Raw genomic sequence first — 112520 nt, forward strand, 5'->3', positions numbered from 1 at the left:
GCACCCGCCCTGGCCCCGACTCGTTCCACTCCGTGTCGTTCTCTCCGGGATCCACGCCCTTCCACCCTGCGGCGACCGCCCCGTCCTTGACCGCCTTCACCAGCGGCGTCAGCGCGTCTCCCTCCAGGACCGTGGAGGTCTCCATCAGCACGTGCACGTCCGCGGTGTCCAGCTGCATCAGCTTGGTACGGGCCGCGCCCCAGCCCGCCGTACCTCCCTGCCAGTGCGGCTGCTCGGCCACGTGCCACGCGGTGATCCGCTCGGGGTGACGCTCGGCCAGCTCGTGCAGGGCCTCCCCCGCGCCGTGCACGTTCCCGAGGTCGAGGGCGAGGATCGGGGCGCTGGTGTGCTCGAGGACCGACTCCAGGCACCTGCGCATGTCGTCGGCCCATCCGTCGACGATGACCCCCACGCTGGCGGTCACGCCGGAGATCTCGACCCGCTGCCGCTCCAGGTCGACACCCGCGATGTCGAGCCTGTTCGTCGCGAGGCCGGCGTCCCAGGTCCGCTGCGCGTGCAGCATGTCGTCACCGGGGTCGCCCTTCTGGCCGGGGTCGCCCGAGAAGCCGAGCTCGGCGGCGGGGTTGATCTTGTCGAGGCCGCCGCCCTTCTTCCCCTCGGGCTCCGTCATGGCCGAGACCGGAATGGAGCGCACCGACGGCCACTGGTCGAAGGGGGGTTTCACGGTCAGTTCGTAACCGTCGGCCGAGTCGCGGACCTGCCAGCCCGCCTGCTCGATCTCCTGACGGAGTGCGTCGGCGGCGGCGTAGTCGCGCACCGCCCTGGCCTTGACTCGCCGCTCGGCGAGCTCGGTGACGTGTCTCGGGGCTTCACTCATATCCCACGACTACCCACTCCCCCTGACGAAAGTCAGCGATCACCCGAGCTGGTTTCCGTACGCGGGGCGGCCACCGTACCCACGGGGGGGATGGACGACGCCGGCCCCGCCGCCGGAGGTGGACACCGGCGGCTTCGTCACCGTGGACGACTGAACCACCGGGGCAACCGGGGCGGCCGGTGCAGGCTCGAAGCGATTCACCCCACTCGGTAGGCGCGGATGATCGTCTGTTCGACGGTGTTGCCGGAGACGTCGGTGGCTTTGGCTCGCAAGGACACGTGCCCCGTGGCCGGGTTGCGCAGGAACACCACTCCGCCCGCCGGCGTCCTGACCAGCTTGGGGATGCTCCAGGTCGCCCCGTCGTCGGTGGACACCTCCACGTTCAGGGCCTTCAGCCTCCCGCCCGCGCCGGGTGTCTGCCACACGGTGACAGGCACCGTGAACGGCACGCCACCACGGGCGACGTTCCGGTTGTCCAGAGCGGGCGTGAAGCTGATCGTCGCCGACGGGAGCTGCACGGTGCCGGGAGCATGCTCGGACCTGAAGGTCCATGCGGAGAAGATCCGGGTGGAGGTGAAGGGCTCGTCCCGTTCTGCCTCCGTCTCCACCCGGTATGTCGCCGCCTCAGGCGGGACGAAGAAGGGCTGGGAGTGGACCGCTTCGCCCTCCGCCACGAGCCGTCCGTCGCGATAGAGCGCCGAGCGCTGCCGCGGCGCCTGTGAGTAACCCGGCTGACCCCGCCCGTCACCGTGGTAGAAGGTGAAGTTCACCGAGATCAGGTCGCCCGTCCTGGTGATCGCGTCGGGCGTCGCCTCCGCGCCGCCTGTGGGGGCGAACACGCCGCGGTTCCAGTGTTCTGCATGAGTGCGGCCGCGCTGGTAGATGACGGCTCGGCCGAAGATGGCCTGGACCTCGTCCTCGCCCTGGGCGTCCGTCTCGTGGAACCAGCGCTGCCACCGGATCCCGTCGTCCGTGTTGACGTACTCGGTCTGGACGGAGGGCAGCGGGATCCCATGGCCGGCGTAATAGTGCGGGAAGAGGAAGTCCCGGGGTTGCGGACCGGCGGCCGTGCTGCCCGCCGTACCCGCGAGCTGCTGGGCGTAGTCCACCTTGACCGTCGCCAGCTCCTGCTGGGTCACCGTCCGTTGGAAGCCGGTGACCATCTGGCCGGCGGTGAAGTAGCCGAGGTGGTAGAGGTAGGGGCTGTTGTCCGTGCCACCCTCGGGCGAAGGAAGGGCCCAGGTGCCGGACACCTTGCTCATCGCATGCGGATAGGTCTGGTCGCCGCCGAGTTGCGCGCCGTAGAGCGTTTCGAACGAGGGCCTGGATATCACACTCGAGAAGGACGATCCGTCGGCCAGCTGTCCACGGTAGCCGAGCTGGGCGTCGACCTGCTTGACCCTCGGATCCGGCGGGGTGACGGACAGGGGCCGACCGAGCCTGGCGTCCAGGTCGAGCGTCCGCGGCCCGGTCAGCGCCAGCCCGGGATGCACGAGGAGGGTTCTAGCTGCGCCCAGGAACGTCGTGCCGACGGCCCAGGTGCCCTTGGGCAGGCGTAGCGTGGTGCTGGCCCGCTGGCCCCTCAACGCGACCATGTCGTCGTAGGCGCCTTCCAGCGGTCGCAGCACCGTCGTGACGCTTGTCGCGGGCCGACCGTCGCGGTCGTTCTGGTTGAGTGTGAGGTCGTAGCTCTCCACCTCTCTGTCGACGCCGAGCGGCGTGCTGACCGTGATGCCGCCGCCGGTGGCCGTGAGGTACCCGCCGAGCGGAGTGTCCGGAAGGTCGCCGCGCGTGTCGGCGGTCACCGACACCTCGGCGCTGCCGCCGGCGGCAACGGTGACCGAGCGGGGACTCACGCTGAAGAGCGCCGCGTCGAGGGGCCGTCCCGCAGCGTCGAGGGCCCGTACGGCGAGGTCGAGGGTGACAGGCGCCGGCCCCGCGTTGGTGTAGGTCAGCGTCCTGGTGATCGGCTCGTCGTCGGTGTGCGGCCAGCGCTGCTGCCCGAACCCCAGGCCAGGAGGGTTCGCCGTGATGAACTGGGTGGTCGCCTGCGCGACGTCCACACGGCCGGCGCCCTGGCCGAACACGCCGATCGTCCCTGGCCGGGCCGAGGCCATCAGCACGGCCTTGAGTTGGGCCGGACTCCAGTCGGGGTGCTGGGCGGCCACGATCGCCGCCGCTCCCGCGACGTGCGGCGCGGCCATCGACGTGCCGGACATGGCGTGGTACGAGCCTTGGCCCTCCTGCGTGTGCCTGCTTCGCGCGGCCACGATGCCGACGCCCGGAGCGGTGATGTCGGGCTTGAGCGCGTGATCTCCGACGCGTGGCCCCTGGCTGGAGAACGCGGCGCGCTGTTCGTTCCTGTCCACCGCGCCGACGGTCAGCGCGGAGTCCGCGCTTCCCGGACTGCCGACCGAACGCTCCGTGCCGTTGTTGCCCGCCGACACCACGAACAGGGTTCCGTGCCTGGCGGTCAGGTCCTCCAGCGCCTGCTCCACCGGGTCGACGCCGGGGTCGTCCGGTCCGCCCACGCTGAGGTTCACCACCTTCGCGCCCTGCTCGGCGACCCACTGCATGCCTGCGATCATGGCGGACTCCTCGCAGGACCACGCCATGCACACCTTCGCGCTGAGCACCGTCGCGCCGTGCGCGACACCGCGGTTCCGCCCGCCGGACGCCTCTCCGCCGCCGACGATGGTGGAGGCCACGTGCGTGCCGTGGCCGACGACGTCATCCTCGTCGGGGTCGGAGGTGAAGTTGCGCTGTCCCGCGATCCGTCCGGCGAGGTCGGGGTGGGTGGCGTCCACGCCGGTGTCCACCACGCCGACCTTCACTCCGGCACCGGTGAGCCCGCGCTCCCACGCGGCCGGTGCGCCGATCTGCGGCACGCTCGTTTCGAGCGTGGGCCTCATCCGGCCGTCCAGCCACACCTTCTTCACGCCCGCGGCCTTGAGGCCGCGGGCGGTCAGCTCTGCCCAGAGCTTGGTGCGGTCCTTCCCTTCCGCGTGTACGGCGAGGGCGTCGATAGTGGGCAGCTCACGCACGACGCGTGCGCCTGCGGCGGCCGCCCGGTCGTGTACGCGGCTCTTGGCCGTGGAGCCGTCGTAGGAAATGATCAAGGGGAGATGCTGGTGACGGTCGTAGTCGAAGTCCAGGAGGTTCGACACGTCGAACAGGCGGCTGTCGAGCAGGCCGGATGCGAGGAGCGGCGCCGCGTCGCTGGGCACCACCTGCAGTCGGTCGCCGACCTGGTCGATGGCGAAGGTGATGTTCTCACGGCCCGGGCCTCGTTCGATCGCGTGGCCGCCGCCCTGACCCAGGCGGACCGTGTCCCCGGTGATCAGCGTGATGGCACGCGCCCGGCCCTTGGCCGCTGTCACGGCGTGCGCGGGTCCCTCGGCCGGTCCTCTGGCGAACGCCGCACCATTGGTGCTGTTGGTAGCCCCTGCCAGGGACGGGATGCCGTCGGCCGCTGTAAGGGCCGGTGCTGGGAGTGCCAGCAGGAGTAAGGCGCTGATGGCGAGTTTCAAGGGCAGGCCTCTCGGTGATGGGCTGGATTCAGCGTGTCCGACCTTGATCACGCATGAGTGCGGCGAAAGGTTGCTTGACGGCGATCCAGCGATTGGATCAGGCGGGACAGATCACCGCCGACCAAGGGGCAATGCAGCCTGGTTGTGTTCTGGGGGAGGCGGCCCCAGCCACCAGGCCGAGTCCATGGCCTGCTGTCGTCCAGGTTGTTGAGAGCGTTCAGCACACGGGCATGAGCCAAGGAATCTGGTGCACCATTGACCGCTGCTGCAACCCGTCGCATATCTGGCCACCGGCGGCCCGCACGGCGGGCATCCCGCCGCGTATCGGCCTGCACTGCCTGCGGCGCTACTTCGCCACGCTGCTGATCCACAAGGGCGCCTCGGTGAAGACCGTTCAGCTCGCCCTCGTCACTCCTCCCCGATGGTCACGCTCAACACGTACGTCGGGGAGTGGCCCGAGGCACACGAGAAGACGCGTGCCCTCGTGGACAGCGCGCTCGGCCGTGTGCCCCGGATGTGCCCTCCAGGCTCCTCCCGGCGATACCGGCGAGGTCAGGGCGTGGGTCAGCGGTAGTTCGTGAACTGCAAGGCGATGTCCAGGTCCTTGCCCTTGAGCAGGGTGATGACGTCCTGCAGTTCGTCCTTCTTCTTGGAGCTGACCCTGAGCTCCTCGCCCTGGATCTGCGCCTTGACCCCCTTGGGGCCCTCATCCCGGATGATCTTGGAGATCTTCTTCGCGTGCTCCTGGTCGATGCCCTCCTTGAGGGCGACCAGCATGCGGTACTCCTTGCCGGACAGCCTCGGCTCGTCGGCGTCAAGGATCTTCAACGAGAGGCCGCGCTTGACCACCTTCTCCTTGAAGACGTCGAGGGCGGCGTTGGCGCGCTCCTCGCTGTTGGCCTTGATCTCGATGTTGTTCTGCCCGGACCAGCTGATCGCTGCCCCAGTGCCCTTGAAGTCGAAGCGGTGTCCGATCTCCTTGACCGTCTGGTTCAGCGCGTTGTCGACCTCCTGGCGGTCGATCTTGCTGACGATGTCAAAGCTGCTGTCGGCCATCGGTGTGAGTGTCCTCTCTTCGTCCCCTCCGACCTTAGCGACCAAGGGGGTCCGAGGTGGGGATCGGGCATGGGACAAACCGATGTCACGTGCGGCTCGAAAGTCCGCTATTCTTCTGTCTGTCGCCGCGAGCGGATGACACGGCAGGTTGCCCGAGTGGCCAATGGGAGCGGACTGTAAATCCGTCGGCTTAGCCTACCCAGGTTCGAACCCTGGACCTGCCACAGGGATTTTTCCCAGCTAAGAGCCCCTTCGGGGGCTCTTTTGCTTTTCCAGGCCATGCAGCCTCATGTCAGTGGTCGCGGGATAAATGCGGGCTGATTTCGGGCGTGTTTCCCCTGCGCTCAAAGGGCCCTGCGGGACACGTGCGGGATGGAACGCCGAAGGGCCCCGGAGGCTCTCCAGGGCCCTTGGTAGCCGATGCTCGATCATGCGGCTGGAGCCTGTCTCAAAGTCGATCAACGGGGTGTCGAAGCCGGGTAAGCATCCTCGCCCCTCGTGCCTACGATCCTGGTGTCCAGTGGGGAGAGGGGACGTGCAGGTAGCGAGCGGCATACGTCCGGCATCACAGCTTCACGGGCACGGCGAAGCGCCTCGTCATGGCCCTCCAGTGGCGGATGGGATCGCGGTGTGGTCCTCATCCTGGAGGCCCTCAGAAGTAGGATGTCCAGCCGGAGCTGATGGCGGTGGCCGGGCCGAACTTGTTGCCCCCTTGCCGTTCCAGAGATACAGCATCCCGGTCTCGGCGTGCACGGCGCCGATGTCGGTGTGACCGTCCTCGTTGACGTCTCCCAGCGACATCAAGGTGCTCGCGTACGGCTCCCAGCCGGGCCCAAGCTTGATCGCGGGCGTGAAGTTGTTCGAGCCCCGGCCGTTCCAGACGTGCAGCTCGTTGCCGGCCTTGTTGACCGCCGCCAGGTCACCGATCCCGTCGCCGTTGAAGTCGCCGGCGATCGGACGGCTGAAGACCGCCCAGCGACCGCCGATCGTAGTGGCGGGGCCGAACCTGTTACCGCCTTCGCCGTTCCAGACGTCTACGAACTTGGCCTGCCCGTGCCAGTAGTCGATGATGGCGGCGCTGAAGGACGCCGCAGCCGCCGCGAACCTGTCCACCCTGGCTGACCTGGGCTTTCCGAGCCTCCCCCGGCCATCCGCAGCCGATGCACGTAGTGAGACGCGCCATGCTGGCCGTGACCGAGCGCTCTAAGATCAGTGCCGCAGAACCGAACAGCCCTGTACGTGACAGACGGAGGGGGTGCGCTCATGGGACTGGACATCAGGGTCTTGGGCCCGTGGGAGGTCTCCGCGGACGGTACACCGCTGCCGTTGGCCGGCAGTCGGCGGATCAGCCTGCTGGCCCGGCTGTCGCTGAGCGTCGGCCAGCCGGTCACGGCCGAGCAGCTGCTGGCCGATGTGTGGGGCGACAGCCACGTGGCGACGGCGGCCAAGCAACTGCACATCGTGGTGTCGAAGCTCCGCGCGACCGTCGCGGCGTACCTGGCCGCCGAGGTCATCGTGACCGTGCCCGGCGGCTACCGCCTGGACCTGCCGACTGAGCACGTCGACGCGCACCGGTTCGCCCGGCTGGTCCGCGACGCCCGCGCGGCACGGGCACGTGGCGAGACCGCCGCTGCGCACGCGCTGTTCCGCCACTCCCTGGGCCTGTGGCGGGGCGACGCCCTGGCCGGGATGCAGGGAGAGTGGGCGCGAATCGAGGCCGCGCGCCTGGAGGAGGAGCGGCTGTCCGCCTTCGAGGACTACGCCGACCTGCGGCTGGCCCTGGGCGACCACCACGCTGTGGTTCCCGAGCTGGCCGCGCACATCGAGGCGCACCCGCTGCGGGAGCGCCCGAGGGCGCAGCTGATGCTCGCGCTGTATCGGGCTTCGCGGTCGTCCGACGCCCTGGCGGTCTACCGGGACACCCGCCGCGTCATGGTCGAGGAGCTCGGCATCGAGCCGGGCGCCACGCTGCGGCGCCTGCAGCAGGCGGTGCTGGCCGGAGACCCGGTCCTCGACCTCTCCACGCCTCCCCAGCAGGCTGCGCCGGTCGTGGCTCCCGCTCCGGCCGAGCTGCCCGCCGCCGCAGGGGCCTTCACCGCACGTGACCTCGAGTTGACCTGGCTCGGCAAGACGCTGACGGAGATCTCGCCGGGTGCGCCGGCCATCGCGGCGATCGATGGGCCGGGCGGGATCGGCAAATCGGCGCTGGCCGTGCACGCCGCGCACGCCTTGGCCGGCCGCTTCACCGACGGGGTCCTCCACGTCGACATGCGCGGCGCCACCGCCGGGATGGAGCCGCTGTCGCCGCTGGACGCGCTGGGCCGACTGCTGCGCTCACTGGGACTGGACAGCTCCGCCGTACCCGCCGCGATGGAAGAGGCGGCGGCGCGCTACCGCTCGCTCACCGCCACGCGCAGCCTGCTGATCATCCTCGACAACGCCCGGGATGCTTCCCAGGTCCGCCCACTTCTGCCCGCCGGGGCGGGATGCGCGGTGATCATCACCAGCCGGCAGGCGCTGACCTCGCTCGACGGCGTGAACCACCTAAGCCTGGCCGAGCTCGATCCGGCCGATTCCACCACGCTGCTGGCTCGGATCGCCGGTCCCGCCCGGGTGTGCGCCGAACCGGAGGCGGCTGCGCGGATCGTCCGGCTGTGCGGCGGCCTGCCCCTGGCCCTGCGCATCGCCGCGGCGCGCCTGGCCGCCCGCCCGGACTGGACGCCGTCCTACCTCGCCGACCGGCTCGCCGACGCCACGCGCCGCCTCGACACGCTCGAACATGCCGACCTGGCCGTGCGAGTCAGCATGAACGTCAGCCTGCACCACCTGCGCGAGGAGCCGGCGGGCCAGAACGCGGCCTGGATGTTCGCCGTCCTCGGCCTGCTGGACACACCCACGCATACCCCGGAGGCGGCCGCGGCCCTCACTGGCCGGCCCGCGCACGCCGTGGAGGCGGCGCTCGACCACCTGATGGAGGCCCGTCTGCTGGAGCCGGCCGGTCCCGGCCGCTACCGTATGCACGACCTGGTCCGGCTGTACGCACGAGAGCAGGCTGCCCGAGACATTCCCGAAGGCGAGCGCCGCGCCGCCACGCACCGGGCGCTGCATCACTATCTCGCCACCGCCAGAACGGCCGGTCTCCTGCTCAATCCCTCCTTGGTCAACGTGGCCGGCCTCCGAGCCGACCAGCCTGGGCTGCACCTGAACACCGCTCAGGAAGCCATCGCCTGGATCGACACCGAACGCGACAACCTCATCGCCGCGGTCCGGCAGGCCGACGATCTCGAAACCGCCACCGGCCTGGCCGCCTGCGTCAACGGGCCGTTCAGCCATCGAGGCTGGCTCGACGATCTGGTCGAGATCCAGCTTCACGCGCTGGAAATCGCTGCCCGTGCGGGCGACTGGGCGGGCCAGGCTCGCGGGCACAACTACCTGGGCTGCATCCACAAGAATCAGGGCCGCTTCGAGCCTGCGGTCACCCACCTCGAACAGGCCGTCCTCTGCTGGGAACGGGCGGGTCTGCCCTCCCGAGCCGCGGGCCCGCTGCACAACCTCGGCACGACGTACGGCAGGCTGGGGCGCTTCGACGAAGCACTGGCCACCCAGAACAGGGCGATAGCGGCAGTCCGGGAGAGCGGCCTGCGCGATTACGAGGCGACCGTGCTCAACGGCCGTGCGTCGGTGCTGATCAAGATGGGCCGCCTGGACGACGCGATCGACGCCGGCCGGAAGAGCCTGGAGATCTGGTCGGACTTCGACAATCCCCATCACGAGGGCGCGACGTGCGACACGCTGGCCGACGCCTACCGGCGCGCGGGCCGGCTCGCGGAAGCCGAGTCCCTCTATCGGAGGGCCGCGGAGCTCCAGCGCAGAGCCGGCCACCGGGCACTGGAGGCCGTTTCCCTGTGGGGGCTCGGCGACACCCTGAACGACCTGGGACGGCACGCCGAAGCCCGCGAGTGCTGGCACGGGTCGGCACGGACCCTGCGCGACGTCCACCTTCTCACCGAGGAGGAGCTGGACCTGATCCTGGCTCAGGATGTCCCCTCGCCCCCAGACCCGATCAAGCACTTCTGAGCGGGCGGTTCGCGAGCTGACGTCTGACACCCCCTGCCCGAGCTCACTATCGAGCCGTCGTGCTCCTGAGGTGGCGGAGGGGTGCGGCCGCTGCGCTGAGCAAGGTCAACAGCAGGACGAGCGCCATGAAGACCTGCCCGTGCATGCCGAGCACGAAGACGGTCTTCTCCGAGAACTCCGGGTCGTAGGTGGCGGTGCCGGGGAACAGGAGCGCTCCGAGCATGCCGAGCCATGGGGTGGCGAGGATCGCGGCGGCGCAGAGCAGCCGCGAGTGGACGTTGCCGTCCCGTCTTGTGACGAGCACGAGGCCGATGAGGCCGAGCAGCACTGTCATCACCATGTACTGGGCGTCGTGGAACTTCGCGTGTGGTGGCCAGGCCTGGTTGAAGGCGTGCTGTGCCGCCAGATCGGGGATCACCAGGTCCGCGAGCACGGCGCCGGCCATCGTGATCAGCCCGACGGCGGCGATGAGGATGCGCGGGAGAAGCACGGTGAAGCGACCTTTCCGTCATAAGAGCAAAAGGGTCGGAGTGAGCCCGCTGTACTAGGGCGTCCAGTCGTACGAGGGAGCCAGCGACCGCTCGAAGACCGATCTGGGCAGGAGGGGGAGGGCGGCGTCCCGTACGGCGGTCAGCGCGGAGGAGGTCCAATGCGCGGCGGAGCCGACCTGGCGGGAAAGGCGGACGATCATCTGCGTCCGTGGCCTGCGGGCGCGGTCGTAGGCCTCCAGCCCGGCGCGCACATCCCCGCCGTCCACCGCGGCGGCCAGCGTGACCGCGTCTTCGATCGCCTGGCAAGCCCCTTGCCCCAGATTGGGGGTCATGGCATGGGCGGCGTCACCGAGGAGCGCGACCTTGCCCGCGACGTAGGTGCTCAGGTCAGGCATCTCGTAGGTGTCGCGCTGGATCACGTGGTCCTCGCGGGCGGCGTGCAGCAGGGCGGGTATCGGATCGTGCCAGCGGGCGAAGCGTTCGCGCAGGTCGTCCAGGCCGCCTTGGGAGCCTTGTGGGGCGTTGGCCATGATGTAGCAGTAGACGCGGCCGTCGGGCATGGGCATGTGTCCGAACCGTTCTCCTGCGCCCCAGGTTTCGGTGCTTGCCTCGACGGGCTGTGGCGGGGTGAGGAGTCGCCAGGTGGTGTAGCCGACGTAGCGGGGTCCGCGTGCGTGCGGCCACAGTGATCGCCGGGTGATGCTGTGCACGCCGTCGGCGCCGACCACGAGATCCGCGGTGGAGGCACCGCCGCTGTGGATGACCGTGCCGTCGGGCCGTACCTGATGCACCTCGGTGCCCGGCCGCAGCGCCGCTGAGGGCACCGCGGTACGCAGCAGGTCGATCAGGTCGGCCCGGTGCACGGTCGCCCACTGGCCGAAGCGGCGTTTCAGGTAGTCGAGGTCGTTGCGGATCAGCCAGTGCCCGTTCCTGCGCCGGATCCCGGCAGGCGGGTCGGCCGGCCCCTTCGAGCGCAGGAGGTCGCCCAGGCCGAGCGTGTCCAGTGCGCGGAGCCCGTTGGGTTGCACCGCCAGCCCGGCGCCGACCTCGGTGAACTCGGGGGCGCGTTCGAGGACCTCGATCTCCCAGCCGCGCTGGTGCAGAGCGGCGGCCGCGGTCAGCCCGCCGATCCCGCCACCGACAATGATCGCTTTCACTGTTCGGTCTCCATCTGTGGTCATCGTGGATGCCTGTCTCAGTGCAGGCCCCGTTTGTCCGGCGTCCAGAACGGCTTGACCTTGACCGAGGTCCGCGGCCAGTTGCGCTCCCTGACCAGGAAGTCCCGCACCATCTGACAGGTCCTGGCTTCTCCGGCCACATAGGCGGCCCCTGTGTTCCCCGGCAGGTCGAGTTCGGCCACCGCGGCGAGCAGCAGCGGGGAGGCGGCGGCCGAGGCGCCGTGGCGGTGCACCCGGCGCAGCCGGTGGGGCCCTGGCATGGGCAGGTCGCGCTCGGGGGTGTCGCTCTCCAGGACACCGTGGACGCTCGCCGCCTCTCCCAGCGCCCGGATCATGGGGCCGAAGGCGGCGCTGGCGCTCTCCTCGCCGATGAACACGTGGAAGGCCGCCTCGCGGGTGAAGAAGTCGCCTTCGGGCCACCAGAAGGTCACCGCGTCGCCCGGCCTGGCCTGGCGCGTCCATCTCAGCCCGATGCCGTCGCCCTCGTAGAGGTGCACCCGCAGTTCGAGTGCCTGCTCGCGGGGGTCGAAGTCCCAGATCGTGTAGGTGCGCAGTGTCTCGGCCGGCCGCAGGATCCCCGAGACCGACAGCGGATCCTTGAGCTGGATCCTGATGTGCTGGCCGGGCGTGTAGGCGAAGGTGATGGGCCGGTCGGTCTGGAGCCGGATCCGCTGCATCGCAGGTGTGACCGGCTCGACGTGCGTGATGGTCGCGTTCATCGCGTACTTGCCGAAGACGGCGATCAGCGGGTTGCGCGTGCGCGGCATGTCAGGACTTCTCTCGCGTGCCGTACGGCTCGCGCAGGCCCCGCCGTACGTGCGCGGACCTGGACAGCCGCCACCACACGGCCGTCGCGAGCGTGAGTGACGCGAGGAGGATCCACCTTCGAGGTTCCACAGCGGCTCCTAATGGCTCTAAATCTGCTTAGAGTCATTAAGGAAACATAGATGCCCTAGGATGTCAACGGCGTCACAGCGAGCGAAGGGGAGCCATGTCAGCGCACACCACGAGCCGGCGGGACAGGCTGCGGCAGGCCACCGTGGAGGAGATCCATGTGACCGTGCGCAGGCTGCTGGTCGCGCAGGGGTCCGCCGCGGTGACGATCAACGCGGTGGCCCGGGAGATGGGCATGAGCGGTCCGGCCCTGTACCACTACTACGCCAGCCACGACGAGCTGGTCGGCGCGGTGACCGCGGGCTTCTTTCGCGAGCTGGCCGAGAAGATGGAGCAGGCGCGCGACGCTCACGCCGACGCGCCGATCGGCGACCGGCTCCTGTCCGTCTGCCGCGCCATGCGCGCCTGGGCTATCGCCCACCCGGCCGAGTTCGGCTGGATCTTCGCCAGCCCGATAGCCCCGCCCAACAGGCGGCAGGACTCGGTCCGCCACCAGGCCGCGCTGCGATTCGAGCAGGTCCTGCTGGACCTGACCGTCGAGCTGTGGCAGGCGCAGCCGTTCCCGGTGCCCGACCTGGCCGGGCTGCCCGCGTCGTTGCGCGAACAACTGACCGCCTACTCGGCCACCATCGAAGGACGGCTGCCGCCCGAGGCTGCCCACGTCTTCCTGACCTGCTGGATCAGGCTGTACGGCCTGCTGTGCATGGAGGTTCTGCACCAGCTCGACTTCGCCTACACCGACCTGGAGCCGGTCTTCGAAGAATGCCTACGCGACCTGAGCACCAAACTCTCGCTGGACTACTCCGAACCACCACTCACGGAGGGTCGGCGTCCTTCGTAGGCAATTCGGTGTGCCGCCTGCAGGCGGAACGGGGTGGTGGCTGGTACGGCTCGCGAATGACGATCAGCCCGCGGGGTCGGGTCGGACCAGGACGCTGTCGCCGAGGTCGTAGCGCAGGATCGGCTGGACCCGGTTGGCGAGCGGTGGTGATCCGCTCCCTGAGCTCCGGGGTCAACGTCTCACCTCCGGGGATGACGACCGCCGGGCGGACGGAAGCGGCGTAGGCACGACGCTGATGGGCACCACAGCCAAGACGAGAACCCCCGAACTGGATGACTCATGTCCGAGGCGCTCCCCCGCCCCGCCACGCTCACCGATCTCTTCGTCGACGACCCGATGGCCGCGCCGCTGACCTACCCCGGCCGTCTCCCCCGCACTTCGGGCCTCCTCCAGGACGACAGCTTCGTCCCGGTGGCGGACGTCGCGGGCGCGCCCGTCGAGGAATGGCAGGCCCACGTCGGAGGCCAGGCCGTACGGCTCGGCGACCATCTCGAGGCGCTCGGCGCGGCGCCCATGTCGGCGCGTCACGCCGTCCTGGCGGTCGGCTCCAACGCGGCCCCGAGCCAGCTCTACCGCAAGTTCTTCGAGAGCGCCCTGCGGCCGGTCGTCCCCCTGACGCAGGCGACGGTGCAGGGCATCGCGGCCGGGGTGTCCGCCCACATCAACCGCCATGGCTACGTGCCCGCCGCGCCCATCGCCGTTCCCGGTCCGTCGCGGTTGTTCGTGCTGTGGGTGGACCAGGCCCAGCTGGTGGCGCTGGACGTGACGGAGCCCAACTACTACCGGCGCCTCCTGCCCACCGAGCGGCACCCGGTCACGCCGGCGTCCGGTGTGGCACTTCCCACCTGCTGGGTGTACGTGGGCAGGCACGGGTGCCTCACAGACAGGACGGGCGAGGCCATGCGGCTCGAAGCCCAACCGCGGCTGATCGCCCGCCTGCTCTCCCGCTCGGCGGAGCTGCGCAAGCTGTGCGGGCCCACCCCCGAGACCTTCGTGGCGCGGGTCAGGGAGCCTCTGGTGCGCGAGGCCGCCTGTCACCTGTTCCGGAGCCTGGGCCTGGCCCGCGAGCAACCTGAACTGCTGGGCCTGCCCACCCGCACCGCCTGCTGAGCGGCTCCCTCAGCCGCACTGCGCGGCCAGGAGGCGTTCGAGGCTGTCGAGGATGAGGTCGAGGCCGAACGTGAAGGCGTGCACGCCGTCGTAGTGACCCTCCATGACGTACAGGGCCATCTCGGTGAGGTACGGGTACCGGCCGGGGGGCAGTTGCGGCAGGTAGGTGCCCGCCTTCTCGGGATACTGCTGCGGCTCGAAAGGGAAGGTCAGCTTCTGCAGCGTGAACCCGTAGACGTGGCTGTCCATGGCGTTCCACGCGTGGTCGGCCAGTTCGATCGAGAAGCCCGCCTGTCGCAGGGTGCCGACGGTGGAGTCGACGTAGCGCAGCATCGCCGGCCCGACGTTCGGACGCGACATGAGCAGCCGGCACGCCCAGGGGTGCCGTAGCAGCACCTCGTGCGCCGAGATCCCCCGCCGGCGCATGGCCTGCTTCCAGTCGTCCCCAGGGGACGGCAGGGCGATCTCGCCGACGACGAGGTCGACGATCCCGTCCAGGATCGCGTCCTTGTTCGCCACATGTTTGTACAGCGACATCGCCTCGACGCCGAGCTCCTGGCCGAGCCCACGCATGGTCAGCGCGTCGGTGCCGCCGGAGTCGGCGAGTTCGAGGGCTGCGCGCAGTACCCGCTCGGTGCTCAGCGGTTCACGTGCGGCCATCCGGTCACCTCGGCGTGTTGACATGTCGGCCATGGCTGTCTAGCTTACGTGGTAAGCCCGGCTTACACCGTAAGCCTACGAGGAAAGCGGCCCGGCATGCCTGTTACTGCCACAACCACACGCGAGCCGATGAAGGCCGTCGTCCATCACGCGTACGGCTCACCCGACGCGCTCGACCTCCGGGAGATCGACAAGCCGGTCCCCGCCGCCGACGAGGTGCTCATCAAGGTGCACGCGGCGGGGCTGAACGCCGCCGACGGCTTCCTGCTGCGCGGCGAGCCGTACGCCATCCGCCCCATGGCGGGCGGCCTGCGCCGGCCCAGGACGAACCACGTCCTCGGCAGGGCCGTGGCCGGGCTGGTCGAGGCGGTCGGCGAGAAGGTGACAGGCGTGCGGGTGGGCGACGCGGTGTACGCCGAGTGCCCCGGCGCGCTCGCCGCCTACGTCCGGGCCGCCGAGCGGCTCGTCGCCCCGATGCCCGCCACCCTGACGTTCGAGCAGGCCGCCGCGATCCCGGTGGCCGCGACCGCCGCCCTGCAGGGCCTTCGCGATCGGGGACAGGTCCGGCCGGGGCAGCGCGTGCTGATCAACGGCGCCTCGAGCGGCGTCGGCACCTTCGCCGTCCAGATCGCCGCGTCACTGGGCGCCCACGTCACCGCGGTCTGCGGCGGGAGAAACGCCGACCTGGTCGGCTCGATCGGCGCCGACCACGTCATCGACTACACCAAGGAGGACTTCACCAGGGCGGGCCTGCGGTACGACGTCATCTTCGACCTCATCGGCAACCACCCCGTCTCGGCGCTGCGCCGGACGCTGAGCCCCACGGGAACCCTGGTGCTGTCCTCGGGAGGCGGCGGCCGGTGGCTGGGGCCGGCCAGGCGCATCGCCGTCTCGCTCCTGATCAGCCCGTTCGTGCGGCAGCGGCTGCGCCCGTTCGCCGCGAAGGAGGACAGGGCCGACCTGCTCGCCCTGAACGACCTCGTCGAATCGGGAGCCGTCACGCCGGTCATCCAGCACGTCTACCCGTTCGACGAGGCGCTCGAAGCCATCCGCCAGATCGACGGCGGCCACACCGCCGGCAAGATCGTCGTCAGCCTCCTACCGACACCCTGAACTGGTGCGGCAGGGTTTCAGGCGAGTCGGGAGTAGACGTACATGTCGCGTCGTTCACCACCCACCTCCTGCCAGCTCCGCAGCAGGCCTTCCAGCGTGAAGCCGGCGCGCTCCGCCGTCCGTGACGAGGCGGTGTTCCACGGCTCGACGTGCAGTTCCACGCGCGGGATCCGCAACTCTGTCAGCCCCCACGACGACAACGCCAGCAGCGCGGCCGCCGCGGCGCCCTGCCCGCGGCCCGACGGCGCCACCCAGTACCCCACCGAGGCCCGCCCGTGGACGCCCGGCCACAGGCCGATCTGCCCGACCGCGCGTCCGGCGGCGAGATCCTCGATCGCGAAGGAGTAGCCGATCCCCTCCGCCGCCCTCTCCCACTGCCGGCGGACGAACGCGGCGCCCTCGGCCTCGGTGTAGTCCGACGGCACGCTGGTGATCAGCGGGATGTACGCGTCCGTCGACGCCTCCCTCACCGCGTCGAGGTCGTCCAGCGTCCAGGGGCGGAGCCGGTGTTTCGGGCCTGCCTGGAGCTCGGGAACGACGAGCGGTGCGTCCATGCGATCATCCTGCCAGGTCCTGGCCTGCTGTTCCGATCAAGGCACTTGCGGGCTTCTGCCGTACTCCGGGAGGATCATCCCCACTTGTCACCCCCCGGAAGGACACCCGTGAGACGCCTGTCCCTGGTGGCCATGATCGCTGTGGCCGGTCTGATGATTCCCGCGAGCGCCCAGGCGGCGGACGGCGTGGCAGGGGTGGACGTGAGCAACTGGACGGGCGACATCGACTGGGCCAAGGTCCGCGACGCCGGAGGCAGGTTCGCCTTCGTGCAGGCCACCGAGGGCGTCGACTACCGCAACGCGCGTTTTGACGCCCAGTACGGCGGAGCCGCCGCCGCGGGTCTCATCAGGAGTGCCTACCACTTCGCCCAGCCGCACGAGACGGACGGCGCCGCCCAGGCCGACTACTTCGTCGACAACGGCGGCGCGTGGATCTCCGACGGCCAGACGCTGCCCGGCGTGCTGGACGTCGAGGACAACCCGTACAAGGACAAGAACGGCAAGAACACCTGCTACGACCTGTCCCCCGAGGACATGGTCACCTGGATCCGCGACTTCACCACCCGTTACCACCAGCGCACCAAGCGTCGCGCGATCATCTACACCACGACGAGTTGGTGGAAGACGTGCACGGGCGATTCGACCAAGTTCGGGAAGAATCCGCTCTGGCTTGCCCGCTGGGGCGCCGAACCGGGCGAACTGCCTTCAGGATGGAAGAAGCACACGTTCTGGCAGTCGGCTGACAAGGGCCCCATCGTCGGCGGCCAGGACTCCTTCAACGGAACCGAGTCCCAGCTCAAGAGCCTGGCCAATCCCCCTGCGGAAGTGACGGTCTTGGGCGCGGCCAAGAGCAGGAAGCTCTACACGATCACGCTGAAGAACACCGGCCCTCACGCGGTCACCGACGTCAGGCTCGCCGGACGCACGTTCGGCGGCCAGAAGGTGGTCAAGGCGGGTCCCGGCTGCTCGTTCAGCGGTACGGCGGTGCGATGCGTCATTCCCAAGGTCAACCCCGGACACTCGATCAGAGTCACGATCGCGACCAAGCCCTCGAAGGCGAGGGGCACGGTCGGGATCAACGTCACGGTCGGCTCCGTCAAGGTCTCGCTCAAGGCGCGCTGACCCTCTTAGTCCTGCTGCTGGCGGTGCCATCGTCGATGCCGCTCCGCCAGCTCACCATGCCCAGGATCGTGGTCCTGGCCTACGAGTACCAGGGCATCCCCTACTCGTGGGGCGGCGGGCACAAGGAGCGTCCTGGGCCGTCGACTGGAACGTGCCAGGGGTACACGGGCAAGATCAAACCGTGCCCTGCCAGGCGGACGCGCGGCCTCGACTGCTCGGGGCTGACCCGGCTGGTCTACGCGCGCGCCCACGGCTACGACGTGCTCGGCCCCGGCAACACCGACGACCACCTGCGCAGGATGCGCAAGGTCACCGACCCCCGCCCCGGCGACCTGGTCTTCTTCGGCAAGCGCAGAACCCACCACGTCGGCATCTACCTCGGCGACGGCAAGATGATGAACGCCCCCGAGACGGGCGCGGTCGTCCGCGTGGACGACATCGCGGGGCGCAAGCACCTCAGGGGTTACTACCGCCTGTGAGGACGGCGGAGCAGCAGCGTGTCGTCCGGCCTGCGGGGCGGAGGCCCGCTACGTTGGCTTTGCCTCGGCGTGAAACCCAGTTGGTATGGCTGTAACGCGTGTCAACCAACGGAAAATGAGAGACCTGAGGTCTACTCTGTGCCGCTATGGACAGGCGGTGGGTTGGGCCGGAGGGTCTCGAGATCGTCCCGGCGGTGCGCGCGGGGCAGCAGGTCCTTCGCATTCGCAGGCACGGATGGATCGTGGCCGACTGCTTCTCGGTGGAGGCGGTGGCGATGCACGTCGATCTCGCGGAGCTGTGCGAGGTGGTCGACTTCATGGCTCGGACGAGTTCGCATCATCGCTGAGTGCCGTGTATGGTTACACCTGTCCGCAGCGCAGACGCGAAGCGGACAGGCCCCTATAGCTCAGTCGGCAGAGCGTCTCCATGGTAAGGAGAAGGTCAACGGTTCGATTCCGTTTGGGGGCTCCACAGCCAACGCCCGCTCCGGTCTCGGGGTCGGGCGTTTCTTGTATGGATTTCAGGTCAGGATGGTTCCTGAGGCATACTGGGGGGCACCTCACTCGATCGGGCGAAGTTCTGGCGTGTTCGTGACTAGTCCGCGGGTCGGGTATCCTTCATTGGCCGGGAGTTTCGACCGGCATAAGGCGGAGTAGCTCAGTCAGGCAGAGCAAACGGCTCATAATCGTTGTGTCGCCGGTTCAAGTCCGGCCTCCGCTACTACCCAAACCCGAGTCATCGCTCGGGTACGGGTGTGTCCCAGTCCCAAACGTAGAAAGGCACTCCCACGTGGCTGCCACCGACGTTAGGCCGAAGATCACGCTGGCCTGCCAGGAGTGCAAGCACCGCAACTACATCACGCGGAAGAACCGGCGCAACGACCCGGATCGGCTTGAGCTGAAGAAGTACTGCCCCAACTGCCGCACCCACCAGGCGCACCGCGAGACCCGCTAAGGTCCGCGCTGCGGCGGCTGAGGTGGTCCCGGGTAGCCTAGCCCGGCACTCCTGACGCATAACCGAACAAACGGCGTCCTCACTCGAGGGCGCCGTTTGTCGTCTCCAGGCCGCGACAGCCCGAATGTTGTTCTGTTACCGTCGGCTCAACAGCCCCAGAACGCAGCTAAGGAGCAGGGCACTGATGGCCTTGAACCGTGATTTCGTGGGACGGACCTACAAGTCCACCACCTCGTACGAGGTCAGCCGGGTGAAGATCAAGGAGTTCGCCGCGGCTATCGGTGACAACAACCCGATCTACCGCGACAGGCAGGCCGCACAGGCCGCCGGGCATCCCGACGTGGTCGCCCCGCCGACCTTCCCCATCGTGTTCAGCCTGCAGAGCGGCGGCGAGGCGCTGGCCGACCCCGAGCTCGGCCTGAACTACGCCATGGTGGTCCACGGCGAGCAGCGGTTCGAGTACGTCCGCCCCATCTACCCTGGCGACGAGCTGGTCACCTCCTCCACCATCACCGAGATCCGCAGCGCCGGCCGTAACGAGCTCATGACGATCAGGAGCGACGTCACGACCGTGGCGGGCGAGCCGGTGTGCACCACCTACAACACGATCGTCGAGCGCGGAGGGGCGGGCTGAGCATGGCTGCCACGGTGAAGTACGACGAGGTCGAGGTCGGCCAGGAACTGCCCGCCACCGACTACCAGGTGCGCCGGCTGAACCTGGTGATGTACGCGGGCGCGTCAGGCGACTTCAACCAGATCCACTGGAACGAGCGGTTCGCCAAGACCGTCGGGCTGCCCGACGTGATCGCGCACGGCATGTTCACCATGGCCCAGGGCGGCAGGTTCGTCACCGACTGGGTCGGCGATCCCGCGGCGGTCATCGACTACGGCGTGCGGTTCTCCTCGATGGTGATCGTCCCCGACGACGACCAGGGGGCGACCATCACGGTGAGCGGGGTCATCGAGGAGAAGCTCGAGGACAAGAAGGTGGTCGTCGGGCTGACCGCGAAGTCGGGTGACGCCCGCGTGCTGTCCAAGGCGCGGGCGGTTGTGCAACTCTCCTGATCGTGACAGAGATCCCCCTTCGCCGGTTCACGGCCCGCGTTCTGCCCGTCGACGCCCGTGGCCGGGTCCTGCTGCTGTACGGCTTCGACCCGGCCCATCCCGACTCGCCCTACTGGTTCACGATCGGGGGCGCAGCGGAGAAGGAGGAGAGCCTCGAGCAGGCCGCCGCGCGCGAACTGTTCGAGGAGGTCGGCATCACGGCGGCGCCGGAGAGGTTCGGCCGTCCGCTGGAGACCCACACGGTCGAGTTCTCCTTCGCCGATCGCGCCTACGTGCAGGACCAGACGTACTTCCCCGTCCGGGTCGACGCGGCCGAGGTGCGCTTCGACCACATGGAGGAGATCGAGCTGGCCACCACGCTCGGCCACCGCTGGTGGGGCGCGGACGAGCTGGAGGCCAGCGGCGAGGTCTACCACCCGCCGATCCTGCCCGCCCTGATCAGGAGGGCCGCAGCACCCTCGTAGCGCCCGCGATCAGCGCCGTGGCCAGGATCCAGCCCGCGATGATCAGCCCGTAGGCCAGACCCTGCGTCCACCCCGCCGGGTCGAACAGGTCGCGCTGGCCGAAGGCGGGAAAGGGCAGGAGCAGGTCGAAGGTGTAGGCGAAGGGGTCGAAGCCCGGGCTCTCGTCCGGCTTGATCGCTCTGGGCGGCACGAGTCCGAACGTGACGGTCCCCACAGCCAGCAGCAGCGCGAACCACACCCCCGCCAGCCACGGCCGGTAACCGTATCCGACGGTCACATCGAGCAGGCGGCCCCACAGCCGTCCCAGGGGGTTGAAGGTACGGCGGCGGGCGCGCTGCTTGGCGAGCAGGGTACGGCGGGCGAGCAGGTCGTTGCCGTCGCGCAGGTACCAGGCGGCCAGCTGCTCGTACGGCTGGGGCAGGAAGCCGTAGGGATCGCGCGCCACCCACCCGATCCTGCGCTCGATGGAGCCGCCGCGCAGCGTCTCGTAGATGAGCCCGTTGAGCCTCAGCTGCTCGGGCCAGCTCTCCGGGTCGTCACGCATGGTGCCGATGCGCGAATGGGCCAGCGTGACGACGCCCTCGACCGGTTCGGTGTACTTCAGATAGACCTCGCGCGCCTCCATGTGGCTCGCGTGCAGCGCGTAGGGGGTGTCGGGGCTGCGCAGGGCCCCGGTGATCGACAAGCTGGTGAGGCGGGCCCCGCGCAGGCGCACGCAGCCCAGCGCGGTGAAGCCCTTGCCGCATTTCATGACGTCCTCGACGACCATGCTGTCGCCGGTGAACGCGTCGCCACCCGGATTGCGCAGCGTGGCGCCGTCCATGAAGAGCCCGCCGGTCAGCCGCGCGCCAACCAGCCTGAGCCCGGAGGAGATCTCCGCGTTCTCCAGGTAGAAGCCCGCGTCGACGGTGAGGGCGCCGGTGTGGACCCCTCCGTCGATCTTGGTGCCGCCCATCCACAGGCCGCTCTCGAAGGAGGCGCGCGGCAGCCGTACCGTGCCGGTGACGTGCGCCCCCGACAGGCTGAGGTGGCCGGAGACCCGCATGCCGCCGCCGTTGAAGCCCGGCAGCCGGCAGTCGGTGAAGCGCATGGTCCGCGTCACGCTTCCGCTGAAGTCGGGCGCCTCGTCGAGGTAGCAGCCGCTCAGCGCCAGCTCGTAGTCCACGGTGCCGCCGCGCAGCTCGAGGCGTCCGGTGATCCTGGCCCCGCGCAGCCGTACCGCGGGGACCGCGCCCACGCCAGGCTCGCGCGCGCCCAGCAGGAGCGCCACGATCACCTGCGCCCTGACGGTGCGCTCGGGCCCCCACGTGGCGCCGTCGGCGGGCGCGTTCTGCCCTGGCGTACGGCCGACGCCGATCGGATTGTCCCCGAGCTGGACCAGCGTGCCCGAGTGGAAGGCCCGCCACAGGCGGCGCTCGGCCTGGGTCAGGCGCAGGCGTAATCCGTTCTGAACGACCATGGCCTGATTGTTCCGCACCCTTGCGGGCGCGAGACGCGTCTCCCCGTCACGTCCGATCGCAGTTATCGTGACTCATGGGGAAAATCTACGAAAAGCTCACAGGCCGGCTGCGCGAGTTCATTTCCGCGCAACCGGTCTATTTCGTGGCCACCGCTCCCGAATCCGGCGGGCATGTGAACGTCTCACCCAAGGGCTACGCCGACACCTTCGCCATCCTCGACGACCACACCGTCGCCTACCTCGACCTCGACGGCAGCGGTGTCGAGACCATCGCCCACCTGCGGGAGAACGGCCGCATCACGGTGATGTTCTGCGCGTTCCACGGCCCTCCCACCATCGTCCGCCTGTACGGCACCGGCCGCGTCGTCACCCAGAACGACCCCGACTTCGCCGAACTGCTCACGCGCTTCGGCCCGCATCCCGGCGTGCGGTCGATCATCGTGGTCGACTGCGACCGCATCTCCGACTCGTGCGGCTATGCCGTACCTTTCATGGCTTTCGAGGAGGACAGAGGGCTGCTCGACCAGTGGGCTGAGCGCAAGGACGTGCGGCAGAAGCGCGCCTACCGCGCCAAGAACAACAGGGAGAGCATCGACGGGCTGCCGGGACTGAGCGCGTCGGAGACCGACCCCGTGACGACCCACTCCTGACCGCCCCGCTCGAGCTCGGCAGCTCGGCACCCCCTGCGACCTGATCGCGCGACTTCGGCAGGGAAGTAGGCCACGTTTCCAACCCCGGAGCCCTGAGCGGAGTTGTTAGAGGGCATGGACCGCTACGAAGGGTTCCGGGAGTTCGTCGATGCGCGGCAGCAGTCGCTGATGCGCACCGCCTATCTGCTCACCGGGGACTCCCATCTCGCCGAGGACCTTGTGCAGACGGTCCTGACCAGGGTCGCCTCCCACTGGAGCAGGCTCGCGGGGACCGGCAACCCCGAGGCCTACACCCGCAAGGCGCTGGTGAACCAGCACCTGTCGTGGCGGCGGCGGCGCTCGTTCTCCGAGATCGCGGGGCTCGAGGTGCCCGATCGGGGCGAGGCGCACGACGACGCCACGCTGCGCCGTCTGGCCCTCCGGCAGTCGCTCGCGAAGCTGTCCCCCAAACAGCGCGCCGTGATCGTCCTGCGATTCTACGAAGACCGCTCGGAGCAGGAGACCGCGCAGCTCATGGGGTGCTCGGTCGGCACGGTGAAGAGCCAGACGCACTACGCGCTGTCCAAGCTGCGCGCGCTCGCCCCCCAGGAGGCGTACCGATGAACGCTCTACGTGACGACCTGCACGAACTGGCGCTCGAAGCGCCTTCGGTGGATCTGGCCTCACGGGCACTGGCAGGTGCGCGGCGACGGCGTGCCGTACGGCTCACCGTCAGCATGGCCGCCGCGGTGGCCGTCGTGACTGGAGGCGTCGCCGTCGCGGTGGGGGCGCCGGAGCGGGCCACGGTGGTCACCCCGCAGGTGAGCCCGCTGCCGTCCGACGTGATCACCCAGGAGGCGCGCCCGCTGCCGCGCAACGGGGTGGGCGCGCTCCTGGAGGCCTACCAGCAGCAGGGGCGCTGGCATCTGCGCACGCGTGAAGGACAGTCCTACGACGCGGGCGAGGTCATCCAGGGCGACGGCCCGCTGAGCATCACCGCCGACGGGCGGCGGATCGCCTACTTCGACAGGAAACTGCGCACCATCGTGGTGCGCGACCTGGCCAGCGGGCAGATCTGGGGAGCGCCCCTGCAGCTTCCCACCAGGACGTTCGACGCGGAGTACGCGCTCCGGCTGTCGCCCAGCGGGATGCGCATGATCGTCGCGGGCTGGGGAGCGGGCCGAGGACGCAACGTGCTCGTCGATCTCGTCAGGGGGTCGGTGAAGGAGCTCGACAGGGCCTGGTTCCCCGTCAGCGTCAGCGACACGGGCGCGACCGTGCTGATCAGGCCCTTCGACGACCATACGAGCCTGCGGGTCCTCGGCCACGACCAGATCACCCTGCCCGACTTCACCTACGACTTCAGCCCGCTCGCCCCCGACGGCAAGACGATCGCCAGGCTGGGGCAGACCCACGACCCCGGCAGACGACCCCAGATACAGCAGGACAGGACGATCATCCTCACGGACGCGCTCGCGGGAGGCGACCGGCCCAGGGTCAAGCTGTCCGGTGTGCCCTCCGGGCTGAACCCCGCCAGGCTGGGCGCCTGGCTGAGCGCCGACGAGGTCACGCTGCTCGCGGTCCCCACATCAGCACGCGACGGCAACGCCGCCACGGTCTACGCGGTCAACGTGCGGACCGGACAGGCCAGGAAGCTGTTCGTCACGCAGGACGCGCCGAGAACCACCGTCCCCGGCCTGGTCTCCTAGCTAAGGTGACAGCCATGCTCGCCCCCCTGCTGGCCGCCGGCTCTCTCCTGCTCGGCGCCGCCCTGCCCGGCGGCGCCCCGTCCCCCGCGCCTGTCCGCTACGCGGGGCTGACCTCATGCCCCGGCGCGAACGGCAAGCGGCACATCTGCGGGCCGTGGCGGCTGTGGCTGCGCGGCGGCGGGACCGTGCAGCTGAAGGACGCCCAGATCCGCTCGCTCGACGCCAGGGGCCGTGAAGAGGTCCAGCGCGCCCCCGTCGCCGTCGACCCCTACGGCCGGCACGTCGCCTACTTCGCGGCCGCCGACCGCCGCCTGGTGGTGCGGAACGTCGGCTCGGGCGGGCTCACCCGCGTCCCCGGTACGGCAGGCCGCCTGCCGTCCGGGCTGCGCATGTCGGACGTGGAGCTGCGCGTCGGCCCCGAGGGCCGCTATCTCGTGCTCGACCCCACGCGCAGCTCGACGCGGGGCGTCCTGGTGATCGAGGTGGCGACGGGGAAGGCGTGGACGCTTCCGGCGTATGCGAGCGTCCAGGGGTTCAGCCCCGACGGACGGCTGCTGCGGGTGGTCCTCGACCAGGAGGAGAGCGCCGTCTACCGTCCCGGGGGCGCGGTGCCGTCCGGAGGCGTCACGGTCGTGGGATGGGGGGCGCTGACCTCGGACGGCGCCACCGTGGCGGGGGCGGCTCGTGAGGGGTCGCGGGTGCTGGTGCGGTTCTACGCCACGTCCAACGCGATGGAGTCGCGGCCGCCCGTCCGGGTGAAGGTCCCTCCGGCGGAGGAGCCTCGCATGCTGCGCTGGGACTCCGGGTCCCGGATGACGCTGCTGACGTTCGACGAGCCGCGGAGGTTCGTGGCGAGGTCGGTGGAGGTCAGAGGTGGAGGCGCGAGGGTGGTGGACAGCTTCACTGTCAGCAGGCACACCTGGGACGTCCACCTGGCAGGCGACTGACACGACGGTCCAGCCTGGTCGTGGCCTGGGGGTACGGCCGACTCCACCCGGTTCCCCTGGCTCAGCGGCGGTAGCCCGCCATGCGCTCCAACCGGGCCACGCGCTCGGCCGTGGGCGGGTGGGTGGAGAACATCCGGCCCAGCCCGCTCCCGCTGAACGGGTTGGCGATCATCATGTGGGAAGCCGACGTCAACCGGCTGTTCTCCGGCAGCGGCAACCGCCGGACGCCCATCTCGATCTTCCGCAACGCCGACGCCAGCGCGAGCGGATCACCCGTCAGCCTGGCGGCCGCCTCGTCAGCCTGGAACTCCCTCGACCGCGAGATCGCCATCTGCACCATGCCCGCCGCGACAGGACCGAGCACCATCATGAGCAGAGCCCCGAGGAAGCCCGGCCCCTCGTCGTCGTCAGAGCCCCCGAAGAACACCGCCACATAGCTCAGCCAGGTGATCATCGTCGCCAGCGCTCCCGCGATCGACGAGATCAGGATGTCCCTGTTGTACACGTGCGACAGCTCGTGCCCGACCACGCCGCGCAGCTCCCGCTCGTCGAGCAGCTGGGTCAGCCCGTAGGTCACGCACACCACCGCTCGGCGGGGGTTGCGTCCGGTGGCGAAGGCGTTGGGCTGGATCGTCGGCGAGATGTAGAGGCGCGGCATCGGCTGCCTGGCCTCGGTGGAGAGCTCACGCACGATCCGGTAGAGGGTCGGCTGCTCGACCTCGCTCACGGGGCGGGCCCGCATGGCCGACAGGGCGATGCGATCGGAGAAGAAGTAGGCGACGCCGTTGCCGGCGAGAGCGAGCAGGAGCGCGATCTGAACGCCGGTGCCGCCTCCCAGCCACGCACCCAGGGTGATGATCAGCGCGGAGAGCAACCCCAGGAGGAGAGCGGTGCGCATGCCGTTGTGGCGCAAGGGGTCTCTCCTTCCGTGGCGTGGGCTCACCTGTACCAACGTCCATCCCCCGGCTACGCGTTCCCACATACACTGCCGCCCCGATCCCTCCTGCTCGGATTCGGGAACGGAGGCCGAGAAGGACGACCCGCCGACCTCGAACGAAACCCGCCCAACCCCAAGCCGGAACCCTGAGCAGGTGTCGGGTCTGGGCAGAGCTCTGGTTACAAGGTGGTCATGCCGAGGACGAGTTGGGGGGCCGCCGAGAACAGGATGGCGACCACCAGGGTGACCCCCACCGCCATCCACCCGGCCGTCGCCGGTCTCCTGACCACCCCCGGCGCTCGGGGAGCCTCAGATGGCACCGGCGCGAACAGGCGGGCCGTCCACACGACGTAGTAGTAGAGCCCGATCACCGTGTTCACGGCCATGACGATGGCGAGCCATCCCAGCCCGCCGTTGACGATCTCGCGGAAGACCACCACCTTCGCGAACAGCCCCGCGAGCCCTGGCGGCAGCCCCGCCAAGCAGATCAGGCTGAAGGCCAGCGCCAGCGCCGCCACCGGGCTGCGGAAGGCCATCCCCCTGTAGTCGTCCAGTTCGTTGCGCGTGCCGCTCCTGGACACGAGCATGACCACCGCGAACGCCCCCAGGTTCATCGCCGCGTAGAACACCAGGTACGCCACGGACGCGCTCACGGCCAGACCGCGCTGGCCCGCCTCGCTGATCACCGCGAGTGGCGCGAGGATGTAGCCGGACTGCGCGACCGAGGACCAGGCCAACAGCCGTACGGCGGAGCGTTGCCGCATGGCCAGCAGGTTGCCCACCGTCATGGTGAGCGCCGAGATGATCGCGATGATGGGCGACCAGGTCGGGGCCTGGCTCGGCAGCGCGCTCATGAGCACCAGGATGAGCCCGGCGAAACCCGCCGCCTTGGAGATGACGGACAGCAGGGCGGCCACGGGGATAGGCGCGCCCTGGTAGACGTCGGCCGCCCAGGCGTGGAACGGGACAGCGGCGATCTTGAAGGCGAATCCGGCCACCACGAGCACCACGCCGACGGTCACCACGGCGGGCAACTCGTTCAGAGGCACGCCCGAAGGAGCGGGCGAGAGCCCGCCGAGGATCTGCCCGAGCCTGGTGAGATGCACGGCGCCCGTCATGCCGTACAGCAGGGACACCCCGAACAGCATGATCGCTGTGGAGACGACCGAGACGAGGAAGAGCTTGACGGCCGCCTCGGAGGCCCTGCCGTCGTAGCGTTTGAGCGCCGTCAGCGCGAACACCGGCAGGGAGACCAGCTCGAGGGCGACCACGAGCATGATGAGGTCGCGCGAGGCAGGCAGGGTGGTCGCGCCGACGAGGGTGCAGAGCAGGAGGAAGTACCACTCGCCGACGGGGATGCCGCCCTCTGCGAGCTGCGTCATCGACAGCAGCACGACCACCACGCCCGCGACCAGCGCCAGACCTGAGAAGACGAGCGTGAAGTGGTCGACCACGAACGAGCAGGGGGCCGCGCCGCCCGAGCTGACGAGATCGGCCGGCACGCAGAACGTCTGCAGCGTGGTGCCTGCCGCGGCCTGGGCGACGACGAACGCGAGGGCCGCCAGCAGTCCCGCGAGCGACACCAGGCCGAGGGCCGTCCTGACCTTGGCGGTGTGCGGAAGGAAGGCGTCGAGCAGCAGGACCAGACCCGCCAGCAGGGCGACGATCAGCGGGGGCGCGATGGCGAAGTAGTCGATCGTCTGGATCACGACGCGCCTCCCAGCAGGATCTGTACGGCAGGCGTGGTGAGGGACAGCAGCGCCTTGGGCCACAGTCCGAACACCAGCGTCAGCACGACCAGCGGCACCCAGGCCACCAGCTCGTACCGGCGGACGTCGGCCGCCGTCGGCACCGCCTGTCCACCCTCGCGGACGGCGGTGACCCCTGTCCCCTCGGACGTCGCCCGTCCACCTTCATCGAGGGCGACAGCGGGACTCGCCTGCCCACCCTCGTCGAGGACGGGGACACCGGCGCTCGGTCGCAGCGCCGTCCTTCGGCCGTGGGTGACGCGGGAGAGCATCGTGAGGAAGTACGCCGCCGTCAGGACCGCTCCCAGACCACCGATCACCATGAAGGCCAGGAACAGCGGGCGGGACAGCCCGGGGGCCGGCTGGAAGGCGCCGAGCAGGGCCAGCATCTCGCCCCAGAACCCCGCGAGCCCCGGCAGGCCGAGAGAGGCGATGCAGGCGAAGGTGAGCAGCGAGCCCAGATGGGGATAGCGGGTGAGCATGCCGCCGCCGATCGTCGGCATGTCCGCCGTGCCGTACCGCTCCTTGACGCCTCCCGCCAGGAAGAACAGCAGGCCGGTGATGAGGCCGTGGGCGACGTTGGCGAACAGGGCGCCGTTGACGCCGACGGGGGTCAGCGTGGCGAAGCCGAGCAGGACGAAGCCCATGTGGCCGATCGACGAGTAGGCGATCATGCGTTTGAGGTCGGTCTGGGCGAGGCAGGCCAGCGAGCCGTACACGATGCCGACCACGGCGAAGGCGCCCAGCCACGGGGCCACGGCGGCCGCGCCCTCGGGCAGGACGGGGATGGCGATCCTGGCGAAGCCGTACGTGCCCATCTTGAGCAGGACGCCCGCGAGCAGCACCGAGCCCACGGTGGGCGCCTCGGTGTGCGCGTCGGGCAGCCACGTGTGCAGCGGCCACATCGGCGTCTTGACCGCCAGCCCGAGGCCGACCGCGACGAAGGCGACGATCTGCACCGAGCGGGACAGCCCCGAGCCGTGTGCCCGTGTCAGGGCGACGATGTCGAGCGTGCCGGTCTGTGCCCAGATGAGCAGCAGTCCGAGCAGCAGCACGACCGAGCCGAGCAGCGTGTAGAGGATGAACTTGAGGGCCGCGGCCCGCCGTCCCTGCCCGCCCCAGATGGCGATCACGAAATACATGGGGATGAGCACGACCTCGAAGAACACGAAGAACAGCAGCAGGTCGAGCGCGAGGAACGTGCCGAGCATGCCGACTTCGAGGACGAGCAGCGTGAACACCAGAGCCCGTGCGCGGTCCGGCAGATGGCCGGGGCTCCAGCAGAGGTAGACGAAGCAGAGGAAGGTCAGCAGCGCGGTCAGCACGACCAGAGGGAGGGAGATGCCGTCGACCCCGAGGTGGAAGCGCAGGCCGAGCGAGGGGATCCACGGCACGTCGACGGCGAACTGGAGGCGCGCGGCCTGGCCGTACTCGAAGAACACCGCGAGCAGCACCGCCAGCGCCAGGGTGAGCCCCGACACCAGCAGGCCGATGAACCTGAGGCGGCCCGCGGTGGCGGGCACGAGCAGCAGCGCGGCGCCGAGCAGCGGCACCGCCAGCAGCGCGACCGGCAACCAGGTCATCCGAACACCACCGCCCCAACCGCGATCAGCAGCACTCCTGCCAGCAGGCCGCTGACGTAGAGCTGCACGTTGCCGTTCTGCGCGAGGCGCAGCAGCCCCGAGGCTCCCTGGGCGGTACGGCCCGAGCCGCGCACCGCGCCGTCGACGACCGTGTCGTCGGTGCGCACCACGACTCTGGCCAGCGCCAGCACGGGACGGACGAACAAGGCGCCGTAGATGGTGTCGACATAGAAGGCCCGCTCGCACGGGACCCTGAGCGGCCCTAGCAGCCTGGCCGGATCGGCGAGCGGATCGCCTCGCCACACCGCGTAGACGATGCCGGCGCCGAGCAGCGCGAGCGCCACACTGATCGCCGCCGTGCCCCAGCTGACGTGGTCGAGCCCAAGGACGCCGAGCCCCAGAGCGGGTACGGCGAGCAGGACGACGGGCCCCAGCATCGAGGCGGGCGCCTCCCTGGTGTCGACGATGTGAGCGGTTCCTGGCTCGGGCTCAGGAAGCGCCACGACCCGCACCTGCCCGAAGAAGGTGCGCAGCCAGGCCCGTGCAGCGTAGGCGCCGGTCACGGCGACCGTCGCGAGCGCGCAGGCGTACAGCAGCAGAGCCGCGGCGTCGGTCAGGCGGCCCGCGCCCAGCGCGTGCTCGGTGGCGAGCAGGACGCCGTCCTTGCTGAAGAAGCCGCTGGCGGGCGGCAGGCCCATGAGCGCCGCGAAGCCGATCGTCATGGTCACGAACGTGACGGGAAGTTCCCTCCTCAAGCCGCCCATCTGGTTCATGAGGTTGGAGCCGACGTGGTGGATGACCACGCCCGCGCACAGGAACAGCAGCGCCTTGAACGCGCCGTGCGTGAGGAGATGGAAGATCGCGGCGGTGTCGGACCCCGCGGCGAGCGCTGCGGCCATGTACGCGAGCTGGCTGACGGTGGAGTAGGCGAGCACCCGTTTCAGGTCGTCCTGGGCGAGCGCGGCCAGCGCGGCGCCCAGCATGCCCAGGGCCGCGAGCACGGCCAGCACGTCGAGGGTCGGCGGGGCGGCGAGGAAGACGGGGAAAAGCCTGGCGACCAGGAAGATGCCAGCCGCGACCATCGTGGCGGCGTGGATCAGCGCGCTGATCGGGGTCGGACCCGCCATCGCGTCGGGCAGCCAGGTGTGCAGCGGCACCTGGGCGCTCTTGCCCGCGACCCCCGCGAGCAGCAGCATCGTGGCGGCGACCACGGTGGCGGTGGGCAGCTCCGGGACCTTGGCGATCACGTCGTCGATGCGGAAGCTGCCGGCGGACAGGCCGAGCACGAAGATGCCGAACAGGAAGCCGACATCACCCAGGCGCGTGACGAGGAAGGCCTTGACCGCGGCCCTGGAGTTGGCTCTGTCCTCCCACCAGTGGCCGATCAGGAGGTAGGAGCACAGCCCCATGATCTCCCAGCCGACGTAGAGGACCAGGAGGTCTCCCGCGTAGACGACGAGCAGCATGGCGCTGGTGAACAGGCTGATGAAGGCGCTGTAGGAGGGGTAGCGCGGGTCGTCCTTCAGGTAGCCGATCGAGTAGATCTGCACGGCCAGCGCGACGAGCGTGACCAGGATGGCCAGGATCGAGGAGAGCTCGTCGGCCTGGAGGGTGAGGGAGATCGGGACCCCGCCCGTCTCGATCACACCGTAGGTGCTCCCCGCCCTGGCGGTGGCCGACGCGGCGGGACCCTCCGCCGAGTAGGGCGAGAGCCGCTGGAAGAACGCGAAGCCCTGGCTCGCCGCCAGCCAGCACGCCAGGACGGCGGAGACGGCGGCGGGAAGCACCGCGAACCAGGCGGCCCTGCGGTTGGCTCGCGCGTCGGCTCCCCGTGGCGCGGCCGTGCCGTCGGCCCCTTCCGCGACGGTGTCGCCGGTGGCTGGACCGGCTGTGTCGGAGGAGGGCCGGAGGTGGCGCGGCCAGCGCGACAACAGCAGACCGGCGAAGGCGGCGAGGAACGGGAGCAGGATGACGAGCAGGGGAAAGGCGTCGACGAACGTGCGGCTCACTGGACGCCTCCTCGGCTCGCACGCTTCTCCTGCCGGCCGGCCGCCGCCCCGTTGCCCGACGTCGCGGGGTCGTCCACAGGCCGCTCCCCTCCTGAGCCGCCGCCCGGCTGGTCGGCACCCGCCTGCGGGGGCGGGAGCGTACGGCCGGCGGGCATGGGCTGGTCCTCCGACAGCTCGCGCAGCTGGTCGAGATCGACGGTCCTGCGGTTGCGATACAGGGCCAGGACGATGGCCAGCCCCACCCCGAGCTCGGCCGCGGCGATCACGATGACGAACAGCGTGAGCACCTGCCCGCCGTGCAGCCGATCGCGCAGCCAGACGTCGAAGGCGACCAGGTTGAGGTTGACCGCGTTGAGCATCAGCTCGACCGACATGAGCACCAGGATGGTGTTGCGCCTGGCGAGCACGCCGTACACGCCGATGGAGAACAGCAACGCGGCGACGACCGCCGGATAGACGATGTGCACTACTCCCCCCTGCTCTCAGGGGCCGGGGGTTCGTCGCCTGACTTGATATCGGTGCGGGACAGCACGATGGCTCCGATCAACGCGGCCAGCAGCAGGACCGATAGCGCCTCGAAGGGCAACACCCATGTGCGGAAGACGCTCGCGCCCAGCTCCTTGGCCGCGCCGCCGCCGGGTTCGAGCGGGGTGTAGGCGGTGCGGAAGGCGTCGATGACGACCGCCACGAGGACGCCGGCCGTCGCGAGCGCGACCACGGCGGCGACCAGCCTGTTGCCGCTGTCGAGGTCGGCCGATCTGCCGATGGGCGCGCGGGTGAGCATGATGCCGAAGAGCAGGAGCACCACGACGGCGCCCACGTAGATGAGCACCTGGACCCAGGCCACGAACTCGGCCGTCAGCACGACGTAGCAGCCTGCGAGCGCGCCGAAGGAGACCACGAGCCAGAGAGCGGCGTGGACGAGCTGTCTGGTGGTCACGACGAGCAGTGCCGAGCCGACCGCCACCGCGCCCAGGAGCAGGAAGACGATCTCTTGCCCTGTGGGGGACAGATAGGAAGGCACCGCGGTCACTAGTCCTCCTCGGGCTCCGCCGGTTCGTCGCGCTTCAGCCCGCCTGGAGGACGGATGGAACGGGGATCTGCCATCCTCCGCCTGCGCGGCTCGGTTGCAGAAGTCTGCTCCTCCGGCGGAGGCTGCGGCGACGACGCGCCCGAACCTGTGGACAACTCTTCACCCGAGGGCGCGCCTGTGGATGAAGCGCCGGGCGATGGGCTCGAGGACTCAGGAGGAAGGGCGCCTGGCGGCCTGATGCCGCGTACGTCGCCCATCCTGGTGCGGCGCTGGGGCCGTCCCCTGTCACCTTCCGACGTGCCTGGAACGTCAGGCGTACGCTCGCCCGCCTGGTCGCGGGCTTCGGCCCTGCCTGCCCTGCCCGGCGCGTCGGTCGCTCGCGGCTCACCAGCTGCTTCAGGAGCGACTTCGGTTCCGGAAGCTTCCTGCGTTCCAGGAGCGGCGGGCATACCGGCGGTTGCAGGAGAAGTCGTGCCGGGGGTCGCCGGACCGCCGGTGGCCCCTCCCGTGGGGTGCGCCTCCGCTGCGGGCGGGGTCGGTTCGGTCGCGGCGGGGGTTTCGGCCCCGGCCCCGCGTGCCGTCCGCGCGCCAGGAGCGGTCCTCTCCGCCGCGCCCGTCTCCTCCCGGGCGGTACGGCCCGCAGCACGTGGCGGCCGGGCGCCGGCGGCGAGCTCCTTGGGCGGCTCGGCCCCCACCTCGTGCGCGGGAGGGGGCGGGACCGTCTCCACCCAGGTGGCGAGCCTGTCCTTCTCATGCAGCAGGTTACGGATGTCCCCTTCGGCGTACTCGAACTCCGGCGACCAGAACAGCGCGTCGAACGGGCACACCTCGATGCAGATGCCGCAGTACATGCACAGCGCGAAGTCGATCGCGAACCTGTCGAGGACGTTGCGCTGCCTCGCCCTTCCGCCCTCAGGGGCGGGGAGGGTCTCCTTGTGGGAGTCGATGTAGATGCACCAGTCGGGGCATTCGCGGGCGCACAGCATGCAGGAGGTGCAGTTCTCCTCGACCAGGGCGATGACGCCGCGGCTGCGCGAGGGAAGGTCAGGGTGGACCTCGGGGTACTGCTGGGTCACGGATCGGCGCAGCATGTGGCGAAGGGTGACGGAAAGCCCCTTTACCAGTCCTACTCCCGGTATCCGCGCCATGATTCACATCATGGCGCACTATGCGTCGCAGGTGAATGCACTCAGCCCGTTGTCCCCAGGTTTTCCACAGTCATCCACAGGAACCACGGACGTTATCCACAGGTGTCGTCCACAATCCCGATCCGTCTCCCCGACCGGATACTCTCTCGCCCATGTCGCACAGCCATCCCCACCGCCCCGGCGCGGGGGCCTGGACTGCCGCCGTCGCCTGGGCCGTGGTCCCGCTGCTGACGTGTGGCATGGCGACGCCCTTCACCATCGGGTTCGCCGCCTACTGGCTGCAGAGCAGGGCCCTGATCGTCGCCGCCGCGCTCTACGGCGCGTGCGCCAGCGCGTTCGTCATCGTCGCGCTCAGCTACGACGACGTCGAGAAGGCGCCCGACTGGCTGTTCGCCCTGGTCGGCATCGGCCTGCTGGTGGCCTGGGCAGGGGGCGTCATCCACAGCGGCATCCTGGTTCCCCTGATGGTCAGGCGCGGCAGGCCCGCTCACCCCTACGCGGGCTCTGTCCACAGGCAGGCCGTCCACAACCGTCACCCCGGGCAGGCAGGCCCCGCGCACGGCGGCGCGAGCTCCCGCCCCACCGTGGGCCGCGACCCTGTCCACAGCAGGTCCACCATGCCCTCAGGCGCCGCGCGCCGTCCGGGCGAGCCCGCGTGGATCGGCCACTACCGGGTGCTGCGCTCCCTGGGCCGCGGCGGCCAGGGCGCGGTCTACCTCGCCGCCGCTCCCAACGGCACGCAGGTGGCCGTCAAGGTGCTCCACGACCTCGGCGACGAGTTCGCCCGCACCCGCTTCGCCCGCGAGGTCGACGCCGCGCGCAGGGTCGCCACGTTTTCCACAGCCAGGCTGCTCGATGTCAACATCAGCCAGGACCAGGCCTACATCGTGAGCGAGTACGTCGCGGGCCCCTCCCTCGAGCAGCTCGTCCGCGCCCATGGGCCGCGCGACGAGGACAGCCTCACCAGGCTCGCGCTGTCCACAGTCGGCGCGCTCGCCGCCATCCACAGGGCGGGCGTCGTCCACCGCGACTTCAAGCCCAGCAACGTCCTGATCGGCTCCGACGGCCCCCGAGTGATCGACTTCGGCATCGCGCGCTCGCTCGACAGCTCGACGATGACGGGCAAGGTCGCGGGCACGCCGCCCTACATGTCGCCCGAGCAGCTGTCGGGATCACCCGTCGGCCCGCCGTCCGACGTCTTCAGCTGGGCGGTGACGATGACCTTCGCGGCGACCGGCAGGCCCGCGTTCGGCGAGGACACGGTGCCCGCCGTCTTCAACCGGGTGCTCAACCTGCACCCCGACCTGTCGCCGCTGCCGCCCTCGTTACGCGGGATCGTGGGCGCCGCGCTGGCCAAGAACCCCTCCGACCGCCCCACCGCGTCCGAGATCATGCTCGCCATCGTCGACTGATCACCATGTACGGCAAGCCCACCCCAGCCCACCGTGGTCAGCGCCCCCGCCCGTCTTCCACGCTCCTCCAGCCGACTTCGGCTGACCGCCGTCACATCGCCCCTGAACGACGAAGCGCCCGCCGTACTCCAGGAGCCTCAGCCGACGAGGACCTTCACCACACCGGTGAGCGCGAGCTGCACCAGGGCCAGGGGAACCAGGCCGACCCACGCGAGCCGCTGCAACTGGTCCTCGCGCAGCCGGGGAAAGCTGACCCGGAACCAGATGATCACGAAGGCCAGCGCGAAGACCTTGAGGAAGGTCCAGACGACACCGGGCAGCAGCGGGCCGTGCCAGCCCCCGAGGAACAGGACGGTGGTGAGGAACGACAGCACCACGATGCCGACATACTCCGCCAGCATGAACAGGGCGAACCGCATGCCGGTGTACTCGGTCATCGGGCCCATGATGATCTCGGACTCGGCGATGGGCATGTCGAACGGCGGCCGCCGCAGCTCGGCGAGGCCCGCGAGGAAGAACACGACCGCGCCGATCGCCTGCCAGGGCAGCCACCACCACTGCCAGGCCTCGACGATGCCGGGCAGGGAGAGGGTGCCCGCCGCCATGGCCACCGAGGAGGCGGCCAGGACCAGCGGGAGCTCGTAGGACATGAGCTGCGCGGCCGAGCGCATCCCGCCCAGCACCGAGTACTTGTTGGCCGAGGCCCACCCGGCCATGATCGAGCCGAGCACGCCGATGCCCATGACCGCGAGCACGTAGAACAGCCCGAGATCGAGATCCACCCCGACGAGGCCGGGGCCGATGGGGATGACGATCAGTACCAGGAGGTACGGGACGAGGGCGACGCCCGGCGCGAGCTGGAAGACCCTGCGGTCGGCGGCGGCCGGGATGACGTCCTCTTTCTGGGCGAACTTCACGCCGTCCGCGATGAGCTGCGCCCAGCCGTGGAAGCCTCCGGCGTACATCGGGCCGAGGCGTGACTGCATGTGCGCCATGACCTTGTGCTCGGCCTGGCCCACGACGAGAGGGAGGAGCAGGAACACGAGAAGGATGACGACGAACCTCAGAACGATGTCGAGGACTTCACCCATCGGGCTCCTCCAGGGGCGCACGCGATTCCGAAGACTGCGATGACGATTCCCCCGACGAAGCCGCCTCCCCCGCCCCCGAGGGAGTCGAAGGCGACGCCGCGGGAGTCGAAGGCGAGCCCGGTGCATCGAGACGCTCGGGCGATGTGGAGCCCGGCGATGCGGATTCTCCGGAATTTGCGCTGGGTGCGGGACGCTCCGCCGCAGAGGTGGAGCGTGACGGTGCGGACTCCCCGGAACTCGCGGCGGGTGCGGAGCGCTCGGCCGCAGAAGCGGCGCCTGGCGGAGCGGGCTCGCCTGGACCTGCGGCGGGTGCGGGACGCTCCGCCGTAGAAGCGGGGGCGGTCGGCTCCCCGGGGATCGGGGGCGCGGCGGGTCCGGTGGAGGTGGACGGGGAGGGCCAGTCGGCGGGAACTCCGGGCGGGAGGGTCTTGCGGCGGCTGGGGGCGCCGTGACCCGACTCACCAGGCTCCTTGGCGCCGGGCCACGCCTTCGCCACCCGGGCCGCCAGCACGAAGTCCTTGCGCAGCGGATGCCCCTCGAACCCGTCAGGGAGCAGCAGCGGCACCAGATACGGGTGATCGTCGAAGATCACGCCGAACATCTCGAACGTCTCCCGCTCGTGCCAGTTCGCCCCCCGATACACCCCAACAGCGGACGGCAGGCGCGGGTCGGCGCGCGGCACCCGCGTTCGCAGCAGCAGTCGCTCGTGCGTCGAGGGGTTGTAGACGTGAGCGACGACCCCGAACGCGTCGGGCGGCTCGTCGACCCCGCTGAGCCAGTCGAAGAACTCGTACCCCGTGTCCCTGCAGAACGTCAGCAGCTCGATCCAGTCGCTCGCGGCGACGTCGACCGTCCGCTCACCCCATGACTCCGAGACCTGGACCCTGTCCCCGAACCGCTCGGCGAGGGTCACGCGTCCTCCCCGTGGGCGCGGGACCACACGTAACGGTCGCTGAGCTTCTCCTGGGCGATCTTCTCCTGCAGCTTCATGATGCCGTGCAGCAGCGCCTCGGGCCTCGGCGGGCAGCCGGGGACGTAGATGTCGACAGGGATGATCTGGTCGACGCCCTTGGTCACGCAGTAGGAGTCCCAGTACGGGCCGCCGGTGTTGGAGCAGGCGCCGAAGGAGATGACGTACTTCGGGTCGGGCATCTGCTCGTAGAGCCGCTTGACGGCGGGGGCCATCTTGTCGGTGACGGTGCCCGAGACGATCATCAGATCCGCCTGGCGGGGGCCGTTGGCGAAGGGGATCACCCCGAAGCGGATGAAGTCGTGCCTGCTCATCGAGGTGGCGATGAACTCGATCGCGCAGCAGGCGAGACCGAAGTTGAACACCCAGAGGGAGTAGCGCCGTCCCCAGTTCAGCACGAAGCGCATCGGCTTGGGCGCCAGCCGGGAGACCGGCCCCACAGTCGGCATCGGAAGATCGGCCATACCTCCATTCTCCAACGCCCACCGCTCCAGGAGTAGAGGGGCACTCCGACATCCCACATCCCGCCTCGACAAATCCACCCCTGTGATGTGACTCCAGCCCTGGAGAGGGCGTTTCGGGAGATCGCCAGGGCCGATCCAGGCGAAGGGCCGACCAAGGCGAAGGGTTGGGGTGGTGCGGAGGGTGTAGGGGTCAGGTCCAGGTGAGGACGCGTTTCTTCCAGGCGTACAGGATGCCCAGCGCGATGAACCCCAGGAACACGAACATCTCGACCAGCGTCGTCATCCCGTACCCGGGTGCCGCGAACACCGTCGCCCAGGGGAACAGGAACACCGCGTCGACCGCGAACACCACATACAGGTACGTGAACACGTAGTACCTGATCTGCGACTGCGCCCACCCCTCGCCCACAGGGTCGACGCCGCACTCGTACGTGGTCAGTTTCTCCACCGTGGGCCGGGAAGGGCGGAGCAGGCGGTTGGCCGTCAGGGCTCCCGCGACGATGCCCACCCCGATGACGAGCAGCACGAAAACCAGCGCGTAGGAGCCGAAGTAGCCACCCATGTGCTGATCGTAACCCCAACCAAAGCCTCTGTCCTCATAACCCCAAACCATGGCAAAGCGGGTTTGAACGGCCATAACCTGACCTCCATGCACAAACGGCGATTCTTCGGAGGAATCGCGCTTGTCGCCGCTGTCTCCACCGGCTGCGGCATGGCCACCGCCTCCCCCGAGCGGGGACTCACCATCCCCGCCGAGCCCACAATGATCAGCTTTGTCGACCCCTCGCTCGTCGAAGAGCTGACCACCAGGACACTCACCGCAGGTGACGCCGGCGACAGGGATGTGCACATCGTCTACCCCCAGCTGAAAGACGCCCCCGACCTCAACCGCAAGCTCGGCGCTCTCGCGCAGACCCAGCTCCGCCGCTTCATCGGATCCACCGTCTCCGAGGGTTCCCACCCTCGCCCCGAGCTCAACGTGGACTGGCAGCTGACCGCCGCCGACGACGACATCGTGGGCGTACGGCTGCGCACCGGCGAGTTCGCGGGCGCCGCCTGGGCCAACTCTCTCCGCACCGTCTGGTACGACCGCTCCTCCCAGCAGGTCGTCGACTCCCCCGGCCTGGTCACGAGCCTGTACCCGCTGACCACGATCGTCCGCGAGGAGCTGAGGAAGCGCGGCTCCGAGGTCAGCTACGACGCCGTGCGGCCCAACCCCGAGCTGTTCGACTCCATGGCCTTCAACCCCGCGGGCGATCTCGTGGTGGAGTTCGACGACTACCAGGTGGGTCCTGGCGCGCTGGGCAGGGTGGCGGTCGCCGTACCGGAAGAGCAGGCGGAGCCGCTGCTGACGGAGACGGGACGGCGGGCGCGCGAGGCGGCGAAGGAGGCGACTCCTTCGCCGGCCGTCAGCGGGACCCCGGTCACCAGCCCACCGGCCACGAGCAGCAGGGCGGGAGGCGTGGACTGCGAGAAGGACAAGTGCGTGGCGCTGACCTTCGACGATGGCCCTGGGCCCTTCACGGGCGAGCTGCTGGAGCAGCTGAAGAGGGCGGGCGCGCGGGCGACGTTCTTCACCGTGGGCACGAACGTGGCGGCCAATCCCGAGCTGGTGACCGACATGCGGGAGCAGGGCCACCTGGTCGCCAACCACACCTGGTCGCATCGGGACCTGACGAAGCTGTCGAGCAGCAAGATCACTGACGCCGTCGCCAGGGCGCAGAGCGTGATCAGCGCCGAGCTCGGACAGGCGCCCACGCTGCTCCGCCCGCCGTACGGGGCGGCGAACAAGCAGGTGGCCACGATCGCCCGCAGGCTCGGGCTCTCCCTGGTGAACTGGGACGTCGACACCAGGGACGGGCACGAAAGGAACCCGGCGGCGGTGGTGCGGAGGGCGGTCGCGGGCGCGCATCCTGGGGCGATCATCCTGATGCACGACGTGCACCGCACCACGGTCCAGGCGCTGCCCGCGATCCTGCGGCAGCTGGCCGAGAAGGGCTACACGTTCGTGACGGTCCCCGAGCTGTACGGCTCGGCGGGGATGCAGGCAGGACACACGTACACGTCGGGTAAGCGGCCCCTGACGTAGGTAAGCCTTGCCGGGGACATATAGTTAGGCACCGTGACCCGAACCGTCCTCTTCGCCCGCCTGCACGTTGACCTGTGCCGGCTCGCGGCAGGGCTGTGTCGCCCCTCCCGTTCTCTCGCGTCGGCCTGACTTTCACCGCGTTTACCCGTGACGGGTGTCACGGAAACGTGTGACCCCCGAGGACTTAGCATGGAATACGAGAACGTGCCACGAGCGCAGTCGAGGAGGACTTCGCTGTGACTAAGCAGGTTCAGCAACTCGACCGAGTGGTCATCCGGTTCGCCGGCGACTCCGGTGACGGCATGCAGCTCACCGGCGACCGCTTCACGGCAGGGACGGCGGAGTTCGGCAACGACCTGTCCACGCTCCCCAACTTCCCCGCCGAGATTCGCGCGCCCGCAGGAACCCTGCCCGGCGTCTCGAGTTTCCAGCTGCACTTCGCCGACCACGACATCCTGACGCCAGGCGACGCGCCGGACGTCCTGGTCGCGATGAACCCGGCGGCGCTGAAGGCCAACCTGGGCGACCTGCCCAAGGGCGCCGACATCATCGCCAACACCGACGAGTTCACCAAGCGCAACCTCCAGAAGGTCGGCTACGACGCCAACCCGCTCGAGGACGACTCGCTGCGCGAGTGGCGCCTCCACGCGGTGCCGCTGACCTCGCTGACGGTGACGGCCCTCGAGGGCTTCGACCTGTCGAAGAAGGACGCCGAGCGCTCCAAGAACATGTTCGCCCTCGGGCTGCTGAGCTGGCTCTACCACCGGCCGACCGAGCACACGATCAGCTTCCTCGAGCAGAAGTTCGCCAAGAAGCCCGAGATCGCCAAGGCCAACATCGCGGCCTTCCAGGCGGGCTGGAACTACGGCGAGACGACCGAGTCCTTCTCGGTGTCCTACGAGGTCAAACCGGCCCAGCTGGCCCCTGGCGTCTACCGCAACATCTCGGGCAACCAGGCGCTGGCCTACGGCCTGATCGCGGCGAGCGTCCAGTCGAAGCTGCCGCTCTTCCTCGGGTCGTACCCCATCACGCCGGCCTCCGACATCCTGCACGAGCTGTCCAGGCACAAGCGGTTCGGCATCCGCACCTTCCAGGCGGAGGACGAGATCGCGGGCGTCGGCGCGGCTCTCGGCGCGGCGTTCGGCGGCGCGCTGGGCGTGACCACGACCAGCGGCCCCGGTGTGGCGCTGAAGGCCGAGACGATCGGCCTCGCCGTCATGACCGAGCTGCCGCTGATCCTGGTGGACGTGCAGCGGGCAGGCCCTTCGACCGGCATGCCGACCAAGACCGAGCAGACCGACCTGCTGATGGCGATGTTCGGCCGCAACGGCGAGTCGCCGGTGCCGATCGTGGCGCCGAGCACGCCGAGCGACTGCTTCGACGCGGCGATCGAGGCCGCGCGCATCGCGGTGAAGTACCGCACGCCGGTCTACCTGCTGTCCGACGGCTACCTCGCCAACGGCTCCGAGCCGTGGCGCCTGCCGGAGGTCTCCGACCTTCCCGACATCTCCACCGAGTTCGCGGTCAAGACCGACGAGGAGTTCCACCCCTACGTCCGTGACCCCGAGACGCTGTCGCGGCCGTGGGCCATCCCCGGTACGGCGGGCCTCGAGCACCGCATCGGCGGCATCGAGAAGGCCAACGGCTCGGGCAACATCTCCTACGACCCGAACAACCACGACCTCATGGTCAGGCTCCGCCAGTCCAAGATCGACGGCATCGACGTGCCCGACCTCGAGGTCGACGACCCCGAGGGCGACGCCAGGGTGCTGGTCCTGGGCTGGGGCTCGACCTACGGTCCCATCGCGGCAGCCGTACGAAGGATCAGGAAGTCGGGCGGCAAGGTCGCCCAGGCCCACCTGCGCCACCTGAACCCCCTGCCGGCCAACACCGGCGAGGTGCTCAAGAGCTACGACAAGGTGCTCCTGCCCGAGATCAACCTCGGCCAGCTGGCGCTGCTGCTGCGCGCGAAGTTCCTGGTCGACATCATCAGCTACAACCGCGTGCGCGGGCTCCCGTTCAAGGCCGAGGAGCTGGCCGGAGTCATCCAGGACGTGATCGACAGTGAGTGAGACCCTGAACGGCAAGGGCCTGGCCCTCGTCCCGAAGACCGATGCCAAGCAGACCCTCAAGGACTTCAAGTCCGACCAGGAGGTCCGCTGGTGCCCCGGCTGCGGCGACTACGCCATCCTGGCCGCGGTGCAGAGCTTCCTGCCCGAGCTGGGCCTGCGTCGCGAGAACATCGTGTTCGTCTCGGGCATCGGCTGCTCCAGCCGGTTCCCTTACTACCTCGACACCTACGGCTTCCACTCCATCCACGGTCGCGCCCCCGCGATCGCGACGGGGCTGGCCTCCTCCAGGCCCGACCTGAGCGTGTGGGTGATCACGGGTGACGGCGACGCGCTGTCGATCGGCGGCAACCACCTGATCCACGCGCTGCGCCGCAACGTCAACCTCAACATCCTGCTGTTCAACAACAGGATCTACGGTCTGACCAAGGGCCAGTACTCCCCCACCTCCGAGATCGGCAAGATCACCAAGTCGACCCCGATGGGCTCGCTGGACAAGCCGTTCAACCCGATCTCGCTGGCGCTGGGTGCCGAGGCGTCCTTCGTGGCCCGCACGATCGACTCCGACCGCAAGCACCTGCAGTCGGTGCTGCGCGAGGCCACGGCGCACAGGGGCACGTCACTGGTGGAGATCTACCAGAACTGCAACATCTTCAACGACAACGCCTTCGAGCAGCTGAAGGACCCGGAGATCCGCGACGACATCACGTTGCGCCTCGAGCACGGCCAGCCGATCGCGAGCGCGTCCAAGGCCGTGGTCAGGGCGGCGAACGGCGGGCTCGACGTGGTGCCGCTGGCTGAGGCGGGCGACCGCGTCCTGGTCCACGACGCGCACAACCCCGACCCCTCGGTGGCGTTCGCGCTGTCGCGCCTGGACGAGCCCGCCTTCGAGCACGTGCCGATCGGGATCTTCCGGCAGGTCGAGCGGCCCGCCTACGACACGCTGATGGCCGAGCAGCTCGAGGAGGCCGTGGCGCAGAAGGGCCCTGGCGACCTGAGCGACCTGCTGATGGGCGGCGACACCTGGCGCATCGGCTAGAGCACGGACCTTCGGCCCGCAGAGGATCACCCTCTGCGGGCCGATGTCATGCGGAGCCGAGCTTGGCGTAGTAGGCCATGCAGTCGTCATACGAAGGGAGCAGACCCTGCTCGGCGGCCTGGGCCAGCGAGGGCGCGGCGGCGTCCTTCGGTGAGAGCAGGGGCTCGACCCCGTCGGGCCACGCGATGCCGAGGTCGGGGTCGAGGGGGTGGATCCCGTGCTCCCGGCCGGGCGCATACGGCTCGGAGCAGAGATACACGACGGTGGCCCGCTCGCTCAGCGCCATGAAGGCGTGCCCGAGCCCCTCGGCGAGGTAGAGCGACCGCCGGGAGCGCTCGTCGAGAGCGACCGCCTCCCAGCGGCCGAAGGTCGGCGAGCCGACCCGAACGTCCACCACCACGTCGAGCACCTCCCCCGCCACGCACGTGACGTACTTCGCCTGCCCGGGGGGCACCGCCGCGAAGTGGATGCCCCTGAGCACCCCCGCGCGGGACACCGAGCAGTTGGCCTGCGCGAGGCGCAGGTGATGACCGGCCGCGCCGCTCAGGTTGTCCCCCCTGAACCACTCCAGGAAGACGCCTCTGTCGTCCTCGTGGACGGTCGGGGAGTGAACGTGGGCTCCCTCGATCGTGAGTTGTTCCGTGTGCAAGGACCCCTCCGGTCGCTGGGGTGCGTACGGCTCGCGACTCCGCGGGGGAGCCGCGAGCCGTACGCGTCGGATCAGATGATCAGGGAACGGTCACCGTCTGTGTGGAGACGCTGGTGCGGTCGTCCGTTCCTGTCACCGTGAGGGTGATGCGGTAGGTGCCCGCCTGGGCGTAGGTGTGCTGGGCGGTGACCCCGCTGCCGGCCTGGCCGTCGGCGAAGCTCCAGGTGTAGGAGTCGATGGGCGCGGAGCCGGGGGTCGAGGCCGTGGCGTCGACCGAGCACGCCAGGGCGGTGCACGCGGCCGTGAAGGCGGCCGTGGGTCCCGATGCCGTGCTCGTGGCGGAGAAGTCGTCCACGGTCAGCAGGACCGGCGGGTTGGTGGCCGTGCCCGAGAGGTACGAGGCCAGGCCCACCCCTCCAGGCGCCTGCATGCCTGCCGTGGCGTCCGTCACCGTGGCCTGCCACCCCGCAGGCTCGGCCGCCGCCTGGTTCCAGACCTTCGCCGAGATCGTCGTGGGCGAGGTGCCGGTGACCTGCAGCCGGATCCTGAGCACATCCCCCGCCGCGTAGGACAGGCCGGGGATCAGCTGCTCGGTGGTCAGCAGGTTGTCGGTGTTCGGCGCGGTGATCCTGGTGAGCGCCAGCGCCACCCCTGTGGGCAGCAGCCGCACTCTGGCGCGGTACTCGCCCTGGCCGCTCACCCGCCTGCCGACGGCCCAGATGTAGGTGCCGTTGCCGGTTCCCGTCTTGTCCGCCGACACCTTGAACGTGAGGTCGGTGTCCGTGCTCGACACCGAGTCGAGGAAGGCGCGGGGGCCCGCGGTGGTCGCCGGAAGGTTGATCTTGGCCGCGTTGCCGTTCACGGAGAAGTTCGCGCTGCCTCCGAGGAGGCTCCAGGCTCCGCCCGTGTCGGCGTTGCCGAGCGAGCCGCTGACCGTACGGGAGAAGGCGTCCGCGGCGAGGACGGACGGCGGGTTGTCCGGCGGGCGGGGCACCGCCACCTGACCGCTCTGGCCCGTGGCGCTGTCGTCGTCGGTGACGGTCAGCGTGACCGTGTAGTCACCTGCGGCCTGGTAGGTGTGCGTCGCGTTGGCCCCTGTGCCGCTCTGCCCGTCGCCAAAGTTCCACGCGTAGCCCTCCACGGTGCCGTCGGGGTCGTCGGAGGCGGTGCCGTCGAACGCGCACTCCAGGTCTTCGCACGACACGGTGAAGGAGGCCGTGGGCGGCTGGTTGGCAGGACCCGAGCCCGAGCCCTTCTGCCAATGTTCGGACACCTGGGCGGCGCTCAGCGTGGCGGAGTAGATCGCCACCTCGTCGAGCGTGCCCGCGAAGTCGTCGCTGGACGGCCTGGCGGGCCAGGCGTTGAGGTTGTCGCCGCCGACTCGCCAGTAACCCGTGTAGCCTTCGGCGCTGGTCTGCGGGTGGGTGCCGACAGCGGCGCCGTCGACGTACAGCGTCATGCCGCCCGAGCCCTGCGTGGCGACCACGTGGTGCCACTGGCCGTCGTTGTAGGCGGTCGGCGTGGTGATCAGGTTGAACGCGCCGGTGTAGGTGCCGAAGGTGAGCTTGCCGTCGTTGCCCATGTAGACGTGGCGGTCGTAGTTCCCGCTGGTGCCGCTGGCGGCGTTGCCGAAGCCGACGAGCTTGCCGCCGCTCGTGGTGGTGGTCTTGAACCACAGCTCGGCGGAGTAGGTGGTCGGGTTGGAGACGGGCGCGGTCGAGATCACCCTGCCGCCGTTGACCGCGATCGCGGGGTTGCCGGTTCCGGTGATCGCGCCGGGCTGCCCGTAGGTGACGCCGGTGGCGGTGTAGGTCCCGGGCGTGCCGGTCTGGCTGGAGTCGGCGGCCACCGTTCCGCTCGCCTCGCCGAGACGCCAGTACAGGCTCGGCTCGTCGTCGTAGACCGATCTGCCGTAGTCGTCGGTGGGCCTCGGCGGAAGGGTGCTCGTCCTGCCGCTGGCGACGAAGTGCTCGTTGACCTTGGTCAGGGACAGGGCGGACGGGTAGATCGCCACCTCGTCGATGTCACCGGCCAGGTAGCGGCTGGTGGGCTGGGCCGGCCAGCCGTTCAGGTTGTCGCCGCCGACGCGCCAGTATCCGCCGTACGGCTGGGCGCCCGTCGTGCCGGCGTCCTGCGCCACCCTGCGCCCGTCGACGTACAGCGCGATGCCGCCCGAGCCCTGCGTGGCGACGATGTGGTGCCACTGCCCGTCGTTGTAGGCCGCGGAGCTGTTGACCGTGCGGACACCGCCCGGATACACGCCGAACCACACGCGTCCCGCGTTGTCCATGTAGACGTGGCGGTCGTAGTTGGAGCTGTCGCCGGTCGCCGCGTTGCCGTAGCCGACGATCTTGCCGCCGCTGGTGGAACCGGTCCTGATCCACGCTTCGATGCTGAAGCTGGTCGTCGCGTTCTCCATGGACAGGGTCCTGGTGAATCCCGTGCCCGTGCCGTTGAAGGCCGAGGAGGCGTCGGTGTCACCGTTGATCGCGCCGGGAGAGCCGTGGCCCACCCCTGCCTCGCGGGTCGAGTCGAGGAAGCCCGCGTAGTCGTAGGCGAGCGCGCCGCTGCTCTCGCCGAGGCGCCAGTAGTGGGCGGCGCCGTCGCCGACGACCTTCTGCGCGTAGGCGCTCATGGAGCCGGACGACGAGATCGTCACCGGCGCCGACGTCCCGCTGCCTACCGTGTTGCCCGACGGGTCGACGGCACGGATGCGGTAGGTGTGGGTCGATCCAGGGGCCAGACCGGTGTCGATGAAGCCGAGCGAGGGCAGCGTCCAGAAGTTCGACTTGTACTCCACCTCGCCGACCGGCGTGGAGCCGCCGTCGCGCAGGATCTGGTACTTCAGCTTCTCCTGGTCGCGGTCCCAGGTGGCCTGCCAGCTCACTCTGGCGGTGCCCGCGTTGAGCGAGACGGCGCTCGGCGTCAACGTGGGCAGGGCGAGGGGGCCTGAGTCCTTGGGCGCGCCGGCCTTGACGGCGAAGCGGGTCAGTCCCTGCTGCGGCGCGCCGTTGACCGTGGTGAACTCGCCGCCCATGACGAGGTACTGCGAGTTGCCCGTCAGCGCCCAGCCGCCCTGGTTCATGCCCGTGTAGCTGCCGGCGTTCACCGTGGGGTACCAGTGCAGGAGCGTCGGCACGGGCTGGCCGCTGTACTGGCTGTTGTTGGAGGGCGGCGCGGGGTCGTTGCCGGTGGGGTAGATCGTCGTGGCGAGCGCCCGCTGCCAGCGCGTCGGGGAGACCTCGGGGAAGCCGCCGATCGAGACGCAGTCGTGTGCGTGGCCCACGCTGTAGAGGGCCTGTCCGATGGGGAAGACCCCGTAGGAGGCTCCGTAGCAGTTGTCGAGCCAGAGCAGGTCGCCCGTGTTCGGTTCGACCGCGAAGCGGCCGTCGAACCAGTGCCACCCCTCGCCGTCGGCGGCCGCGTAGACGTTGGTCCCGTCGGTCACCAGGTCGTAGGTCATCGAGTAGTTGGTCCCCTGGCGGGCGGGGATCGGGTTGCTGCTCCACGGCAGCGAGGCGGCGGTGACGGGATCGAGCGCGCCGATGCCGACCCTGGTGACGCCGTTGAGCGACTGGAACTTGCCGCCCACGATGACCCTGCTGGAGTCGGGGGACATCAGGAGGGCGAACACCTCGTCGTCAGTGGTCGGCGCCCACGCTTGGAGCGTGCCATTCGACCGCGCGACGGCAGCGAGGCGTGACCTCGTCGAGCCGTTGACGTTGAAGAAGGCTCCGCCGATGTACACCGTGGTGTTGCTGACGGCCAGAGCTCGGACGACGTTCCCTACCGAGGGGGCGAAGGCGGCGTCCAGCGTTCCCGTGGCCACGTCGAAGGCGGCCACCCGGTTGCGGGCCTGGCCGTTCACCGTGGTGAAGTCTCCGCCGACGTAGATCTTGGACTTGTCGGGGGCGACCGCGACGGTCCGCGCCTGGCCGTTGAGGGCGGGGCTGAACGGCAGCAGGTTGCCCGTGGTGATGTCGAAGGCCAGGATGTTCGACCTGTTCACCTCCTGGGCCGATCCCGGGTTCGTGCCGGGAGGGCGGGCCTTGGAGAAGCTGCCGACGGCGTAGACGGTGGTGCCGACGGTCGCCATCTTCCAGACGACTCCGTTGATCTGCCAGTTGGGCAGGGCGTCGGCGCTGACGGTCTCCGGGGTCCCCTGTTCGGGATCGATATCCGCTTGGGCCGCTGGTATGACCAGTGTCACCGCGAGAAGCGCGATGAGCGCCATCGCGGTCCTGGATAAAAGCGCTTTGATCACGATTTTTCCTACATCTCAGGGAATAACGCGCCCCCCACGGGTCACGCTGGATGCGAATCGTAATATGGCGCTACAAAGACGAGGAGACCCTATTTAGTAGAATTTTGTAACAATCCGGCGCGTTTTTCCACGTAGATGGCACCGGAGGGCAGCGTGCCGTACCGCCCGGATCGGCGATCCAACCCGGGCGGAAATGGGCCGTCTGTCAGGTCACTGTGACGTCGGGAGAGCTCGGGCTGGAAATGCGGTTATTGTGCGGGTCTATCGCGCGAACGCGATACTTGTAAACCGATCCTGGAACCCTGCCCAGGTCCGCGCATGACAGGTTCGGCAGAGTCCAGAAGACGCTGTTGGCTTCCGCGGTGCAGGCCACCTGCCCGTCGCTGCGCACCACCTCGTAGCGGACCTTGCGGTTGTCCAGATCCCAGGTCGCGCCCCAGGTGATGGTCACCTTGCCGCCACCGTTGGCCACCGCCGTGGGCGCCTGGAAGTTGGTCTGCACGGGACCGGTGACGTCGGGGCTGACGTCGTGGGTGGTGAACCTGGTCAGGCCTTCCTGGGGAACGTCGTTGACCTGGGTGAAGTCACCGCCCGCCCACAGGTGGGTGCCGTCGTTGGCCATGGTCCACGGCCCCTGGACGAACGGGTAGGTCGTCCCCGGCTGGGCGTTGGGGAACCAGTGGAGGATCCTCTGCTTCACCCCCTGGGCCGTGTCCGCGGGTTCGGCGAGGAAGCGCCTGTGCGGGCGGGTCTCGGGGAAGCCGTTGCCCTCGTAGTAGGTCTGCATGTCGCAGCGGTGGGCGTGCGAGCCGCTGTAGAGCACGCCGTCCATCACCGAGATCGACTGTGTCGCGCCGAGACAGTTGTTGATCCAGATGCGCGCGCCGGTCTCCGGGTTCACCGCGAGCCGGCCGTCGAACGTGCCGACGCCGTCGGCGCTGGCGAACACCCTGGTGCCGTCGGTGACCAGGTCGGTGACCCAGGAGCGGCTGTTGGAGTTGTTGTAGGGGATGTCGTTGCTGAGGAAGCTCGCCTTGGTGCCGTTGCTGACGTTCACGGCCGACAGCCCGTGCTGCCAGATGTTGTTGATCCTGTTGAAGTCGCCGCCCACGATGAGCCTGGTCCCGCTCGGAGACAGCACCATGGCCATGACCCGCTTGTCCGCGGTCGGCGCCCAGGGCAGCAGCGCCCCGTCCGCCCGGTTGAAGGCGGCCAGCCTGGTCCTGGTGACGTCGTTGACGACGGTGAAATGACCCCCGGCGAAGACGGTCGTGTCCGAGACGGCCAGCGCCCTGACCCGGCTGTTGGGCGAGGGCGCGAAGTCCGGGTCCAGCGCTCCCGTCGCGGTGTCGAAGGCCGCTATGCGGTACCGCCGCTCGGTGCCGATCTTGCCGAAGTCGCCCGCCACGTAGAGCCGTGAACCGTCAGGTGAGGCCTTGATCTCCCAGACGGTGTCGCAGCGGTACTGGTTGCTGCCGAGGTTGTCGCACTCGGTCTGCACGACGTCGTCGGTGAAGATCGGGCCGGTGGCGACGGGCGCCCAGGGCAGCAGGGCTCCCGTCGCGGCGTCGAAGGCCGCGAGACCGGTGCGCGCCACCTCTCCCGCGCCGCCTCGGGGCACGCCCGGCGGCCTGACGTGGTCGAAGTTGCCGCCCACGTAGGCGACGCCGTTGACGATCTCCATCGCCAGCACGACGCCGTCGGTCTGCCAGGTCGGCAGCGCGTCGGCGGTGACCGTGGCGGGCTCGCCTGGAGCGGGCGTGGTGTCGGCGCCTGCCGACATCGGTGGAACGAGCAGCATGGAGAGGCCTAAGCAGGCCATCCCCGCCGCCATGAGTCGTTTACGCATGTACCCCCCTCAGGGCTGGACCGCACGCCTTGGTCGCAGCGCGGCCATGCGGTCCTTCTATGGCGGCTGCGAGATCTAGCCCCTCGCGATCACTTGAGTCCGATCGTCACCATGACGCTTCTCCAGCCCCACTGGTTTACCGGCGATCACACAAGTCCACGCGATGATCAGGAACAGCCAGATGGAGGCCACGTTGGCGCTCGCCGCCATCATCTCGGCGGTCAGCGCGTCCACGAGCAGGAAGGCCATGAGCCCGAGCAGCAGCGCCGCCTCCGCGCGCACTTCCTTGACCCGGGTCAGCGACAGCTGGACGACCATGACGGCGAAGCACAGCCCCGCGAACGCCACCACACCCACGATCCCGCCCTCGACCAGGATGTTGACGAACGCGTTGTGCCCGCCGCCGAGCCCGATCTCTTCGAGGAAGAGGCCACGGGCCGAGGAGATCCCGTTGCCGAAGAGCGGCTGCTTCATGGCGGCGTCCAGCGCCAGTGTCCACAGGTCGGTACGGGAGTTCAGCGACTCCAGCTGCTCGGCGGACTCCCCTCTCGTGGCGAACGCGATGATCTCGTCGGGAAAGGCGAGCACGGCCAGCGCGCCGACGGGAATCGCGAACAGCAGCATCTCCGCCCTGCCCCGCGGGCCTCGGGAGCACAGCAGCAGCACGGCCAGGCCCACCACGCACCCCGCCGCCGCGCCACGAGTGCCTGTCGCGATCAGCGCCGCCCCTGTCACACCCACAGCGATCAGGTAGAAGCCCTTGCGCCAGCGCCGAGGAGGCCCTCCTGGCAGCAGGAAGGCGACGGCCAGCAGCAGCGCGATCCCGAGGAAGATCCCGGCCGTCACGGGATGGACGTACAGCCAGTTGAAGCGGTCCTGGGTGTTCGGCGTCCGCTGCAGAGGCATCGCCACGCCGATCCCCACCGAGACCACGACCAGGCCGATGAAGGCGTGGGCGAGCCTGTGCAGGTCCTCCCTGGTCGCCCTGGTGGCGACGACCTGGCAGACACTGGCTGTCACCAGGAGTTGAGCCGCGCGGACGACCGCGAACTGCGGATAGGGCGTCCACATCACGGACATGGCCACGTAGAGCGCGAAGATCCACGCCAGCACGAGGGCGATCGAAGCCGTGCGACGCGGCGACCTGATGCCGAACCTGCGGTAGAGATAGACCGCGACGAGGCCGTAGACGCCGATCTCGACGAGGATCTGGGTGTCCACCCCACCGCTGATCGCCTCGCCGATCCCCCTGGACCTGAGCTTGTACTCGCTCGCCAGGATGAGCGCCATCGGCGCGAGCGTCGGCCACCAGGCCGGACGCGATCGACGGTGACGCGCTGTCTCCACCTGGCACCCCGTTTTGGACCGTTCGATCGCGCTGCGTGTGTCAGCATACGACGGTAACGCCGGCGGCGAAATGTAGGGAGAGGGCCTGTTTTATGGGGATGCGAGATCTGCTGCCCGAACCGTTAATCGAGGCGGGACGCGCCGGGTTCCGCCTGTACGGCATGGCCACCGCCGGCCTCCGGCCAGACCCCGACTTCCTGCTGATCGGGGCGAAACGCGGCGGTTCGACTTCTTTCTACTATGCGCTGCTCGAACATCCTCGCGTCGTTCCGCTCTTTCCCGCGGCAGGTCTGATTCCCAAGTCGAATCACACCAAGGGCGTGCATTTCTTCGACTCGAATTACGGTCGCGGGTTGCGGTGGTACCGCTCGCACCTGCCCAGCCGACTCACCCGCGCGAGGGCCGCCCGCAAATCAGGCGGGCCCGTCGTCACAGGTGAGGGCTCGCCCTACTACCTTCACCACCCGCTGGCCGCCGAGCGGGCGGCGAAGGATCTGCCTGACGCGCGCATCCTCCTCATCCTGCGTGATCCCGTCGAGCGGACCTTCTCCCACTACCGGGAGCGGGTCCGCAGCGCGACCGAGCCGCTCGACTTCGAGGCGGCGCTCGAGGCCGAGAAGCAGAGGACCGAGGGCGAGGAGGAGCGTCTCGTCACGGACCCCGCCTACTCCAGCTACGCGCACGAGCACCAGTCCTACGTCGCGCAGAGCGAGTACGCCCGCTGCCTGCGCCGCTGGTTCGAGCGGTTCCCCCTCTCCCGGTTCCACATCCTGACCAGCGAGGAGTTCTACCAGGACCCGCAGAAGGCCTGCGACGGCGCCGCGGCCTTCCTCGGCCTGCCCTCCGCCCCTCTCCCCTCGGCTGGACGGGTGTGGAACCCCGCCCCCAAGTCGGACATGCCAGATCAGGTGCGGGCCAGGCTGGCCGAGCACTTCGCTCCGCACAACGCCGAACTGGAACGGATGCTGGGCAGGACGTTCCCCGACTGGACCGCTCCCTGAGACCTCCGCCGCGCGAGCGGGCGCGGGCGGGCGAGGCCGGGCGCGGGCGCGCTAGCCGCCGAGCCTGTCGAGCGCCGTCAGCAGGCGGTCGGTGAGCCCTCTGTCGTCGGCCTGGCGGGCGATCACCACGGCCCGCCAGTAGTCGGCGGCCTCCAGGTGATCCGTCGGTGTGACCGCTCCGCCGAAGACCGCGGCCCTGGTGGCCAGGTAGTAGACCTCGTCGGCACCGGGCGGACCATGGCCCGCGTCCTCCCAGTCGATCAGCCACGGCACCGGGCCCCTGGTCATCCGCAGGTTCCACGGGGTCAGGTCGCCGTGCATCGGCTCCCAGTGGGCGGCGACCCCCTCGGGACGCGGCAGCCCGGCCAGCAGGCTGGTGATCTGGGCCGCCACCTCGGCCGCGGGAACGTTCCTCGCGGGCCTGCAGGGGATCGGTTCCATCGGCGACATGACCAGCCAGGCCATGCCGTCCGCCGAGCCCGTGCCCATGAGCTCCGGCACGCGGAACCCCGGCCTTCGGCCTCCCGCCAGCATCTGGAGGACCTCGGCCTCGCGCTCGACCTCACGTGCCCGCGCGCGTGCCTTGAGGAAGCCCACCGGCCGACCCGACCTGAGCAGCAGGAGCGCCGCGCCCTCGCGGGAGGCCTGGGGCCGGTGGTAGACCGCGTAGCCGTCGAAGGGGCCGATCGCCTCCTCCGCGCTCTTGAGCACCGGCAGCCATGGCTCGGCGTCCCACCGCTCGCGGCGGCCGGGAAGGATCCACGGTCCCGCCAGGCGGGCGCCGGCGTGCAGGATCCGCTGCGCGGTCAGCGGCATCGGTCTGGAGAAGGTCAGCAGTGACAGGCCGGCGGCGCAGGACCGCGCGTCGTCCACCGGGATCCAGACGTTGCCGCGGCCTGGTGGATAGCGGACGAACCTTCCGCTCACGCGCCCGCCTCGAGGTCATGGCAGAGCCGCTCGTAGCGCGCCGCGACGTCGTCCCATGTGTAGTGCGTCCTGGCACGTTCCCTTCCGCTGTCGCCCCGCTCGCGAGCGTGGGACGGCGACGCCTCGGCCTCCTCCACCGCCGCCGCCAGGTCGTCGGGGCCGGCGAAGAAGACGCCGCTGTCACCGAGGACCTCATGGTTGAAGACCACGTCGAACGCCACGACGGGGGCGCCCGCGCCCATGGCGCGCAGGAGCGAAGGGTTGGTGCCGCCGACCGAGTGCCCGTGCAGATAGCTGGCGCATCCGGCGTACAGGGCGTCGAGCAGGTCCTGGTCCCAGACCCCGCCGACCAGCCTGACCCGCTCGTCCTTCTCGGCGAGCGCCGAGATGCGCCTGCTGTACTCCTCGGCGTAGGGCGCCGATCCCACGACCACCAGGGGCAGCTTGGCCGAACTCCTTGTGTAGCCTTCGACGATCAGATCGACGTGGTTCTCTGGCTCGAACCTCGCCACCACCAGGTGGAAGCCGCCGACCTGGTATCCCTCGCGGGCTAACAGCCCGGCGTCGCAGTCGTCCTGGATGGGCGCGCCGTACGGGATCATGACGCTCGGCGCGCCGTAGCGGTCCCTGTAGTAGTGCTGGATGGCCACCGCGTCGGCGATGATCTGGCGCGACCAGCGCACGGCCAGCCGCTCGGCCGCGAGGTAGTAGCGCCTGCCTGTACCGTTCCATTTCGCACGCTTCCACTCCAGGCCGTCCACATGTGTGGCGACCGGGATGCGCGCCAGCTTGATGAGAGGGAGCAGGGGCGCGTTCGCCGCGTTGAAGACCAGCGCCACGTCGGTCCGCCTGAACAGCAGGTGCGCGACGGACAGGGTGGTGTGGCTGAGGGTCTCCAGCGCCTTGTGCCGTACGGCGGGCAGATGGACCAGCCGCATGCCCTTGTACTCACCCTGCGGGCTCTCCGCCCCCCGGCAGTACACCCGCACCTCATGACCTGCGGCGACCAGACGTGAGCCGATCTCCTCGATCGCGGTCTCGAACCCGCCGTACCGCGCGGGCACACCTCGGGTGCCAATCATGGCAATACGCATTGTTCCCCTTCATAAGCCATCGAGGATGACAAAATAGGCGTGCCAGCCTAAACACTAATCAAAGGCCGGGGACATCAAGAGTATGAAACGCGTGGTGCTGGCTCATCCGTCGCCGGATCTGTACGGCTCGGACCGCATGCTGCTGGAATCCGTCCGGGCGCTCACAGGGCACGCGGAGGTCGTCGTCACGGTGCCCGCCGAGGGCCCGCTGTGCGACCGGCTCCGCGACGCGGGGGCCGAGGTGGTCGTGCTCGACGTTCCGGTCCTGCGCAAGGCCTATCTGTCCCCGGCAGGGCTGATCAGGCTGGCGGCGCTCCTGGCCACGAGGATGCCCGCGATGGTCACCTTCCTGCGAAGGAGAAGGCCCGACGTCCTGTACGTCAACACCCTCACCCTTCCCTGGTGGGCAGCGGCGGGCAGGCTCGCGGGGCTGGCCCGCGTCGTCTGCCACGTCCATGAGGCGGAGGACCAGCTGCCGTCCCCCATGAGGCGGGCGCTGAGCCTGCCCACGCGGCTGGCCCACGTCACCATCGCCAACAGCGCGAGCTGCCACGCGCGGATCGTGGCCGACGGAGCGCCGCGTGCCCGCACGGTCACCGTTCACAACGCCGTCGCCCCGCCCGTGCCCACCCCGCTCGCCAGGGCACCGCGCGGCGCGCTGGTCATGGTCGGCAGGCTGTCACCGCGCAAGGGCAGCGACGTCGCCGTGCGCGCCGCGGCTCTCCTGGCCCGGCGCGGTCGTGAGGTGTCGCTCGTGGTCGTGGGGGACGTCTTTCCCGGCTACGAATGGTTCGAGCGCGAACTGCGCGCGCAGGCGGGTCCGAACGTCACCTTCGCCGGGTTCAGCGACTGCGTCGACCAGCACCTCGCCGAGGCCGACATCGTGCTCGTGCCCTCGCACGGCGAGTCCTTCGGCCTGGTGGCGGTCGAGGGCATGATGGCGGGCCGCCCGGTGGTGGCCTGCGACGTCCAGGGACTCAACGAGATCATCACGCACGGGGAGACAGGGCTGCTCGTGCCGCCGAAGGACGAGGCCGCCCTGGCGGACGCGATCGAAACCCTGCTGAATGACTGGGCGCTGGCTCAGACAATAGCGACGAAAGGCCAGTCTGAGGCATTATCCCGGTACAGCCTCGCTCGATATCAGGAGGAGGTCAGAACGGCCATTTTCGGTAACTTGCCTCGTGGTTAGAATCGCCCCTAGGCCGCTTCATTACGTGAAGATGGACGAGGGCGGGGAGAGCGGGCTTCGTGGTGACAGAGAGAAGCAACGAGGACCGCGAGGTCGGGCTCCTCGAAGCCTTATGGCGGTACAAGTGGTCTTCGCTCCTGCTCATCGTGCTGGCGGGGTTGGCCGGGGGGCTGGCCACCGTCTACGTCTTCACCAGCGTCGAGGCGACCGCGAAGTTCGCCGTGACCGACCCTCGCAGCACCACCTTCCTCCGCCAGGGCGTCTCCTCCGACAGCAGTTACATCGCCTACACCAGCCAGCGCGCCGCCTTCACCGAATCAGCCGGTGTCCTCGACAAGGCCAGGCAGCTGCTCGCGGCCGAGCAGGCCATGCAGATCGGGCTGGAGGACCTCAGGAAGGCCGTGGAGGCCAAGCCCGGCACCAACGGTGGCATCGTCGAGGTCACCGTCACCGCGAAGACCGACCGGTCCGCCGCCCAGATCGCCAACGCCGTGGTGGCCGCCTACCAGATGCTCACCGAGGCCGACGCCCAGCGCGAGCAGCAGAAGCTGCTCAAGAGCGTCCGCAGCACCCGCGCCAGGATCGAGGCCGAGCTCAAGCGCGCCCCCGCCAGGAGCACGACCGCCGTCACCCTGGGCGAGGCTCTCGTCCAGCTCCAGCTCAAGGAGGGCGACGCGGCCATCGACCTGGCGCAGTACGGCTCCGGAGTGCGCTTCGTCGACCAGGCCAACCCGCTCAGGGTCACGCCCAGCCAGGCGCCGAAGAACGCCGGCATCGGGCTCGCGGTGGGCCTGCTTCTCGCCATCGTGATCGCCTTCCTGCGGGCCACCAATCCGATCGCGACCGCGCAGCGGGTGACCACGGGGACCGGCCAGCGCCAGCGCACCTCGAAGACACCCCCCACCGCCACTCCGCCCCCTGCCCCCACCCCCTCCTCGGACGAAGAGCAGGAGGACGACGTCACCGCGGTCTACGACAGGGACAAGCTGCTCGGCTACGTCGCCAGGAACAAACCGGGCGAGAACGGCGTGTCCGTCGACGCGGGGACCGGCTCCTCCAGCAGTCAGCACTGACCGTGGCGTCCCCGCGCGCGGCGATGGCCCGCGTTCGCAGACTCGCCGCCTCCGCGGGTGGCTCGGTGGCCTCCCAGGCCGTGACCGCGCTCGGCAGCCTCGTCCTGCAACTGGTCGCGGTCCGTTTCATCGGGCCCGTCGCCCTCGGCGCCTTCGCGCTGCTGTCGGCGATCCTGGTGACCGCGACGACCGTCTACACCTCGTGGGTGGGCGACTCGCTCAACGTCCTGGACCGTTTCGATCCGGCGCTTCGCTCCTCCCTCGTCGCCTCCGCGCTGTTCTTCGCGACGGCCGGCTCGGCCGCCGGGGTGGCGCTCGCCCTCGTCCTGCGGCTCACGGGCCCCGCGGGCGTGGCGCTCTTCGCCGTGCTCATCACGCTGTGGCTGGCCCAGGAGACCTTCAGACGCGTGCTGCACGCCAGGCTCGAGTTCGGCGCGCTGCTGGCCAACGACCTGACGTACGTGATCACCACGCTGGTCTTCCTCGGCGGCCTTCGCCTGGTCACGGGCGGGTTCGACCTGGACGGCATTCTCCTGGCCATGTGCGTGGGGTGCCTGGCCGCGCTCACCGTCACCCTCCGTCGGCTTCCGCGACAGGAGTACGCGCTCGTGCGTCCCCGCCTGGCCGGCATGCGGGAGCTCAGCGCGTTCGCCGCCTGGCGCTCGGCCCAGTCGAGCCTGCGCCCCCTGGCCCTGCTGGTGACCCGCGTCGCCATCGACACCTTCGCCTCCAGGACGGTTCTCGCGGTCGTCGAGGCGGCCAGGCTGCTGATGACTCCCGCGCTCACTCTGATCTCCGGAGCGGGCGGTTACCTGCTTCCCACGTTCGTCAGGCAACGCGACGCCGGGATCCCGATGCGCCCCCGTAACGCGCTCGTGGGCTCGCTCGTCCTGGCGGGGGTCTCCTGCGCGTGCGGAGTGGCGGCGATCGCCACGCTCGGCTTCTTCGGTCCGCTGATCACCGGTGGCGCGTTCGCCCTCGACGCCGTCAGCGTGGGGGGCTGGGCCGTCTACGCCGTGAGCTTCTCCGCCACCCTCCCGTTGGCCTCGATGGCGACCGCGTACAAGCAGTCACGGCTGGTGTTCCTGGTGCGTGGGGCCGAAACGGCGGTCGGCCTCGCGGCGGTCCTCATCCTGCTCGTCCTGCGCCCAGATCTGGCGGTGTTTGCCCCGTATTGCATTGGTCTCGGAGGTATGGTCTCGGGCTTGCTTCTATGGTGGCGACTGCGCATCATCCGCGACAGGGTGCGCGCACGTCACACCGATCCCGAAAGAGGGACCCATGCGATCTAGCCTGCCTGCGAGGTCGGCGTTAGCGGCAGTCGTCGTGGCGGCACTCACCTCCGCCCCCGCGGCCGCCGAGAGCCGCCTCGACCCTTCGCCCACCGCCACCGCCGCGCCGTGGACCAAGGAGTTCGCCTACGCCGACGACCGCATCACCGAATCGAGTGGCCTGTACGCCAGCCGCCTTCACGACGGCGTCGTCTGGACCCACAACGACGGCGCGGGGCCGCCCACGCTGTACGCGGTAGGGCGCGACGGCAGGACCAGGGCGGCGATCTCCATCAAGGGAGCCGAGGCGGTCGACACCGAGGCCATGGGCGGCGCGGTGGACGTCCGCGGCAACTCCATGCTGTACCTGGCCGACATCGGCGACAACGAGGGGAGCAGGAGCGGCGGCGTCACCGTGCTCGCCGTCCCCGAGCCGACGGTCCTCGCCGACGGCGAGGTGAGCGCCCAGCGCTACCAGCTGGTCTATCCCGATGGCGCGCACGACGCGGAGAGCATCCTGGTCCACCCGCAGACCGGGAACCTCTACCTCATCACCAAGGGCCCCTCGGGCGGTGCGATCTACGGCGCGCCGTCCGCGCTGGTGCCCGATGTGAACAACCGGCTGGAACACCTCGGCCCCCTCCCGCACGTGGTCTCCGACGGGGCGCTCAACGCCGACGGCCTGATGTTCATCCGCGGCTACAACAAGATCCGGGTGTTCGCCGACATCACCGGCAAGCTGCTCGAGACGATTCCCGCCCCGCAGCAGCCGCAGGGCGAGTCTCTGGCGATCAGCGCGGACGGCAGGTCCCTGCTCGCCGGCAGCGAGGGCAAGGGCAGCTCCGTCTTCTCCCTGCCCCTGCCGGAGAGCCTGGTCGCGACGCCCGCCAACACCCCGGGGCCCATGACGAGCGCCCCCGCGGCTCAGGAGAGCGAGCCCGGCGGGTCCGACCTGCCCCTCGCGTGGCTCGCCGGCGCGGGAGCGCTCCTGCTCCTGCTGGTCGGCGCGGGGGCGGCGAGCAGCGCGGTCCGCAGGCGACGGGAGCGGCATTCACCCTCCGCCGACGTCATTGCGCTTCCATCACAACGGGACAGATGAATAGCTGGCCACCGCTTTCCTCGCATAATTAACGGCAACATGCCGCGTGGGGGAATCATGCACATCCGAACATTCCTCGGGGCTCTCTTACTCGCCGCACCTGTCGTTCTGGTTTCGGCCTCGCCCGCCCGCGCGGCGGATTACTCCACCCAGCCGAAGAACAACTGGCTGCCCAACGCGAGAGTGTCCGCCATCGCGCACACCGGGGACCGGGTCGTGATCGCCGGCGATTTCACCAGCCTGCGCAACCCCGTGACCGGCGAATCCGTCGCCCGCGGCCGCATCGCGATGCTCGACGCGGCCACCGGCGACCTCGTCAGGTCGTGGGCTCCCGCGGCGAACGGATCGGTCAGGGCGCTGGCGGTGGGCGGCGGCAGGGTCTTCGCGGGCGGCGACTTCACGACGGTGGCGGGCCAGAGCCGCGCCCGCCTCGTGGCGCTCGACCAGGCCTCGGGCGCGGTGATCGGGGGCTGGAACCCCGCCGCCAACGGCTCGGTGCGCGCGCTGGCCGTCATCGGCTCCACGCTCTACGCGGGCGGGCAGTTCACCTCCGTCGCCGGTCAGGCCCGCACCCGCCTGGCCGCCATCGACACAACCGGCGGCGCTCTGCGCGCAGGCTGGGTCTCGGCGGCCAATGCCACCGTCTACACGCTCGCCGCCCGTCCTGACGGCGGGGCGCTCCTGGTGGGCGGGTTGTTCACCACTCTCGGCGGCACCACGCGCAACTACCTGGGCAGCCTCGACGCCGCGTCAGGGGCCGTGACCGGCTGGCAGCCGCCGCCGGGTTGCATGGTCCCGAGCAACCAGTGCATCGTCACCGACCTGGCTGTCGAGGGCGACAGCGCCTACGCCTCCATCGCAGGCCCAGGGGGCAGGCTCGCCGCCTACCACCTCGGCACAGGCGCCCGCCGCTGGGAGCGGCTCGCCGACGGGGACGTGGAGTCCGTGGCCGTCCGTGACGGCCGGGTCTACGCGGGGGGCCACTTCTGCCCTGACTTCTCCGGCTTCACGCGATGCGACTTCGCGGCCGTGGACGCCGCCACCGGCGCCGTCGATCCCGACTTCGCGCCCACGGCCAACGGGCAGATATTCGCCCTGGACGCGGGCCCTGACGCGCTGCGCGCGGGCGGCGCGTACTCCCAGCTCAACGGCCAGTCGAGGCCCTACTACACCGAGTTCCCCCTGCGCCCGCCCAGCCCGGACATCCCGCTGATCGCCCAGGGGTCGACGTGGCGCTACGACGACAGCGGCGCCGACCTGGGCACCGCCTGGTCGCAGCCGGCGCACGACGACTCGGCGTGGCCGTCGGGCCCGGCCCAACTGGGCTTCGGCGACGGCGACGAGCGCCGCGTCCTGACCGCGGGACGGACCACCTACTACTTCCGTCACACCTTCACGGTGCCCGACCCCGGCGCGCTGCAGGCGGTCACGCTGAGCGTCCTGCGCGACGACGGGGCGGTCGTCCACCTCAACGGACGGGAGGTGATGAGAAGCAACATGCCTGCCGGGACCATCACCTCCGCCACCCTGGCGCCCAGCACCGTCTCGGGCGACGCGGAGAACGTCTGGCAGACCTTGTCGATCGCGCCGGCGCTGCTGTCGGCGGGTCAGAACACGCTGGCCGTGGAGGTGCACCAGGCCCAGGTCGCCTCCAGCGACGTGAGCTTCGATCTGAGGCTCACCGCACGCTGAAAATGTCCACTTCTGGACATTTGACAATGCATTTCGTGGTGTATCGTTTTATCGTTATTCGCGCCGAGCCGAGAGAAGTCATGCCCTCATCGCTCCCCCTTTCCCTGCGCATCCGCGTCAGGGCCCGAATAGCCCTGTCGCGATCCCTGCGCATAATTCCGGGAAGCGCCACACTCCGTGCCAGAAACGCCTTCGCACGGTCACACGGAACCAGCAGAGCGGTGCTCGGGCAGGTCGTCAGAGTTCTTCGCCACCGGCCGCTCGACTTTCTCACCGACTTCTCGCTGCCGGACAATCCAGAGATCCGGCTGGTCTCCGTCGAGTCGCGGCTGGTCCGCCTGCTCTTCTGGTACGGCGAGCGCGGCTACGAGGGCATGGAGACCGAGTGCTGGCGGCGGTTGTGCGGCGGCGCGAGCAGCGTCCTCGAACTCGGCGCCAACATCGGCTACTACACCGTGCAGGGCGCGAGTGCGGCGCGTCCGGCCGCCTACGTGGCCGTCGAGGCCAACCCGGAGTCGGCCGCGATCGTCGAGCGCAACGTGGCGGCCAACTCCCTCGACAACGTCAAGGTCGTGCAGGCCGCCGTGGTCGACGACGACGCCCCTGACTCGCTCGAACTGGCCCTCCCCGACCAGGAGCAGTACGTGGCGCCCACCGGGGCCTACCTGGCACAGGGCGGCGAGGGGATCACCGACAGGCCCGCCTCCCGCACGATCAGCGTGCCCACGGTCAGGATCACCGACCTGATCGGCGGCGTCGACCTGCTCAAGCTCGACATCGAGGGCTACGAGGCGAAGGTCCTGAGGGCCGCGTGGCCGCAGATCCTCGCAGGGCGCCCCACGATCGTGCTCGAGGTGCTCAGGAACGTTCCCGACCTGCGCTGGCTGCTCGTCGAGCTGCGCGCCCACGACTGGGAGGTGTGGGCGATCGGGGAGGACGCCCTGCACCCCGTCACCGACGAGCAACTCGCCGCCGAGGCGCCCCTTCCCCGGTACGGCTCACGCGACGTCGTGCTGATCCCCGCCGAGCGCGCCGCCGAACTCGTGGGCCGCCTCAGCTCCTGAGGCCGGCCACGCCACCTGCGCCGCCTCAACCCTTGAGGTCCGGCCACGCCGCGTGCGCCGCCTCAGCTCTGGAGGGCCGGCCACGCCGCGCGCAGGGCCGTCCGCCAGTCCCGTGGCGCGGGCAGCCCGGCCGCCGCCCACCGGGCGTGGCCCAGGACCCCGTAGGCGGGTCTGGGCGCGGGGCGGGGAAAGGCCGAGGTGGCCACGGGGATCACCCGGTCGGGGTCGGCGCCCAGCAGGGTGAAGACCTCGCGGGCGAGTCCGTGCCAGGTGGCCTGTCCCGCGTTCGTCCCGTGGTAGATGCCGGGGGGCGCCTGCGACCGGGCGAGCAGGAGGAGGTGCCGGGCGAGGTCGGCCGCCGAGGTCGGCTGCCCGTGCTGATCGTCGACCACCTGCACGGTCTCGCGTTCGGCGGCCAGACGCGCCATGGTCTTGACGAAGTTGGCGCCGGACCTGCCGTACAGCCAGGCCGTCCTGACGATGTAGCCGCTGTCGGGCAGCAGGTCGAGCACCGCGCGTTCGCCTGAGAGCTTGGTGCGTCCGTAGGCGTTGAGCGGCGCGGTGGGCGCGTCCTCGGGGTAGGGCGTCGTCGCCGTCCCCGAGAAGACGTAGTCGGTGGACAGGTGGATGAGGCGGGCGCCCGCCTCGCGGCACGCGAGGGCGAGGGCACGCGGGCCCGCCGCGTTGACCTGGTGGGCGCGTTCCTCCTGCGCTTCGGCGTCGTCCACCGCCGTCCACGCCGCGCAGTTGACCACAACGGACGGCTTCACCCTGGCCACCAGGTCGCGCACCGAGCCCTCGTCGGACAGGTCGAGGACGCGCCGCCCAGGGGGGACGACCCGCTCTCCCTCGGCTTCCAGCAGCGCCACGAGTTCGGCGCCCAGCTGGCCCGTGGAGCCTGTCACCATCCAGGTGCTCATCCGCCCGCCCTGAGCGGCTTCCACCAGGAGGGGTTGTCGGCGTACCAGCGGACCGTCTCGGCGATGCCCTCGTCGAAGCCGACGGCGGGCCGGTAGCCCATGGCGCGCAGTTTGCCGTCGTCGAGCGAGTAGCGGCGGTCGTGGCCCTTGCGGTCCTCGACGTGCTCCACCCGCTCCCAGTCCGCTCCACAGGCGCGCAGCAGGCGATCGGTGAGCTCCCTGTTGGTCAGCTCGGCCGTGCCCGCGATGTGGTAGGTCTCGCCGGCCTCGCCCCGCTCGGCGACGAGCTGGATCCCCGCGCAGTGGTCGGCGACGTGGACCCAGTCGCGCACGTTCTCGCCGTCACCGTAGAGGGGGACGTTCCGCCCCTCCAGCAGATTCGTCGTGAAGAGCGGGATGATCTTCTCCGGGTACTGGTAGGGGCCGTAGTTGTTGCCGCACCTGGTGACGCAGACCGGCAGGCCGTGCGTGATGGCGTAGGCGCGGGCGATCAGGTCGCCGCCCGCCTTCGAGGCGGCGTACGGCGAGCGGGGCCGTACGGGCGCCTCCTCCGTCCAGGAACCCGTCTCGATCGAGCCGTAGACCTCGTCGGTCGAGACCTGCACGAACTTCGCTGTTCCGGCGTCGAGACAGGCCTGCAGCAGGGTCTGCGTGCCCAGCACGTTCGTGCGCACGAACTCCGCCGCCCCCTCGATCGACCGGTCCACGTGGGACTCGGCGGCGAAGTTGATCACCAGGTCGTGCCCTGGAACGGTCCGCCCGAGCAGCTCCGCGTCGCAGATGTCGCCGTGGACGAAGCGGAAGCGGCCGGCCACCGCCTCCAGGTTGGCCAGGTTGCCCGCGTACGTGAGCCGGTCGAGAACGGTCACGTCGGCGCCCGCGAACGCGGGATAGCCGCCGGACGCCAGCGTGCGGACGTAGTGCGACCCGATGAAGCCGGCGCCGCCGGTGACGAGAATCCTCATGAACTGATCTGCACCTTGCTGTGATCGCCGAGCACGAGCCGGTGTGCTCGGGGGGTGTGAGGGGCGGGGGTGACCTCGACGTCGTGCCCGATGAGTGAGGCCTCGATCCGCCGGACCCCCGAGATCGACGCGCGAGGCAGCACGATCGAGTACTCGATCTCGCTGTCGATGATCCTGCAGTCCTTCGCGATCGAGGTGAAGGGGCCTATGTAGGAGGCGCTCACCTCGGTGCCCGCGCCGATGATGGCGGGGCCCACGATGCGTGACCCGCGCACCACCGCCCCCTTCTCGACCACCACCCGCCCGATCAGCTGGCTGGCCCCGTCGACGCTTCCCGACACCTCCGGCTCGAGCGACTCCAGGACCAGGCGGTTGACTTCGAGCATGTCGGTGACGTTACCCGTGTCCTTCCAGTATCCGGAGATGACCGTGGACTCGATCCGGTACTCCTCGTCGATCAGCCACTGGATGGCGTCGGTGATCTCCAGCTCCCCGCGCCACGACGGCTTCAGCTCGGTCACCGCTGTGTGGATCGCCGGGGTGAACAGGTAGACCCCGACCAGCGCCAGATCGCTCTTCGGCCTGGAGGGCTTCTCCTCCAGAGCGACGACCCGCCCGCCGTCGTCGAGTTCGGCCACCCCGAACTCCTGCGGGTTGGCCACCTGGGTGAGAAGGATCTGCGCAGCGGGACGCTCGGCCCTGAACGTGGACACCAGGTCGTTGATGCCGCCGACGATGAAGTTGTCGCCGAGGTACATGACGAAGTCGTCGTCCCCGAGGTAGTCCCGTGCGATGAGCACCGCGTGCGCGAGGCCGAGCGGCGCGGCCTGACGGAGATAGGTCACCGACAGGTGGAATCGGGTGCCGTCGCCGACCGCCGCCTCGATCTCGGCCTGCGTGTCGCCCACCACGATCCCGACCTCGGTGATGCCGGCGTCGGCGATCGCCTCCAGCGCGTAGTGGAGCACCGGCTTGTTGGCCACGGGGACCAGCTGCTTGGCGGACGTGTGCGTGATCGGGCGTAACCGGGTGCCCGATCCTCCTGCGAGGACGAGAGCCTTCATCAGTACGCCCCCTCACCGCGGGTGACGGCGGGCCAGGTCTTCCACAGGATCTGGAGATCCAGGATCAGCGACCAGTTCTCGACGTAGCGCAGATCGAGCCTGACCGACTCCTCCCAGCTGAGGTCGGATCGCCCGTTCACCTGCCACAGACCGGTGATGCCGGGCTTGACGAGCAGCCTGCGGCGCACGTCGTCGCCGTACTTGGCCACCTCCTCGGGTAAGGGAGGACGCGGCCCCACCAGGGACATGTCGCCGCGCATGACGTTGAACAGCTGAGGGAGCTCGTCGACGGAGCGACGCCGCAGCCAGGCCCCCACGGAGGTGATTCTTGGATCGTTCCTAATCTTGAAGAGCACGCCGTCACTCTCGTTGAGCTCACGCAGGTCGGTCTTGATCTGTTCGGCGTCGCTCACCATCGTCCTGAACTTGTAGACGGTGAACTCCTTACCGTCCTTGCCGACCCTGGTCTGGCGGAACAGCGCGGGCCCGGAGCTGTTCACCCTGATCACGGAGGCGACCAGCACGAAGACCGGCAGCAGGAGGAGAAGGGCCGAGGCGGCGAGCACCTTGTCGAAGACGCTCTTGACGATCTGCCGGCCGCCTTTGAGGTAGGGGTGGTCGACGTGCAGCAACGGCAGGCCGGCGACAGGGCGGATGTTGATGCGCGGCCCTGCCACCTCCATGAGGGCCGAGGCCACGTAGAGGTCGGTGTCACGTTCCTCCAGCCGCCATGCCAGCTGGCGCAGGGCGATGCCGTCGAACTCCGGGCAGGAGAGCACCGCGACCGTGTCCGCGCCCACCTCGGTCACCACGTCGGCGACGCGGGAGAAGTCACCCAGCACGGGAAAGCCGTCGAACTGGTGCGGCACCTCGGGGTCGAGCGGGGAAGGCACGCAGGCGCCCACGATCCGCATGCCGTGGTAGCGCTCCCTGCTCAGCTGGCGGTGGAGCTCGATGACGGCCGTCCAGTGACCGACGACCAGGACGCTGCGCATGCACTCGCCCTCGTAACGGCGCTGGTGCAGCCGCTTGCGCAGCCGGTAGCGGAAGAACAGGTCGGCCAGGGCGGCCAGGGGGAGGCCCGCCATGACGTAGCCCCTGGCGATCGGGGTCTGCGTGCCGTACGCGATGATCGCCACGAGTGAGGCGAGAGCGGCGGCGGCCTGGAAGACCCTTCGGTACTCGTCGGGCGCGTCACCCAGGTAGCGCTCGTCGTACCCGCCTGCCGCCGCGATCACCACCGGCCAGCTCGCCACGAGTACTCCGGCCAGGCCTATCTCGATGGGTGTGAGCTGGCCCGTGAAGCTTCTGATCACCACCACCGTCGTCAGGCCGGCGAAGACGCAGGCGAGGTCGCCCGCGATCGCGGTGCGGACGTAGCGCCTGAACCATAACCGCCCCTCCTTCTGATCGGTCGATAACGCTGCTCTCTGTACGGCTGTATCCATTGCCCCTCGCTGCACTAACCGCGCCCCATGCACAACAGACGTGCCACTAGCCCCACTGGTTGACAGCCAAAGCCCCCAAATCGGGATCATCCATAGAATCCAAGACGCCTGCCGTTCATCGGAAGTCAACTTGGATGTCCAGATCCGGCCACGCGGATTGATAGGAGTCGGTCTTGACAGGTCGCCGCCTCAGATGCCACGACCATGGCCGGCAATTCGACGGCGCATCACCAGCACCATGGGTGATCACCGGTATCGGCATACGGGACTAAATTGCCGATCAACGCCTATGGCAAAGATCGCCCTTGACAGAAGACCCGCGATCCAGATCAGCCGAGACGCGTCAGTCGTACTCCAGATCCTGCAGCGCGGCGGGGGGTTCGGGGCTCCGCCACACCACGACGATCCGGTCAGCGATCGCCTCCGAGGCGGCACGCAGCCGCTCGAGGTCGAAGTCGGGCAGGTAGCGCAGTCGCGCCAGGAAGGTGGCGTCCGTGGCGGACCGCGGCACGACGCAGCCTTCCCCATCGCGGTCGAGGAGAATGTAGAGAAGCTCGGATTCCGACTCGGTGACGACCCGCACCTCGACGACGTCTTCCCACGCCATCGCCTCGACGCTCCCGTCGGAGTAGTGGCGGGTCACGCCCTCTTCGGTGACGTACACGTAGGAGTCCGGCACTGCGTTGCCGTGCATGGGCGCGATTCTTGCGAGTTCAGGGTGTTTCCCGCAAGGGACCTACACCGCAGAATGGCGGAAAGTACGGTGACATGCCCAGCGTCGCCCGGGATCCAGAACGGTTGAGCACTTTCATAGGCAGCAAACCACCTATATCGGTATGAAGGTGACATGAAGCTTCGCTTTAGCAGCGTGGCCTTGAGCTTGCTCGTCATATTGACGCCGTCGGGATTCTCCGGCACGTCAGCGGCGACGCTCTCTCCTGGGATTCAGCTCTTCGTGTCCGCTGCGGACGGAGACGACGGGAACGCGGGAACGGCCGAGAGCCCCCTGCGCACCGCGGCCGCCGCGGTCGGCCGTGCCAAGGCCGACGCGATGACGACGATCGTGCTCCGCGGAGGCGACTACCGCGAATCGCTCGGCGGCATCGCCAAGCCGGTGACGATCGAGGCGTACCCCGGTGAGGAGGTGTGGTTCAAGGGCAGCACGCTGGTCGAGCCCGGCACGTTCGTGGCCGACGGCTCCGCCTGGCGGCTGGACGGCTGGAACCCTGACATCTGCAGGCCCGGCGCGGACGGCAGGGCCTGCGTCTTCCCGCCCGACATCGTCCAGGGCAACGAGCTGGCGGGCGACCCCGCGATGGTCTTCTACAACGGCGCGCCGCTTCGCCAGGTGGCGGCCCACGACCGGCTCGGCAAGGACACCTTCTACTGGGACAGCGCTCGCGGCAGGCTGTACGTCGGCAACGACCCCGCCGGGCAGGTGGTCGAGGTCTCGAGCAGGCGCTACGCGCTGCAGTTCCTGGCCGGAGCCGAGAACTCCGTCGTACGCGGGATCGGCTTCGCGCAGTACGCCACGAGCCAGGACTACCGCAAGCACCCGGCTGTGGTCATCAGCCAGGCGGACGGCGTGGTTCTCGAGGAGAACACCATCACGCTGAACGCCGCCGCCGGAGTGGTGGCCAACGCCTCGAACATGCGGATCACCGGTAACGAGATCTCCTTCAACGGCTCCAACGGCGTGCTCTCCTACAGGGCGGTGGGCCTGCGCTTCGAGAGCAACAAGATCGTGGGCAACAACCAGGAGCGAACGGGGCTGGAGTCGTCACGCAGCCTGGCGGGCGCCGGGATGAAGGCCACCTACCTGCGCAAGGCGATCATCAAAGACAACGTCTTCGAGGGCAACGTCGGCACGGGTTTCTGGTGCGACCTGTCCTGCGAGGACGTCACGATCGTCGGCAACCTCGCCAAGGGCAACGCCAAACACGGCCTGTACTACGAGGTCTCCGCCCGCGGGCTCATCGCCTCCAACCTCATGACGGGCAACGGCCAGTCCGGGCTCAAGATCAGCGGCTCCAACCACGTGCGCGTGTACAACAACACCCTCGCCGACAACGCGCAGACGCTCCTCGTCGCCGAGGATCCCAGGCCGAACACCGATCGCTGCGACGCCGACAACTGCCCCAGCGAGGAGGCCCTGGCCCGGGGCGTGACCTGGGACACCTCGGACGTGACGCTGATGAACAACGTCTTCGCCGCCAGGGCGCAGGGCGCCGGCGTCATCGAGACCGTCGACGCCAACGGGCAGGCGTCGGGCAGGCGGGTGGGCGCGAAGGGCATGATTCCCGGCACCCAGATGGACCACAACGCCTACCACAGGGCCGGGCCCTCCAGCCCTCCTCACCTGGTCACGTGGGCGCAGCCGAGCGGCGGCGAGGTCGGCTACCCCACTCTCACGGCCTTCAAGGCGACGGGGCACGAGAGGCACGGCCGCTATCTGGAGGGCGCCCAGCCGCTCTTCGCCGGCGCCGACGACTACCGCGTCCTCCAGGACAGCCAGGCGGCGGAGAAGGGAGCCCCCCTGCCCGCCGACATCGCGGCCGCGCTCGAGGTGGAAGAGGGCACCCGGCCCCCGCTCGGCGCGCTCCGCTGGCCCGACTCGGACTCCGGCGGCTCCGAACCCCCGGCCACCGCCTCTCCCTCACCCTCCCCCACGCCTACGGACAGGCAGGGGGTGCTCCGCAGGCCGGTCCACTTTCTGGTGCATGCGGCGACCGGTCACGTCCTGATGACACTGGACAGGCGAGAGGCCGAGCGGGCCGCGTCCCGTGGCTACGACAGCCGAGGGGTGGGCTTCCTCGCCTCCTCGGGCCGGGCGCGGGCGCTGGCTCCCGTCCACCGTCTCCTCCACCCCGCGACGGGCGACAGGCTCCTGCTCACGAGCGCGGCCGAGCGGGACACCGCGGTGACGCGATGGGGTTACACCGTCGAGGGCGTGGCCTTCTACGCCTCCGTGTCACCGACGGCGGGCCTCGTGGACATCCATCGCCTGCAGAAGGGCGCCTACCACCGGTACGTGATCGGCCCGGCCGCCAGGGACGCGGCGATCGCCGAGGGCTGGCGCTACGAGCACGTCGCCTTCTACGCCAGGCCGCCCGCCTAGTCGCCGGCCGTCGAGCCCCAGGAATGTCCGAGATGTTCGTGGACGGCGGCCTGGGCGTCTCCCGCGGCTATCGCGTCGAGCAGGGCGCGGTGCTCGGCGACCAGTTGGTCGCGGTCCTCGTAGACCCTGCGCAGACGTACCAGGCCGAGTCTCGTCTCGGCCGCCAGCGCCCCGTACAGCCGCAGCAGCCTGGGGCTTCCCACCGCCTCCACCAGCGCCTGGTGCAGCGCCATGTGCTCGGCCACCACGTCCGACCAGGGGGCGTCGTCGGGCAGCGCGGCCATCCGCTCCAGCGCCGCGTCGGCCTCCCGCACCCGCCGTCCGGCCAGCGACCTGGCCATCAACTGCTCCAGCGGCCTGCGGACGAACATGAGGTCGTCGAGGTCCGCCGTCGTCACCTCGGGGACGTACGCGCTGCGGTTGCGCTCGCGCCTGAGGAGACCCTCGTGCACGAGGACGGCCAGCGCCTCCCTGACCGTCGGCCGCGCGACGCCGTAGGCGGCGGCGATCTCCTGCTCGGGAAGCGACGTGCCCGGATCTATCTCACCCGACAGCACCCGCTGCCGCAGCGCGTCAGCGAGCGCGCTGACCGTCGACACCGGCCTCAACACTGATCTTCTTCCTCTCCGGTACGGCCACCGCCACGAGGCTGGCCCCGAGCAGCACCAGCCCGCCGAACGACACAGGGGTCAGCGTCTCACGCAGGACGAGGAGTCCGAGCAGCGCGGCGACCGCGGGTTCGGCCAGGGCGAGGGTGGCGGCGGTGGCGACGGGGGTGGTGCGCAGGCCCCTGCCGTACAGGAAGTAGGCCAGGGCGGTGGTGCCGACGCCCAGGTAGAGGGCGGCGAGCAGACCGCGCGGCTCGGCCAGCCAGCCGGGGCCTGTGAGGATCAGGACGGGGAGCATGATGACCGCGGCGCCGCCGAACATGATGCCCATGACGGCGTCGGAGGGGGCTCCGCCGTTGATCGCCTTCGCCGCGGTGACGGCGTAGAAGGCGTAGATGAGCCCGCCGAGCAGCGCCAGCAGCACGCCCACCAGCACCTCGTCACCCGCCTGCGCCTCGCCGCCGACGATCAGCGCGGCGCATCCCGCGATGGCCGCGGCCGTGGCGGCGGCCCATCTGGCGGAGAACTGCCTGGAGAGCAGTCCGGTGAAGATCGGGCCGCTGCCGATCGCCACCACCGTGCCGATGGCCACCCCCGTACGGCTGACCGCGGCGAAGAAGCAGAGCTGGTAGGCGGCGACGGCGACCGCGCCGAGCAGCAGGGCGGGCGTGACGCGGGCGCCCCTGGCCAGCAGAGCCAGCAGGAGGCCGCCGATGACCAGGCGGGCGGCGGCCACGGAGACCGGATCGGCGGTGATCAGCAGGCCGGCCGTGCCCGCCGTTCCCCAGAGGACGGCGGCGGCGAGGACGTTCTTCATTCGGACATTGTCTGACAACTAGACAAGGTTCGTCCAGTGAAATGTCCGGGTAAACCGAATGAGGTGAATTTCAGGGGCATCGCAGCGGTCCTGTTGGTACTCGTCACGTTCATCGGGGGTTGCGGAGCCGCCGTCGTCCCGACGGCCATGCCCGTCAAGGCGCTCTCCTCGCTCCCGCCCGAAGCGGCCAGGACCTGGAAGCTCATCCAGAACGACGGCCCCTTCCCCTACAGGAGGGACGGCGTGGTGTTCCAGAACCGGGAGCGGCTGCTGCCGCAGCAGAAGCGCGGCTACTACCACGAGTACACGGTGCCGACCCCTGGCTCGCGCGACAGGGGCGCGCGGCGCCTGGTCACGGGGGCCCAGGCGAACGAGCTCTACTACACCGCCGACCACTACCGCTCCTTCGTCTCCGTGGACGTGAAGCGATGAGGTTCGAGCACGAGATCGGCGGCGACACGCTCGACACCTCCGACGCGGTGATGGCGGCGATCGCCTCCGCGCTGGAGTTCCCCTCCTACTTCGGGCACAACCTCGACGCACTCTACGACTGCCTCACGGACCTGTCCTGGCTGCCCGCGGGCGAGCACGTGCTGATCTGGTCGAACCCCGCGCCGCTGCGCGCGGCCGATGCCACGGCCTACGACGCGATCGCGGCCGTGCTGACCGAGGCGGTCGCCGACGGCGCCGGCGGCGACGCCTACCTGTCGGTTCTCCTGCAGGCCGACTGAACCAGCAGCCTGCGCCTTGCCAGTGTGGTGGCCACGCAGTGCGCGCAGAACACGCCCCTGCGGCCCTCACCGCAGGTGCAGAACCACGCCAGTGAGCCGTCGACCACACGGAGTTCCACGTGCGCCGCGCCGCCCGCCACCTCGGCGGTCACGACCGTCGGCGCGTAGCGCACGACCTGCACCGATTCCTCGAGTTCTTCCCCTCGCTCGACCACCTGTGGGGCGGCGAGCCACACCTGTGTCTCGGCAAGCTCCCCGATGAGCATTCGCACTCCCTTCTCGACGTAGGGAGTGCCCGCAGATACTGTCACCGACGGGTCAGAGGTTGCTACTGTTGGCCGCTTCCCGGAGGCGACGAGATGAGTGAAGACTGGTTAGTCCGGCCGTACATGATGACGCGCGGCCGTACTCGCCCGACGGGCGAGGATTTCGACCTGATCGCCATCGTGGCGGCGACCGGGGTGCCCTCACCCAGCGCCGGTCTCACCCCTGAGTACCTCAGGGTGCTCGCCGCCTGCCGCAATCCCATATCCGTCGCCGAGGTCGCCTCCGCCACGGGGCTGTCGCTCGGCGTGGTCCGCGTGCTGCTCGGCGACCTGCGCGAAAGGCAGCTGGTCACCGTACGGCACGCGGCCGAGGACGTGGGCGTGCTGCGCGAGGTGCTGCACGGCCTCAGATCTCTGTGATCTCCTCGAGCAGCTGGTCGAGCAGCCGGCGGGCGGGCGAGACGACCTCGCCGACGTGCCCTTCGAGCAGCGCCAGCGCCTCGTGGATGCTGCCCGTGCTCTTCGTCGGTAACTCCACCAGCGCCCGTTCCTCGACCAGCGCCTCGCCGCTGACGTGGAAGAACGCCTCGGAGTGGGCGAAGGACACCGAGAAGCGCACCGTCCGCCCGTCGGGCAGCGTGAACAGCACGCCCGTCGTCCACCCCGCGGGCTGGAAGTAGGTCAGCTGCTCGCGCCTGACGAACGGATGGCGCAGCTCGTCGAACATGGCCGCCGCCCTGCTCATGGCCGCCAGCAGCCCGGCCGCCGCGCGGCTCTCGCTGTCCACAGCCCGAGAGTAAAGGAGCGTGTCAGTCGGTGGCCAGCCGCGCGTGCCGTTCGACGTCGTAGCGGACGCCGTCGTAGACGAGCTTTCCCCTCTCGATCCCCTCAGCCACGAACCCCGCTCTGACCGCGACCTTGCAGGAGGCGGGGTTGTTGGTGCGGTGGCCGAGCTCCAGCCGGAAGAGCCCCCGCTCGGCGAAGGCCCACTCGGCCAGCAGGCCCGCGGCCCGCGCCGCCACCCCCCTGCCGCGCGCCTGCGCGGTGGTCCAGTAGGAGACCCAGCCGTTGCCGTGCCTGTCGATGCCTGTGACCGCGACGTTGCCCACGACGAGCCCGTCGAGCTCGACCGCGAAGGCGTGCCCTCTGTCCTGCCAGCCCTCGATCCAGCGCACGGCGTCGTCGAGCGTGCGGATCGGCTCGCCGCTCTGCGCGCGCATGTCCTCGGACCTGAAGGCCTCGAGCACCCTGTCCGCGTCGCCGGCCGTCCACTCGCGCAGCCTCACAGCGCGTACCTCCCGAGATCGAGGGCGAGCAGGTCGGTGAGGAAGCGCGCGTGCCTGTCGAGGTGCCACTCGCCGTTGATCACCGTCCAGACGCCCCATTCCAGCATCATGTACAGCAGGGCCGTCGGCCACAGCTCCCGCTCCTTCTCGGTGAGCTCGACGTGCCGCAGGTAGCCGTCGCGGAAGCTCGCCCATTCGGCGGCGGTGAACACCCGCGCGGGCTCGCCGTCCAGGTCGTTGTGGAACAGCAGCGCCGCCAGCGCGAGGTCGAGCAGGCGGGGCGCGCGCTCGCCGTTGTCCGGATCGACCAGCACGGGCCCTTCGCCCGTGTAGACGAGGTTGACCGCCTTGAAGTCCATGCTGACCTCGGCCACCGGCAGCCCGGCGTCGCGGATCGCGGGCAGCGTCGTGGTCATGAACGCCCGCAGCGGCTCCTCGAACCTGCTCGTGTACGGCGCGAGCCCGTCGACGTCCTCCTGCACGGAGGCCTCGTCGTGGTCGGGCCACCCGAAGTCCTCGAGCCCCTCCTTGGTGCCCGCCGCGTGCAGGCGGCCGAGCAGCTCGCCCGCTGCGGCGACGTCCCGCTCCGACCCGTCGTAGGCGCGGCCCTCCACCCAGGGGTAGGCCACCCAGTGATCGTCGCCGATCTCGTACGGCCCCGCCAGCGGCGTGACCACGGGCAGCCCTAGCTCCTTCAGCCTGCGCACCCACCGGCCCATCGCCTCGGCGTCACGGGTCCGTTTCACCGCCACGCGCACGCCGTCGATCAACCCGGTGAAGACCGGCGCGTACGGGTAGATCGACTCCTGCGAGGGGATGCCGAACCGCTCGAACACCTCGGCGTGGTCAGCTGTCACGCCGCCCGACCCTAGCGGCCCGTTGTGTCCTTGAGCATCCGCTTTTTGCCCGCGCCCGCACCCGGCAGGCCGGCTCACGAAGTGAGGCGGTCCCTCACGCCCTCCAGGCCGGAGGCGACGGTCGAGGGGTCGTCGGTATCCAGGCCGTAGAGGACCTCGTGCCACGGCCCCAGCCGATGCCACAGCAGGGCGCGCCCGCGCTCCTCACCTGTCACGGCGTAGGCCTCGGCCAGCGCCTCGGCGAACGGCGGCGGCGTGCCGTACAGCAGCCAGGACAGATCGATCGCCCGGTCACCGACATGGGCGTCGGAGAAGTCGATCACCCCGGTCAGCTCGCCGCCCACGGCCAGCAGATGCTCGGGCCCGAGATCGGCATGGACCACGGTGTCGGCGGGCAGCGCCTCGACCGCGTCGAGCAACGCCTCCGCCTCCGCGCGCTCGGTGACCATGGGCACGACCACCTCCCTGAACCGCCCGAGAAAGGCCCGCCGCTCCTGGAGGGCGGCCTCGGCGCCCCGCAGCCCGTGCTCGACCGCTCCTGCGACGTCCGCCCCGTGGAGCGCCTGGAGAAAGGCGCCCAGCTGCCTGCCGTGGACGGCCGTCAACTCCGTGACAGGCCGACCGGGAACGGCCTCATGCCTGACGACCAGCGGCTCGATGTCCACCACGCGCGGGACGGGGACCTTGAGGGGGAGCTGGGGAGCCAGCCAGGGCATCACCCTGGTCTCCATGATCAGCAGATCGGCCACCTCGGGGCGGCGCGGGCGCCTGTCGATCCATCGCCCGTCCACCAGCGTCGCCACGCTGTCCCACCCCTGCATCACGTCCACGGCCCTCAGTAGATCACGCTGCCCGGCGGAGGACGCAGGCCGGTGCGCCGCGAGACGGCCCGAGCGCCACGCCGAGCGAGCGCCCATGCCGTCAGAGGGTGGACTCGATGAGCCTCTTGGGCGCCGACAGGGACCACGCCTCGGTGACCATCTCGGCGAGCTCGTCGGCCTCGATGCCCGCCAGCCTCACCACCACCCACCCGAACCTGCCCGCCGTGAACTGGACCTCGAAGACCTCGGGCCGCTCGGCCACCAGGGCGAGCTGCTCCTCGACCGTGGCCTTCAGGCCGACGGTCTCGGTCTCCTCCCACAGGTAGCCGAAGCCCTTGCCGCGCACCTTGAACCCGACATAGCCGGCGCTCTCGTGCTGCGACACCTCAGGCAACCGCAGGACGATCGCCATGAACTCCTCGACGCTCACACCCATGCCGCACATGTAACCAGACGGCGCCGACAGTCCTAGGCGACGGCCCTGGCGATCACCTCGTCCAGGTCGAAGGCCGCACCCTTGTCCGCGATCTCCTGGAAGGCGCCTTCGCCCAGCACCGCGACCGCTCGCCTGACCGCCTCCTCGCTCTGGTCCATGAACGGCGGGGACCCGAACAGCCGCTCCAGCCCGAAGCGCCGCCATCCCGCCTCGGCGGCGCCGAGCAGGAGCGCGGCCTGCTCGGCGGAGGCGGCGTCGGGCGAGCCGTCCGTGAGCAGCCATGCCAGGGTCTCCATGACCAGCAGCGAGCCGATGACGTCGTGGAACTCCCGTTTGCTGCGCAGCGCCCGCTGCGCGGAGGTGATCGCCCTGGAGGTACGGCCGAGCGCCCTGTGGACGTCGGCGAGCGCCCAGTACGCGTAGGAGCGCACCCACCGCTCGCCGTTCGCCTCGCACAGGTCGAGGCACTCGCTGAGCAGCTGCTCGGCGTTCTCCGGCTGGCCCTGCGCGCCCAGGCACTGCGCCAGCTCGACGATCGCGGGCAGCAGCCCCGGGTTGAGCCCGCTCTCCGCCCTGAACGACTTGACCGCCAGTTCGAGGTAGGCGGTCGCCCTGGGGAAGTCGCCGCGCAGGTAGGCGCACAGGCCGGTCATCTTGGAGGCGTAGGTCATGGCCTCGGAGTCGCCCAGGAGCGCGGCCTCCTCGGCGCAGCGCCGGGCGAGCCGTTCGGCCCCTTCGATGTCGCCCTGGCCGGAGGCGACGAAGGCCCGCACCCACAGCGCCTTGCACCGTTCCCTGCTGGGTCTCCTGCTGGCCTTCAGCGCCCGGTCGAGGTAGTGGGCGCCCTCGCCGGTGAACCCGCAGGCGTGCCAGAGGAACCACAGCGAGGCGGCCAGGTCGAGTCCGCGCTCGATCTCGTGCGGCGTGGCGAGGCAGTGCTCCATGCTGGCCATGACGTTGGGGTGCTCGACCACCATCCGCAGGTACCAGTAGACCTGCCTGGACCCCTTCGACCAGCTGCGCTCGGCCTGCCTGGCCAGGTCGAGGTAGTAGTCGCGGTGCCTGCTGCACAGCCACGCCGTCTCGCCGAGCTCCTCCAGGCGCTCGGCCCCGTAGGCGCGGATGGTGTCGAGCAGGCGGTAGCGCCCCGAGGAGGACGTCCTGGTCACGATGGACTTGTCCACCAGCCCGCTCAGCGCGCCGGCCACCTCGGCCTCGGGCAGCTCGTCGCTGGCGCAGACGTACTTGGCGGCGGCCAGGTCGAAGGAGCCCGCGAAGACCGCGAGCCTGGCCCAGAGCAGCCGCTCGCCGGCCTCGCACAGCTCGTGGCTCCAGCCCATCGTGGCGCGCAGCGCGTGGTGGCGGGTGGGGCCGACGCCGTGCGCCTCCCTGCGCAGGAGCCTGAACCTGTCGTTCAGCAGGGAGAGGAGCTGTTCGGCCGAGAGCGCCGACAGCCGTCCGGCGGCCAGCTCGATGGCCAGCGGCATGCGGTCGAGGTGCCGGCAGATCTGCGCGACGGTCTGCCTGTCGGGCGCCAGGTCGGGCTGGACGAGCGAGGCCCTGTCCAGGAACAGCTCGACGGCGTCGGCCTCGTCGAGCGGCGGGAGCGGCAGGCGCTGTTCGACGTCGAGGCCGAGTGGCTGCCTGCTGGTGACGAGCACGCGCACGCCGTAGCCGCCCAGGAGCCGTTCGACCAGCTCGGAGCATTCGGCCACGAGGTGCTCGCAGGTGTCGAGCACGAGCAGCAGCTCCTTGTCGTGCAGGAAGTCGACGAGGAAGTCGACCCTGTCGCGTGTGGAGCGGTCCTGTAACTCGAGCGCGGCGATCAGCGCGTGGGGCACCATCTCGGGGTCGCGGACCTGCGAGAGGTCGGCCATCCACACACCGTCGGGGAAGCGACCGTGCTGGGAGCCGGCCGCCCGTACGGCCAGCCTGGTCTTGCCCACCCCTCCGGGGCCTGTCACCGTGACCAGGCGCGAGGCAGCCAGCATCTCGGTGAGCCTCCGCAGATGCTCACCGCGGCCGATGAAGGAGGCGAGCTCGGCGGGGAGATTCCCACCGCGGCGCCAGCCAGGTGGTGCGTCCATGCGACCCTCCTCTGGAGAGGATAGACCGCCGGGACGGGCGGGCCGCAAGAAGCAACCAGTTCCACGAGCCATCGGACGACGACAGACCGCCGGGACCGGAGCGCCGCAAGCAACCGGCTTCACGAGCCGCCGGACGACGACAGACCGCCGGGGCGGGCGGGCGCCAGGAGCGGTCGGCTCCTCGGGCCGCTGGGGGCCCGAGGACGCCTGCGTGCGGACGTCACATGTTGATCATGTGGCCCGCGAGGCCGTGGATCGCCTCCTTGACCGCCTCACCGAGCGTCGGGTGGGCGTGCACGTTGCGCGCCACCTCGTGGACGGTGAGATCCCACTGCTGGGCCAGGGTCAGCTCGGGCAGCAGCTCGGTGACCTCGGGGCCGATCAGGTGGGCGCCGAGCAGCTCGCCGTGCGTGTCGTCGGCGATGATCTTCACGAAGCCCTGGGCGTCGCCGAGCCCGTGGGCCTTGCCGTTCGCGGTGAAGGGGAACTTGACCACCTTCACGTCGTAGCCCAGGTCGCGGGCCTGCGCCTCGGTGAAGCCGAAGCTGGCGATCTGCGGCTGGCAGTACGTGGCGCGCGGGATCATCGGGAAGTCGAGCTCCATGGTCTCCGCGCCGCCGATCGTCTCGGCCGCGATGATGCCCATGGACTCGGCGGCGTGGGCCAGCATCAGCTTGGCGGTGACGTCGCCGATGGCGTAGATGTGCGGCACGTTGGTGCGCCCGCGCCCGTCCACCGCGATCGCGCCCCTGTCGGTCAGCTTGACGCCGGTGTTCTCCAGGCCGTAGCCCTCCACCCGCGGCTGGAAGCCGATGGCCTGCAGCACCTTGTCTGCCTCGAGCACCTGCTGCTGGCCGTCCTTGGAGACCGTGACCTTCACCGAGGCGCCGGTGTCCTCGATGTTGTCGACCTTGGTCGAGGTGAGCACGTCGATGCCGAGCTTGCGGTAGCGCTTGGCCAGCTCCGCCGACACCTCCTCGTCCTCGAGGGGCACCACGCGGTCGAGGAACTCCACGATCGTCACCTTGACGCCGTAGTTGTGCAGGACGTAGGCGAACTCCACGCCGATGGCGCCCGCGCCCGCGATGATGATGCTGCCGGGCAGGTCCTCGGTGAGGATCTGCTCCTCGTAGGTCACCACGCGCTCCGACAGGCTGGTGCCGGGGATGAGGCGGGTGGTGGTGCCCGCGGCGATGATGGCGTTGCCGAAGGTGATGCTCTCGCCGTTCACCTCGATGGTGTTGGCGTCGACGAAGGTGCCGCGACCGTTGTACTCGGTGATCGAGTTCTTCTTCATCAGGTAGTGCACGCCCTTGACGCGCCCGTCGGCCACCTTGCGGCTGCGCTGGAAGGCGGCTCCGTAGTCGAAGCTCACCTCGCCGCTGATGCCGAAGGTCTTGGCCTCCTTGGTGAAGATGTGCGCGAGCTCCGCGTTGCGCAGCAGCGCCTTGGAGGGGATGCAGCCCACGTTCAGGCAGACGCCGCCCCAGTACTTCTCCTCGATGACGGCCGTGCGAAGGCCGAGCTGGGCGGCGCGGACCGCCGCCGTGTATCCCCCGGGCCCCGCGCCGAGGACGACAACGTCGAAGTGAGTGCTCATGCTCCGGACACTATTGGACGCGGATTGTTCCGCCGAACTTGACCCCATTAGTGATTAGCCACTAACTTTCTCGCATGGTCAGAATGAGCGCCGAGGAACGGCGCGAGAGCGTCATCCGTGCCGCGATCTCCGAGTTCGCGCACGGCGGCTACCACGGCACCTCGACCGAGACGATCGCCCGCCGCGTCGGCGTCAGCCAGCCGTACCTCTTCAGGCTCTTCCCCGGCAAGCAGGCCATCTTCCTGGCGGCGGCCACCCGCTGCCTGGCGGAGACCCGCCGCGTGCTGGAGGAGGCCCGCACCGACGCCGACCCGCACATGTCGATGGCCGCGGCCTACAAGACCTTCATCGAGGACCGCGACATGCTGCTCATGCAGATGCAGGTCTACGTCGCGGTCGCCGCCATGGAGGACGAGTTCGGCGCGGAGGTCCGCAAGGTGTGGGAAGACTGGTGGGACTCCATGCACCTGCTCCTCGGCGCCGACACGCACGAGACGACCTTCTTCATGTCGTACGGCATGCTCATCAACACCCTCGTCTCCCTCGGCTTCCCCATCAGCCATCGCGTCTGGGCCGACTTCGCCCCCTGATCCCTCATCGGGGCGCGCCGGCGTCGCCGCACGCCCATGAAACTTAGTGACTAATAACTAATCAAGGAGTCTGTCATGAACCGCGTCGCCACCGTCCTCGCCGTTATCGGCGCTCTGTTCATCGCCTACATCGGCGTCAGCTATCTCTTCGCGCCGCAGGCCACCGCCGCCGGGTTCGGCCTGCCCTTCATCCCGTCCGACAACGGGTTCCTCCAGGTCAAGGGCGTCCGGGATCTGGCATCAGGGCTCATCATCGTCGCCCTCCTCGCCACCGGTCAGCGCCGCGCCCTCGGCTGGACGATGCTCGCCATGGCCCTCATCCCGTTCGGCGACGCCGCCCTCGTCCTCGGCCACGGCGGGTCGGCCGTCATGGCGTACTTCGTCCACGGCCTCACCGCCGTCCTGGTCGCCCTGACCGGCGCGCTGCTCCTGCGGACCGCTCACGGTCGCCCCGCGAACACCTCCGGCGCCCTGCCCCGCCACGACACGGCCGCCACCAGCTGAGCCACCCCCTGAACGCCAGCCCCTCCCCGCCACATCCACCCCTCGCCGGGGCCGCCCGCCCCGGCGGCAGCCGCAGCCTGGTCCCACCGTTCTCGGTGTGCCATGGTGTGCCGGTGACTGATCAACTCGCCTCGCGGATGCCCGTGGTCGCCCACGCGTCCAGGATCGTGCTGGCGATCCAGGCCGTCGTCGGGCTCCTCGGTCTGTTCTTCATGCTGGGCGTGCCGTCCGGACTGACGATCGTCGGCATCGTCTTCGCCGTGATGCTGCTGCTGACAGCGGCGCTGCTGTTCGTGGTGGTGAGATGGCACTCGAGAAGAAGAGCCGTCCTGATCCTGGCGATCATCGTGGAGGCAGTGGCTCTGGGGCTCCAGGTCCTGCCGCCTGTCCTTCTCGGCTACGTCATCCTCGGCGACCTGCTCAACCCCCACGTGATCCTGCCCGCGACGGCGTTGGTCCTGCTGTGCGCGCCGGGGACCAGATCCTGGTTCGACCGCTGACCGTCGTCCTCCTACACATGCCCGTCGCCCGGCAGGTCCCGTCTCCAGCGGGTTCCTGACATGAAGCACTCCGGGTCGATCACGAGCGGGTGGTCTGGCGGGAGGGAGCCATGGGCGCGGGTCCTGGAGCGCGCCCACGGGGGTACCGGTCTAGAAGCCGTCCCTCCTGACGTTCTGGGCCTGCTCTCGCGCCTCCTGTCCCGTCGAGCGGGCGGCTTCGGCGGCGGTCTGCCTGACCTGCTCACCGGCCTGGCGGGCGGCCTCCTTCGCCTCCTGTCCCAGGTGCTGGGCCGATTCCTTCAGCGACTCGGCCATGGGCTCCACGTACTCCCTGGCCTGTCGCGCGGCCTCGCGCTCGGCGCGGGTCTCGGGGATGACGCTGGCCGCGAGCAGCCCCGCGCCGAAGGCGATGAGGCCCGCCGCCATCGGGTTGCCCCGAGCCGTACGGGCCGCCTGGGCGGGAACCGAGGCGACGGCGTCGACCGCCTGGCGTCCGGTCTCCGCCACCTGGTGGGCGGCCTGCCGTCCGGTCTCGGCGGTCTGGTGGGCGGCCTGCCTGCCGGTCTGCGCCGCCTGGGTGGGGACGCCCATGACCCGCTCGCGCCACGTGCGGGCGGCCGCGCGGACGCGGGCGGCTCGGCGCCTGGCGATCCGCGAGGGGCTGGTGCGCTCGGCGAGCCTGTCGACGTCGCCGGTCAGCTCCGCCCGGGTCTGGCTGATCTCTTGCCTTATCTCGTCAGGTCTCGTGCCCATCGAGCATCCTCCTTGAGCGTTTCGACGGTCTGCTCCGGCTTGACGGACACCTCGCGCGCGAGGGTGCGGCCCTTGCCGTACAGCACCGCGCCGGCGACGGCCCAGAGGGCCGCGACGATCAGCGAGGCCCAGCCCGCGTCCATGACGTTGGCCAGCCCGAACACCAGAGCCAGGCTGAGCAGGACGGCGGTCATGACGCCGGCGAAGCCGGCGCCGCCGAACATGCCTCCCGCCTTGGCGGCCTTGCGCGCCTCTTCCTTGATCTCCGCCCTGGCCAGGGCGACCTCCTGCCTGAACAGCTTCGACAGGTCCTCGCCTATCTCACCGACCAGCTCGCCGATCGAGCGGTCGGGCCGACCGATCGGCTCGCTCATCATGGGCCTCCTGTGGTGCTCGGCCCGGTGTACGGATCCCTGACCTGCCGGTGCGTCTCCTCCTGGGCGGCGTCGGCCCCTGCCTTGATGATCCGTCCGACGAGGAATCCCACGGCGGCGGCGCCGGCGAGGAAGACTCCTGGACGCGTGCGGGCGAAGTGCTGAACCTCCCGCACGACCCCGGACAGGCCCTGCTCCTCCAGGTAGTCGGCGGCCCGCTGGCCGGTGTTCGCCACCTGGTGAGCCGCCGAGCGCATGGGCGAGTCAGGCTTGCTGCTCTCCGCCATCGAGGCGAGATCGTCGGCCCACTGGCGGATGCTCCGCGCCGCCTTGTGCGTCTGGGAGTCGGCCTCTCTGCCGACTCGGTCCTTGAGGTGCCCCGCGACCCTGCTCGCCTGTGACCTGGCTTCGCCCGTCACCACGGCGGCCTGACGGCGCGCGGTATCTGCTACCTCTGATGCCGGTCTGTTGCCGGTTGACTGATATTCAGTCACCTTGCCTCCAGATGCCTAGCTTTGAACGGCTGCGGCTACCCGGACGCGAGGCGGCGACTCTTTCCGCGAGGACACGGGTCTGTTGCTTGTTCGAGAGGCAGGTACCGTTGTCACGTCCGTGTAGCTCAGACGAACACCGAGAATGTTGTGGGATCTCTCCATGCTTGAACCCAGACGTCCTGGTGTGGGATCAGACGCATGACGAATGAATCCCCCCGCCGCAGGTTCCCTACCGGCGACCTGGCCAGGATCAGCGTGTTCGCGGCCCTGATCGCCGTGCTCGGCCTGCCCGGTGCGCTCAACGTCTTCGGCAACGCCGTCCCCATCACCCTCCAGACGTTCGGCGTGATGCTGGCGGGGGCCATCCTCGGATCGTGGCGCGCCGCCCTCGCGGTCGCCGTGCTGATCCTGCTCGTCGCCGCGGGTCTGCCGCTGCTGGCGGGCGGACGCGGCGGGCTCGGCGTCTTCACCGGGCCCTCGGTCGGCTTCCTGCTCGGCTGGCTGCCCGGAGCGGCCCTGACCGGCTGGATCGTGGAGCGCGGCGGCAGCAACCCCGGCATCGTACGGCTGGTCGTCGCCTGCCTGGCGGGCGGCGTCGGAGTGATCTACCTGTTCGGCATCCCCGTCCAGGCCGCGGTCACCGGGCTTCCGCTGGCGCAGGCGGCGCTGCTCAGCCTGGCGTTCGTGCCTGGCGACGTGGCCAAGGCGGTGCTGGCCGCGGTCGTGGCCAGGGGCACCCAGCGGGCCTACCCCGACGCGATCCCCGCCGTCCACAGCGAGCGCGTCAAGGCCGGTTGAGCCCAGCATGCCGGTCGCCGCACAGGTCCTGCGTCACGCCACCGAACGTCCACATCAGCTCGCGCTGTGCGGCCCCGGAGGCTCGCTCACCTACGCCCAGCTGTGGGAGCGCGTCAGCACCCGGCGCCTGGGCGACAAGGGACTGGTCGCGATCAGCCTGGCCGACCCCGTGGAGCAGCTGGTGACGGTGCTGGCCGCCGACCTGGCGGGCGCCACTCCGCTGCTGTGCGAGGCTGATCAGTTCGCCAGGGTGACGGCCGCGGTCCCGGTGAGCATGCACGTCGAAAGCGCGCTGCCCGAGGCTCCCGACCCCGCGCCCTCGCCCAGCGAAGGCCCCGACGACCTGGCGTGGGCGTGTCTCACCTCGGGCAGCACCGGCAGACCGCGCGCGGTCGTGCGCACCCGCCACTCGTGGACGGGCTCCTTCCCCCACCTGAGCGAGCTGGCGGGCATCGGCCCCGACGACGTGGTGCTGGTGCCGGGCCCGCTGGTCTCCTCCCTGTACGGCTTCGCCGCCGTGCACGCGCTGGCGGCGGGCGCCACGGCCATCGTGCCCGGACGCTGGTCGCCAGGAACGCTGACCGTCCAGCTCAGGCGGGCGAGCGTGGTCCACCTGGTGCCGCACAGGCTGCCGGCCGTCCTGGCGGTGGTGGAGGAGGTCGGCGGGCCGCTGCGCACGGCGGTGGTCGGCGGCGCGGCGCTTCCTGAGCGCTCCCGCGCCATGGCGGCGAAGGCGGGGGTGCGCGTCGTGTCGTACTACGGCGCGACGGAGATGTCCTTCGTGGCCGTGGACGCCGACGGCTCGGGGCTGCGGCCCTTCCCCCAGGTGGAGATCGAGGTCAGGCGCGGCGAGGTGTGGGCGCGCTCGCCGTGGATGGCGCAGGGATACCTCGCGGGGGCGGCGGGCCCGCTCACGACCGACGCCGAGGGCTGGACGAGCGTGGGCGACCTGGCCGAGCCGTACCGCCCAGGCGAGGTGCTCAGGCTGCGCGGCAGAGGCGACGGCGCGATACAGACCGGTGGCGCGACCGTGGTGCCCGAGGACGTGGAGGCGGTGCTGCGCGACGTGCGGGGCGTGACCGACCTGGTCGTCATCGGCTCGCCGCATCCGCAGCTCGGCTCGGTGGTCACGGCGGTCGTGGAGGGCTCGCCCTCGCGGTCGGCGCTCGAGACGGCCGCGCGTGAAGGGCTCGACCCCGCGCAGCGCCCCCGCCGCTGGTACGCCATGGGCGCGCTGCCCCGCACGCCCACCGGCAAGCCCGCGCGCGCTCTGGTCGCCGCGCGCCTGGCCGATGACGATCCCGCGATCAGCCGGCTGGTGTGAGATGAGCGAGCAGCCCGTCGTCGTGGCGGCGCGCCGTACCCCCATCGGCACCGCGGGCCACGCCTACAGGTCGCTGACGGCCGACCGGCTCGCCGCGCCCGTCATCGCGGCGGTCGCGGCCGAGGTGTCCCACCTTGCCGTCGAGGACGTGGTGCTCGGCAACTGCATGGGGCCGGGCGGCAACCTGGCCCGCGTGTCGGCGCTGGCGGCGGGGCTCGGGCACGAGGTCCCCGGTGTCACCGTGGACCGCCAGTGCGGCAGCGGGCTGGCCGCGATCCTGCTGGCGGGCCAGGCGATCCGCGCGGGAGATCTGGAGCTCGTCGTGGCGGGCGGGGTGGAGAGCGCCTCCACCGCGCCGCTGCGGACCATGCGCGGCGCGGCCGGGCCGTACCCGAGGGCGCCCTTCGCACCCGAGGGGCATCCCGACCCCGACATGGGGCCCGCGGCGGAGGCGCTGGCGACGGCGCGCGGCGTGAGCAGGGAGCGGCAGGACGCCTACGCCCACCGCAGCCACGCGCTGGCGCTGGCCGCCGACTTCGGCGAGGAGATCGTGCCCGTCGGCGGCAGGTCCGCCGACGAGCGGCCGCGCGCGCTGCGCATGGCCACGCTCGCCAGGCTTCCCTCGGCCTTCGTACTCGGCGGCACGGTCACGGCGGGCAACTCCTCGCCCATCAGCGACGGCGCCGCCGCCGTGGCCCTGGTCCCCGACCGGCTGCGCGAAGGGCGGCCGGGGCTGCGGCTGGTGGCGGGCGCGGTCGTCGGCTGCGACCCCTCTCTGCCCGGCTGGGGCCCCGTGCCCGCCGTACGGCGGGTGCTGGGCCGTACAGGGGTGACGATGGAGCAGGTCGCCGCCGTGGAGATCGTGGAGGCGTTCGCCGCGCAGGTGCTCGCGGTGACCGACGCGCTCGAGGCCGACCTGGACAGGGTCTGTGCCCAGGGCGGCGCGCTCGCCCTCGGACACCCGTGGGGCGCGACCGGCGCGGTGGTCGTGACCAGGCTGTTCAGCAGGCTCGTGCGGGCGGGCGCGCCCCAGGGCACGCTCGGACTCGCGGCGGCCGCGGTAGGCGGCGGCCTGGGCGTCGCGGCCCTGTTCGAGGTGGTGTGAGTGATCGAGTTCACCGACGTCCACGTACGGCTCGGCCGGCGCGACGTGCTGTCCGGCATCACGCTCTCGCTGACCGAGCGCCGCGTCGGCGTGGTCGGCGCGAACGGTTCGGGCAAGAGCACGCTCGCCCGCCTGATCAACGGCCTGGCCATGCCCACCTCGGGCACGGTCACCGTCCTCGGCCACGACACCCGCCGCCACGCCGCCCGCATCAGGCGCGAGGTCGGCTTCCTGTTCACCGATCCCGACGCGCAGATCGTGATGCCCACGGTCGCCGAGGACGTCGCCTTCTCCCTGCGCCGCAAGGGCCTGTCCGCCGCCGAGGTGGCGGACAGGGTGGAGCAGGTGCTGTCGAGGCACGGCCTGGCCGACCACGCCGACCACCCCGCCCACCAGCTGTCCGGCGGGCAGAAGCAGCTCCTCGCGCTCTGCTCCGTCCTGGTGCTCGAACCTCGGATCCTGATCATGGACGAGCCCACCACGCTGCTCGACCTGCGGCACTCCCGCGTGGTGGCCGAGCTCCTGGGCGAGCTCCCCCAGCAGGTCGTCGTGGTCACCCACGATCTCGGGCTGCTCGACTCCTTCGACCGGGTGCTGGTCCTCGACGAGGGCAGAATCGTCGCCGACGGGCTGCCCTCGTCGGCGATCGACCACTATCGCAAGCTCATGTCGTGATCGGGATCTACGTTCCCGGCGACTCGCTCCTTCACCGCCTGCCCGCGTGGGCCAAGGTGCTGGGCCTGGTCGTGTCGTGCACGGTGCTCGTGCTGCTCGGCTCCCTCGCCGCGCTCGCCGGGTTCAGCGCCTTCGTCGCGACCCTGTACGTCGTCTCCGGCGTCGGGTTCACCGCCGCGTGGGCGCAGATCCGGCCGCTGCGCTGGTTCGCGCTCGTGCTGTTCGTGATGCAGTTCGTGCTGATGGGCCTCGACACGGCCGTCGTCTCCACGCTGCGCATCGTCCTCGCGGTCGCCCTGGCAGGGCTGGTCACCCTCACCACCCGCTTCGCGGACATGATGACCTTCTTCGAGCGCTGCTTCGGGCCGCTGCGCAGGGTGGGCGTCGATCCCTTCCGCGTGTCGCTGCTCCTGTCCCTCACCGTGCGCAGCGTGCCGGTCATCTCGGCGCTCGCCACCCGGGTACGCGAGGCGCAGCGGGCCCGCGGGGTCTCGTGGAGCATGCGCGCCTTCGCCATCCCGCTGGTGGTCAGCGCGCTCCGGCACGCGGACGCCCTCGGCGAGGCCCTGAGCGCCCGCGGCCTGGACGACTAACCCTGCTGGAAGCGCTCCGCGTGCTCGGCCGCCCACTGGGCGAAGGTGCGGGGCGGGCGCCCGATGATCCGCTCGACCGTCGGCACCACCGTGTACACCTCGGGCGGCGGGTTGCCCTGCCAGTCGGCCAGCAGGTCGATGAGCTCCTCGTCGTAGCCCGCCTTCCTCCAGCGCTCCCTGGCCTGCTCCTCGCTCAGCTCGACGAACTCCAGCTTCCTGCCGAGCACCTCGGCGAGCACGCTCAGCCGCTGGCGCGCAGTGAGCGTCTCGGGGCCGGTCAGCGTGTAGGACCTGCCGCCGTGCCCGCCGTCGACCAGCACTCTCGCGGAGACCTCGCCGACGTCCGCCTCATGCACGACCGCGCCGGGCACGTCGGCGAACGGCTCCTCCACCCTGCCCTCGGCCTTGATCGCCGGTGCCCAGTGGAGCGTGTTGCTCATGAAGTCGACGGCCTCCAGCCTGGTCCACTCCAGGTCGCTGGCCGCGAAGGCCTCCTCGACGGGGCCGGTCTTGCCGTTCCACAGCAGGGTGACCCGCCGTACGCCGGCCTTCTCCATCAGCTCGGCGAGCTCCGGTCCTGTGCGCAGCGTGGCGTAGTCGTCCCCGCCCATGGTCAGCAGATGCGCCCCTGTCACGCCGTCGAGCGCGGGCCCGAGGGTGGCGGGGTCGGTGAGATCTCCTCGCACCACCTCCACCCCCTCGGGCAGGTTCGCCTTGGCGGGGTCGCGGGTCAGCGCCCTGACGTGCTGCCCCTCCTTCAGCAACTGGCCGACCACGTGCCTGCCGGCTTTCCCTGTCGCCCCTGTCACGAGAAACGTCATAGCCGTGGACGCTACGCGCTCGTACCCGCGTCCCACCTCGGCCGCCGGGCCGGGCCTGCCGTACGGCTTTGGGCCTAGGACTCACCGGCGCCCGAGGCCGAGGGCGCTGACCCCTGCGGCCGGGGCGAGCGCGACGAGCGGGGACGGCGAAGGCGGAGCGGTGGCTGTCGGTGCGATCCTGCGAGGTGACGACGACGGCAAGGATGATCTAGATCTGTCGTAGCCGCTCGCTACCGTCTCGCACATGACCCACGAGAGCGTGATAGCGACCTGGCGGCAGCTGCTGCATCCCGGCAGGTCGTGGGTGCTGTTCGCCAACGGCACCTGCGTGATCCTGATGGAGCCCGACGGCGATCTGGCCGGGCAGGCCAGAGACCTGCTCCGCGAGTTCGGCCCTGTCCAGGCGGGCACGCCCGCGGGCGACTTCACCACCATCGGCCTCGACGACGCGCCCGGCTGGGCCGTGACCTGCCACCACCCCGACATCCTGACCTACGTCGCCGACGACGAGCTCGAGGCCGACGACGATCTGACCGTCGGCCTCTTCGGGCGGGGCAAGCGCGACCAGGACGGGCACGAGCTGGTCGTCGTCCATGTCGAGGACAAGCGCTCCTAGCCCGATCGGGGGCACGGCGGCCGTCATGGTCTCCAGACGGCCGCCTGGGCGGCGACGAGCGCGGCCACGTCGCCGAGGACGACGCTGTGGTCGGCCACGTGCAGGCCCAGCACGTGGTCGGGCGCGGTCGAGGGGAACAGGTGGTCGCCGCCGCTGACCTGCAGCCAGTTGACGGGCCCCTTCTCGTCCACCGCTCTGGCGCAGCGTCCGCGCAGGGTGTCGGTGTAGCGGTCGTAGCCGGTGGGGTGCCGGCTGAACCGATAGCTGCCCAGCAGCAGGGTGAGTGAGCCGTTCGGGGTGAGCGCGTTGCCGTTGAGCAGCTTCCTGGTGGGCAGGTAGGCGTCGAGGTAGGGCTCCTCGCCTCCGCGCAGGAGCTGGGCGGGGTTGACGCAGACGACCTCGTTGCCCGGCGTGGTGGTACGGCCGAAGGCTCCGTCCGGCGGCGCGCCCTCGGGCCTGTTGTAGGCGGAGAAGGAGACCAGGCAGCCGGTCGGCATCGGGTCGGCGGCCGAGGGCCTGCGGCAGACGGGGACACCGCCGTACGCGTCGGTGGCCACCGGCACGTCGATGTTGCCGCCGAGCAGGATCGCCGACACCAGGTTGCGCTGCGAGGGCGTGCCGTCGATCTTGTCTCTGAGCAGCGTGGCGAGCTGCCAGGTGCCCTGCGAGTGGCCCAGCAGGACCACGCCCCTGCGCTTGCCCGTGACGGGGTCGAGGTTGTCGTGCGTCCAGTAGTGCTCCCACGCCTGCTGGACGTCCAGGGTTCCCGGACGCATGTCGGTGGGCAGCCCCGTGATGATGCCGACCGCGAGCGCGCTGAGCGGCACCTGACGGTAGACCGGCACGAACAGCCTGCACGTGGTGGCGAGCCTGCCGATCTGCACGAGCGTGACGGCCAGTTCCTCGTCACGCGGCAGCGGGGGCAGCGAGCCGATCTGCAGCAGCGGGTTGGAGACCAGGTCGACGGTGGGGTAGGCGTAGAAGCAGTCGACGGGCGGCGGGGCGGCGACCTCGAAGGGCTCGTGGGTGAGCGTGCCGTCCGCGCCGACCCTGGTGGCGTCGAGCGGGGTGGTCGCCCCGCTGGGGTAGCGGGGCAGGGTCTGGGGAAGCCCGGCGGCGTCCTGGCCGCACAGGTTGTTCGGCTTGCCCGGTTTGCACAGCCACACAGGTTCGGCCAGCGGCCCGGCGATGCCGACGGACTCCTCGGGCGCGCCGGCCGCCGCGGGCGGCGCCCCCGCCATGGCGATGACCAGTGCGGAGAGCAGGGCACGTACGGCTCGCGACATCATCGCCTCCAGCGGGGACGGGCTGTCCCCAGATCCTGCTGGAACGATGTTCTGGAGTCACTAGGCCCGGGACGCCGCTTCCGAGCGGACTCCTGTGCGGGCGCACAACCCGTGAGGCGCAGCGCGAGCACTCCCGTGTAGAGCGCGGCCACGTCCTCAGGGCGCTCCAGCGACCTGCCGGTGAGCTGCTCGATCCTGTCCAGCCTGTTGCGGACGGTGTTGCGATGGCAGTAGAGCCGTCTGGCCAGGTCGGCGGTGGACTCCCCCGTCTCCAGCCAGATCTCGAGCACCTCCAGCAGGCGGGCGCTCTCCCTGCTGCCGAGCAGCGGGCCGAGCACCGTGCCCGCCAGCCGTTCGGCGAGGTCGGGGCTTGCGGCCAGCAGCGCGCCCACGGGCCGCGCGTCCACCGTGGCCACGCCCGTGGCACCCGCGGGCAGGCTCGCCCGCGCCAGCGTGGCAAGACGCAGCGCCGCAGCCGTCTCGGTCAGCCGCTCGTACGGCGGGCTGACGCCTGCCCTGCCGTCCATGCCCTCGAAGGCGCGGACGGGCAGCACCCCCACCTGGTCCTCGGCGCGCAGCCGCCACGCGCTCCCCCTCGGCATCGTCACGCCGAGGTCGGCGACCACGCACAGGTAGGGGCCACTGGCGGGCAGGCCGAGCGCCTGCGCGCTGCCGTCGAGCGCCGTCCAGTCGCTCACCCTGCCCTCGATGAGCAGGTCCAGCAGCACCAGCCGTTTCCGCTCGTCGTGCCTGGTCAGCTCGACCACGGTCTCCCTGTAGCTCTCGGTGACCGCCACCGAGTAGGCGTCGACGAGGGTCCAGACCGTGGTCATGGAGGTGGCCAGCGTGTCGACGGGGTAGCGGGGATCGGCCGTCGCCCGCTCCACCAGGCTCTCCCAGACCACCCTGAACCCGATCCTGTAGGCGTGGAGCAGCGCCCCCAGCGGGAAGCCCTGCGCCGCCCGCAGGCGAGCGGTCTGCCTGGCCGCCTCCGTGGAGGGCGGGCGCTGCTCGGCCAGGTCGGTCAGCTGCGTGACGAGGTTGCGCCTGTTGTGCTCCCTGACCTCGGCCAGTCTTTCTGTGTCGAGCGCGGCGTAGGTCGCGTCCTCGGCCACGATCGCCGTGAAGACCCTGCGGGTCAGCTCGGGAACCTCCCGCAGCAGACCGGCGGCCAGCCGGGCCACGGGAGGGTGGTCCACCCTGTGCGGTCGCACATCATCCCCCTGAGGAGAGGTCTGCGTCGGAGGGGAAGTCGCCCAGCCCCTCGTGGCGGACCCGCCAGGAGCCGTCGCGGGGGAAGCCGTCCTGTTTGGCCATCATCGCGACGGCGGCGAGCAGGCCGCCGTTGGCGGGCAGGTAGACGCTCAGCCCTCCAGGGAACTGCGGCACGTGCCCGCTGACGAGTGTCATGTTCTTGCCGGTGTCCATGAGCAGCGCGTCGACCGCCGAGGCGGGCCTTCCGAGCTTGGTGGCGCACATCGCCAGCACGGGGTAGTCCCAGCCCCAGGTGGTGCGGAAGTCCCAGCGGGCCAGCACGTCGTCGTAGGTCGCCGCCATGGTCTCCAGGTCGATCAGCGGGGTCCTCGGCAGGAAGCCGAGCGCCATCAGCATCGAGGGATGGTCGTCGGGCAGGGTGTAGGGCTCGACCGCCACCGCCGCGTAGCGGCCCTCTCGGACGGCGGGCCTGGCCAGGCCGTCGATGACGGCGTCCCAGTCGGCGCGTCTTTCCATGCCGAGCCGCTCCCTCCAGCTCTGCGCGACGCCCAGCGCCCAACGCCAGTAGGTCAGCTCGAACGTCGGGTCGGCCGTACGCGCCCTGCCCGGGTAGTAGGTCTCCTGCGCGGGCACGACGGGCGGCCCGAGATGGCAGGTGCCGCCGTCCCACTCGGCGAAGTCGGCCATGAACTCGGCGGTCCCGAAGACGATCTCCTTGTGCCGCTCCAGCACGTCGGGGTCGTCGCTGTTCAGCCTGAGCAGCTCGGCGTAGTAGATCGGGTGCGGCTGCTGCCAGATGATGAACGCGCCGATGTCGGACGGCGACTCGCGCCCGTCGGGGCCGGTCTGCTTGGGCCAGCGCACTCCGGCGTAGCCCTGCCGCCGCGCGCTCTCCCTGCCCACGCCGAGGATCGACCCGTACCAGCCGAGACCCCTTTCGAGCAGGTCGGGCCTGCCCCACACGGCGAAGTGCGCGGCGTGCCACCAGTGCATCTCCAGGTGGAACTTGCCGCCCCACGAGTTGTGGACCAGCCCCGACTCCTGCGGCGGCAGCACGCCCGCGCTGTGGACGGCGGTGAGGTAGCGGGACAACACGACCCTGCGCTCGAGCTCGGGGGCGCGGGGGTCGGTGCTGCCCTCGAAGCTCACGGCGGCGCCGCGGGTCCAGAAGTCGCGCCAGTGCGCGGCGGCCGCCGCCCTCACCTCCTCGAAGCCCGGCAGGTCGCCTGTCCGCACCGGGCCGAAGGCGACCGTGGCGTGGAGGGCGGGGGCGGCGGTGGAGAGCTCCAGCTCGGGGCCGATCACGCTGTCGGCCGCCACCCGCACGACGTAGCAGGCGTCGCCGACCGTCCGCACGGCCGACGCCCTGCCGTACACGGTCTCCTGCGTCAGCCGTTCGTCCTTGACCAGTGGGTCGCCCTGGTCGGGGAAGGACAGCCTGAGCCGCAGCTCCCCCGCGGCCAGGAGCGGCGACTCCACCCTGGTGGCCACCAGGTGGAGGCGCGGGTGGGCGACCGTCCACACCTCGACGGGACGGCCCAGCACCTCGAAGCGCGCGTGCACGCAGCCCGTCCACAGGTCGAGCTCGACGCGCGTGGCCTCAAGGTCGCCGAGCGCGACCCGTCCGCAGGGGAAGTCGAGGCCGAGCCTGCCGAGGTCGAGCCTGCGCGGGTTGGCGTACAGCCACGCCGCCGCCTCGGGCACGGGACCGAGCCCGTCGGGATAGCGCACCTCGCCCCGCCTGGTCGCGTAGCCCGTGGAGGCCTCGTCCAGCGTGTACGGCGCGGCAGGCTCCGTGGCGTACCACCCCCACGTGGACTGGGTGCGCAGCGGCACGGGGAAGTCGTCGAGGTCGAACTCCCTCACGGGCAGCCGCCTGACGCCGTGCTCGTCGGTCACCAGGGCCGGCCTGGGCGGCAGTTCGTGCTCGGCGGGGAAGGTCTGCAGCCCCGTGACGTCGACGTTGAAGGCGAAGTCGCCGTTGCCGACGCTCAGCGTCGAGGAGGGATGCCACGCCGTCACGACGACGTTGTGGGCGCGGACCAGCCGCTCACGGTCGATCATCGCGCACCCTCGCCGCCAGCTCCTCGAGGCTGTCCGGGTCGATCTTCGAGCCGGGGAACCTGGCCAGGCGGCTCAGCGGGATCGAGCCGAGGGTCCTGGCGTACTCCTCGCTCAGGAAGCGGGACGGCTCCCGCGCCACGCCGAGCAGCGCCGTACGGCCCGCGTCGTCGGCGAACCAGTCGCCGAGCGGCGAGTCCGGCGTCAGCGGCGGCCGCCTGCCCGCCACGTCGAGGGTGACCTCCGCGTGCAGGCGCAGGTCCCTGGACGAGGCGCCCACGTGGACGCTCGCCGTGCCGGGTTCGGCCGCCCATCGGCCCTCCCGCACGTCGAAGTAGGAGAAGTCGCGATAGCCGAGGCCGAAGCGGACCACGGCGCTCTCGCCCGGCTCCAGCGCGACCTTGGTGAAGCCGCGCAGCTCCCTGACCGGCCGTCCGACCGTGGCGCTCGGCGCCGACACGTAGAGCTGCGCCACCTCACGCCCCTGCCTGCCGCCCGTGTTGGTGACGCGGGCCGCGACCTCGACCTCGATCTCCTCGTCGGCTCCCTTCACCGACACCGTGAGGTCGGAGTAGGCGAAGGTGGTGTAGGACAGGCCGTGGCCGAAGGGGTAGGCGACCTCACCGCGCACGGCGTCGTGGTAGCGGTAGCCGACGAAGACGCCTTCGCCGTACCTCACCTGGTCGGGGTCGCCGGGGAAGTTCAGGAAGCTGGGGGTGTCCTCCAGGCGCAGGGGGATCGTCTCTGCCAGCCGTCCCGACGGGTTGGCCACGCCGTACAGCAGGTCGGCGAGGGCGCCGCCGCCCGCCTGGCCGAGCAGCCAGCCCTCCAGGATCGCGGCCACCCGCGCGTCCCATCCCGACACGGCCACCACACCGCCGTTGGACAGCACGACGACCGTCGTCGTGCCCGTGGCGATCACGGCGTCGAGCATCGCGCGCTGGCCTGCAGGCAGGTCGAGGTGGGCGCGGTCGTAGCCCTCCGACTCCTCGCCCTCGGGCAGGCCGAGGAAGACCACCGCGACCTGCGCCGCGGCGGCGACCTCACGGGCCTGCTCGACGAGCGCCTCGTCGGGCTCGCCGTGGTCGAGGCGGTAGCCGGGGGCGAAGGGGAGGTCGGCGCCGGCGAGGGCGCGCATCTCGGTGAGCGCGTCGTCCAGCCTGGTCGGCACGATCTGCGAGCTGCCGGCGCCCTGGTAGCGGGGGGTGCGGGCGAGCTCGCCGAGGACCGCGACGGAGGTGGAGGTGGCCAGCGGCAGGACGCCGTCGTTCTTCAACAGCACCGCGCACTGCGCGGCGACCTCGCGAGCCAGCCGGTGATGCGCGCAGGCCCGCACCCCGTCGATCTCGACGGCCCCTCCGCCCTCGGCGACCATCACGGCTCCGGGTCGCGCGCCGGGGGCCGACGCGACAGAGTCTTCGGGCTGGACGGCGGAGGACTCCGGGAGGAGGGCTTCGGGCTGGGCGGCGCGGGCTTTGGCGACGAGGGCCAGGACGCGCGAGACGGCGAGGTCGAGCAGGGCGGGGTCGAGCCTGCCGATCCTCACGGCCTCGACGAGCAGCGCGTCGGTGATGCCGCCCGAGGTGGGCATCTCCAGGTCGAGCCCGGCCCACACCCCCGCCACCCTGTCGTCGACCGCGCCCCAGTCGGACATGACCAGGCCGTCGAACCCCCACTCCTCGCGCAGGACGGTGGTGAGCAGCCAGCGGTTCTGGGAGGCGTACTCGCCGTTGACCTTGTTGTAGGCGCACATCACGGTCCACGGTCTGGCGCGCTTCACCACATGTTCGAAGGCGGCCAGGTAGATCTCGCGCAGCGTGCGCTCGTCCACCTCGGCGCTGACCCTCAGCCTGTTGGTCTCCTGATTGTTGGCGGCGAAGTGCTTCAGCGCGGCGCCGACGCCGCTCGACTGCACGCCCTCGACGAGCGCCGCCCCGAGCACGCCGCTGACCAGCGGGTCCTCCGACAGGTACTCGAAGTTGCGACCGCACAGCGGCGAGCGCTTGATGTTGATGCCGGGGCCGAGCAGCACCTGCACGCCCAGCGCCCGCGCCTCGGCCCCGAGAGCGGCGCCCACCCCGCGTAACAGGTCAGGATCCCAGGAGGAGCCGAGGGCGACGGCGGGCGGCATGCAGGTGGCGGGGATGCTGCGGCCGATGCCGAGATGGTCGCCGCCCGTGAGCTGACGGCGCACCCCGTGGGGACCGTCGCTCAGCGTGATCGAGGCGATGCCCGCGCGTTCGACGGGCTTGGTGGTCCAGAGCGACGCCCCCGAGGTCAGCGCCGCCTTCTCGGCGAGGGTCAGGTCGTTCACGGCGTGATCGTGTCCAGGTAGGCCTCGAGCGAGGCGAGCAGGTCGAATTCGGGGTCGATCAGCCACTGGGTCTGCAACCCGTCGAGGACGGCGATGAGCACGGGACCCGTGGCCCTGGCGTCGACCTCGCCTCTGCTCTGGGCCTTGGCGAGCGTGGTGGAGAACAGTTCACGGCTGGTGCGGTAGCGCTGCACGAAGAAGTCGTGGGCGGGATGCTCGGGATCGCAGGCCTCGGCCGAGAGGGTCACGAACAGCCGCATGACGCCCGCGGTGTCCATGTTGCGGATCATGAGCTCGCGGACCGCGAGGCGGAAGCTGCCCAGCTCCTCCCAGGTCTCCTCGAACCAGGTGGTGTCGGCCTCGCTGCGCTCCTGCAGCAGCGCGGCGAGGAGCTCCTCCTTGGAGGGGAAGTAGTGCAGGACGCCCGCGAGCGTGAGCCCGACCTGGGCGGCCACGTCCCGCAGGGAGGCTCCTCTGTAGCCCTTGAGACTGAACAACTCGCGGGCTGCGGCGAGGATCTGCTTTCTGCGTGCGACGCCCACGGAGGAGGGCTTTCGAGCGGTCATGAGATCAAGGCTAACAAAAACCACCAATCAGTTGGTAGGTTTTTTGCATGCCGCTCGACCCCCTGCTCGTTCCGCTGCTCGAGGTCCACTCCTCACTGCCTCCCACCCCGGAAGGGACAAGCGCCGCCGAGCGCCGCCGCGAACGCGACGAGGCCAGGCGATCGGCCGATGGGAGCCCCTACGCCAGGTACATCGAGGCCGCGCCCGACGTGGACGAGGTCTACGAGGACAGCGTCCCGCCCGACGGCGTCGCCGTCCGCGTCTACCGTCACGGACCCGTGAGTGCGGGCACGCTCGTCTACTACCACGGCGGCGGCTGGTGGTCGGGCCACCCCGACGACTCCGACACCCGGTGCAGGACCATCGCCGCGGGCACCGGCCTCACGGTGGTCAGCGTCGACTACCGCCTCGCCCCCGAACACCGCTTCCCTGCCGGGGCGGAGGACTGCTACCGCGCGCTGGAGTGGGCGGCCGAGAGCTTCGGCCCCGGCTGGCTGGGCGTCACGGGAGAGAGCGCGGGCGGCAACCTCGCCGCGGTGATGGCGCTGCTGGCGAGAGAGCGCGGCGGGCCCACGCTCGATCTCCAGATCATGGAGATCCCCGCCTTCGACCTCACACTGTCCTCCCCCTCGATCGCGACGTACGCCGAGGGTTACGTGCTGACGGCCAAGGAGCTGCGCTGGTGCGTCGAGAACTACCTCGGCGGCCACGACCCCGCCGACCCGCTCGTCTCCCCGCTGTTCGCCGACGACCTGACAGGGCTGCCTCCCGCGGTCATCCTGACGGCCGAGTGCGACCCGCTCGCCGACGACGGCAGCCGCTACGCCGCACGACTGCGTGAGAGCGGGGTGCCCGTGACGCACGTGGAGTTCGAAGGGCAGGTCCACGGCTCGCAGATGCTCACCGGACTCCTGCCCGTCGCCCGCGCCTGGCGGAAGACCCTGCTCGACTCCATCAGGGCGAGCCTGAAGTCCTGACCACACCGCCGCCCGGTGAGTCGAAGACCATCACCGGGCGGCCCTCGTCCCACGCGGGCCAGCCCGGGTCGCCGTCCTTGACGAAGCGCACCCACGCGGCGTGCATCCTGTCGGCCAGCTCCAGCGGACGGCCGGACCCGCCGATCATCTCGGCGTCGGAGCTGTCGAGCGTGTCGAAGACGTAGGCCAGCTCCGTCGCGTGCGCGGCGCCGAGATCCATGACGGGCGAGCGCCACGCGAACTCGTACATCCACGTGCGTCCTCGGCGGGCGTCGGCCAGCGCGTTCATCGGCCTGCGCAGCAGCGCGTCGGTGACCAGCGCGCCGAAGACGTCGCCGCTGCTCGCACCTGGGCGGGCCGCGAAGTCCCTGAAACGCACTCTGGCAGCCAGCACGTGGAGCCGGCCGATCTTGTCGATCTTCCCTGTGGGCACCGTCCACAGCCTGAACTCCTCGGCCGTGTGGCCCATCATGAGCGGGATGTCCGCGCCCGCGCCCGCCAGCAGGGCGGTTCCGGGGTCCGAGGGAACCAGCTCGTCTCCCGGCACCACGCCGAAGCCCACGCCCTTGGCCAGCACCCGCGTCTGGCAGGCCAGCAGCTCCTCGGGCGGCACCCGCGCGAACTCCTCCCGCGTCGCCCGCACTCCGAGCTCCTTGGCCATCAGGCGGGTGATCCGCCTGGCCTTGCCCGCCCGCCCAGGAGCCAGCGGACCGCTCTGCACGACGGCCTGGGCGAACAGCTCGCCCGCCGAGGGATGGGCGAGCAGCGCGGCCACCGCCCCGCCGCCTGCCGACTGGCCCGCCACCGTCACCCTGCCCGGATCCCCTCCGAAGGCCGCGATGTTGTCGCGCACCCAGCGCAGCGCGGCGAACTGGTCGGCCAGCCCGAGGTTGGCGGGTGCGTCGTCGAGCACGGAGAAGCCCTCGGCGCCCAGCCGGTAGTTGATCGACACCAGCACGACGCCGTCACGGGCGAAGGCGCTCCCTTCGTAGGTGGCGAGGGCGTTGCCGCCCCTGGTGAGCGCGCCGCCCGGCACCCACACCATGACGGGGTGCCCCGTGCCCTCCGCCGGCGCCCAGATGTTGAGGTTGAGCACCTCCTCGCCGTGGATGATCAAGCTGGGCAGGACCTTCTCCAGCCCTCCGGCGTACGGCACCTGCGGCGGTGTGGGGCCCATGCTCGTCGCCTCTCGCACGCCGGCCCACGCGTCGTGCGGCCTGGGCGGCGCGAACCTGTCGGCCCCGTACGGCGCGGCGGCGTAGGGCACGCCGAGGAACCTGGCCACGCCACGCTCCACCGTCCCCCGCACCCTGCCCTGGGCGGTCTTGACGATCATGCCGGCTCCACCACGGCCGTGCGCCGCTCGGCCAGCCGCCGCGAAGCCTCGCGCGCCACCTCACCGCTGATCGGGTAGAGGAGGAAGGCCAGCGCGCCCACCAGGCCGATCCCCGCGGGAACGAGACTCTGCGCCATGAGGATGCCGTCCAGCGTCTCCTCGCTCTGCGCCACTCCGCCGCTGCGGTAGCCGGTCAGCGCCAGCGTGTACGCCAGCAGGCCGCCGCCCACACCCCCTCCCGCCTTGGCCGCGAACGAGGTCATCGCCGTGAGTGAGGCCTCGGTCCTGAAACCGTGCTTCCACTCGGTGTAGTCGGTCAGCTCGGCCAGCAGCACCAGGCTGAGCGACACCGCCCCGCCCAGGCCCACCCCCGTCAGGGCGAAGCAGGCCAGCACAGGCACGGGATCGGGTGGCACGGCCATCAGCGCCGCCAGGCCCGTGATCGACACGCCCAAGCTCGCCACGTAGAGCGGCTTGGCCCCGGCCCGCCTGGCCAGCACGGGCACCGCCACGGCCCCCGCCACCATCGGGATCGCCATCACGAACGCCGCCGCCGACAGGTACACCGTGTCGCCGATGTAGTAGAGGAAGAAGTACGGCATCGCCGCCGTGAGCGCCCCGCTGGCCGCCTGCACCGACACCTTCGACAGCAGCAGGATCGGCACCGCCCTGCCGGAGAAGAACACCCTGCGCACGTCCGACAGGCGGTAGCGCTCGGGCGAGAGCGGCACCACCCTCTCGCGCACCCGCAGCACCATGACGACGACCAGGCAGAACCCCAGGATCGCGGAGCCGATGACGTAGGTGAGCCATCCGCGTGTGCCCCCTCCCAGCAGGTTCACGACCGGCAGCGTCAGCCCCGTGGCCAGCGCCGCCGCGAACAGCCCGGTGACGCCGACGATCGCGGCGAGCTGGCCGCGCGCTCCCTGGTCTGCGCTCATCGCGGGCACCAGCGAGGTCATCGGGATCTGGAACAGGTCGAGCAGCAGGCCCCACAGCAGGTAGGTGATCCACAGGGCGACGAGCGCGTCGGGCAGGAGCGCGGGAACGACGAAGAGCGCGATGACGCAGCACACGCATAACACCGCGCCGACGAGCACGTACGGTCTGAACCTGCCCCAGCGGGTGGGAGGGAGGTGGTCGACGAGGTAGCCCATGATCGGATCGCTGGCGCCGTCGGCGACCCTGGCGACCAGCATGAGCGTGCCGACGGCCGCCGCGCCCAGGCCCACGATGTCGGTGAGGTACAGCAGGAGGAAGCCGGAGCCCGCGCCCATCAGCACGCCACCCCACACCCCCGAGAAGAAGGCGAACTTCTCCGCCATGCCGGGCCTGTCGTCCATCCCGCCACCCCTCGCTCGAAGACCTACCAACTGATAGGTAGATGCTTCAGGCTAGAGTCGGGCGTCATGCACCGTCAATGCTCGCCGCGCTCCAGCCGGCGCACCGTCGACTCGACATGACGATCGACCACGTGTGGCGGCTCGCCGTTCGCGAGGGCCGAGGCGACCTGCTCGATCGCGAACGTCTCCGCCCACACGCGCGCTCTCCTGTAGGTCTCGCCGTCCACCGCCGACCTCACGGCGTCCCACCCGTGCCAGGCCAGGCAGGTGGCGTCCACAGCGGGATCGAAGGGCTGGGCGAGATCCCAGTCGAGCACCCCGACCAGGTCGCCGTCCGGACTCCAGTGCACGTTGTCGCCGCCCAGATCCCCGTGAACCAGACTCGCCGTGACCTTGTCGAGCTCAAGGGCCGCCTCGATCCTGCGCCGCGCCTCCGTCCGCACATGGACGGGCAGCCGGGGCAGCACCTCCTCCACGAGGATCTCCTCCCAGCGCTCCCTGCCCGCGTAGGCGTGCGGCTCGTCCAGCACGTCCTCCACCAGTCGGAGGTCCACGGAGGCGAGGGCGTCGAGCAGGCCGCGCAGCTTCGCGGGATCCCCGCTCCCCCGAGGATGCGCGGCGCCGTCCACCCAGCTCACGGCGACGGCCACGCGGCCTGCGATCGTGGAGACGGGGACGAGCGGGGTGGGCACCTGGAAGGGCAGGTCCATCCGGGCCAGCCGAGCCAGCAGTTCGGCGCAGCGGGGCAACGAGGCCGCCGCCGCTTCCGTGCGCGCGACACGGACGGCGGCCGCGCCGGGGAGGAGAACCACGTCGTGGAACTGCCCTCCGCCGAACCTCGCTCCGTCGAGGGACACGCCGGGCAGCAGCTCGGCCGCCAGATCGAGAAGGTGGGGAGAGGGGAAGATCGACATCCGCCGACACTACCTACCTGGGGAGCTCGCCGGGCTCGTCCACGACGCCCGCCGCGACTTCGGCACTGGCGTAGAAGCTCCCCGCGGTGAAGACGACGTCGCCGTTGATGACGTGGTCGCGCACGTAGTCCACCCGCCTGCCGAGGAACTCGTAGGTCGTGGCGTCGAGGACCAGGTACGACCTGGCCACCACCTGGCCGTCCGCGTCGCGCTCGGTGCCGACGCCTGGAGCACCCCACTCGTAGGCGATGCCGATGCCCGTCCTGCCCGCCGCGTCACGTACGCCGGAGTCCACCCGCACGCCGGGGATCTCGGCGAGGGCGCGGAAGATCGCTCCCCGCAGCCTGGGTGGCACGGGCACCTCCTGCTCGAGGTAGACCGACAGCACCCGGAAGGCCCGCGCGTCTGGAGGCTCCCCGAGGCCCGCCTCCTCCTTCGGCTTGGTCGCCCAGTGCCTGTCGCCCTTGACGTGCGCCAGGAGCCTGCCGGGGTCGGTGGGCAGCTTGGCCAGCCTGGCCGCGTACCCCCGCGGGCTCAGGTCGTCGTCATCCGGGTCCGGCCTGTGGTGGTGCTCCTCCAGCGGGCCCTGCCCCTGGCGTACGGCCTGCCGGGTGCCGTCGTAGCGGGTCCAGTACTCCTGGACCTCGGCCGTCGCTTCGCCCGGCTGCTTGACCAGGGTCTTGCGGTACAACCACTGGTCGGGGCGGGGCGCCGGGGCGGGAGCGTGCCGCTCGGAGACCTGAGCGGCCTGTCTCAGCACAGCCTCCGCGCTCATGGGCACCGTCCCGGTGATGACGATCGGGCGCATGCCCTGGGTGGGCGCGCCGATGCCGCTCACCACCACCGCCGCCGCCAGCGCCCCGCCCACCGCGAGCAGGGACGGCGCCATCCAGAACCGGCGCCGGCGCCTCAGCGCGCGGACGCGCAGGGCCCTCAACCGCTCCACCCCGGGCTCGGGCGCGTCCGCTCGCATGCCGCTCAGCAGCTCCAGGTCATCCACGGGTGGTCTCCTCTTCGACAGCGGACGGGTCGACCCCGCCCAGGGCCGCACGGGTCTTCCTCCTGGCCCGGTGCAGGCGCGAACGCACCGTGCCGACAGGGATGCCGAGCGCCCGCGCCACCTCCTCGTAGCTGAAGTCGGCCCAGGCGATCATCAGCAGGACCTCGCGGTCCTCGGGCGACAGCACCGCGAGCGCCTCCGCCAGCTCCTGGTGCGCCGCCGAGGCCGACACGCGGGCCTCCACTCTGTCGGCGTAGCTCTCCGCCACCTCGTCCGTCCCGGTTCTGGCCAGCGCCAGGTACGCCCTGACCTCGGCGCGGCGGTGTTTGCCGATGAGGTTGGCGGCGATGCCGTACAGCCACGGGCGGGCGTCACGGTGGGCGGTGTCGTAGCGGGTGAGCCGGCGGAAGGCCGCCAGGAACGTCTCGGCCACGACGTCGTCGGCCAGCGAGTCGCCCAGCCGGCGGGTCACGTATCGGTGGAGCGCGGGAGCGTGCCGGTCGAACAGCACGGAGAAGGCGGCGGGATCTCGCCGGGCACGGTCGATCACCTCCGCGTCGTCCGGTTCGCCATGGGTGATCAAGCGTGAGCTCCGTTCCTTGGGGCCGATCACTCCCTTTCACCCGCAAGCGGCGATCGAGTTCTCGTCGCGTCGAGGTCGTGGATGCCCGGCGTCGCTCACCGAGGGAGCGGCCCCTGACGTTGTCAGCAGCCCACGCCAGTTGGTCCGGCCATCATCGAAGTGCGCACCCTCCAGCAGAGCACGCAGGCGACGCGAGACGCGCGCCGCCGCCCGCCGAACTCAGGCGCCGAGCGGGATACTGCAGACCCTCCAGCCGGGGCTAGCCTGGAAAGGTGAGCATCACCGCTGGTGGCTACGCGTGGGGACCCGAGTCTGGTCGGCTCCTGGTCAACACGACGCGTACCGGGCTGGGCGCGAAGGCCGGCCACGATCTCACCATCGGGGTCACGCGCTGGCGCGGCGACGCCACGATCGACCCCGCCGACCCGGCCAACTGCTCGGTGACCGTCGAGGTCGACGCCGAGTCGTTCGAGGTCCAGGAAGGAACCGGCGGCGTCAAACCGCTGACGAGCTCCGATCGTGAAGAGATCGCGAAGATCGTTCGAGAGAAGGTCCTTCACAGCGGCCGCCACCCCACGATCACGTTCAGGTCGTCACGGGTCGAGGGAAGCGCGGAGTCGTTCCGCATCGAGGGCGACCTCACCATGGTCGGCGTCACCCAGCCTGTGACGGTACAGGGCGCGCTGACCGAGGGCCGCGTACACGGCTCGGCGACCGTCCTGCAGTCCCGCTGGGGGATCCGGCCCTACTCGGCGTTCTTCGGCGCCCTCAGGGTGAGCGACGAAGTCGAGATCCACTTCGACCTCACCCTCACACCGAAGCAGTAACCCCGACCGCGCACCCGACTCCTCAGCGCGGGCATCGGACCCGCCCGACAGGAGCCCGCTCGAACGGGTCACCTAGCTTGACGTTGGCGCCGCCGATTTCGCGGTACCCGTTGGGGGCCTGGGAATGGACTTCGCGCGTACGGTCACCTCTGCTCGTCGGGCGTGAAAGACCAGACGTAGTGTGAAGGTGTCCAAGGTGAACAGGTGGCCGCCGTCCCAGTCGAAGCATTCGACCTGCCCAGGCGGGGCGTCAGACTGAGCGGCCACGCTGTCATGACCTTGCCGGTCCTCACGCCACTCGACGACGCGAACGTCTTCGAACCGGAAGGCCACGACAGGCGTCTCGGACAGCTCGGGCGGAGTCCACCGCGGATCGTGGAGAAACTCCAACTGCAGCACCGGCCGCCTGCCTGGCTCATAGGTCAGGCGCCTGAAGTCGGTGTCGTGGAGGTAGACATGGGCGTTCTCCTCGGTCCAGAACTCGTACAGCCCTGCCTTGGGGGTGACGCCACGATCCTTGTCCTCCGTCACGCCGGCGAACTCGGTCACGGACATGAGCACATGGTCCTCCAGACGGAAACGACCTGGGCAGGCCCCGAGCAGTGCCGGCGGTGAAGTCTCCCTACCGCCAGAACGCGTGACTGGATCGGTTGTCCTCCGCTCGGTCGTAGATCGCACGAAGCCACGGTTGGCGAACCTCCGGCAGCCGGGCCAGCGTGTGGAGGAACACCCCTCGGTCGGCCCGGAACGAGAAGGCCGGCAGCAGCGGTGGAGGGTCGTCGCGATAGACGCCTTCAGGTAGCCCGCCCGACGCGGGGCGGAGTCGCCGATCGCGGTTGAAGGCCACATACATCCACACATCGGCAGCCAGCGGCACCGTCGATCCCGCGCAGGACGACCACGTCTCCCCGGTCTGCGGATGCCGCGGAACCAAGGCGATGTCCGCGGCCGTGTCGGGCAGGCCCGGCCCGGCCAGGGCCAGGCTCTTCGCCGGCGACCTGGGTGGGAGCAGGGCATCGAGCGCCGGACGGAACGCATCAGCGACAGGGCCATCGGGAACCACCACCCGCATGCCGCCCGACGCGGCCAGCAGGTGAGCCAGCGCCACCGCGACCGCCGCCTCCCACACCGGACTCCACGCCCCGAGCGGCTCAACCGGCGGTGTCTCTGGCTGCTCGGGCAGGTCCTCCCAGCTGAGCACCCGGCGGGAGGGCGCATCGACGTCGAGGAGACGTACGGCGCGCGGGTCCAGCCACACCACCTGCCAGCACGAGCAGTCGTCGATGAGGGTGGCCACGGCATGCCCGCATCGCGTGCAGGCCAGGTTCGGTCCGTCCCTGCCGTCCAGACCGCAACAGTAGCCGTCACATCGCTCCAGGATCAGAACGGTCCCGCGGACGTCGCCCGGTGCGACCGCGACCGCTCCCGGCGGCCCGTACGACAGGGCGTGGGTCGGCGCGTACACGCCGCGGGCGGCTGCTTCCTCCGCACCGATCTCCTCCCACTTGCGCCACGGCGGCCCGGAGGGCTCTGGATCCACCGCGTAGGTCCCCGGCTCCAGAAGCGCGGGAAGCAGGTCATGGCCGTGACACTGATGGGCGTGGGCGGGGAGCGCGACCTGCGACACCGGTGAGGTCAGCACGGTGCCACAGCCGGCGCACGCGAACACAGCCATTTCCCCTCCAGCCTCACCGTGCCTGAACCACGCGAAAGCCCTGGTCGTACGACCAGATTCCCTTCGTTTCCGGGCTCATTTGTAGACGATCGGCTCGGTCTCCTTGCCGGGAAACACCATGACCAGCAGCTCGACTGCCCCGTCCGGCGGGTCGGGCACCTGGTAGACGAGCTCCCGACCACGCAGATGCACCCGCACGCGATAGAACCCCGGACCACCCGGCGTGAGATCCGGCAGCGCGGTGGCCTGGTTGTCGACGATCACCAGCGACCCGCTCGGGCTCTCGTAGCCGACCTCGACCACCTCGTCCCACCCCTTGGTCTCCAGCGGCGGCGGCTTCGCGTACGACTCACCGGTGACGCACGCGTGCCCGCTCTCGTCAGCCGCCCAGATCGCCAGCGCTCCCCGCTCGCTCCCGACCAGTTCCTCGGCCAGGTCGGGAATCGTGCCCTCGAACCCCTCGTCCCACCCGTTGATCGTCCAGGACTCCGTCCACATGGTGGCGCGCGCCAGCCGCACAGGCTTCGCCCGCGGCCGGTGCGCGGGATGCGCGGCGCAGGCCTTCTCACCCTTGGCGAAGAACGCCCGCTGCTCCTCCTGCCGCCGTCGTCCCTCGTTCTCCTGCGCCTGGGCCACCACCGGGCACAGGCTCCCCAGCGCTCGCGCGTACTCCGACCGCAGCGCGCCCTCAATGTCATGTTCTGCCATCTTGCAGAGCCGATATCCCCGCTCCAACAGCACCTGATCCGAAGCCACCGCCAAGGCCTCCCCTTCGCCGTGGAAGACGGTATGGCCGTGGACGCGGCAGAGGAAGTCCTTCTCCGCCTTGCTGAACCCTTTGGCGGTGCCGTCGCCGGAACCGTCGCAGTCGAGCTCGCTCTCGGTGCTCATCCTGCCGGGAAAGGCGGACGTCGTCGGGACTAGGAGGAGCGCCATCATCGTCAGGGCGGCGAACGTGGCACGGAGGAACCGACCTCTCCGCACAAAGGGCCGGCGTACGGCAAGCAGTATCAGAAGAGGCGGCGCCAAGGAGAGGAGACCGGTGCGCACGCTCAGACTCATCGCCTCCGGTGGACCCCACGCGTCGAGGCACTCGGCACCGATGGCGGCATCAAGGATGAGCAGCAGGAAGTGAGAAACGTCGCAAAGGAGCAGCGCACCGACCGCGGCCCGGGCCAGGGCTCGGGCGAGCCGTTCCCGCCCGGCGCGAACGGCCAGGTACCAGCCCAGGAAGCCGAGCACGATCAGGGGAGCGCCGCCGTACCAGAACAGCGGGAGGCCTGACATGAACCACAGCTGATCGCTGAGCTCGTTGCCTAAGCACCGTCCGGCGGACCCCCACGTGAACGACCCGCCACCGCCATCGTCGATCCAGAAGTAGACGGTGGGACTCACCGCGGTGAGCAGGGCCGCCACCCAGAGGATCGATGATCGTCGGGACACGGGACCGATGGTACGGGGTCACACTCGCGCGAGCCGCCGGCGATGGGGCCCGCGGCCAGCCGGCGTTCGGTCCACGAACGCCAGGAGAAGGCCGATCTTGGGAGGCGGAGTGTCACGTCACCCGTGTGGCTATCCGTAAGTCGACGAGGACGGTCGGATCGTCACCGCGCCCGGCATGAGTTCCCTTCCCACAGAATGGCTCCGGCTCTCAAGATTCACATGAGGTATCAGATGTGCGGCTGGATCTGACTGGAGGGTCGCGGTTCGGCTGGAGGGCGGGCCATGGAGTCGACCGCCGTATGGTTCCCGTGATTGACGAGGCGGTGGAGGGCGATCAGCCCATAACCGAGCAGCACGAAGCAGACGGCCAGCGCCACCGCCATGAGCAGGACTCCGCCGTACCCGAACCTGTCCACATTCAGAAACGGATAGGGGTATCGCTTCCATGCGTGTGGAGGCAGCAGGGCGCCCCGGACCAGGGCGAAGACCATGTACACCACCGGATAGGCCAGCCAGGCAGGGGCGGCCGCCCACCTCGGCCGAGGGGCGGTCCTGTCGAAGGCCAGCCAGTCGATCACGGCCATGATCGGTGTCACGTAATGGAGGAGGAAGTTGCCGAGGCCGGGACCGGTGAGGGACAGGTGCTCGAAGGGGTTGGCTCCACGCATGCGCAGAAAGTGCCACACCAGCCCGGTTATCACGATGTAGAGCGTCACCGCCCCCTTGACCCCGGTGGAGGGCCGCCGTCTGGTCACCACTCGCCAGGAGCAATATCCCGCGAGCATCAGATTGCTCTGCACGGTGAAGAGCACGAGCGGGTTCAGCGGGTCGGCCAGGGGCATCCACGTACAGCTCAAGCCGGTCACCGCGACCAGGATCAACACCAAGCGGAACATCGTCGCCCAAACCATGAAGATCACGGTCGCACGTCCATGTCGTCCGCGCTGAAAAATCGACGGTGGTCGATGGATTCCGGCGGTTACCGCGGGATCAACTGCGCCACCAGTCGTCGAGGGGGGTGACCGGAACGGTCCGCTTGTGCCGGGTCACGAGGTAGGCCGACTCCACCTTCGCCGCCAGGTCCGGCGCGACGTCGAGACCTTCCAGATAGTCGTCGATCTGGGTGTACGTCAGGCCGAGCGCCACCTCGTCGGGCAGCGCGGGCCGGTCGTCCTCGAGGTCGGCGGTCGGGACCTTCTCCCAGACACTCGGCGGTGCGCCGAGCTCCTGCAGCAGGGCGGCGCCTTGGCGCTTGGTCAGTCCGGTCAGCGGGGTGAGGTCGACACCGCCGTCGCCGTACTTGGTGAAGAAGCCGGTCACCGCCTCGGCGGCGTGGTCGGTGCCCACGACGAGCATGCTCAGCTGACCGGCGATCGAGAACTGGATCACCATGCGTTCGCGGGCCTTGATGTTGCCGCGCACGAAGTCCCGCAGCTTGGGCTCATCGCCCAGCAACTCCCGCAGGCCCAGCGCCGTCTCCGCGGCGACGGCGTCCGCGCCCGGCTTGACCTTCACCGTGATCGACCGGTCGGGCTGGATGAACTTCAGCGCGATCTGCGCGTCGTGCTCGTCGGCCTGCACGCCGTACGGCAGCCGCACCGCGATGAAGGTGGCCTCATGCCCCTCGGCCCGCAACTCCTCGCTGGCTAGCTGGCACAACCTGCCGGTCAGCGTGCTGTCCTGGCCGCCACTGACCCCGAGCACGTAACCCTTGGCCGGGGTCGACCGCAGGTAGTCCTTGAGGAAGTCGATCCGTTGCCGGATCTCGACCTTCGGCACGATGGTCGCCTTGACGCCGAGTTCGGCGAGAATCTGCTCCCGTAGGTTCGCCATCCGCGTACTGTACTGGCCGGGATCGAACCACGCGAAGACGGGTCTGCGCGGAGCGACCCGACGGCGATGTCGTGCCGGACTGATACAAGCGATCGGGCCCGCAAGCTCAGCGGTCGCCGCCGACCCGGAGGCGACCGGCCGTACGGGGCCCTGACCGACACCAGATGCGAGTCATCGGACGGCTCGATCCGGGTCGCCTGACTGCTCCGCGGGCTGGGCGTTCACCTCGTTCCACTTGTGCAGCAGCTGGGGGACCTCCCTGCGCAGGAACGCGAAGAAGCGCCGGGTCTCGTCCATCCGCGCGCCCGCTGGCGTGTCCGTGCCGAACACCTCGACCCCGTCGCGCGCGCCCTCCTCGAAGCGACGGAACACCTCGTCACTCGACGCCGCCGCCTTGTACCACGCCGTCTGGTCGACACGGTAATGATCACGACGCTCACCGGGGTCCCGCTCTCGGGTCACCATCCCGACCCGCATCAGGTACTTCACCGCGCCCGAGACGGCCGACGGGCCGACCTGCAGCATGTCGGCGAGTTCGGCGGCGGTACGCCGGCCGTCGTCGGCGATGAGGAGCGCCGCGAGCACGCGTGCGGCCATGCGCGGGTAACCCGAGTCGGACATGATCACGGCGAAGCGCTCGAGGAACCGCAGCGCGTCGGCCGTGCCGCTCTCGTCGTCAACTCTCTTGGTCATGCACACCCTCTGCGCGTCGTCTCCGGCAGCCCCCAGGCTACAGACTATCGATAGTTCACGAATTTCGTGAACTTCATGTAGTGTGCAAAATATGTCCAACATGATCTCCGTGTCCGGTCTGGTCAAGACCTTCGGCCGGACACGGGCGCTCGACGGTCTGGACCTGACGGTCCGGACCGGTGAGGTGCACGGGTTCCTCGGCCCGAACGGTGCCGGCAAATCCACCACCATCCGGATCCTGCTCGGCCTGCTGCGCCAGGACGCGGGCACGGCTCAGCTGCTGGACGGCGATCCGTGGCGAGACGCGACCGCACTGCATCGCCGACTGGCGTACGTGCCAGGCGACGTGACCCTGTGGCCGGACCTGACCGGTGGAGAGACGATCGACCTGCTCGGCCGGATGCGCGGCGGGCTCGACCCCCGGCGCCGAGCCGAGCTGCTCGAGCGCTTCGAGCTGGATCCACGCAAGAAGGGGCGGGCCTACTCCAAGGGCAACCGGCAGAAGGTGGCCCTGGTCGCGGCGCTGTCCTCGGATGCCGACCTGCTCATCCTGGACGAGCCCACCTCCGGCCTCGACCCGCTGATGGAGGCGGTCTTCCAGGAGAGCATCCAGGAAGAGCGGAGCAAGGGACGCACGGTGCTGCTGTCCAGTCACATCCTCGCCGAGGTCGAGGCCCTGTGCGACAGGGTGAGCATCATCAGGCGCGGCCGTACGGTGGAGACGGGCACGCTCACCGAGCTGCGTCACCTCACCCGCACCTCGATCACGGCCGAGCTCGCCGGCCCCGTCCCCCAGCTCGCCGGATCGGTCGGCGTGCACGACCTGTGGACACAGGGCAGCCGGCTGCGCTGCCAGGTCGACGGCGACGCGCTCGACCCGCTGCTGAGCGAGCTCGTGAAGGTCGGTGTGCGGAGCCTGGTCAGCCGGCCGCCGACGCTGGAGGAGATGTTCCTGCGCCACTACGAAGACGATTTGTCCGGCGCGGGCGCGACCGGAGAGCACGCGGCGGTACGGCGATGAGCACTCTCACCGGCACCGGCGGACTGATCCGGCTCATCCTGCGACGCGACAGGGTGAGGATACCGGCCTGGTTCGGGCTCGTGGCGATGCTCGTGATCGGCGTCGCGAGCTCGGTGTCCGCCGCCTATCCCACCGAAGAGGCGCGGCAGGCGTTCCTCCACACGACCAACGGCGACCCGACACAGCTCATGATGATCGGCCCGATCTACGACTCGTCCGCGGGAGGGCTCGCCGCGTGGCGAGTACGCGGGCAGGCGGCGCTGCTCATCGCGCTGGCGAGCCTGTTGCTGGTGATCCGCAGCACCCGCGCGGAGGAGGAGGCGGGCCGGAGCGAGCTGCTGGGCTCGACCGTGGTCGGCAGGCACGCGGCGCTGACGGCCGCGCTGACCGTGGCGTTCGCCGCCAACCTGGTCACCGCCCTTGTCGTGGCACTGGGGCTCATGGGCCAGGGGCTGCCTCCGCGGGGCTCCCTGGTGATGGGACTGTCGGTCGCCGCCGCCGGTTGGGTCTTCGCCGCGGTCGCGGGCCTGGCGGCCCAGCTGACCGAAGGCTCTCGTACCGCCGGCGGCCTCGCCGCCGCGGCGATGGGCATCCTGTACGCGGTGCGCGCGGGCGCGGACGTCGAGGAGAACTCCTGGGTGTCCTGGCTGTCGCCGTTCGGCTGGACCCAGCACATGCGCCCCTTCGCCGGTGACCACTACTGGCCGCTCCTGCCTGTCATCGGCCTGATCCTGCTGCTGGTGGCAGGCGCCTACCGGATGTCCGTGCGCCGGGACCTGGGGGCCGGCATCCTCCCGCCCCGGCTCGGTCCGGCCGACGCGGCGCCGAGCTTGCGCACCTCGCTTGCCCTGGCATGGCGGCTGCAGCGGGGGACGCTGCTCGCCTGGGCCGTCGCGTTCACCGCGTTCGGCGCCGGTCTGGGAGGCGCCGCGCGGAGCGCCGCCGAACAGCTGAACGCGAGCGAGGCCCTCAGGGACCTGATCGAGCGGATGGGTGGCGGTGGCCGTCCCGCCGACGGCTTCTTCGCCTTCGTCATCTACCTCATGAGCCAGGTCATCACGCTCTACGCGATTCAGGCGACCCTGAGACTGCGGGCGGAGGAGATCTCCGGCCGTGCCGACCTCATCCTGACCGGCCCGGTCGGCAGACTGCGCTGGGCAGGCGGTCACCTGGCCATCGTCGCGGCCGGGTCGGGGATCGTGCTCGCCGGGCTCGGCGTCGGTATGGGTCTGGTCCACGGGCTCTCCACGGGAGATCCGGGCGGCGAGATCGCACGGCTGGTGGGTGCGAGCCTGACGCGGTTGCCCTCGGTCCTGGTGCTGGCCGCCGTCTCGACGCTGGCGTACGGCCTGCTGCCACGGCTGGCCGCGATCATCCCCTATGCCGCGCTCGGCCTGTGCCTCGTGCTCGAGTTCGCGGTGGAACTGCTGGGCGCCGACCCAGCGATCTTGCAGGTGTCGCCGTTCGCGCAGACCCCTGGCCTTCCGGTCGCCGCGTTCACCGTGACGCCGCTGGTCCTGCTCGCCGTCGTCGCCACCGGGCTCACCGCCGTCGGCCTGGCCGGGCTCCGCCGTCGCGACCTCGGATAACCCGAACAGACCACCGGGCAGTTCACCGTCCGCCGGGTGCACAGGGACGCCATCCCGCTAGTCAGCGACGGTGGGGAGGGAGAGGCCGGCGTAGATTTGGTTGAGGGCCGTGGGCAGCAGGGCCTGGGCCGTGGTCCTGCCGTCGGGCGACCGGGTCAGGTTCGTCCAGATGACGAGCGTGGCCTCGTTGTCCTGGTCGTAGCCGATGAAGGAGTTGAAGCCGGGCAGCTCACCGCCGTGGTAGTACATCGAGGCGCTCGGACCGAAGCGTTGGTAGGCGATGCCGTAGCCGTACTTCTGCCCCTCGGGCGCGGCCGGGTCCTGGGCTTGCGGGCTGTGGAGCCACTGCTGCTGGAAGTCGGGATGGAGGACCTTGCCCGTCACCAGGGCCCGGATCCAGGTGGCCAGGTCGTCGGCGGTGGAGATGACGCCTCCGGCCGCGGTGGCGTAGGAGGGGTTCTGGTGGGTGTAGTCCACCGGCCGGAGCTTTCCCGACCTGGCCGCCGCCTACATGTCGTCGGGATAGGGCCGGTCGACCAGCGCGTAGGCCGATCCTCCGTACATGTAGCCGTGGGAAGAGGGGTCGGGGAGGGACAGGTCGTCGGCGGCGGGCAGCGAGGTCCCCTCCAGTCCCAGCGGGGCGAACAGCCGGTTCCGGAACTGCTCGGCCAGCGGGTGGCCGCCCGCCTTCTCGGCGACGAGGCCCAGCAGCACGTAGTTGGTGTTGCTGTACTCGTAGGACGCGTCCGGTGCGAAGTTCGGCGGGCGCCGGAACGCGATGTCCAGCATGGCCTGCGGCGTCTCGACCCTGCGCGGGTCGGCGTCCAGGGCCGCCGCGAGTTCGGGCGCGCTGGTGTAGTTGTAGAGTCCGCTGCGCATCTTCAGCAGGTCGGCGATGGTGATGTGTTCGCCGTTGGGCACTCCGGGGACGTGGGCGGAGACCGGGTCGCTCAGCCGGAGCCTGCCATCCTGGGCGAGGAGGATGATCAGCGCCGAGGTCATGGTCTTGGTGTTGGAGGCGATCCTGAAGTGGTCGCCCGTGGTGGGCGCTTTGGCCGTGCCCAGTTCGGTGGTGCCGACGGTCGCCCTGAAGGTTCCCTGCGGGGTGCGGAGCAGGACCACCGCGCCGGGAACCATGAGCTTCTTCGCCGCACGCTCGAAGGCGGGCTGGAACGCGGCCGGATCCACGGGCTTCAGCGCCGACGGGGTGGGGCTGGGGGCGCTCGCCTCCGCCGCAGGTGCGGGCGACGTGGCGGATACGGCCGTGAAACTCGCCTCTGACGGCAGGGCGCAGCTCGCGATCAGCAGGGCGGCGCACGGTGCCAGCAGAGCCACGCGGCGGGCGGCTCGGTTCGGCGCGTCGTCGTCAGCTCGGGACATCTTCATGTCGGCATCACAGCCCCCGCGCTCCGCGGGCCGGTACCGCGGTCAGGGTGATACGAAAGCGAGGCGGCACGACCAAAGAGACGCAAAACGGAATAAGAGCGGCAATTCTATCGTCTTCGAGCCCGCGCAGGCGGTCTGGACGCACGGGGTCCTGCTCCTGCCCGCGATGGCCTGGTCGCTGACGCGACCGCGGGCAGGAGAGGAGACACGCAACGCCTGGTACGGCTGGCCGGCGTCCTCTACGGCGAGATCGCCGCGCGGTGCCGCACCACGATCAGCCGGTGTAGGCCGGCGCGACGACGACGGGCTCCCTCGGACCCGCCGTCGTCTTGACCGTGGGCCGCTGGTCGGCCGGCGCCGGGGCGGGCGTCGCGGACGTCGCGGACGGCTTCTCGGGAGAGGCCGCGGCCGTGCCCGAGAAGCCTGCGAGGCCCGCGGTCAGGGCCAGCACCGCGCTGATGCCGATGAGCGTGGCTTTGATCTTCATATGGATTCCCCTGTTCATTCATGTCGGGCCTCAGCCCTGGACGACGACCGGAGTACCGATCGCCAGGTTCTTCGCCATCCAGGTGATGTCGTCGTTGCTGATCCGGACGCAGCCGTGGCTGGCCCGCGTGCCGATGGCGGAGGGCTTGTTCGTCCCGTGGATCGCAAGCTGGCCCGGGCCGCCGGCGAAGCTCTTCAGCACCGGCGAGAAGCCGCTCAGCCCGAAGGCGTAGGCGCCGTAGGCCCCGCCCTGGTCGGCGGGCTTCACCAGCTCGGTGAAGAAGTAGCGACCCGGAGGTGTCGGCGTGCCCGCTTCGCCCGTCGCGACCTTGCCCGTCCTGACGGCCCTGTCGCCGTCATAGACGGTGAACCTGAACGCGCCGCGATCGATCTCCACCCGGTAGGAGGTCTCCGCGAGCGTCACGTCGGTGGCCTTGATCCAGCCCTTACTGCCGTTCGGCCGGATCGGCAGCAGCACCTGGAGCCACTCGCCCTCGTCGCGTTCCACCAGGAAGA

The 112520-nt window shown here is 70.2% G+C and carries 107 protein-coding genes, 3 tRNA genes and 2 pseudogenes (2 of these 112 cut by a window edge); 46 read left to right on the forward strand and 66 right to left on the reverse strand.

Annotated features, from left to right (window positions below; translation table 11 throughout):
* The 3 genes from ABFX50_RS12015 to ABFX50_RS12025 all read right to left on the reverse strand — a co-directional run.
* On the reverse strand, positions 1–838 hold the 5' portion of the coding sequence (locus ABFX50_RS12015) for a glycosyltransferase family 2 protein (protein WP_346145881.1). Its footprint begins 254 nt before the window's first position; only the first 838 of its 1092 coding nucleotides appear in the window; it begins with the start codon at positions 836–838; its stop codon lies beyond the left edge, outside the window.
* Positions 839–1035: 197 nt separating this feature from the next.
* Positions 1036–4368: a S8 family serine peptidase gene (locus ABFX50_RS12020; RefSeq protein WP_346145883.1), complete on the reverse strand. Its 3333-nt coding sequence runs from the start codon at positions 4366–4368 to the stop codon at positions 1036–1038.
* A 564-nt stretch (positions 4369–4932) separates the two neighbouring features.
* The gene (locus tag ABFX50_RS12025; protein WP_183651742.1) at positions 4933–5424 is read right to left on the reverse strand and encodes a YajQ family cyclic di-GMP-binding protein; all 492 of its coding nucleotides are present in this window, start codon (positions 5422–5424) and stop codon (positions 4933–4935) included.
* Positions 5425–5566: 142 nt separating this feature from the next.
* Here ABFX50_RS12025 and ABFX50_RS12030 point away from each other — a divergent pair.
* Positions 5567–5648 (forward strand) — tRNA-Tyr (locus ABFX50_RS12030).
* Positions 5649–6021: 373 nt separating this feature from the next.
* On the opposite strand, the gene ABFX50_RS12035 is transcribed toward ABFX50_RS12030, so the two are convergent.
* On the reverse strand, positions 6022–6537 hold the full coding sequence (locus ABFX50_RS12035) for an FG-GAP repeat domain-containing protein (protein WP_346145886.1): 516 nt from the start codon (positions 6535–6537) through the stop codon (positions 6022–6024).
* 150 nt (positions 6538–6687) lie between these two features.
* On the opposite strand from ABFX50_RS12035, the gene ABFX50_RS12040 reads away from it, so the two are divergent.
* On the forward strand, positions 6688–9501 hold the full coding sequence (locus tag ABFX50_RS12040; RefSeq protein WP_346145888.1) for an AfsR/SARP family transcriptional regulator: 2814 nt from the start codon (positions 6688–6690) through the stop codon (positions 9499–9501).
* Between the two features lie 46 nt (positions 9502–9547).
* Here ABFX50_RS12040 and ABFX50_RS12045 read toward each other — a convergent pair whose 3' ends face one another.
* The 4 genes from ABFX50_RS12045 to ABFX50_RS12060 are packed head-to-tail and all read right to left on the reverse strand — an operon-like array spanning position 9548 to position 12067.
* A complete protein-coding gene (locus ABFX50_RS12045; RefSeq protein WP_346145890.1) occupies positions 9548–9991 on the reverse strand; it encodes a DUF6640 family protein in 444 nt (147 codons plus the stop codon).
* 54 nt (positions 9992–10045) lie between these two features.
* The gene (locus ABFX50_RS12050) at positions 10046–11149 is read right to left on the reverse strand and encodes an FAD-dependent monooxygenase (RefSeq protein ID WP_346145892.1); all 1104 of its coding nucleotides are present in this window, start codon (positions 11147–11149) and stop codon (positions 10046–10048) included.
* Between the two features lie 38 nt (positions 11150–11187).
* Positions 11188–11937, reverse strand: coding sequence for a siderophore-interacting protein (locus ABFX50_RS12055; protein ID WP_346145894.1), 750 nt, complete (start codon positions 11935–11937; stop codon positions 11188–11190).
* Position 11938: 1 nt separating this feature from the next.
* Positions 11939–12067: a hypothetical protein gene (locus tag ABFX50_RS12060; protein ID WP_346145896.1), complete on the reverse strand. Its 129-nt coding sequence runs from the start codon at positions 12065–12067 to the stop codon at positions 11939–11941.
* A gap of 94 nt (positions 12068–12161) precedes the next feature.
* Here ABFX50_RS12060 and ABFX50_RS12065 point away from each other — a divergent pair, with 94 nt between their 5' ends.
* Together ABFX50_RS12065 and ABFX50_RS12070 are read left to right on the forward strand one after the other, a co-directional pair.
* A complete protein-coding gene (locus ABFX50_RS12065) occupies positions 12162–12905 on the forward strand; it encodes a TetR/AcrR family transcriptional regulator (protein WP_346145898.1) in 744 nt (247 codons plus the stop codon).
* Positions 12906–13184: 279 nt separating this feature from the next.
* On the forward strand, positions 13185–14015 hold the full coding sequence (locus ABFX50_RS12070) for a hypothetical protein (RefSeq protein WP_346145899.1): 831 nt from the start codon (positions 13185–13187) through the stop codon (positions 14013–14015).
* A gap of 9 nt (positions 14016–14024) precedes the next feature.
* Here the strand turns inward: ABFX50_RS12070 and ABFX50_RS12075 are convergent, their stop codons facing one another.
* Positions 14025–14675, reverse strand: a complete 651-nt coding sequence (locus ABFX50_RS12075; protein ID WP_346145901.1) for a TetR/AcrR family transcriptional regulator — start codon at positions 14673–14675, stop codon at positions 14025–14027.
* Positions 14676–14804: 129 nt separating this feature from the next.
* On the opposite strand from ABFX50_RS12075, the gene ABFX50_RS12080 reads away from it, so the two are divergent.
* A complete protein-coding gene (locus ABFX50_RS12080; RefSeq protein WP_346145903.1) occupies positions 14805–15788 on the forward strand; it encodes an NAD(P)-dependent alcohol dehydrogenase in 984 nt (327 codons plus the stop codon).
* Between the two features lie 17 nt (positions 15789–15805).
* Here the strand turns inward: ABFX50_RS12080 and ABFX50_RS12085 are convergent, their stop codons facing one another.
* Positions 15806–16342: a GNAT family N-acetyltransferase gene (locus tag ABFX50_RS12085; protein WP_346145905.1), complete on the reverse strand. Its 537-nt coding sequence runs from the start codon at positions 16340–16342 to the stop codon at positions 15806–15808.
* Positions 16343–16450: 108 nt separating this feature from the next.
* Here ABFX50_RS12085 and ABFX50_RS12090 point away from each other — a divergent pair, with 108 nt between their 5' ends.
* The 9 genes from ABFX50_RS12090 to ABFX50_RS12130 all read left to right on the forward strand — a co-directional run bounded on the left by ABFX50_RS12090 (position 16451) and on the right by ABFX50_RS12130 (position 20427).
* Positions 16451–17464: a lysozyme gene (locus ABFX50_RS12090; RefSeq protein WP_346145907.1), complete on the forward strand. Its 1014-nt coding sequence runs from the start codon at positions 16451–16453 to the stop codon at positions 17462–17464.
* Positions 17465–17499: 35 nt separating this feature from the next.
* Entirely contained in the window at positions 17500–17943 is a 444-nt protein-coding gene (locus ABFX50_RS12095) for a C40 family peptidase (RefSeq protein WP_346145909.1), read from the forward strand.
* A 146-nt stretch (positions 17944–18089) separates the two neighbouring features.
* A complete protein-coding gene (locus ABFX50_RS12100) occupies positions 18090–18290 on the forward strand; it encodes a transposase (RefSeq protein WP_183651783.1) in 201 nt (66 codons plus the stop codon).
* A 49-nt stretch (positions 18291–18339) separates the two neighbouring features.
* Positions 18340–18415, forward strand: a tRNA-Thr gene (locus tag ABFX50_RS12105).
* Between the two features lie 175 nt (positions 18416–18590).
* Positions 18591–18664 (forward strand) — tRNA-Met (locus ABFX50_RS12110).
* A 69-nt stretch (positions 18665–18733) separates the two neighbouring features.
* Entirely contained in the window at positions 18734–18898 is a 165-nt protein-coding gene (gene rpmG, locus ABFX50_RS12115; protein WP_181616146.1) for a 50S ribosomal protein L33, read from the forward strand.
* 184 nt (positions 18899–19082) lie between these two features.
* The gene (locus tag ABFX50_RS12120; RefSeq protein ID WP_183651786.1) at positions 19083–19532 is read left to right on the forward strand and encodes a MaoC family dehydratase N-terminal domain-containing protein; all 450 of its coding nucleotides are present in this window, start codon (positions 19083–19085) and stop codon (positions 19530–19532) included.
* 2 nt (positions 19533–19534) lie between these two features.
* Positions 19535–19963, forward strand: coding sequence for a MaoC family dehydratase (locus ABFX50_RS12125; protein ID WP_346145911.1), 429 nt, complete (start codon positions 19535–19537; stop codon positions 19961–19963).
* A gap of 2 nt (positions 19964–19965) precedes the next feature.
* A complete protein-coding gene (locus ABFX50_RS12130) occupies positions 19966–20427 on the forward strand; it encodes an NUDIX hydrolase (protein ID WP_346145913.1) in 462 nt (153 codons plus the stop codon).
* Here ABFX50_RS12130 and ABFX50_RS12135 read toward each other — a convergent pair.
* The gene (locus ABFX50_RS12135; RefSeq protein ID WP_183651792.1) at positions 20402–21886 is read right to left on the reverse strand and encodes a hypothetical protein; all 1485 of its coding nucleotides are present in this window, start codon (positions 21884–21886) and stop codon (positions 20402–20404) included. The genes ABFX50_RS12130 and ABFX50_RS12135 overlap by 26 nt on opposite strands.
* Positions 21887–21960: 74 nt before the next feature.
* On the opposite strand from ABFX50_RS12135, the gene ABFX50_RS12140 reads away from it, so the two are divergent.
* The 4 genes from ABFX50_RS12140 (at position 21961) to ABFX50_RS12155 (ending at position 25171) form a co-directional block, all read left to right on the forward strand.
* Positions 21961–22536 (forward strand): pyridoxamine 5'-phosphate oxidase family protein, encoded by a 576-nt coding sequence (locus tag ABFX50_RS12140; RefSeq protein WP_346145914.1) that lies wholly within the window; start codon positions 21961–21963, stop codon positions 22534–22536.
* A 114-nt stretch (positions 22537–22650) separates the two neighbouring features.
* Entirely contained in the window at positions 22651–23139 is a 489-nt protein-coding gene (locus ABFX50_RS12145) for a SigE family RNA polymerase sigma factor (RefSeq protein ID WP_346145916.1), read from the forward strand.
* On the forward strand, positions 23136–24224 hold the full coding sequence (locus ABFX50_RS12150) for a TolB-like translocation protein (protein WP_346145918.1): 1089 nt from the start codon (positions 23136–23138) through the stop codon (positions 24222–24224). The genes ABFX50_RS12145 and ABFX50_RS12150 overlap by 4 nt, the downstream gene beginning before the upstream one ends.
* 14 nt (positions 24225–24238) lie before the next feature.
* Entirely contained in the window at positions 24239–25171 is a 933-nt protein-coding gene (locus ABFX50_RS12155) for a hypothetical protein (protein WP_346145920.1), read from the forward strand.
* Positions 25172–25232: 61 nt separating this feature from the next.
* Here ABFX50_RS12155 and htpX read toward each other — a convergent pair whose 3' ends face one another.
* From htpX to ABFX50_RS12190, 7 genes and pseudogenes are all read right to left on the reverse strand, one after another.
* On the reverse strand, positions 25233–26084 hold the full coding sequence (gene htpX, locus ABFX50_RS12160) for a zinc metalloprotease HtpX (RefSeq protein ID WP_183660258.1): 852 nt from the start codon (positions 26082–26084) through the stop codon (positions 25233–25235).
* 203 nt (positions 26085–26287) lie between these two features.
* Positions 26288–27817, reverse strand: coding sequence for an NADH-quinone oxidoreductase subunit N (locus ABFX50_RS12165; RefSeq protein WP_346145923.1), 1530 nt, complete (start codon positions 27815–27817; stop codon positions 26288–26290).
* Positions 27814–29439 (reverse strand): complex I subunit 4 family protein, encoded by a 1626-nt coding sequence (locus ABFX50_RS12170; protein WP_346145925.1) that lies wholly within the window; start codon positions 29437–29439, stop codon positions 27814–27816. Before ABFX50_RS12170 ends, ABFX50_RS12165 begins: the two co-directional genes overlap by 4 nt.
* Entirely contained in the window at positions 29436–31448 is a 2013-nt protein-coding gene (locus ABFX50_RS12175; protein WP_346145926.1) for an NADH-quinone oxidoreductase subunit 5 family protein, read from the reverse strand. The genes ABFX50_RS12170 and ABFX50_RS12175 overlap by 4 nt, the downstream gene beginning before the upstream one ends.
* A 164-nt stretch (positions 31449–31612) precedes the next feature.
* Positions 31613–31915 (reverse strand): annotated as a pseudogene (nuoK, locus tag ABFX50_RS12180) (NADH-quinone oxidoreductase subunit NuoK); the annotation flags it as partial.
* A complete protein-coding gene (locus tag ABFX50_RS12185; protein ID WP_183651815.1) occupies positions 31915–32481 on the reverse strand; it encodes an NADH-quinone oxidoreductase subunit J in 567 nt (188 codons plus the stop codon). The pseudogene nuoK and the gene ABFX50_RS12185, both read right to left, overlap by 1 nt.
* A complete protein-coding gene (locus ABFX50_RS12190) occupies positions 32481–33572 on the reverse strand; it encodes a 4Fe-4S binding protein (protein ID WP_346145928.1) in 1092 nt (363 codons plus the stop codon). The genes ABFX50_RS12185 and ABFX50_RS12190 overlap by 1 nt, the downstream gene beginning before the upstream one ends.
* 209 nt (positions 33573–33781) lie before the next feature.
* On the opposite strand from ABFX50_RS12190, the gene ABFX50_RS12195 reads away from it, so the two are divergent.
* Positions 33782–35041: a serine/threonine-protein kinase gene (locus ABFX50_RS12195; RefSeq protein WP_346145930.1), complete on the forward strand. Its 1260-nt coding sequence runs from the start codon at positions 33782–33784 to the stop codon at positions 35039–35041.
* A 137-nt stretch (positions 35042–35178) separates the two neighbouring features.
* Here the strand turns inward: ABFX50_RS12195 and nuoH are convergent, their stop codons facing one another.
* The 4 genes from nuoH to ABFX50_RS12215 all read right to left on the reverse strand — a co-directional run bounded on the left by nuoH (position 35179) and on the right by ABFX50_RS12215 (position 38128).
* Entirely contained in the window at positions 35179–36132 is a 954-nt protein-coding gene (gene nuoH / locus ABFX50_RS12200) for an NADH-quinone oxidoreductase subunit NuoH (protein ID WP_183651822.1), read from the reverse strand.
* Complete coding sequence (locus ABFX50_RS12205) at positions 36125–37045, reverse strand: NADH-quinone oxidoreductase subunit C (protein WP_346145933.1); 921 nt, start codon at positions 37043–37045, stop codon at positions 36125–36127. Before ABFX50_RS12205 ends, nuoH begins: the two co-directional genes overlap by 8 nt.
* Positions 37042–37566 (reverse strand): NADH-quinone oxidoreductase subunit B, encoded by a 525-nt coding sequence (locus ABFX50_RS12210; RefSeq protein ID WP_183651825.1) that lies wholly within the window; start codon positions 37564–37566, stop codon positions 37042–37044. Before ABFX50_RS12210 ends, ABFX50_RS12205 begins: the two co-directional genes overlap by 4 nt.
* Before the next feature lie 190 nt (positions 37567–37756).
* Positions 37757–38128: an NADH-quinone oxidoreductase subunit A gene (locus ABFX50_RS12215; protein ID WP_346145935.1), complete on the reverse strand. Its 372-nt coding sequence runs from the start codon at positions 38126–38128 to the stop codon at positions 37757–37759.
* A gap of 87 nt (positions 38129–38215) precedes the next feature.
* On the opposite strand from ABFX50_RS12215, the gene ABFX50_RS12220 reads away from it, so the two are divergent.
* From ABFX50_RS12220 to ABFX50_RS12230, 3 genes are all read left to right on the forward strand, one after another.
* Positions 38216–39655: a polysaccharide deacetylase family protein gene (locus ABFX50_RS12220; RefSeq protein WP_346145937.1), complete on the forward strand. Its 1440-nt coding sequence runs from the start codon at positions 38216–38218 to the stop codon at positions 39653–39655.
* A 236-nt stretch (positions 39656–39891) separates the two neighbouring features.
* Positions 39892–41727, forward strand: coding sequence for a 2-oxoacid:acceptor oxidoreductase subunit alpha (locus ABFX50_RS12225; protein WP_346145939.1), 1836 nt, complete (start codon positions 39892–39894; stop codon positions 41725–41727).
* Entirely contained in the window at positions 41720–42763 is a 1044-nt protein-coding gene (locus ABFX50_RS12230; RefSeq protein WP_346126702.1) for a 2-oxoacid:ferredoxin oxidoreductase subunit beta, read from the forward strand. Before ABFX50_RS12225 ends, ABFX50_RS12230 begins: the two co-directional genes overlap by 8 nt.
* Positions 42764–42809: 46 nt before the next feature.
* Here the strand turns inward: ABFX50_RS12230 and rfbC are convergent, their stop codons facing one another.
* From rfbC to ABFX50_RS12250, 4 genes are all read right to left on the reverse strand, one after another.
* A complete protein-coding gene (gene rfbC / locus ABFX50_RS12235; protein WP_346145942.1) occupies positions 42810–43412 on the reverse strand; it encodes a dTDP-4-dehydrorhamnose 3,5-epimerase in 603 nt (200 codons plus the stop codon).
* 79 nt (positions 43413–43491) lie between these two features.
* Entirely contained in the window at positions 43492–47676 is a 4185-nt protein-coding gene (locus tag ABFX50_RS12240) for a LamG-like jellyroll fold domain-containing protein (protein WP_346145944.1), read from the reverse strand.
* 205 nt (positions 47677–47881) lie between these two features.
* Complete coding sequence (locus ABFX50_RS12245) at positions 47882–49525, reverse strand: PQQ-binding-like beta-propeller repeat protein (protein ID WP_346145946.1); 1644 nt, start codon at positions 49523–49525, stop codon at positions 47882–47884.
* Positions 49526–49600: 75 nt separating this feature from the next.
* On the reverse strand, positions 49601–50815 hold the full coding sequence (locus ABFX50_RS12250) for an O-antigen ligase family protein (RefSeq protein ID WP_346145948.1): 1215 nt from the start codon (positions 50813–50815) through the stop codon (positions 49601–49603).
* A 149-nt stretch (positions 50816–50964) separates the two neighbouring features.
* On the opposite strand from ABFX50_RS12250, the gene ABFX50_RS12255 reads away from it, so the two are divergent.
* A complete protein-coding gene (locus ABFX50_RS12255) occupies positions 50965–51873 on the forward strand; it encodes a sulfotransferase (protein ID WP_346145950.1) in 909 nt (302 codons plus the stop codon).
* Between the two features lie 51 nt (positions 51874–51924).
* Here the strand turns inward: ABFX50_RS12255 and ABFX50_RS12260 are convergent, their stop codons facing one another.
* Both ABFX50_RS12260 and ABFX50_RS12265 read right to left on the reverse strand, forming a co-directional pair.
* Positions 51925–52800 carry a phosphotransferase gene (locus tag ABFX50_RS12260; RefSeq protein ID WP_346145952.1) on the reverse strand — a complete coding sequence of 292 codons (876 nt, stop codon included), beginning with the start codon at positions 52798–52800 and terminating at the stop codon, positions 51925–51927.
* Complete coding sequence (locus tag ABFX50_RS12265; RefSeq protein WP_346145954.1) at positions 52797–53882, reverse strand: DUF1972 domain-containing protein; 1086 nt, start codon at positions 53880–53882, stop codon at positions 52797–52799. The genes ABFX50_RS12260 and ABFX50_RS12265 overlap by 4 nt, the downstream gene beginning before the upstream one ends.
* 94 nt (positions 53883–53976) lie before the next feature.
* On the opposite strand from ABFX50_RS12265, the gene ABFX50_RS12270 reads away from it, so the two are divergent.
* The 6 genes from ABFX50_RS12270 (at position 53977) to ABFX50_RS12295 (ending at position 61285) form a co-directional block, all read left to right on the forward strand.
* A complete protein-coding gene (locus ABFX50_RS12270) occupies positions 53977–55086 on the forward strand; it encodes a glycosyltransferase family 4 protein (protein WP_346145956.1) in 1110 nt (369 codons plus the stop codon).
* A gap of 62 nt (positions 55087–55148) precedes the next feature.
* Positions 55149–56159: a GumC domain-containing protein gene (locus ABFX50_RS12275; protein WP_346145958.1), complete on the forward strand. Its 1011-nt coding sequence runs from the start codon at positions 55149–55151 to the stop codon at positions 56157–56159.
* 2 nt (positions 56160–56161) lie between these two features.
* Positions 56162–57451: an MATE family efflux transporter gene (locus ABFX50_RS12280; RefSeq protein WP_346145959.1), complete on the forward strand. Its 1290-nt coding sequence runs from the start codon at positions 56162–56164 to the stop codon at positions 57449–57451.
* Positions 57441–58529, forward strand: a complete 1089-nt coding sequence (locus ABFX50_RS12285) for a hypothetical protein (protein ID WP_346145961.1) — start codon at positions 57441–57443, stop codon at positions 58527–58529. Before ABFX50_RS12280 ends, ABFX50_RS12285 begins: the two co-directional genes overlap by 11 nt.
* A 57-nt stretch (positions 58530–58586) precedes the next feature.
* Positions 58587–60221 (forward strand): PQQ-binding-like beta-propeller repeat protein, encoded by a 1635-nt coding sequence (locus tag ABFX50_RS12290; RefSeq protein WP_346145963.1) that lies wholly within the window; start codon positions 58587–58589, stop codon positions 60219–60221.
* A gap of 221 nt (positions 60222–60442) precedes the next feature.
* Complete coding sequence (locus ABFX50_RS12295) at positions 60443–61285, forward strand: FkbM family methyltransferase (protein ID WP_346145965.1); 843 nt, start codon at positions 60443–60445, stop codon at positions 61283–61285.
* A gap of 62 nt (positions 61286–61347) precedes the next feature.
* Here ABFX50_RS12295 and rfbD read toward each other — a convergent pair whose 3' ends face one another.
* The 5 genes from rfbD to ABFX50_RS12320 form a co-directional block, all read right to left on the reverse strand.
* The gene (gene rfbD, locus ABFX50_RS12300) at positions 61348–62205 is read right to left on the reverse strand and encodes a dTDP-4-dehydrorhamnose reductase (protein ID WP_346145967.1); all 858 of its coding nucleotides are present in this window, start codon (positions 62203–62205) and stop codon (positions 61348–61350) included.
* A complete protein-coding gene (gene rfbB / locus ABFX50_RS12305; protein ID WP_346145969.1) occupies positions 62202–63170 on the reverse strand; it encodes a dTDP-glucose 4,6-dehydratase in 969 nt (322 codons plus the stop codon). Before rfbB ends, rfbD begins: the two co-directional genes overlap by 4 nt.
* Positions 63167–64234, reverse strand: coding sequence for a glucose-1-phosphate thymidylyltransferase (locus ABFX50_RS12310; RefSeq protein WP_346145970.1), 1068 nt, complete (start codon positions 64232–64234; stop codon positions 63167–63169). Before ABFX50_RS12310 ends, rfbB begins: the two co-directional genes overlap by 4 nt.
* Positions 64234–65682, reverse strand: coding sequence for a sugar transferase (locus ABFX50_RS12315; RefSeq protein WP_346145972.1), 1449 nt, complete (start codon positions 65680–65682; stop codon positions 64234–64236). Before ABFX50_RS12315 ends, ABFX50_RS12310 begins: the two co-directional genes overlap by 1 nt.
* A gap of 343 nt (positions 65683–66025) precedes the next feature.
* Positions 66026–66376 (reverse strand): hypothetical protein, encoded by a 351-nt coding sequence (locus tag ABFX50_RS12320; protein WP_346145974.1) that lies wholly within the window; start codon positions 66374–66376, stop codon positions 66026–66028.
* 261 nt (positions 66377–66637) lie between these two features.
* Between ABFX50_RS12320 and ABFX50_RS12325 the strand changes: the two genes are divergently transcribed.
* Positions 66638–68800, forward strand: a complete 2163-nt coding sequence (locus tag ABFX50_RS12325; protein ID WP_346145976.1) for a right-handed parallel beta-helix repeat-containing protein — start codon at positions 66638–66640, stop codon at positions 68798–68800.
* Here ABFX50_RS12325 and ABFX50_RS12330 read toward each other — a convergent pair.
* Together ABFX50_RS12330 and ABFX50_RS12335 are read right to left on the reverse strand one after the other, a co-directional pair.
* A complete protein-coding gene (locus ABFX50_RS12330; protein ID WP_346145978.1) occupies positions 68797–69399 on the reverse strand; it encodes a GntR family transcriptional regulator in 603 nt (200 codons plus the stop codon). The genes ABFX50_RS12325 and ABFX50_RS12330 overlap by 4 nt on opposite strands.
* Positions 69374–70225 carry a DMT family transporter gene (locus tag ABFX50_RS12335; RefSeq protein WP_346145980.1) on the reverse strand — a complete coding sequence of 284 codons (852 nt, stop codon included), beginning with the start codon at positions 70223–70225 and terminating at the stop codon, positions 69374–69376. Before ABFX50_RS12335 ends, ABFX50_RS12330 begins: the two co-directional genes overlap by 26 nt.
* A 63-nt stretch (positions 70226–70288) precedes the next feature.
* Between ABFX50_RS12335 and ABFX50_RS12340 the strand changes: the two genes are divergently transcribed.
* Together ABFX50_RS12340 and ABFX50_RS12345 are read left to right on the forward strand one after the other, a co-directional pair.
* Positions 70289–70657: a guanyl-specific ribonuclease gene (locus ABFX50_RS12340; RefSeq protein WP_346145982.1), complete on the forward strand. Its 369-nt coding sequence runs from the start codon at positions 70289–70291 to the stop codon at positions 70655–70657.
* On the forward strand, positions 70654–70956 hold the full coding sequence (locus ABFX50_RS12345; protein WP_183651894.1) for a barstar family protein: 303 nt from the start codon (positions 70654–70656) through the stop codon (positions 70954–70956). Before ABFX50_RS12340 ends, ABFX50_RS12345 begins: the two co-directional genes overlap by 4 nt.
* Here ABFX50_RS12345 and ABFX50_RS12350 read toward each other — a convergent pair.
* Positions 70926–71222 (reverse strand): hypothetical protein, encoded by a 297-nt coding sequence (locus ABFX50_RS12350; protein WP_346145984.1) that lies wholly within the window; start codon positions 71220–71222, stop codon positions 70926–70928. The two genes, ABFX50_RS12345 and ABFX50_RS12350, sit on opposite strands and share 31 nt — an antisense overlap.
* A 93-nt stretch (positions 71223–71315) precedes the next feature.
* Here ABFX50_RS12350 and ABFX50_RS12355 point away from each other — a divergent pair, with 93 nt between their 5' ends.
* Positions 71316–71642 (forward strand): DUF742 domain-containing protein, encoded by a 327-nt coding sequence (locus ABFX50_RS12355; protein ID WP_183651901.1) that lies wholly within the window; start codon positions 71316–71318, stop codon positions 71640–71642.
* Here ABFX50_RS12355 and ABFX50_RS12360 read toward each other — a convergent pair.
* From ABFX50_RS12360 to lpdA, 7 genes are all read right to left on the reverse strand, one after another.
* Entirely contained in the window at positions 71629–72009 is a 381-nt protein-coding gene (locus ABFX50_RS12360) for a hypothetical protein (RefSeq protein WP_183651904.1), read from the reverse strand. The genes ABFX50_RS12355 and ABFX50_RS12360 overlap by 14 nt on opposite strands.
* Positions 72010–72031: 22 nt before the next feature.
* Complete coding sequence (locus tag ABFX50_RS12365; RefSeq protein ID WP_346145987.1) at positions 72032–72508, reverse strand: GNAT family N-acetyltransferase; 477 nt, start codon at positions 72506–72508, stop codon at positions 72032–72034.
* A complete protein-coding gene (locus ABFX50_RS12370) occupies positions 72505–73365 on the reverse strand; it encodes a phosphotransferase (RefSeq protein WP_346145989.1) in 861 nt (286 codons plus the stop codon). The genes ABFX50_RS12365 and ABFX50_RS12370 overlap by 4 nt, the downstream gene beginning before the upstream one ends.
* A gap of 74 nt (positions 73366–73439) precedes the next feature.
* The gene (locus ABFX50_RS12375) at positions 73440–74186 is read right to left on the reverse strand and encodes a phosphotransferase (protein ID WP_346146450.1); all 747 of its coding nucleotides are present in this window, start codon (positions 74184–74186) and stop codon (positions 73440–73442) included.
* 100 nt (positions 74187–74286) lie between these two features.
* On the reverse strand, positions 74287–74622 hold the full coding sequence (locus ABFX50_RS12380) for an MmcQ/YjbR family DNA-binding protein (protein WP_183651910.1): 336 nt from the start codon (positions 74620–74622) through the stop codon (positions 74287–74289).
* Between the two features lie 32 nt (positions 74623–74654).
* Complete coding sequence (locus tag ABFX50_RS12385; protein WP_346145991.1) at positions 74655–76709, reverse strand: ATP-binding protein; 2055 nt, start codon at positions 76707–76709, stop codon at positions 74655–74657.
* A gap of 220 nt (positions 76710–76929) precedes the next feature.
* Positions 76930–78309 (reverse strand): dihydrolipoyl dehydrogenase, encoded by a 1380-nt coding sequence (gene lpdA, locus ABFX50_RS12390; protein WP_183651916.1) that lies wholly within the window; start codon positions 78307–78309, stop codon positions 76930–76932.
* 74 nt (positions 78310–78383) lie between these two features.
* On the opposite strand from lpdA, the gene ABFX50_RS12395 reads away from it, so the two are divergent.
* The 3 genes from ABFX50_RS12395 to ABFX50_RS12405 all read left to right on the forward strand — a co-directional run bounded on the left by ABFX50_RS12395 (position 78384) and on the right by ABFX50_RS12405 (position 79903).
* Positions 78384–78899 (forward strand): TetR/AcrR family transcriptional regulator, encoded by a 516-nt coding sequence (locus ABFX50_RS12395; protein ID WP_346145993.1) that lies wholly within the window; start codon positions 78384–78386, stop codon positions 78897–78899.
* A 75-nt stretch (positions 78900–78974) separates the two neighbouring features.
* Positions 78975–79403: a DUF4267 domain-containing protein gene (locus ABFX50_RS12400; RefSeq protein ID WP_346145995.1), complete on the forward strand. Its 429-nt coding sequence runs from the start codon at positions 78975–78977 to the stop codon at positions 79401–79403.
* A 113-nt stretch (positions 79404–79516) separates the two neighbouring features.
* Positions 79517–79903, forward strand: coding sequence for a hypothetical protein (locus ABFX50_RS12405; RefSeq protein WP_346145997.1), 387 nt, complete (start codon positions 79517–79519; stop codon positions 79901–79903).
* 150 nt (positions 79904–80053) lie between these two features.
* Here the strand turns inward: ABFX50_RS12405 and ABFX50_RS12410 are convergent, their stop codons facing one another.
* From ABFX50_RS12410 to ABFX50_RS12420, 3 genes are read right to left on the reverse strand one after another with little or no spacing between them, the layout of a single operon-like run.
* Positions 80054–80656 carry a DUF3618 domain-containing protein gene (locus tag ABFX50_RS12410; protein WP_346145999.1) on the reverse strand — a complete coding sequence of 201 codons (603 nt, stop codon included), beginning with the start codon at positions 80654–80656 and terminating at the stop codon, positions 80054–80056.
* Positions 80632–81030 (reverse strand): phage holin family protein, encoded by a 399-nt coding sequence (locus tag ABFX50_RS12415; protein ID WP_246452064.1) that lies wholly within the window; start codon positions 81028–81030, stop codon positions 80632–80634. The genes ABFX50_RS12410 and ABFX50_RS12415 overlap by 25 nt, the downstream gene beginning before the upstream one ends.
* Entirely contained in the window at positions 81030–81449 is a 420-nt protein-coding gene (locus ABFX50_RS12420; RefSeq protein WP_346146002.1) for a hypothetical protein, read from the reverse strand. Before ABFX50_RS12420 ends, ABFX50_RS12415 begins: the two co-directional genes overlap by 1 nt.
* A 273-nt stretch (positions 81450–81722) precedes the next feature.
* Between ABFX50_RS12420 and ABFX50_RS12425 the strand changes: the two genes are divergently transcribed.
* From ABFX50_RS12425 to ABFX50_RS12445, 5 genes are read left to right on the forward strand one after another with little or no spacing between them, the layout of a single operon-like run.
* The gene (locus ABFX50_RS12425) at positions 81723–82322 is read left to right on the forward strand and encodes a biotin transporter BioY (protein WP_346146004.1); all 600 of its coding nucleotides are present in this window, start codon (positions 81723–81725) and stop codon (positions 82320–82322) included.
* Between the two features lie 7 nt (positions 82323–82329).
* On the forward strand, positions 82330–83646 hold the full coding sequence (locus tag ABFX50_RS12430; RefSeq protein WP_346146006.1) for an AMP-binding protein: 1317 nt from the start codon (positions 82330–82332) through the stop codon (positions 83644–83646).
* A 1-nt stretch (position 83647) separates the two neighbouring features.
* Complete coding sequence (locus ABFX50_RS12435) at positions 83648–84751, forward strand: thiolase family protein (protein ID WP_346146008.1); 1104 nt, start codon at positions 83648–83650, stop codon at positions 84749–84751.
* A complete protein-coding gene (locus tag ABFX50_RS12440; RefSeq protein ID WP_346146010.1) occupies positions 84752–85426 on the forward strand; it encodes an energy-coupling factor ABC transporter ATP-binding protein in 675 nt (224 codons plus the stop codon). It begins immediately after the preceding gene.
* Positions 85423–86019, forward strand: a complete 597-nt coding sequence (locus ABFX50_RS12445; protein WP_346146012.1) for an energy-coupling factor transporter transmembrane component T family protein — start codon at positions 85423–85425, stop codon at positions 86017–86019. Before ABFX50_RS12440 ends, ABFX50_RS12445 begins: the two co-directional genes overlap by 4 nt.
* Here the strand turns inward: ABFX50_RS12445 and ABFX50_RS12450 are convergent.
* Entirely contained in the window at positions 86016–86840 is an 825-nt protein-coding gene (locus ABFX50_RS12450) for an NmrA family NAD(P)-binding protein (RefSeq protein WP_346146014.1), read from the reverse strand. The genes ABFX50_RS12445 and ABFX50_RS12450 overlap by 4 nt on opposite strands.
* A gap of 244 nt (positions 86841–87084) precedes the next feature.
* On the opposite strand from ABFX50_RS12450, the gene ABFX50_RS12455 reads away from it, so the two are divergent.
* Positions 87085–87456, forward strand: coding sequence for a hypothetical protein (locus ABFX50_RS12455; RefSeq protein ID WP_183651951.1), 372 nt, complete (start codon positions 87085–87087; stop codon positions 87454–87456).
* A gap of 23 nt (positions 87457–87479) precedes the next feature.
* Here the strand turns inward: ABFX50_RS12455 and ABFX50_RS12460 are convergent, their stop codons facing one another.
* From ABFX50_RS12460 to ABFX50_RS12480, 5 genes are read right to left on the reverse strand one after another with little or no spacing between them, the layout of a single operon-like run.
* Complete coding sequence (locus ABFX50_RS12460) at positions 87480–88742, reverse strand: DUF3089 domain-containing protein (RefSeq protein WP_346146016.1); 1263 nt, start codon at positions 88740–88742, stop codon at positions 87480–87482.
* Positions 88742–89956: a PucR family transcriptional regulator gene (locus ABFX50_RS12465; protein WP_346146019.1), complete on the reverse strand. Its 1215-nt coding sequence runs from the start codon at positions 89954–89956 to the stop codon at positions 88742–88744. Before ABFX50_RS12465 ends, ABFX50_RS12460 begins: the two co-directional genes overlap by 1 nt.
* A gap of 1 nt (position 89957) precedes the next feature.
* Entirely contained in the window at positions 89958–92021 is a 2064-nt protein-coding gene (locus tag ABFX50_RS12470) for a hypothetical protein (RefSeq protein ID WP_346146021.1), read from the reverse strand.
* Positions 92008–94332, reverse strand: coding sequence for a glycoside hydrolase family 3 C-terminal domain-containing protein (locus ABFX50_RS12475; RefSeq protein WP_346146023.1), 2325 nt, complete (start codon positions 94330–94332; stop codon positions 92008–92010). Before ABFX50_RS12475 ends, ABFX50_RS12470 begins: the two co-directional genes overlap by 14 nt.
* Positions 94329–94898, reverse strand: coding sequence for a TetR/AcrR family transcriptional regulator (locus ABFX50_RS12480; protein WP_346146025.1), 570 nt, complete (start codon positions 94896–94898; stop codon positions 94329–94331). Before ABFX50_RS12480 ends, ABFX50_RS12475 begins: the two co-directional genes overlap by 4 nt.
* 47 nt (positions 94899–94945) lie before the next feature.
* Here ABFX50_RS12480 and ABFX50_RS12485 point away from each other — a divergent pair, with 47 nt between their 5' ends.
* Positions 94946–95875, forward strand: coding sequence for an alpha/beta hydrolase (locus ABFX50_RS12485; RefSeq protein WP_346146027.1), 930 nt, complete (start codon positions 94946–94948; stop codon positions 95873–95875).
* Here the strand turns inward: ABFX50_RS12485 and ABFX50_RS12490 are convergent.
* From ABFX50_RS12490 to ABFX50_RS12510, 5 genes are all read right to left on the reverse strand, one after another.
* Positions 95853–97211 carry a carboxylesterase/lipase family protein gene (locus tag ABFX50_RS12490; protein ID WP_346146029.1) on the reverse strand — a complete coding sequence of 453 codons (1359 nt, stop codon included), beginning with the start codon at positions 97209–97211 and terminating at the stop codon, positions 95853–95855. The genes ABFX50_RS12485 and ABFX50_RS12490 overlap by 23 nt on opposite strands.
* A complete protein-coding gene (locus ABFX50_RS12495; protein ID WP_346146031.1) occupies positions 97208–98554 on the reverse strand; it encodes an MFS transporter in 1347 nt (448 codons plus the stop codon). The genes ABFX50_RS12490 and ABFX50_RS12495 overlap by 4 nt, the downstream gene beginning before the upstream one ends.
* Before the next feature lie 74 nt (positions 98555–98628).
* Entirely contained in the window at positions 98629–99468 is an 840-nt protein-coding gene (locus ABFX50_RS12500; protein WP_346146033.1) for a phosphotransferase family protein, read from the reverse strand.
* Between the two features lie 13 nt (positions 99469–99481).
* On the reverse strand, positions 99482–100468 hold the full coding sequence (locus tag ABFX50_RS12505) for a CU044_5270 family protein (RefSeq protein ID WP_346146035.1): 987 nt from the start codon (positions 100466–100468) through the stop codon (positions 99482–99484).
* Complete coding sequence (locus tag ABFX50_RS12510) at positions 100461–101051, reverse strand: RNA polymerase sigma factor (RefSeq protein ID WP_183651979.1); 591 nt, start codon at positions 101049–101051, stop codon at positions 100461–100463. Before ABFX50_RS12510 ends, ABFX50_RS12505 begins: the two co-directional genes overlap by 8 nt.
* A gap of 272 nt (positions 101052–101323) precedes the next feature.
* Here ABFX50_RS12510 and ABFX50_RS12515 point away from each other — a divergent pair, with 272 nt between their 5' ends.
* Positions 101324–101878 (forward strand): YceI family protein, encoded by a 555-nt coding sequence (locus ABFX50_RS12515; protein ID WP_346146038.1) that lies wholly within the window; start codon positions 101324–101326, stop codon positions 101876–101878.
* Between the two features lie 72 nt (positions 101879–101950).
* Here ABFX50_RS12515 and ABFX50_RS12520 read toward each other — a convergent pair whose 3' ends face one another.
* The 6 genes from ABFX50_RS12520 to ABFX50_RS12545 form a co-directional block, all read right to left on the reverse strand.
* Positions 101951–102433 (reverse strand): hypothetical protein, encoded by a 483-nt coding sequence (locus ABFX50_RS12520; protein WP_346146040.1) that lies wholly within the window; start codon positions 102431–102433, stop codon positions 101951–101953.
* A 67-nt stretch (positions 102434–102500) separates the two neighbouring features.
* Positions 102501–103553: a hypothetical protein gene (locus ABFX50_RS12525; protein ID WP_346146042.1), complete on the reverse strand. Its 1053-nt coding sequence runs from the start codon at positions 103551–103553 to the stop codon at positions 102501–102503.
* Between the two features lie 75 nt (positions 103554–103628).
* Positions 103629–104969 (reverse strand): hypothetical protein, encoded by a 1341-nt coding sequence (locus ABFX50_RS12530; RefSeq protein WP_346146043.1) that lies wholly within the window; start codon positions 104967–104969, stop codon positions 103629–103631.
* A 254-nt stretch (positions 104970–105223) separates the two neighbouring features.
* The gene (locus ABFX50_RS12535) at positions 105224–105907 is read right to left on the reverse strand and encodes a Pr6Pr family membrane protein (protein ID WP_346146452.1); all 684 of its coding nucleotides are present in this window, start codon (positions 105905–105907) and stop codon (positions 105224–105226) included.
* Between the two features lie 79 nt (positions 105908–105986).
* Positions 105987–106829 (reverse strand): ammonia-dependent NAD(+) synthetase, encoded by an 843-nt coding sequence (gene nadE, locus ABFX50_RS12540; protein ID WP_346146045.1) that lies wholly within the window; start codon positions 106827–106829, stop codon positions 105987–105989.
* 171 nt (positions 106830–107000) lie between these two features.
* Complete coding sequence (locus tag ABFX50_RS12545) at positions 107001–107522, reverse strand: GbsR/MarR family transcriptional regulator (RefSeq protein ID WP_346146047.1); 522 nt, start codon at positions 107520–107522, stop codon at positions 107001–107003.
* A 91-nt stretch (positions 107523–107613) separates the two neighbouring features.
* On the opposite strand from ABFX50_RS12545, the gene ABFX50_RS12550 reads away from it, so the two are divergent.
* Both ABFX50_RS12550 and ABFX50_RS12555 read left to right on the forward strand, forming a co-directional pair.
* Complete coding sequence (locus ABFX50_RS12550; RefSeq protein WP_346146049.1) at positions 107614–108543, forward strand: ABC transporter ATP-binding protein; 930 nt, start codon at positions 107614–107616, stop codon at positions 108541–108543.
* Entirely contained in the window at positions 108540–110132 is a 1593-nt protein-coding gene (locus tag ABFX50_RS12555; protein WP_346146050.1) for an ABC transporter permease, read from the forward strand. Before ABFX50_RS12550 ends, ABFX50_RS12555 begins: the two co-directional genes overlap by 4 nt.
* Before the next feature lie 57 nt (positions 110133–110189).
* On the opposite strand, the pseudogene ABFX50_RS12560 reads toward ABFX50_RS12555, so the two are convergent.
* The 3 genes and pseudogenes from ABFX50_RS12560 to ABFX50_RS12570 all read right to left on the reverse strand — a co-directional run.
* A pseudogene (locus tag ABFX50_RS12560) lies at positions 110190–111518 on the reverse strand (serine hydrolase domain-containing protein).
* Positions 111519–111792: 274 nt separating this feature from the next.
* Positions 111793–112005, reverse strand: a complete 213-nt coding sequence (locus tag ABFX50_RS12565; protein ID WP_346146052.1) for a hypothetical protein — start codon at positions 112003–112005, stop codon at positions 111793–111795.
* Positions 112006–112035: 30 nt separating this feature from the next.
* Positions 112036–112520: the 3' portion of a L,D-transpeptidase gene (locus tag ABFX50_RS12570; RefSeq protein ID WP_346146054.1), read on the reverse strand. Its footprint extends 265 nt past the window's final position; 485 of the gene's 750 nt are visible here — the last part of the coding sequence; its start codon lies beyond the right edge, outside the window — the gene reads right to left on this strand; its stop codon occupies positions 112036–112038.

Source organism: Nonomuraea recticatena (assembly GCF_039533245.1).
GTDB lineage: Bacteria > Actinomycetota > Actinomycetes > Streptosporangiales > Streptosporangiaceae > Nonomuraea > Nonomuraea roseola.

Bases quoted from the DNA above. Each gene is read 5' to 3' on its own strand.
- ABFX50_RS12025 (WP_183651742.1), bottom strand. From the start codon at position 5,424: ATGGCCGACAGCAGCTTTGACATCGTCAGCAAGATCGACCGCCAGGAG.
- ABFX50_RS12040 (WP_346145888.1), top strand. From the start codon at position 6,688: ATGGGACTGGACATCAGGGTCTTGGGCCCGTGGGAGGTCTCCGCGGAC.
- ABFX50_RS12055 (WP_346145894.1), bottom strand. From the start codon at position 11,937: ATGCCGCGCACGCGCAACCCGCTGATCGCCGTCTTCGGCAAGTACGCG.
- ABFX50_RS12065 (WP_346145898.1), top strand. From the start codon at position 12,162: ATGTCAGCGCACACCACGAGCCGGCGGGACAGGCTGCGGCAGGCCACC.
- ABFX50_RS12070 (WP_346145899.1), top strand. From the start codon at position 13,185: ATGTCCGAGGCGCTCCCCCGCCCCGCCACGCTCACCGATCTCTTCGTC.
- ABFX50_RS12075 (WP_346145901.1), bottom strand. From the start codon at position 14,675: ATGGCCGCACGTGAACCGCTGAGCACCGAGCGGGTACTGCGCGCAGCC.
- ABFX50_RS12080 (WP_346145903.1), top strand. From the start codon at position 14,805: ATGAAGGCCGTCGTCCATCACGCGTACGGCTCACCCGACGCGCTCGAC.
- ABFX50_RS12085 (WP_346145905.1), bottom strand. From the start codon at position 16,342: ATGGACGCACCGCTCGTCGTTCCCGAGCTCCAGGCAGGCCCGAAACAC.
- ABFX50_RS12095 (WP_346145909.1), top strand. From the start codon at position 17,500: ATGCCGCTCCGCCAGCTCACCATGCCCAGGATCGTGGTCCTGGCCTAC.
- ABFX50_RS12100 (WP_183651783.1), top strand. From the start codon at position 18,090: ATGGACAGGCGGTGGGTTGGGCCGGAGGGTCTCGAGATCGTCCCGGCG.
- ABFX50_RS12120 (WP_183651786.1), top strand. From the start codon at position 19,083: ATGGCCTTGAACCGTGATTTCGTGGGACGGACCTACAAGTCCACCACC.
- ABFX50_RS12125 (WP_346145911.1), top strand. From the start codon at position 19,535: ATGGCTGCCACGGTGAAGTACGACGAGGTCGAGGTCGGCCAGGAACTG.
- ABFX50_RS12135 (WP_183651792.1), bottom strand. From the start codon at position 21,886: ATGGTCGTTCAGAACGGATTACGCCTGCGCCTGACCCAGGCCGAGCGC.
- ABFX50_RS12140 (WP_346145914.1), top strand. From the start codon at position 21,961: ATGGGGAAAATCTACGAAAAGCTCACAGGCCGGCTGCGCGAGTTCATT.
- ABFX50_RS12145 (WP_346145916.1), top strand. From the start codon at position 22,651: ATGGACCGCTACGAAGGGTTCCGGGAGTTCGTCGATGCGCGGCAGCAG.
- ABFX50_RS12150 (WP_346145918.1), top strand. From the start codon at position 23,136: ATGAACGCTCTACGTGACGACCTGCACGAACTGGCGCTCGAAGCGCCT.
- ABFX50_RS12155 (WP_346145920.1), top strand. From the start codon at position 24,239: ATGCTCGCCCCCCTGCTGGCCGCCGGCTCTCTCCTGCTCGGCGCCGCC.
- ABFX50_RS12170 (WP_346145925.1), bottom strand. From the start codon at position 29,439: ATGACCTGGTTGCCGGTCGCGCTGCTGGCGGTGCCGCTGCTCGGCGCC.
- ABFX50_RS12190 (WP_346145928.1), bottom strand. From the start codon at position 33,572: ATGCTGCGCCGATCCGTGACCCAGCAGTACCCCGAGGTCCACCCTGAC.
- ABFX50_RS12195 (WP_346145930.1), top strand. From the start codon at position 33,782: ATGTCGCACAGCCATCCCCACCGCCCCGGCGCGGGGGCCTGGACTGCC.
- nuoH (WP_183651822.1), bottom strand. From the start codon at position 36,132: ATGGGTGAAGTCCTCGACATCGTTCTGAGGTTCGTCGTCATCCTTCTC.
- ABFX50_RS12210 (WP_183651825.1), bottom strand. From the start codon at position 37,566: ATGGCCGATCTTCCGATGCCGACTGTGGGGCCGGTCTCCCGGCTGGCG.
- ABFX50_RS12215 (WP_346145935.1), bottom strand. From the start codon at position 38,128: ATGGGTGGCTACTTCGGCTCCTACGCGCTGGTTTTCGTGCTGCTCGTC.
- ABFX50_RS12220 (WP_346145937.1), top strand. From the start codon at position 38,216: ATGCACAAACGGCGATTCTTCGGAGGAATCGCGCTTGTCGCCGCTGTC.
- ABFX50_RS12245 (WP_346145946.1), bottom strand. From the start codon at position 49,525: ATGCGTAAACGACTCATGGCGGCGGGGATGGCCTGCTTAGGCCTCTCC.
- ABFX50_RS12250 (WP_346145948.1), bottom strand. From the start codon at position 50,815: ATGGCGCTCATCCTGGCGAGCGAGTACAAGCTCAGGTCCAGGGGGATC.
- ABFX50_RS12255 (WP_346145950.1), top strand. From the start codon at position 50,965: ATGGGGATGCGAGATCTGCTGCCCGAACCGTTAATCGAGGCGGGACGC.
- ABFX50_RS12265 (WP_346145954.1), bottom strand. From the start codon at position 53,882: ATGATTGGCACCCGAGGTGTGCCCGCGCGGTACGGCGGGTTCGAGACC.
- ABFX50_RS12270 (WP_346145956.1), top strand. From the start codon at position 53,977: ATGAAACGCGTGGTGCTGGCTCATCCGTCGCCGGATCTGTACGGCTCG.
- ABFX50_RS12285 (WP_346145961.1), top strand. From the start codon at position 57,441: ATGCGATCTAGCCTGCCTGCGAGGTCGGCGTTAGCGGCAGTCGTCGTG.
- ABFX50_RS12290 (WP_346145963.1), top strand. From the start codon at position 58,587: ATGCACATCCGAACATTCCTCGGGGCTCTCTTACTCGCCGCACCTGTC.
- rfbD (WP_346145967.1), bottom strand. From the start codon at position 62,205: ATGAGCACCTGGATGGTGACAGGCTCCACGGGCCAGCTGGGCGCCGAA.
- rfbB (WP_346145969.1), bottom strand. From the start codon at position 63,170: ATGAGGATTCTCGTCACCGGCGGCGCCGGCTTCATCGGGTCGCACTAC.
- ABFX50_RS12310 (WP_346145970.1), bottom strand. From the start codon at position 64,234: ATGAAGGCTCTCGTCCTCGCAGGAGGATCGGGCACCCGGTTACGCCCG.
- ABFX50_RS12315 (WP_346145972.1), bottom strand. From the start codon at position 65,682: ATGGATACAGCCGTACAGAGAGCAGCGTTATCGACCGATCAGAAGGAG.
- ABFX50_RS12320 (WP_346145974.1), bottom strand. From the start codon at position 66,376: ATGCACGGCAACGCAGTGCCGGACTCCTACGTGTACGTCACCGAAGAG.
- ABFX50_RS12335 (WP_346145980.1), bottom strand. From the start codon at position 70,225: ATGAAGAACGTCCTCGCCGCCGCCGTCCTCTGGGGAACGGCGGGCACG.
- ABFX50_RS12345 (WP_183651894.1), top strand. From the start codon at position 70,654: ATGAGGTTCGAGCACGAGATCGGCGGCGACACGCTCGACACCTCCGAC.
- ABFX50_RS12350 (WP_346145984.1), bottom strand. From the start codon at position 71,222: ATGCTCATCGGGGAGCTTGCCGAGACACAGGTGTGGCTCGCCGCCCCA.
- ABFX50_RS12355 (WP_183651901.1), top strand. From the start codon at position 71,316: ATGAGTGAAGACTGGTTAGTCCGGCCGTACATGATGACGCGCGGCCGT.
- ABFX50_RS12375 (WP_346146450.1), bottom strand. From the start codon at position 74,186: ATGCAGGGGTGGGACAGCGTGGCGACGCTGGTGGACGGGCGATGGATC.
- ABFX50_RS12380 (WP_183651910.1), bottom strand. From the start codon at position 74,622: ATGGGTGTGAGCGTCGAGGAGTTCATGGCGATCGTCCTGCGGTTGCCT.
- ABFX50_RS12385 (WP_346145991.1), bottom strand. From the start codon at position 76,709: ATGGACGCACCACCTGGCTGGCGCCGCGGTGGGAATCTCCCCGCCGAG.
- lpdA (WP_183651916.1), bottom strand. From the start codon at position 78,309: ATGAGCACTCACTTCGACGTTGTCGTCCTCGGCGCGGGGCCCGGGGGA.
- ABFX50_RS12395 (WP_346145993.1), top strand. From the start codon at position 78,384: ATGGTCAGAATGAGCGCCGAGGAACGGCGCGAGAGCGTCATCCGTGCC.
- ABFX50_RS12400 (WP_346145995.1), top strand. From the start codon at position 78,975: ATGAACCGCGTCGCCACCGTCCTCGCCGTTATCGGCGCTCTGTTCATC.
- ABFX50_RS12410 (WP_346145999.1), bottom strand. From the start codon at position 80,656: ATGGGCACGAGACCTGACGAGATAAGGCAAGAGATCAGCCAGACCCGG.
- ABFX50_RS12415 (WP_246452064.1), bottom strand. From the start codon at position 81,030: ATGAGCGAGCCGATCGGTCGGCCCGACCGCTCGATCGGCGAGCTGGTC.
- ABFX50_RS12425 (WP_346146004.1), top strand. From the start codon at position 81,723: ATGACGAATGAATCCCCCCGCCGCAGGTTCCCTACCGGCGACCTGGCC.
- ABFX50_RS12430 (WP_346146006.1), top strand. From the start codon at position 82,330: ATGCCGGTCGCCGCACAGGTCCTGCGTCACGCCACCGAACGTCCACAT.
- ABFX50_RS12435 (WP_346146008.1), top strand. From the start codon at position 83,648: ATGAGCGAGCAGCCCGTCGTCGTGGCGGCGCGCCGTACCCCCATCGGC.
- ABFX50_RS12450 (WP_346146014.1), bottom strand. From the start codon at position 86,840: ATGACGTTTCTCGTGACAGGGGCGACAGGGAAAGCCGGCAGGCACGTG.
- ABFX50_RS12455 (WP_183651951.1), top strand. From the start codon at position 87,085: ATGACCCACGAGAGCGTGATAGCGACCTGGCGGCAGCTGCTGCATCCC.
- ABFX50_RS12460 (WP_346146016.1), bottom strand. From the start codon at position 88,742: ATGTCGCGAGCCGTACGTGCCCTGCTCTCCGCACTGGTCATCGCCATG.
- ABFX50_RS12470 (WP_346146021.1), bottom strand. From the start codon at position 92,021: ATGATCGACCGTGAGCGGCTGGTCCGCGCCCACAACGTCGTCGTGACG.
- ABFX50_RS12480 (WP_346146025.1), bottom strand. From the start codon at position 94,898: ATGACCGCTCGAAAGCCCTCCTCCGTGGGCGTCGCACGCAGAAAGCAG.
- ABFX50_RS12485 (WP_346146027.1), top strand. From the start codon at position 94,946: ATGCCGCTCGACCCCCTGCTCGTTCCGCTGCTCGAGGTCCACTCCTCA.
- ABFX50_RS12490 (WP_346146029.1), bottom strand. From the start codon at position 97,211: ATGATCGTCAAGACCGCCCAGGGCAGGGTGCGGGGGACGGTGGAGCGT.
- ABFX50_RS12495 (WP_346146031.1), bottom strand. From the start codon at position 98,554: ATGGACGACAGGCCCGGCATGGCGGAGAAGTTCGCCTTCTTCTCGGGG.
- ABFX50_RS12500 (WP_346146033.1), bottom strand. From the start codon at position 99,468: ATGTCGATCTTCCCCTCTCCCCACCTTCTCGATCTGGCGGCCGAGCTG.
- ABFX50_RS12520 (WP_346146040.1), bottom strand. From the start codon at position 102,433: ATGTCCGTGACCGAGTTCGCCGGCGTGACGGAGGACAAGGATCGTGGC.
- ABFX50_RS12525 (WP_346146042.1), bottom strand. From the start codon at position 103,553: ATGGCTGTGTTCGCGTGCGCCGGCTGTGGCACCGTGCTGACCTCACCG.
- ABFX50_RS12535 (WP_346146452.1), bottom strand. From the start codon at position 105,907: ATGGTTTGGGCGACGATGTTCCGCTTGGTGTTGATCCTGGTCGCGGTG.
- nadE (WP_346146045.1), bottom strand. From the start codon at position 106,829: ATGGCGAACCTACGGGAGCAGATTCTCGCCGAACTCGGCGTCAAGGCG.
- ABFX50_RS12545 (WP_346146047.1), bottom strand. From the start codon at position 107,522: ATGACCAAGAGAGTTGACGACGAGAGCGGCACGGCCGACGCGCTGCGG.
- ABFX50_RS12550 (WP_346146049.1), top strand. From the start codon at position 107,614: ATGTCCAACATGATCTCCGTGTCCGGTCTGGTCAAGACCTTCGGCCGG.
- ABFX50_RS12555 (WP_346146050.1), top strand. From the start codon at position 108,540: ATGAGCACTCTCACCGGCACCGGCGGACTGATCCGGCTCATCCTGCGA.
- ABFX50_RS12565 (WP_346146052.1), bottom strand. From the start codon at position 112,005: ATGAAGATCAAAGCCACGCTCATCGGCATCAGCGCGGTGCTGGCCCTG.